At 45.4% G+C, this 102,105-nt stretch carries 89 protein-coding genes and 2 pseudogenes; 39 read left to right on the top strand and 52 right to left on the bottom strand.

Annotation, left to right across the window (positions count from 1 at the left end):
• Both IQP38_RS17830 and gltS (IQP38_RS17825) read right to left on the bottom strand, forming a co-directional pair.
• Window positions 1-610 (bottom strand): glycerol kinase (locus tag IQP38_RS17830; protein ID WP_228010103.1); only part of this gene is annotated, 610 nt, incomplete at its 3' end.
• Window positions 611-763: 153 nt separating this feature from the next.
• On the bottom strand, window positions 764-1,990 hold the full coding sequence (gene gltS, locus IQP38_RS17825; protein ID WP_193837823.1) for a sodium/glutamate symporter: 1,227 nt from the start codon (window positions 1,988-1,990) through the stop codon (window positions 764-766).
• 413 nt (window positions 1,991-2,403) lie between these two features.
• On the opposite strand from gltS (IQP38_RS17825), the gene IQP38_RS17820 reads away from it, so the two are divergent.
• The 3 genes from IQP38_RS17820 to IQP38_RS17810 are packed head-to-tail and all read left to right on the top strand — an operon-like array spanning window position 2,404 to window position 4,459.
• Complete coding sequence (locus tag IQP38_RS17820) at window positions 2,404-2,775, top strand: GntR family transcriptional regulator (RefSeq protein WP_005374444.1); 372 nt, start codon at window positions 2,404-2,406, stop codon at window positions 2,773-2,775.
• The gene (locus IQP38_RS17815; RefSeq protein WP_005383221.1) at window positions 2,772-3,629 is read left to right on the top strand and encodes an ABC transporter ATP-binding protein; all 858 of its coding nucleotides are present in this window, start codon (window positions 2,772-2,774) and stop codon (window positions 3,627-3,629) included. Before IQP38_RS17820 ends, IQP38_RS17815 begins: the two co-directional genes overlap by 4 nt.
• Window positions 3,629-4,459, top strand: coding sequence for a hypothetical protein (locus IQP38_RS17810; RefSeq protein WP_171342396.1), 831 nt, complete (start codon window positions 3,629-3,631; stop codon window positions 4,457-4,459). The genes IQP38_RS17815 and IQP38_RS17810 overlap by 1 nt, the downstream gene beginning before the upstream one ends.
• Before the next feature lie 99 nt (window positions 4,460-4,558).
• On the opposite strand, the gene gltS (IQP38_RS17805) is transcribed toward IQP38_RS17810, so the two are convergent.
• A complete protein-coding gene (gene gltS / locus IQP38_RS17805) occupies window positions 4,559-5,794 on the bottom strand; it encodes a sodium/glutamate symporter (protein WP_005374448.1) in 1,236 nt (411 codons plus the stop codon).
• 862 nt (window positions 5,795-6,656) lie between these two features.
• On the opposite strand from gltS (IQP38_RS17805), the gene IQP38_RS17800 reads away from it, so the two are divergent.
• The 4 genes from IQP38_RS17800 (at window position 6,657) to IQP38_RS17785 (ending at window position 10,315) form a co-directional block, all read left to right on the top strand.
• The gene (locus IQP38_RS17800; RefSeq protein ID WP_193837822.1) at window positions 6,657-7,451 is read left to right on the top strand and encodes a DUF4344 domain-containing metallopeptidase; all 795 of its coding nucleotides are present in this window, start codon (window positions 6,657-6,659) and stop codon (window positions 7,449-7,451) included.
• A gap of 24 nt (window positions 7,452-7,475) precedes the next feature.
• Window positions 7,476-7,862, top strand: coding sequence for a thiol-disulfide oxidoreductase DCC family protein (locus IQP38_RS17795; protein ID WP_053350112.1), 387 nt, complete (start codon window positions 7,476-7,478; stop codon window positions 7,860-7,862).
• Between the two features lie 175 nt (window positions 7,863-8,037).
• Window positions 8,038-9,699 carry a methyl-accepting chemotaxis protein gene (locus IQP38_RS17790; protein WP_021707578.1) on the top strand — a complete coding sequence of 554 codons (1,662 nt, stop codon included), beginning with the start codon at window positions 8,038-8,040 and terminating at the stop codon, window positions 9,697-9,699.
• Window positions 9,700-9,820: 121 nt separating this feature from the next.
• Window positions 9,821-10,315, top strand: coding sequence for a peptidylprolyl isomerase (locus IQP38_RS17785; RefSeq protein WP_054575272.1), 495 nt, complete (start codon window positions 9,821-9,823; stop codon window positions 10,313-10,315).
• 138 nt (window positions 10,316-10,453) lie between these two features.
• On the opposite strand, the pseudogene IQP38_RS17780 reads toward IQP38_RS17785, so the two are convergent.
• From IQP38_RS17780 to IQP38_RS17750, 7 genes and pseudogenes are all read right to left on the bottom strand, one after another.
• Window positions 10,454-11,237, bottom strand: a pseudogene (locus IQP38_RS17780) (LytR/AlgR family response regulator transcription factor).
• 15 nt (window positions 11,238-11,252) lie between these two features.
• Window positions 11,253-12,275 carry a sensor histidine kinase gene (locus tag IQP38_RS17775; protein WP_054578572.1) on the bottom strand — a complete coding sequence of 341 codons (1,023 nt, stop codon included), beginning with the start codon at window positions 12,273-12,275 and terminating at the stop codon, window positions 11,253-11,255.
• Complete coding sequence (locus tag IQP38_RS17770; protein ID WP_193837821.1) at window positions 12,276-13,604, bottom strand: hypothetical protein; 1,329 nt, start codon at window positions 13,602-13,604, stop codon at window positions 12,276-12,278.
• 45 nt (window positions 13,605-13,649) lie between these two features.
• Window positions 13,650-14,435 carry an outer membrane lipoprotein-sorting protein gene (locus IQP38_RS17765; protein ID WP_193837820.1) on the bottom strand — a complete coding sequence of 262 codons (786 nt, stop codon included), beginning with the start codon at window positions 14,433-14,435 and terminating at the stop codon, window positions 13,650-13,652.
• Complete coding sequence (locus IQP38_RS17760) at window positions 14,428-15,696, bottom strand: ABC transporter permease (protein WP_050932314.1); 1,269 nt, start codon at window positions 15,694-15,696, stop codon at window positions 14,428-14,430. Before IQP38_RS17760 ends, IQP38_RS17765 begins: the two co-directional genes overlap by 8 nt.
• Window positions 15,684-16,382, bottom strand: a complete 699-nt coding sequence (locus IQP38_RS17755; protein WP_193837819.1) for an ABC transporter ATP-binding protein — start codon at window positions 16,380-16,382, stop codon at window positions 15,684-15,686. The genes IQP38_RS17760 and IQP38_RS17755 overlap by 13 nt, the downstream gene beginning before the upstream one ends.
• A gap of 9 nt (window positions 16,383-16,391) precedes the next feature.
• Window positions 16,392-17,060: a hypothetical protein gene (locus IQP38_RS17750; protein WP_193837818.1), complete on the bottom strand. Its 669-nt coding sequence runs from the start codon at window positions 17,058-17,060 to the stop codon at window positions 16,392-16,394.
• Window positions 17,061-17,453: 393 nt separating this feature from the next.
• On the opposite strand from IQP38_RS17750, the gene rodA reads away from it, so the two are divergent.
• On the top strand, window positions 17,454-18,536 hold the full coding sequence (gene rodA, locus IQP38_RS17745; protein WP_193837817.1) for a rod shape-determining protein RodA: 1,083 nt from the start codon (window positions 17,454-17,456) through the stop codon (window positions 18,534-18,536).
• A 72-nt stretch (window positions 18,537-18,608) separates the two neighbouring features.
• Here rodA and IQP38_RS17740 read toward each other — a convergent pair whose 3' ends face one another.
• The 3 genes from IQP38_RS17740 to IQP38_RS17730 form a co-directional block, all read right to left on the bottom strand.
• A complete protein-coding gene (locus tag IQP38_RS17740) occupies window positions 18,609-19,325 on the bottom strand; it encodes a YebC/PmpR family DNA-binding transcriptional regulator (protein ID WP_005374482.1) in 717 nt (238 codons plus the stop codon).
• Window positions 19,326-19,460: 135 nt separating this feature from the next.
• Window positions 19,461-19,670: a DUF3283 family protein gene (locus tag IQP38_RS17735; protein ID WP_005374484.1), complete on the bottom strand. Its 210-nt coding sequence runs from the start codon at window positions 19,668-19,670 to the stop codon at window positions 19,461-19,463.
• Between the two features lie 100 nt (window positions 19,671-19,770).
• Window positions 19,771-21,669 carry an ATP-binding protein gene (locus IQP38_RS17730; RefSeq protein ID WP_042522309.1) on the bottom strand — a complete coding sequence of 633 codons (1,899 nt, stop codon included), beginning with the start codon at window positions 21,667-21,669 and terminating at the stop codon, window positions 19,771-19,773.
• 68 nt (window positions 21,670-21,737) lie between these two features.
• On the opposite strand from IQP38_RS17730, the gene IQP38_RS17725 reads away from it, so the two are divergent.
• The gene (locus IQP38_RS17725) at window positions 21,738-22,493 is read left to right on the top strand and encodes a substrate-binding periplasmic protein (RefSeq protein WP_193837816.1); all 756 of its coding nucleotides are present in this window, start codon (window positions 21,738-21,740) and stop codon (window positions 22,491-22,493) included.
• A 68-nt stretch (window positions 22,494-22,561) separates the two neighbouring features.
• Here the strand turns inward: IQP38_RS17725 and ribA are convergent, their stop codons facing one another.
• Both ribA and IQP38_RS17715 read right to left on the bottom strand, forming a co-directional pair.
• Window positions 22,562-23,623, bottom strand: a complete 1,062-nt coding sequence (gene ribA / locus IQP38_RS17720) for a GTP cyclohydrolase II (RefSeq protein WP_017635221.1) — start codon at window positions 23,621-23,623, stop codon at window positions 22,562-22,564.
• A gap of 238 nt (window positions 23,624-23,861) precedes the next feature.
• On the bottom strand, window positions 23,862-24,059 hold the full coding sequence (locus tag IQP38_RS17715) for a PA3496 family putative envelope integrity protein (protein WP_005374493.1): 198 nt from the start codon (window positions 24,057-24,059) through the stop codon (window positions 23,862-23,864).
• Between the two features lie 361 nt (window positions 24,060-24,420).
• On the opposite strand from IQP38_RS17715, the gene IQP38_RS17710 reads away from it, so the two are divergent.
• From IQP38_RS17710 to IQP38_RS17700, 3 genes are read left to right on the top strand one after another with little or no spacing between them, the layout of a single operon-like run.
• The gene (locus IQP38_RS17710; protein ID WP_005374497.1) at window positions 24,421-25,269 is read left to right on the top strand and encodes an ABC transporter ATP-binding protein; all 849 of its coding nucleotides are present in this window, start codon (window positions 24,421-24,423) and stop codon (window positions 25,267-25,269) included.
• Window positions 25,270-25,271: 2 nt separating this feature from the next.
• On the top strand, window positions 25,272-26,204 hold the full coding sequence (locus IQP38_RS17705) for an ATP-binding cassette domain-containing protein (protein ID WP_017821873.1): 933 nt from the start codon (window positions 25,272-25,274) through the stop codon (window positions 26,202-26,204).
• Entirely contained in the window at window positions 26,204-26,701 is a 498-nt protein-coding gene (locus tag IQP38_RS17700) for a transcriptional regulator (protein WP_193837815.1), read from the top strand. Before IQP38_RS17705 ends, IQP38_RS17700 begins: the two co-directional genes overlap by 1 nt.
• A 227-nt stretch (window positions 26,702-26,928) precedes the next feature.
• Here the strand turns inward: IQP38_RS17700 and IQP38_RS17695 are convergent, their stop codons facing one another.
• Complete coding sequence (locus IQP38_RS17695) at window positions 26,929-28,899, bottom strand: replication initiator protein RctB domain-containing protein (protein ID WP_017635223.1); 1,971 nt, start codon at window positions 28,897-28,899, stop codon at window positions 26,929-26,931.
• Window positions 28,900-30,137: 1,238 nt separating this feature from the next.
• On the opposite strand from IQP38_RS17695, the gene IQP38_RS17690 reads away from it, so the two are divergent.
• From IQP38_RS17690 to IQP38_RS17675, 4 genes are all read left to right on the top strand, one after another.
• Window positions 30,138-31,355 (top strand): AAA family ATPase, encoded by a 1,218-nt coding sequence (locus IQP38_RS17690; RefSeq protein WP_005374503.1) that lies wholly within the window; start codon window positions 30,138-30,140, stop codon window positions 31,353-31,355.
• Window positions 31,356-31,362: 7 nt separating this feature from the next.
• Window positions 31,363-32,337 (top strand): ParB/RepB/Spo0J family partition protein, encoded by a 975-nt coding sequence (locus IQP38_RS17685; RefSeq protein ID WP_005374504.1) that lies wholly within the window; start codon window positions 31,363-31,365, stop codon window positions 32,335-32,337.
• A gap of 105 nt (window positions 32,338-32,442) precedes the next feature.
• Window positions 32,443-34,470 carry a tRNA(Met) cytidine acetyltransferase TmcA gene (locus tag IQP38_RS17680; RefSeq protein ID WP_017821874.1) on the top strand — a complete coding sequence of 676 codons (2,028 nt, stop codon included), beginning with the start codon at window positions 32,443-32,445 and terminating at the stop codon, window positions 34,468-34,470.
• Between the two features lie 251 nt (window positions 34,471-34,721).
• Complete coding sequence (locus IQP38_RS17675; RefSeq protein ID WP_115386882.1) at window positions 34,722-36,401, top strand: DUF342 domain-containing protein; 1,680 nt, start codon at window positions 34,722-34,724, stop codon at window positions 36,399-36,401.
• 56 nt (window positions 36,402-36,457) lie between these two features.
• Here IQP38_RS17675 and catC read toward each other — a convergent pair whose 3' ends face one another.
• Window positions 36,458-37,117, bottom strand: a complete 660-nt coding sequence (catC, locus tag IQP38_RS17670; RefSeq protein WP_021821184.1) for a type C chloramphenicol O-acetyltransferase — start codon at window positions 37,115-37,117, stop codon at window positions 36,458-36,460.
• Window positions 37,118-37,205: 88 nt separating this feature from the next.
• Here catC and IQP38_RS17665 point away from each other — a divergent pair, with 88 nt between their 5' ends.
• Together IQP38_RS17665 and IQP38_RS17660 are read left to right on the top strand one after the other, a co-directional pair.
• Entirely contained in the window at window positions 37,206-38,117 is a 912-nt protein-coding gene (locus tag IQP38_RS17665; RefSeq protein WP_193837814.1) for a LysR family transcriptional regulator, read from the top strand.
• Window positions 38,118-38,154: 37 nt separating this feature from the next.
• Window positions 38,155-38,820 (top strand): peptidase E, encoded by a 666-nt coding sequence (locus IQP38_RS17660; RefSeq protein WP_005374509.1) that lies wholly within the window; start codon window positions 38,155-38,157, stop codon window positions 38,818-38,820.
• 89 nt (window positions 38,821-38,909) lie between these two features.
• Here IQP38_RS17660 and IQP38_RS17655 read toward each other — a convergent pair whose 3' ends face one another.
• From IQP38_RS17655 to murQ, 3 genes are all read right to left on the bottom strand, one after another.
• Complete coding sequence (locus IQP38_RS17655; protein ID WP_193837813.1) at window positions 38,910-39,965, bottom strand: porin; 1,056 nt, start codon at window positions 39,963-39,965, stop codon at window positions 38,910-38,912.
• 148 nt (window positions 39,966-40,113) lie between these two features.
• Complete coding sequence (murP, locus tag IQP38_RS17650; protein WP_005374523.1) at window positions 40,114-41,568, bottom strand: PTS N-acetylmuramic acid transporter subunit IIBC; 1,455 nt, start codon at window positions 41,566-41,568, stop codon at window positions 40,114-40,116.
• 28 nt (window positions 41,569-41,596) lie between these two features.
• A complete protein-coding gene (gene murQ, locus IQP38_RS17645) occupies window positions 41,597-42,499 on the bottom strand; it encodes an N-acetylmuramic acid 6-phosphate etherase (protein WP_005374524.1) in 903 nt (300 codons plus the stop codon).
• Between the two features lie 242 nt (window positions 42,500-42,741).
• Between murQ and IQP38_RS17640 the strand changes: the two genes are divergently transcribed.
• Window positions 42,742-43,593, top strand: coding sequence for an SIS domain-containing protein (locus IQP38_RS17640; protein WP_031778862.1), 852 nt, complete (start codon window positions 42,742-42,744; stop codon window positions 43,591-43,593).
• 19 nt (window positions 43,594-43,612) lie between these two features.
• Here IQP38_RS17640 and mpaA read toward each other — a convergent pair whose 3' ends face one another.
• Window positions 43,613-44,323, bottom strand: a complete 711-nt coding sequence (gene mpaA / locus IQP38_RS17635) for a murein tripeptide amidase MpaA (protein ID WP_031778863.1) — start codon at window positions 44,321-44,323, stop codon at window positions 43,613-43,615.
• 141 nt (window positions 44,324-44,464) lie between these two features.
• On the opposite strand from mpaA, the gene IQP38_RS17630 reads away from it, so the two are divergent.
• The gene (locus IQP38_RS17630) at window positions 44,465-46,090 is read left to right on the top strand and encodes an ABC transporter substrate-binding protein (RefSeq protein WP_005374527.1); all 1,626 of its coding nucleotides are present in this window, start codon (window positions 44,465-44,467) and stop codon (window positions 46,088-46,090) included.
• 63 nt (window positions 46,091-46,153) lie between these two features.
• Here IQP38_RS17630 and IQP38_RS17625 read toward each other — a convergent pair whose 3' ends face one another.
• Window positions 46,154-46,738, bottom strand: coding sequence for a flavodoxin family protein (locus IQP38_RS17625; protein WP_017821885.1), 585 nt, complete (start codon window positions 46,736-46,738; stop codon window positions 46,154-46,156).
• A 246-nt stretch (window positions 46,739-46,984) separates the two neighbouring features.
• On the opposite strand from IQP38_RS17625, the gene IQP38_RS17620 reads away from it, so the two are divergent.
• Window positions 46,985-47,308: a hypothetical protein gene (locus tag IQP38_RS17620; RefSeq protein ID WP_021707580.1), complete on the top strand. Its 324-nt coding sequence runs from the start codon at window positions 46,985-46,987 to the stop codon at window positions 47,306-47,308.
• Window positions 47,309-47,608: 300 nt separating this feature from the next.
• Here IQP38_RS17620 and IQP38_RS17615 read toward each other — a convergent pair whose 3' ends face one another.
• From IQP38_RS17615 to IQP38_RS17585, 7 genes are all read right to left on the bottom strand, one after another.
• Window positions 47,609-48,202, bottom strand: a complete 594-nt coding sequence (locus tag IQP38_RS17615; protein ID WP_017820061.1) for a mechanosensitive ion channel family protein — start codon at window positions 48,200-48,202, stop codon at window positions 47,609-47,611.
• A gap of 493 nt (window positions 48,203-48,695) precedes the next feature.
• Entirely contained in the window at window positions 48,696-50,810 is a 2,115-nt protein-coding gene (locus IQP38_RS17610) for a type I secretion system permease/ATPase (protein ID WP_005374556.1), read from the bottom strand.
• A 15-nt stretch (window positions 50,811-50,825) separates the two neighbouring features.
• Window positions 50,826-52,739: an EAL domain-containing protein gene (locus IQP38_RS17605; RefSeq protein WP_005383568.1), complete on the bottom strand. Its 1,914-nt coding sequence runs from the start codon at window positions 52,737-52,739 to the stop codon at window positions 50,826-50,828.
• A 5-nt stretch (window positions 52,740-52,744) separates the two neighbouring features.
• Window positions 52,745-53,428 carry a transglutaminase-like cysteine peptidase gene (locus IQP38_RS17600; RefSeq protein ID WP_005374561.1) on the bottom strand — a complete coding sequence of 228 codons (684 nt, stop codon included), beginning with the start codon at window positions 53,426-53,428 and terminating at the stop codon, window positions 52,745-52,747.
• 114 nt (window positions 53,429-53,542) lie between these two features.
• Window positions 53,543-54,934 carry an HlyD family type I secretion periplasmic adaptor subunit gene (locus tag IQP38_RS17595; protein ID WP_005374562.1) on the bottom strand — a complete coding sequence of 464 codons (1,392 nt, stop codon included), beginning with the start codon at window positions 54,932-54,934 and terminating at the stop codon, window positions 53,543-53,545.
• 173 nt (window positions 54,935-55,107) lie between these two features.
• The gene (locus IQP38_RS17590; protein ID WP_193837812.1) at window positions 55,108-56,331 is read right to left on the bottom strand and encodes a sigma-54-dependent transcriptional regulator; all 1,224 of its coding nucleotides are present in this window, start codon (window positions 56,329-56,331) and stop codon (window positions 55,108-55,110) included.
• Complete coding sequence (locus IQP38_RS17585) at window positions 56,324-58,198, bottom strand: sensor histidine kinase (RefSeq protein ID WP_017634535.1); 1,875 nt, start codon at window positions 58,196-58,198, stop codon at window positions 56,324-56,326. Before IQP38_RS17585 ends, IQP38_RS17590 begins: the two co-directional genes overlap by 8 nt.
• 115 nt (window positions 58,199-58,313) lie before the next feature.
• Between IQP38_RS17585 and pdxH the strand changes: the two genes are divergently transcribed.
• The gene (pdxH, locus tag IQP38_RS17580) at window positions 58,314-58,949 is read left to right on the top strand and encodes a pyridoxamine 5'-phosphate oxidase (RefSeq protein ID WP_005374570.1); all 636 of its coding nucleotides are present in this window, start codon (window positions 58,314-58,316) and stop codon (window positions 58,947-58,949) included.
• Window positions 58,950-59,022: 73 nt separating this feature from the next.
• Here the strand turns inward: pdxH and IQP38_RS17575 are convergent, their stop codons facing one another.
• On the bottom strand, window positions 59,023-59,742 hold the full coding sequence (locus IQP38_RS17575; RefSeq protein WP_017820063.1) for a PAS domain-containing protein: 720 nt from the start codon (window positions 59,740-59,742) through the stop codon (window positions 59,023-59,025).
• A gap of 972 nt (window positions 59,743-60,714) precedes the next feature.
• On the opposite strand from IQP38_RS17575, the gene IQP38_RS17570 reads away from it, so the two are divergent.
• The 4 genes from IQP38_RS17570 (at window position 60,715) to putP (ending at window position 67,415) form a co-directional block, all read left to right on the top strand.
• The gene (locus tag IQP38_RS17570; RefSeq protein ID WP_005374573.1) at window positions 60,715-61,527 is read left to right on the top strand and encodes an AraC family transcriptional regulator; all 813 of its coding nucleotides are present in this window, start codon (window positions 60,715-60,717) and stop codon (window positions 61,525-61,527) included.
• 407 nt (window positions 61,528-61,934) lie between these two features.
• Complete coding sequence (gene putA, locus IQP38_RS17565) at window positions 61,935-65,066, top strand: bifunctional proline dehydrogenase/L-glutamate gamma-semialdehyde dehydrogenase PutA (protein ID WP_193837811.1); 3,132 nt, start codon at window positions 61,935-61,937, stop codon at window positions 65,064-65,066.
• An 11-nt stretch (window positions 65,067-65,077) separates the two neighbouring features.
• Window positions 65,078-65,785 carry a 1-pyrroline-5-carboxylate dehydrogenase gene (locus IQP38_RS17560; RefSeq protein ID WP_005383557.1) on the top strand — a complete coding sequence of 236 codons (708 nt, stop codon included), beginning with the start codon at window positions 65,078-65,080 and terminating at the stop codon, window positions 65,783-65,785.
• Window positions 65,786-65,921: 136 nt separating this feature from the next.
• Window positions 65,922-67,415 carry a sodium/proline symporter PutP gene (gene putP, locus IQP38_RS17555; RefSeq protein ID WP_005374582.1) on the top strand — a complete coding sequence of 498 codons (1,494 nt, stop codon included), beginning with the start codon at window positions 65,922-65,924 and terminating at the stop codon, window positions 67,413-67,415.
• A 124-nt stretch (window positions 67,416-67,539) separates the two neighbouring features.
• Here putP and IQP38_RS17550 read toward each other — a convergent pair whose 3' ends face one another.
• Window positions 67,540-68,073 (bottom strand): GNAT family N-acetyltransferase, encoded by a 534-nt coding sequence (locus IQP38_RS17550; RefSeq protein WP_017820066.1) that lies wholly within the window; start codon window positions 68,071-68,073, stop codon window positions 67,540-67,542.
• Between the two features lie 148 nt (window positions 68,074-68,221).
• Here IQP38_RS17550 and IQP38_RS17545 point away from each other — a divergent pair, with 148 nt between their 5' ends.
• On the top strand, window positions 68,222-68,461 hold the full coding sequence (locus IQP38_RS17545) for an RNA recognition motif domain-containing protein (protein ID WP_005374587.1): 240 nt from the start codon (window positions 68,222-68,224) through the stop codon (window positions 68,459-68,461).
• 91 nt (window positions 68,462-68,552) lie between these two features.
• Here the strand turns inward: IQP38_RS17545 and IQP38_RS17540 are convergent, their stop codons facing one another.
• A complete protein-coding gene (locus IQP38_RS17540) occupies window positions 68,553-68,987 on the bottom strand; it encodes a hypothetical protein (RefSeq protein ID WP_193837810.1) in 435 nt (144 codons plus the stop codon).
• 5 nt (window positions 68,988-68,992) lie between these two features.
• A pseudogene (locus tag IQP38_RS17535) lies at window positions 68,993-69,268 on the bottom strand (GNAT family N-acetyltransferase); the annotation flags it as partial.
• Between the two features lie 358 nt (window positions 69,269-69,626).
• Here IQP38_RS17535 and IQP38_RS26525 point away from each other — a divergent pair.
• A complete protein-coding gene (locus tag IQP38_RS26525; protein ID WP_005374593.1) occupies window positions 69,627-69,875 on the top strand; it encodes a hypothetical protein in 249 nt (82 codons plus the stop codon).
• A gap of 292 nt (window positions 69,876-70,167) precedes the next feature.
• The gene (locus tag IQP38_RS17530; RefSeq protein ID WP_005374595.1) at window positions 70,168-70,644 is read left to right on the top strand and encodes an Lrp/AsnC family transcriptional regulator; all 477 of its coding nucleotides are present in this window, start codon (window positions 70,168-70,170) and stop codon (window positions 70,642-70,644) included.
• Window positions 70,645-70,747: 103 nt separating this feature from the next.
• Here the strand turns inward: IQP38_RS17530 and IQP38_RS17525 are convergent, their stop codons facing one another.
• A complete protein-coding gene (locus IQP38_RS17525) occupies window positions 70,748-71,455 on the bottom strand; it encodes a DUF445 domain-containing protein (protein ID WP_005383549.1) in 708 nt (235 codons plus the stop codon).
• A gap of 591 nt (window positions 71,456-72,046) precedes the next feature.
• Window positions 72,047-73,897, bottom strand: coding sequence for an ABC transporter ATP-binding protein (locus IQP38_RS17520; RefSeq protein ID WP_005374597.1), 1,851 nt, complete (start codon window positions 73,895-73,897; stop codon window positions 72,047-72,049).
• A 404-nt stretch (window positions 73,898-74,301) separates the two neighbouring features.
• Between IQP38_RS17520 and IQP38_RS17515 the strand changes: the two genes are divergently transcribed.
• On the top strand, window positions 74,302-75,303 hold the full coding sequence (locus IQP38_RS17515) for an arginine deiminase-related protein (protein ID WP_005374598.1): 1,002 nt from the start codon (window positions 74,302-74,304) through the stop codon (window positions 75,301-75,303).
• A 265-nt stretch (window positions 75,304-75,568) separates the two neighbouring features.
• Window positions 75,569-76,807: a DEAD/DEAH box helicase gene (locus tag IQP38_RS17510; protein ID WP_193837809.1), complete on the top strand. Its 1,239-nt coding sequence runs from the start codon at window positions 75,569-75,571 to the stop codon at window positions 76,805-76,807.
• A gap of 65 nt (window positions 76,808-76,872) precedes the next feature.
• Here IQP38_RS17510 and IQP38_RS17505 read toward each other — a convergent pair whose 3' ends face one another.
• Complete coding sequence (locus IQP38_RS17505; protein WP_053307998.1) at window positions 76,873-77,565, bottom strand: MOSC domain-containing protein; 693 nt, start codon at window positions 77,563-77,565, stop codon at window positions 76,873-76,875.
• A 111-nt stretch (window positions 77,566-77,676) separates the two neighbouring features.
• Here IQP38_RS17505 and IQP38_RS17500 point away from each other — a divergent pair, with 111 nt between their 5' ends.
• Both IQP38_RS17500 and IQP38_RS17495 read left to right on the top strand, forming a co-directional pair.
• Window positions 77,677-78,492 carry an AraC family transcriptional regulator gene (locus tag IQP38_RS17500; RefSeq protein ID WP_193837846.1) on the top strand — a complete coding sequence of 272 codons (816 nt, stop codon included), beginning with the start codon at window positions 77,677-77,679 and terminating at the stop codon, window positions 78,490-78,492.
• A gap of 88 nt (window positions 78,493-78,580) precedes the next feature.
• Entirely contained in the window at window positions 78,581-79,573 is a 993-nt protein-coding gene (locus tag IQP38_RS17495; RefSeq protein WP_017634525.1) for a zinc-dependent alcohol dehydrogenase family protein, read from the top strand.
• A 73-nt stretch (window positions 79,574-79,646) separates the two neighbouring features.
• Here IQP38_RS17495 and IQP38_RS17490 read toward each other — a convergent pair whose 3' ends face one another.
• The 3 genes from IQP38_RS17490 to IQP38_RS17480 all read right to left on the bottom strand — a co-directional run bounded on the left by IQP38_RS17490 (window position 79,647) and on the right by IQP38_RS17480 (window position 81,846).
• Entirely contained in the window at window positions 79,647-80,342 is a 696-nt protein-coding gene (locus IQP38_RS17490; RefSeq protein ID WP_005383527.1) for a VC0807 family protein, read from the bottom strand.
• A 166-nt stretch (window positions 80,343-80,508) separates the two neighbouring features.
• The gene (locus IQP38_RS17485; RefSeq protein WP_255209459.1) at window positions 80,509-81,039 is read right to left on the bottom strand and encodes a sigma-70 family RNA polymerase sigma factor; all 531 of its coding nucleotides are present in this window, start codon (window positions 81,037-81,039) and stop codon (window positions 80,509-80,511) included.
• Between the two features lie 120 nt (window positions 81,040-81,159).
• On the bottom strand, window positions 81,160-81,846 hold the full coding sequence (locus IQP38_RS17480; RefSeq protein WP_005383525.1) for a DJ-1/PfpI family protein: 687 nt from the start codon (window positions 81,844-81,846) through the stop codon (window positions 81,160-81,162).
• Between the two features lie 126 nt (window positions 81,847-81,972).
• Here IQP38_RS17480 and IQP38_RS17475 point away from each other — a divergent pair, with 126 nt between their 5' ends.
• Both IQP38_RS17475 and IQP38_RS17470 read left to right on the top strand, forming a co-directional pair.
• Window positions 81,973-82,929 (top strand): LysR family transcriptional regulator, encoded by a 957-nt coding sequence (locus IQP38_RS17475; protein WP_017634524.1) that lies wholly within the window; start codon window positions 81,973-81,975, stop codon window positions 82,927-82,929.
• A 127-nt stretch (window positions 82,930-83,056) separates the two neighbouring features.
• Window positions 83,057-83,596, top strand: coding sequence for a CAP domain-containing protein (locus IQP38_RS17470; protein ID WP_017634523.1), 540 nt, complete (start codon window positions 83,057-83,059; stop codon window positions 83,594-83,596).
• Between the two features lie 77 nt (window positions 83,597-83,673).
• On the opposite strand, the gene IQP38_RS17465 is transcribed toward IQP38_RS17470, so the two are convergent.
• The 4 genes from IQP38_RS17465 to IQP38_RS17450 form a co-directional block, all read right to left on the bottom strand.
• On the bottom strand, window positions 83,674-84,093 hold the full coding sequence (locus IQP38_RS17465; protein WP_193837808.1) for a VOC family protein: 420 nt from the start codon (window positions 84,091-84,093) through the stop codon (window positions 83,674-83,676).
• Between the two features lie 917 nt (window positions 84,094-85,010).
• Window positions 85,011-86,579, bottom strand: a complete 1,569-nt coding sequence (gene ahpF / locus IQP38_RS17460; protein WP_193837807.1) for an alkyl hydroperoxide reductase subunit F — start codon at window positions 86,577-86,579, stop codon at window positions 85,011-85,013.
• Between the two features lie 335 nt (window positions 86,580-86,914).
• Window positions 86,915-87,472, bottom strand: coding sequence for an alkyl hydroperoxide reductase subunit C (gene ahpC, locus IQP38_RS17455; protein WP_193837806.1), 558 nt, complete (start codon window positions 87,470-87,472; stop codon window positions 86,915-86,917).
• Between the two features lie 305 nt (window positions 87,473-87,777).
• On the bottom strand, window positions 87,778-88,236 hold the full coding sequence (locus IQP38_RS17450) for a MarR family winged helix-turn-helix transcriptional regulator (RefSeq protein ID WP_005383518.1): 459 nt from the start codon (window positions 88,234-88,236) through the stop codon (window positions 87,778-87,780).
• Window positions 88,237-88,373: 137 nt separating this feature from the next.
• Between IQP38_RS17450 and IQP38_RS17445 the strand changes: the two genes are divergently transcribed.
• Window positions 88,374-88,796, top strand: coding sequence for an organic hydroperoxide resistance protein (locus IQP38_RS17445; RefSeq protein WP_047476680.1), 423 nt, complete (start codon window positions 88,374-88,376; stop codon window positions 88,794-88,796).
• 78 nt (window positions 88,797-88,874) lie between these two features.
• Here IQP38_RS17445 and IQP38_RS17440 read toward each other — a convergent pair whose 3' ends face one another.
• Window positions 88,875-89,972 (bottom strand): YdcF family protein, encoded by a 1,098-nt coding sequence (locus tag IQP38_RS17440; RefSeq protein ID WP_193837805.1) that lies wholly within the window; start codon window positions 89,970-89,972, stop codon window positions 88,875-88,877.
• Window positions 89,973-90,270: 298 nt separating this feature from the next.
• Window positions 90,271-91,170 carry an AraC family transcriptional regulator gene (locus tag IQP38_RS17435; RefSeq protein WP_009706616.1) on the bottom strand — a complete coding sequence of 300 codons (900 nt, stop codon included), beginning with the start codon at window positions 91,168-91,170 and terminating at the stop codon, window positions 90,271-90,273.
• Window positions 91,171-91,354: 184 nt separating this feature from the next.
• On the opposite strand from IQP38_RS17435, the gene IQP38_RS17430 reads away from it, so the two are divergent.
• Together IQP38_RS17430 and IQP38_RS17425 are read left to right on the top strand one after the other, a co-directional pair.
• A complete protein-coding gene (locus IQP38_RS17430) occupies window positions 91,355-92,218 on the top strand; it encodes a helix-turn-helix domain-containing protein (protein WP_193837804.1) in 864 nt (287 codons plus the stop codon).
• A 91-nt stretch (window positions 92,219-92,309) separates the two neighbouring features.
• A complete protein-coding gene (locus IQP38_RS17425) occupies window positions 92,310-92,897 on the top strand; it encodes a GNAT family N-acetyltransferase (RefSeq protein ID WP_017634515.1) in 588 nt (195 codons plus the stop codon).
• Window positions 92,898-92,993: 96 nt separating this feature from the next.
• Here the strand turns inward: IQP38_RS17425 and IQP38_RS17420 are convergent, their stop codons facing one another.
• The 6 genes from IQP38_RS17420 to IQP38_RS17395 all read right to left on the bottom strand — a co-directional run bounded on the left by IQP38_RS17420 (window position 92,994) and on the right by IQP38_RS17395 (window position 100,510).
• On the bottom strand, window positions 92,994-93,260 hold the full coding sequence (locus IQP38_RS17420; protein WP_004746427.1) for a DUF2999 family protein: 267 nt from the start codon (window positions 93,258-93,260) through the stop codon (window positions 92,994-92,996).
• A gap of 103 nt (window positions 93,261-93,363) precedes the next feature.
• Window positions 93,364-94,473 (bottom strand): lipocalin-like domain-containing protein, encoded by a 1,110-nt coding sequence (locus tag IQP38_RS17415; protein WP_193837803.1) that lies wholly within the window; start codon window positions 94,471-94,473, stop codon window positions 93,364-93,366.
• On the bottom strand, window positions 94,473-96,983 hold the full coding sequence (locus tag IQP38_RS17410; RefSeq protein ID WP_193837802.1) for an ABC transporter permease: 2,511 nt from the start codon (window positions 96,981-96,983) through the stop codon (window positions 94,473-94,475). The genes IQP38_RS17415 and IQP38_RS17410 overlap by 1 nt, the downstream gene beginning before the upstream one ends.
• Window positions 96,970-97,680 (bottom strand): ABC transporter ATP-binding protein, encoded by a 711-nt coding sequence (locus IQP38_RS17405; protein ID WP_054576548.1) that lies wholly within the window; start codon window positions 97,678-97,680, stop codon window positions 96,970-96,972. Before IQP38_RS17405 ends, IQP38_RS17410 begins: the two co-directional genes overlap by 14 nt.
• A 487-nt stretch (window positions 97,681-98,167) precedes the next feature.
• Window positions 98,168-98,413, bottom strand: coding sequence for a DUF3297 family protein (locus tag IQP38_RS17400; RefSeq protein WP_025768686.1), 246 nt, complete (start codon window positions 98,411-98,413; stop codon window positions 98,168-98,170).
• A gap of 105 nt (window positions 98,414-98,518) precedes the next feature.
• On the bottom strand, window positions 98,519-100,510 hold the full coding sequence (locus tag IQP38_RS17395; RefSeq protein WP_064369561.1) for a U32 family peptidase: 1,992 nt from the start codon (window positions 100,508-100,510) through the stop codon (window positions 98,519-98,521).
• Between the two features lie 227 nt (window positions 100,511-100,737).
• Between IQP38_RS17395 and IQP38_RS17390 the strand changes: the two genes are divergently transcribed.
• On the top strand, window positions 100,738-101,184 hold the full coding sequence (locus tag IQP38_RS17390) for a DUF302 domain-containing protein (RefSeq protein ID WP_033906624.1): 447 nt from the start codon (window positions 100,738-100,740) through the stop codon (window positions 101,182-101,184).
• Window positions 101,185-101,279: 95 nt separating this feature from the next.
• Here IQP38_RS17390 and IQP38_RS26520 read toward each other — a convergent pair.
• A partial coding sequence (locus IQP38_RS26520; protein WP_228010101.1) for a PTS transporter subunit EIIC occupies window positions 101,280-102,105 on the bottom strand: 826 nt, incomplete at its 5' end.

Below are 102,105 nucleotides of genomic sequence, written 5' to 3'. Positions count from 1 at the left end.
CAGCCAAGTACAGCCAGTTGTCAATGAGCAACTCCCCCTTAGAGCGCACGTAATGCCCATCTAATGTTCGGTGCTTGGCTTCAAATTTTTGGCGAAAGCTTGAGTACGATTTATCCGTAGAATGTGACTCCGCGTCTTGCCCTAAAAACTCAATGACAGACTGCTTAAGACGCTTGTTACGCAGCACCACATCGTGCCATACGACAAAGGTATTTTGTGTTTCTTTATCGGTTCTTTGCTGCCCACCAGCGCGCACACCAGCTTCTGTGACACTCCATCCCTCTTCGGATTTGGTCAACCAACCCAGTTCACTCAAAAGCTGATTCATGCGCTTCGCATTCAATTTCAGCTTTTCACCCAGTTGTGTCGCGCTCAATGTTTTCCCTGAGCTGGGAGTCAGCTCAATATGTAAGTTGGTCGGCCAGACGATGAACTGGCCAAATTTAGGGTGATCCACATACTCACCGCCAAACTTTGCCCCTTCTTCGGTCAAAATCCACTTTTCATCTTGGCGAACGATGTAGCCTGCACGTTTGAGATCGGCAAACAGCAGCTTAGCTTCTACCTTGCGCATTTTCGCTAATGCCGACGTCGATATTTTTTCAGACATGTGGGTACCTCATGCTGCTGCAAAATGAACACTATGTCGTCATAGTAACGCATTGATTTCACGGCTTGAAGTCAGGCAAACAAGATTTCGTGTTACAAATGGCAAAGCCAGCGTATAGGTGCTGGCTTTGTTATTTCGGTAAAAAAGCGAATGTTATTTAATAAAAGCGATGCATCCTTGCAAAATCACTAAATTCACAATGTCGATGAAGAATGCACCGACAATTGGAACCACCATAAATGCTTGTGGTGATGGACCATATCGACTCACGATGGAGCCCATATTCATGACCGCAGTCGGTGTAGCACCTAACCCAAAACCGCAGTGTCCGCTAGCGATCACCGCCGCATCGTAGTTGCCTCCCATCATGCGGAATGTTACGTAGTAAGTGAACATCGCCAACACTGCCGACTGAATAGCAAGAATAATAAGGAATGGGATCGCAAGATCGAAAATATTCCACAATTTCAAACTCATCAAGGCCATGGCAAGAAATAGAGATAGTGCAACCGTGCCAAGAATATCAACGGTTTCTAAATCAACCTTGCGCGCCTTCGTCACTTCCATGATGTTAGTGATAACAACACCAATAAACAGCGCATACACAAAATCGGGAATCATTAGCCACTTGATGTCAAAACTGCTTACCCAACTCTCCAGATACTTCGCGCCTGTCACGCAAAGTAAAATGATGGACAAGCTTTCAACGACTCTTTTCGCTGTGACACGATCTTCCTCATGTTCGTTGTACGTCACCAGTTCAGGGAAACTCTGATGACTTTGATTGGTGCGTCCGTATTCCGATTCCAAGTTGTGTTTGTTTAGTAGTTTTTGTGCAACAGGGCTGCCAATAATCCCGCCCATCACCAAGCCAAATGTAGCAGAAGCCATTGCCACCTCTAGAACATTATGCAGACCATACATTTCTTGAAAAGTTTGCGACCACGCAGCTCCAGTTCCATGCCCGCCAGAAAGCGTAATGGATCCGGCGATCAACCCCATGAGTGGATCTAACCCCAGCGCTGTTGCTAAGGACACGCCGACCGCATTTTGGATAAGAATGTAGATCGATGCCACAACTAGGAAGATGAAAACCTTCGCACCGCCTTTAATCAGTTGGGTGTAATTTGCCGCTAAGCCAACGGTTGCAAAAAACATCAGCATAAAGACGTTTTGCAGTGGTAAATCAAAGGAAACATCCACACCGTTTAAGTGCATCGTCGTGATGACGCAAGCGACCACTAGACCACCAACAATTGGCTCTGGAATATTAAATTTTTTTAAGGTTGGTAACTTGGTATTGATGAACTGCCCTAAAAACAACACGCAAATTGCGACGAGGAACGACTCCTGTGGGCCGATAGATATTACCTGATTCATGAGACCTCTTTACTCTACTCTTTCTCATTCATTGAGCACGCGCTCAACGTGAGATAGGTGCCTAAGCCAGTCAGATTGCCTCTCGAAACTTTTGTTTTCTAGGCCTCTTTGACCATCAATTCTCATCAAGTAAGAAATAGGCAGACCTAAAATTATGCTAATTATCATTCAGTGAGAATATTCATTTAGAACAGGTGATAAGTGTATTAATGGGAAGAGAAAAACAACACTTCTCAACTTATGAGAAGCAATTAATTTCCATATAAAACAAAACCTCAAAACAACGACCACATAGGTGGATATTTAGAGCGAATGAGACAGGCGGATACACTAGGTTTTAAATTATTACTTTCTCTCTAATGCACTAGGTGTTATACATATATATAACACCATCTCAACCAAGAGATTCACTCATGACTAATTGGCATGATCGCCAACCGATATTTCGACAGTTGGCAGACCAGATCACGCAGCAAATACTGCAAGGTGTCTGGCAAGAAGGCGATGCTCTGCCCTCCGTCCGTAGCATCTCTGCAGATATGAAAATTAACCACCTCACCGTTATGAAAGGCTATCAATTGCTTGTTGATGACGGGCTAGTGGAGAAAAAACGCGGTCAAGGTATGTTTGTCGCTTCAGGAGCAAAGCTCAAATTACTCGCAGACGAGAAGGCACGTTTTCTTCAGCAACAAATTCCGCAGATAGCCGACACAATACAGCGTCTGGATATGTCACTCGACGAATTCATTCAACAACTAAAACCACACTTGAAAGGTGACCAATGAGCGCATTAGTCAGTGTAAACAACGTCTCCAAGCAATATCAGCAACAAGGAGAAGCACTGCATGAAGTGAGTTTCGACCTACATGCAGGACAAGTACTTGGCTTACTCGGCCATAATGGCGCAGGTAAATCAACGCTTATTAATGCCCTACTCGGTGCACATGAATATCAGGGCACTATTCGTATCAACGGATTTGAACCTATTATGCAACGCGACAAGATAATGCAGAGCTTATCCTACATCTCGGATGTCAACGTTCTGCCAGATTGGATGACCGTTGCTCAACTGCTTAACTATACCGAGGGCGTGCATCCAGGGTTCAATCGCGCCCAAGCAGATACGCTACTTCGTCAAACGGACATCAAACCTCGTGCGCGCATCAAATCTTTATCCAAAGGGATGAAGGTGCAATTACACCTCGCGATTGTGATCGCGACCAACACCCAAATCCTCATATTGGATGAACCGACACTCGGGTTAGATCTCGTGTATCGCGAGACGTTTTATCGTCACTTATTGGAATGGTTTCACGACGGCGAGCGCGTGTTGATCATCGCCAGTCATGAAGTATCAGAGATTGAGCACTTGCTGACAGATGTTCTGATTCTTAAGCATGGTCGCCCCGTTCTGCAAACCTCGATGGACAGTATCAGTGAAGACTATTTCATTCTTGAAGCCAACGACGAGCACCGCACACAAATTGAAGCGATGAACCCACTCTCGTCACAAAAAGGCCTCGGTTCAACGAAATGGTTACTCAAAGCCCAGTATGCCCAACAAGCAGAAACAATGGGTTCCATCCATGGGGTGAAGTTAGCGGATCTATTTTTAGCATTGCAGAAGGAGGCAGCGTAATGCGTTCAGTTGTCGCGATGTTGCAAAAAGAGTGGTTAGAAAACCCTCTTGTTTTACGTATTCCACTGTTTGTGTTGGCGTGTGGAGTTATTCTCTTTGTGAGTTTAATGAGTAACGATACTCTACAACACAATATGTTTTTCCAAATGAGCTTTGGTGGCGATGTCAGTGACATTCACAAAGAGCTTGGTGATGACGTCAATATGTTGATTTCCGGAGGAGCAGGGCTGCTGTCTATCTTGTTAGCCGTTCAGTACTTCCCAAGAACGCTACGCAAAGAACGGGCGGAAGGCAGCATTATGTTTTGGCGCAGTATGCCTGTCAGTGACATAAAAACCCATTTAGTGAAGCTAGGATTTGGCTTATTGGTGATTCCGCTTGTCTGCTCGGTGCTCGTACTCGCTGCAAATTTAATGTTGTGGTTGCTGAACATCTCTACTGATCACCAATTGGCTTTATTGTACCGCCAAGCCTCGTTAGGTTACGTGCTGCTGCATTGGGGAGAGTTTTTAATCAGAATGTTGTTCACCGGTATTCTGCTGTTACCGCTGGCATTAACTGCGATGGCTATTTCACAAAAAGTGAACTCACCACTGGTCATTTTGTTTATCGCCATTTATGCGCTGCGTTGGATGCCTATCGCACTTTTTGGTTTCTACGGGCTAGATCAGTTTTTCTCCGAAGTGCTTTACCTTCCGCTGCACGCCATTATTACACCAAACCCATTCAATGCCATTCCTCAAGCGGGTTGGTTAAACGTTGGCATTTACGCCTTCATTGGTATTCTTGGTTGGACAGCTAGCCTCAAGTTCAGCCGAACTATCCAATAATGCTTCGTTCAATAAACGACCAAACCAAGTCATAAAAAAACGGTCACAACCAGTGTTGTGACCGTTTTATTTCGCCTCTAGGAGCTCATCCACTTAACTTTAACCAAGGAATGAAATGTAGCCTTGCAAGATAATTAAGTTGACGATGTCGATAAAGAAAGCGCCCACAATTGGCACCACCATAAATGCTTGTGGCGACGGGCCAAATCGGTTAACGATCGAACCCATGTTCATTACGGCTGTTGGGGTTGCCCCCAAGCCAAAACCGCAGTGCCCCCCTGCAATAACAGCAGCATCGTAGTTGCTTCCCATCACTTTGAACGTAACATAGTACGTAAAGATTGCTAAGACGACAGACTGCACAGCTAAAATAACCAAGAATGGAATCGCTAGATCGAAGATATTCCATAACTTCAAGCTCATCAGAGCCATCGCTAAGAACAGAGATAGCGATACCGTACCTAACATATCTACCGTTTCGGCATCTAACTTACGAATCTTGGTCACTTCCAAGAAATTCGTAATGATCACACCAATGAATAGCGCATATACGAAGTCTGGAATCATCAGCCATGAGATTTCATACGTGCTTACCCATTGCTCGACATACTTGGCCCCAGTAACACAGATCAGTAGGAAGAAGAGTTTCTCCACCACTTTTTTCGCCGTTACTTTATCTTCTTCGTATTCATTGTAAGTCACCAACTCCGGGAATTTCTCGTGAGTTTTGGCATCTCGACCACCACGACCATACTCAGACTCTATGCTGTTCTTTTCGACTAGGCGCTGCGCTACAGGGCTACCAATGATACCGCCGATGATCAAACCAAAAGTCGCTGATGCCATTGCAATTTCTAAGACGTTATCCAATCCATACACGTCTTGAAAGGTTTGTGACCACGCAGCACCTGTACCATGACCACCAGACAGAGTAATCGAGCCAGCAATTAACCCCATCAAAGGATCTAAACCGAGCGCCGCCGCAAGTGAAACGCCAACGCCGTTTTGTATGATGATGTAAAACGATGCGACAGCTAAGAAGATAAAAACCTTCGCACCTCCTTTCATCAACTGAGTGTAATTTGCGGCCAAACCAACTGTCGCAAAAAACATTAACATAAACGTATTTTGTAATGGCAAGTCGAACTCTAAATCGATGCCGTTGAAATGAAGAGCAGTAATCATGCAGGCTACAATAAGACCACCTACAATCGGCTCAGGTATGTTGAATTTCTTTAAAATCGGTAGCTTAGCATTAATAAAATGCCCCAGGAAAAGCACACTAATTGCGACCAAGAAGGACTCCAGTGCACCTACAGATATTAAATGATTCATATCGCCTCTTATTATTGTTCTCTTCATTCTCCGTAATGAATGAGTGTTAGTTTAACCTTCGTTCAATAGCAAATTTTCTCGCTTTATTGTTTCGAAAATACTCAAAAAGTTGGTGTAGATGCGCCTTAGGCTAGTTTAAGGGGCGCTCCTTAAGCGATGTGTCAGTTTTTACGCTGTTAGCAAGCCCTTAAATGTGAAAGGAGCTGATACAGCTCCTTCAAATGGCCCCTCGCAATACCTGTGCGTTATCGCTTGGGGTGTCGTGTTGTGAGTAAATTCTGGGTGACACTTTCTGAACCACTTCGGGCTCCCTTACTTAAACAGAATGTGTCAATTACTATCAAACAAAGTTCCTTCCCGTTGTAACCGCTAAACGCCGAGAGCGCGTTCAAAACAATTGGGTTTGCCTGTTCCTGTCGTAGCTTTTCAACTCTGGCTCATGGTGTATAAACGAGCCGAATCCAAGGAAACTCTCAGGCTGCAACAAACGTTTTCGTTACAACGGAGCAGGATTATAACATATCGCTGATAATTTTCTTCAATTCAGTGACATTCACCAACCCCATGGTTAAACCTTGCAATGATTAACTGCCTATTATCATTTTCACAGATAAAGATCGAAGCACAGTTACTCAGTAAGCTTCTTAGAAAACGATGCATAGCCAATAACTTCACCGCCGTTCTTATCCAAGAGGTCTTGATAAACGCCCTAGAGAACCAAGCCGCCGAAATATGCGATGTTATCATGATTGCTTTTCGAGACCGATGCCCCGACTTTGGCTGATGAGTACAACCCCAACTATGCATCAGGCAAAAACATGTATAATTTTTTATACAAGTTATTCAATAACAAGAGTCCCACATGAACATTCATTCGCTTTGCCCTGCGCTATTACTCAGCGTCGTCTCATCAGCTACAGCAGCTGAAAGCATTCGTATTCAATATTCTCCCGTAGAGACAACTCATGAAAAAATCGCCCAACAATCGATTCAAAGCAGCGATGTAAACACCATCTTTGTTGAGCTATCTCAGGCCCACTTTCCATTTGATAAAGCTCTCACGCTGGTTTACGGCGGAGAAGATGGTCCAATGTATGATCCTGAGACACACACAATATACGTTCCTTACACTTTTTATTTGGAGTCGCTCAATTACTTCTCCAATAATCAGTATGAAGAACGCTTCGGAAAATCCCCAAAAACAGGGGCGCTAGATACGTTATTGCACACTTTACTTCATGAAGCTGGGCATGCTTACATCGAAGATAAAAGCATCCCTGTTCTCGGAAAAGAAGAAGATGCGGTCGATAATTTTGCCACTATTTTAATGATTGACTTCCTAGAAGATGGCGCAGATATGGCCATTAGCGCCGCCGACATGTTCGCATTCGAATCCGACGACAGACCGGACTACTACGATTTTGGCGAGTACATTGACGAACACAGCTTTGATTTGCAGCGTTACTTTTCAACGTTATGTCTGGTGTACGGTAGTGATCCTGAGCAATACAAAGCCTTACTCGATGAAGTAGAAAAAGACTACCTGCGTGATCGCAAAGAGTTCTGCCAATTCAATTACGGCAACATTCGCGACAATTGGCTGCATTACTTGCAAAACAATGAACCAAAAGAAAATTCGCCACGTAAAAGCGATTAGAAAATCTCAAATAAGAAAACCGCAATGACAAAACTCACCATATTTTATGACGGAACCTGCCCGCTTTGTGCCAAAGAGATGAAGGCGCTAAAACAACGCGATTCCAAGCAGCACATCAAAACCGTCGATATCTATAGTGATACATTCGCAGATTATCCGCAGATCGATCCTGAACAAGCCAACACCATTTTGCACGCCCTCAACGAAAAGGGGGAACTTCTGCTTGGGTTGGACGTGACTCATCGTGCGTGGCAATTAGTTGGTCGCGGTTGGCTCTACGCTCCACTGCGTTGGCGCCTCGTTAAACCTGTTGCTGACTGGCTTTACCTCAAATTCGCAAAGAATAGGTATCGCGTCTCATATTGGTTAACAGGGACTTCTCGTTGCAATAGTGGGTCGTGTTCACGTTAATTGTGATCCCGCTTAAAAATGCTACGACCTTCGTCTAGATTTACAAATTTCCAGTACTTCTGATTGATTAACTCGGTTAATCTCTAAGCATTACAACAATAAGTATTAACACTTTTATCAGGCAAGCTTATTCAGCTTGTCACTTGTAACGCTGCGCCGAGAGAAGGACGTCTCTATGAATCTGACGATCAGAAAACGACTATATATCCTTTCAATAATTCCAATTCTAACTATGGCAATAGGCATGATGTGGTTCACCTACGTACAAACCACGGCCTACAACGAGCACGAGATTGAGCAAACTCGAAGTCGAATGATGGAGATGAAAAAAGCCGAACTCAAAAGTTACGTACAAATGGCGCGTTCCGCTGTCGAGCCGCTACTCGCACAAAATGCCCCACTGGAAGAAGCATTGCCTATCTTGAAACAGTTGGAGTTCGGTCAATCCGGCTACATCTTTGGTTATGATTCAAAAGGCGTTCGCGTCGTGGTGGGTAAAAACACCAAAGGCATCGGGGAAAACTTCTATAACTTGCAGGACAAGAAAGGCAATTACCTGATTCAGGATTTGCTAAAAAATGCCAAAACTGGTGAGTTCACGACTTATTACTTCCCGAAACTCGGTCAGAGTGAAGCACTACCGAAACTGAGCTACTCAGTCTTTATTCCTGAATGGGACTTGATGTTGGGAACGGGTTTCTACACGGACGATATCGACGCCATTGTGGCAGACATGGAAAAAGCCGCACACGAAGATCTCAACACCACACTAACTGCGATAGCCCTGTTTTGTGCCTCGATTACAGCGATAGTTGCAGTCTTTGCCGTGTTTGTTAACCGCAGCATCATGAAGCCTATTGAGCAGTTTGATGCTTCAATTCACTCTTTCGCACAAGGCGATGCAGATTTAACCGCGCGCATGGAAGAATCGAGCGTGCCGGAGTTCACGCAGCTGAGCCGCAACTTCAATATCTTCGTTGAAAGCCTGCAAGGCATCATCAAGAGCGTTAGCCACGTAGGACAAGAAGTGGTTTCAGAGACCAACGAGATGTCACAGCGTGCATCGCAAGTGGATGAATTAGCTTCTGGTCAACGTGAAGAGACCGAACAAGTCGCAGCGGCAATGACCGAGATGACAGCAACGGCGCACGAGATTTCAAACAACGCTAACCAAGCAGCGCAATCAGCCAGAGACGCCGATGAAAACTCACAACAAGCAAAACACATTGTTGATTCCGCAGCAAACTCTGTCGAAGCGCTCGCTTTAGAAGTGTCAGAGGCCAGCACGGTGATTTCTCGCTTAGAAAGCGATGTACAGAACATTTCTTCTTCGCTAGAAGTGATTCAAGACATCGCCGAGCAAACCAACCTATTGGCACTGAACGCAGCCATTGAAGCAGCCCGTGCAGGCGAACAAGGTCGCGGCTTCGCAGTCGTTGCCGATGAGGTCCGTAAACTGGCGAGTCGCACTCAAGACAGCACAGGCGAAATTCACCAAATGATTGAGCAGTTGAAGTCTGGCTCGGATGCGGCAGTGAAAGCCATGGGTTCGAGCCAAGCGCGCGGTGAAGCAACGGTTGAGGAAGCACGAGCTGCCTCTGCCGCACTGCAAGAAATCCAAGCCGCAATTGCTAACATCATGGACATGAACACCCTGATCGCAACGGCAACCGAAGAGCAAAGCCAAGTTGGGCAAGAGATTTCACAACGTATTGAAGTGATCTCTCAACAAAGCAGCCAATCGGCGCACCTTGCGAATCAAAACCGCGCAGGTAGTGGCAACCTAAACCACAAAGCTAACGAGCTATACGACTTGGTCGGTCGCTTTACGGTTTAACGCTTTCCTCACCCACTCACCATTCAAACAGCGACGCCAAAACGTCGCTGTTTTTATTTCTGCTATCCTCATACGACTTAGCTATAATGCCGCCAACTTAGCACCCATAAGGGCAAACCAGATGATTATTATGACCACCAATTTCGGTGACATCGAGATTGAACTGAACCTAGAACGAGCGCCAGTTAGCTCAAAGAACTTCAAAAAATACTGTGAAGATGGCTTCTACAACGGCACCATTTTCCACCGCGTTATCGATGGCTTTATGATTCAAGGTGGCGGTCACACCGAAGACATGGCAGAAAAGCCAACGCGCGGACCAATCGCGAACGAAGCAAACCGTGGTCTAAAGAACCTTGTTGGCACTATCGCAATGGCGCGTACCGATGCACCGCACTCTGCAACGGCACAGTTCTTCATTAACTTGGAAGACAATGATTTCCTAGACCACACTGCAACTACCAACCTAGGCTGGGGCTACGCCGTGTTTGGTAAAGTGACCGCGGGTATGGATGTCGTAAATCGCATCGCGAAAGTGAAAACGACCTCTAAGCTTGGTCACGATGATGTGCCATGCGATCCAATCATTATTGAGAAAGTGACAGTCAGCGAATAAGCCCATTCATCTCTTCGGAGAAGTCGTCGCTATAACGACAAAAGCGCCTAACGTCTGATGACTTAGGCGCTTTTTGTTTTTGTTGCTGAAACAAATGAGCAGCGAGTTTACAGTGTAAAGAGTGAGCAGTTCTAGCGATTACATCCCTTTGAACAAACTTTGAGATGCACGGCTCACAGCGAGCTTAGTTTCTCCAACGTGAACAAACATTCTTCCAGCAAAGTCTTTGTTTACTTTGCTAATTTTGCACACTTGCACAACGCTTGAACGGTGTACTTGCCAGAACTGTTCTGGGTTAAGCTGCCCTATCAACTCTTTCAACGAGGTGCGAATCAAATACTCCTGCACTTTACCTTGTCCTTGTTGGGCATATACAGAAACGTATTTTTCTTCCGCTTTGAAATACAACACATCAGACGTGGCAATCAGATGAATATCTTCCCCTTGCGTCGCTTTGATCCACTGAAGATATTGCGGCGTTTGTGGCGCGGATAATTGTTGTAACTGTTCTAACAGGCTGCTCATCTGCACATTACTGCTTTCTTTCTCTCGCTTAGCAAGGCGTGCTTTCACACGTCGTCAGGAGGCGCTCATCCGAGATAGGCTTGAGCAAATAATCGGCGGCATTTTGCTCAAAAGCTTTGATGGCGTAATCATCGTACGCGGTGACAAACACAATCAAAGGTGGATTAGCGAATTGATTGAGTTTTTGCGCTAATGTCATGCCATCCAAAACTGGCATACGAATATCAAGAAACGCGATGTCAGGTTGGCTTTGCTCAATGGCTTGCAACGCTTGTTCACCATCCGCGACTTTGGCTATCACCTCTAGCTCTGGCCACACTTCAGCTAGGCTTTTATCAAGATGACGCCTCAATAGCGGTTCATCATCAGCAATAATGGCAGTAAACCCTGTATTCATTCCTTTCTTCCTTGATTACGATTCCATTGGCCAGCGCAAGCGAACACAAACTCCACCCTGAGCAGACTCACTGATAGAGACCTCTCCTTGCCCTGCGAACAAAGCTTCAACTCGCTGCTTGAGATTACTTAGACCCACGCCAGAGCCCATGTGCCCACTAACGTGATTCAAGCCAACACCTGTGTCTCTGACTTCAATCTTCAAGTTCTGCTGTTCGCGCTTAATGAGCAAGCTGACTTCACCACCTTCTCGCTTTGGCTCAATACCATGGATGATGGCGTTTTCGATTAAGGGTTGAAGCATCATCGGCGGTAGCTCGGTTCTGCCTAATCCCTCTTCCACGTCAATCTTGTAACTGAGTCGCTCACCCAAACGGGTTTGCTGAATACCTAAGTACGCCTCAAGTAACGCCGTTTCATTGTCTATGGTGGTGTGTTCTTCGCGTGAGCTTTTAAGCGTTGCACGCAGTAGCGCGGTTAACTGTTCTAGCATCAGCTTGGCTTTATCGACATCTTGCGACATGAGCGCACTGATATTTGCCAAAGTATTGAATAAGAAATGCGGTTCAATCTGGCTTTGCATCTGCTTAAGCTGGCTCAGCAACAGCGCACGATCTTGCTCTGCTTTCTCGCGTTTGATGGCTTCCAACTCTCGTTGAGCGATTGCATGTTGCTCGCGTGAGTAGAAATAGAAAAAGCACATAGCACTGAATAACAACCCCATGAGACCAACTGACAGCATACTTGAAATACCGAAGTATTCCCCAAGCCAAAGCTGGGCGTTCACCACACCAAACAATAGGCAAGCCGTCAGCGAGATAGCCACTTCCGCCAAACGAGGAATGGTAGGAAACAGGCGGTCGACAAGCCATGAGAAGAAGATAGCCGAATAGCCAAATCCAAAGCTAACCGCTACATGAATGTAAAATGGACCGCCCCAAGCAGAAAGCGTCATTGCTGCGATAAAGAGACAAAATGCCGTGGTCACTAATAAGCTACGCGGCCATCCACTTTTCACCACTGATTTTGCTGAACACATTTAGAATTTCCCTTTGATGTTAAATACAATCATATGCTTATCATTGATTTGTGCGTAAGCAGATTGGTCGTCTCCGGTTAAAAAGCGTGCGGCAACTTCCACTTCTACACTTTGATCGCCAGTATCAATCCATTGGTAGTTAAGCCACTGCGTGACAATCACACCACCATCTTGGGGCGACAACATCACATCCAACGTGGGGGTTACATCACTTAGCCAGCCCATATCCGCTTTACCGTTCCATGCAGCCCACGCTTCCACATCCCAACTCCAGTGCAGCATTACGTTATGCTGAACGATATTGGCGTGCTGAAACCCTTGGGCGTAGCTTGTCGCAAATAGAGACGTTTGGGGATTAATGGTTTCAGAGAGTAGTTCGCCACGCTCTATTGCTTGTTGCCATTCGCTTTTCGACCATGCTCGGCTGTCGTACCAATATTCGGCAATCACGTTGTGTCCGGCTTGGTTTGCCCAGTTCAATCCAACTAAAGCTTGGAATGCGCAGCCCTGCTTCTCAACCGAAACGGGTCGGTAAAGATCATCCTGCTGAAACTGATAGCCGACACTTTGCTTTTGCCACAGCATGGAACCGTGCATGGCGATGGATTCATCCCACACAGCAATGGCACTGGCGCCAAGCAAACCTCGGCGCACATCATCGTAATAACCAATAAGTTGATACTCGGTATCACCCACCAGCGCATAACGACGAATACCAACACCTTGTTGCTCTGCGGCTTGATCAAGTGCACTTTGGTCTTGTTGCCCCCAGCTTGAGTCCGTCGCAATTACGGTCCATTCGCCTGACATATCGTAGTGTGAAAGTGAAAACACACCCGCGCCCTCTTCTGCGACTAAGCCTACAGGATTTTGTCGATAAGGCTTAAACAGATCCAAAGGTCGGTAGCCATAACCCACGCCCCAATCCACGCGCAACTTACCCAAACTCACATCAAGAGTGGTATCACCGACTTGCCACTCCCCTAGCCAAGCCAGTTCACGAATCAGCAGTTGGTTATCAGCTTCACTCCACCACTCACTCTCTCCTTGTTGATTGAGGTACAAACCTTGGCTGTACAGAGCAAACAAGCCACTGAAGTTTTGATAGTTCACTTGCACATCCAACAGTGCATTAAGTGAATCACGAGAACTGCCCTGCGCCTGCATAAATGCGCTGTCACGCTGCTTGGCAGTTTCGTAACTGACAGCCCAATCCCACTCAAAACTCAGCTCATCATTGGCAAAAACTGGGGCTGCTGCGCCCACACACAACGACGCAGCAATCAACAAACTGGTGCTTTTGTTAAGGTTAGGCTGGTGCGATTTCATGTGACTTCCTTGCTCGTTTTCATGGTTCTATTTAAGGAGTTCAGGCTAAAGCTGAGTCGTATTGGCTTTCGGCAAATAGCTTGGGTTGTAGAACTTGTTGTCCAGCTGCCAAGGCACGATCTCTTGATACTCGATAACGGTCTTTTTGCTCGGCTGAATGCTATCAAGCAAGGTCATCTCACTGACGTAGTCTTCACCGTTATCGCTTGCACGTCCGTATTGCGCTTGCTTGGCGAGTTTGCCAGAGCGCAAGTAGAGATCGGCTTTGATTGGAAATGCATCTTGCTCAGACAACCATAAGTCGATCTTCTGATAACTCGCCCCTTTGGTTTTCGCGGTTAAGGCAAGGTGATAAGCCGCGACACTTTCTCCGTTCACAGCGACGGTTTCTGTCGCTTTCCATTCACCTTGATAATCTTGGCTCCACGTCAGGGTTGAGATGTCGCCGATAGACGCTTCACCAAGCAGCTTCTGCATTGGCGTAATGCGAATCGGACGGCGGCTCTTTGGCATTTGCAGCCAGTAGTTGTCGCCCATCATCAGCATCTTTTGCCCAGCTTCGACTGCTGATTTGAACACCACCAGCGATTCACGATTTGGACGCGTGTACACGTGGTAAAGGCGGGTTTTATCTAACTCTTGGTCTTGATATAAGCGCACCAGTGACACCACTTTGGAGGAATCATCTTGCAAGCGGTAGCTGTCGGCTTTTTCAATCAATTGCGCAACTTGCTGTGCATCTAGTGCTGTTTCATTCGCACTGACATTCATGCTTGCAACGCCAGTTACCATCAGCAATGCAATTGGTAATAGTGATTTGAAATTAAACATAAATCAGTGCCTCCGTAATTGGCTTGTTCACCCCTTTGCGTGCCGAGAAAAACGCCGCAACCAAACAAATCATCAATACTGCAAATCCTGCTATAGCTACCAGCTCCCAAGAGAAGTAAATCGTTAATGGGTAACCTTCTGTGCGTCCTGGCGGTGGCGGCATTTGCACATCCACAACCATCAGTAAGACGGTGACTAGCGCCGTAAACAAAGCACCGATTAAGCTGCCAATCACGGCAAGTAACCCTGCTTCGCGCAAGAACCCAGCAATAATTTCGCGAGGGTAGCTACCAAGTGCTGACAAGGTGCCAATTTCACGGGTGCGTTCCGTTACCGACATGGTCATGGTGTTAAACAGCGCGACAAATACCACCAGTGCCATTACTGCGCCCATGATGCCGAAGATACGGTCGTACAAATCTTTCACTTTGAGATAAAAGAACGCACGTTCTTGCCAAGGCGTAATTTCAATATCTTGATCACCAAAGTTCTGTTTTTGTTTACTCAGAACCGAAGCCACTTGTTGCTCGACTTGGTTAGTTAAACTGGTATCGAACAGAAAGACAGATAACGCGCTGACTTTGTCTGAACCGAGCAGCGATTGCGCGCTGTTGATGTGCACATACAACTGGCGTTTATCAAGCTCAGGTACGCCGGTTGAGTAGATGCCACGTACTTTGAAGTCATACGCGTTCAATGCACCGTCGGTTGTGGTCGCCAGCAAGGTAATCCAATCGCCAACGTGTACGCTTAAGTTGTTCGCCAAATCAACGCCAAGCATCACTTCTGGCTCTGCTGGGTCATAACGCGATGCATGAATGTTGGACAGCGTCTGCCCTTCACGTACGTCTAAAAACGGTCCTTTCATATCGAATTCGCGTTCGTTAACGCCAATACCGATAAAGATCGACGACTTGTTGCCGTTGGAAATCAAGCCACTGAACTCAACTCGAGGCTGCACACCTCGCACTTCATTCAACCCAATCAATTGCTTGGTGATGTCGTCGGCATGAGTTAAACCGTTACTCAGCGGCATCTCTTCTTCTTTGGCGAAATAACCCGGCGTGGTTAACGTCAGATGCCCCGTGTCACGTGCTGTCGATTCTTTCAAACTGTCGTAGGTGTAAAGACCAAAACCACCCGCACTGGTTAACGCAAACACCGCAATGGCGATGATCAGCATCGACAATAAACTGCGGCGGCGATTGCGTTGCAGATTCAACCAAGCAAGGCGAACCGAAACAGGAATTAGCTTGCCCATGAAACCTCCTCCACACTCGCGTGCGTTTGGGTGATTTTGCCATCCACCAACTCAATGGTTCGATCGCAGCGAGATGCCATACGAGGGTCGTGTGTAGCGACGATAAAAGTGGTGCCAAGCTCGTGTCCGAGCCCTTTCATAATGTCGATGACCTTGTTGGCAGTTTGGCTATCAAGACTTGCGGTTGGCTCATCGGCAATCACCAATGCCGGTTTGTGCACTAAGGCGCGTGCAATTGCCACACGCTGCTGCTGGCCGCCTGATAGGTTGTCTGGCATGTGATGAATAAACTCGCCTAAGCCAACGTGCTCTAACATTTGTGTGGCGAGCTCGGTTTGTTCTACTTTTGAAAAGCCATTGAGATGTAGCGGATACGCCACGTTCTCTAGTGCCGTCATCACGGGAACAAGGTTGAATTTTTGGAACACAAAGCCAAGCTTTTCACGGCGCATTTTCGCAGCCTGCATTTGTCCGGTTGGGTATGGGCTACCGGCAAATGTCACCTGACCTTGGTATTGAGTATCCAGCATGCCAAGCACGTTAAGTAGGGTGCTTTTACCTGAACCAGACGGTCCGCATAATGCCACCATTTCGCCCGCAAACACTTCACCAGACACATCTCGCAATGCATGCACCGTTTGGCTGCCAAGGGCGTAATCGCGGCTAAGTTGATTAAAAACGATCATGACGCCTCCCTAATATTTCGCTAACAGCGCTTTCGCGGTTTGCGTTTCTAGATTGCTGTCACCCAATTGCTCCATTTGCGCTAACCATGTTTTGGCTTGTTGAACATCTTCAGCGCGCAATGCAGCTTCAATGGCGTAGCGATAAATCCACGAAGTAGCCGCGAAAGGTTGCTGGCTAAAACTCGGTTCATCGAGCAGAGAAAGGTACAGCTCGTAGCCACGCTCAAAGTGATTGAACATGTCAGGTAGAGAAGTAAAGGTGGTGGCTGCCATAGCGGTGGCTAGTTGATATTCCGGCAAACCTTGTAAGCGTTGTTGATCTTGCAGTGGTACTGGCTGATTCGCCATTAGATCCAAACCTTTTTGGATTGTGGCAAGACCGCGCTCGGTGAACTTCATCTTGTTCCAAGGCATAAACGCCTCACGACCTTGCAACGTTTCAGCACTACCTAAATACACCAAGGTCACCGGCGTTGCGCCCTGCTCTTCAAGTTGTTTGGATAATTCGCCGTAAACGGTATCAACTAAACCAGAGTCACCCTGCGCCGCTTGGTTGAATTGACTGAGTGTGCGCTCGCTTGGGTTAGCCAGAGCCAGATTGCTGCTGAGTGCAAATGCGGCGATAAACGTACTTGCCAGTTTAAGAGCTTTGATTGAGCGAGATTGAGAAACCATCATGTACTGTCCTTAGTTGAACGTGATTTGATGGTTTGAGATTAAGGGAGAAGATCGCACGCTGCTTTTGCATGCGACCAATGGCAATTATGCGGAGTGAATGGTATTGAGAGAGGATGAATGACATTCACTTAAACAGAAAATACAATTCCGTTCATTCGTAACGCTACATTTTTACGGCAGTAACAATAAAAACACTGGCTTAAAATCTGAGGCTAGTGTATTTATCCATCCCACAGCTACCCATAACAGACAGTGTCGCACTCTCCTTTCTTACACACCTTTGCATGGTGTCTGTTGTTTCCAAATCGAGATTCTTAGCATCGGAATAGTTTGAACTCTTCGAGTTTTAGTTGTTTTCGCACTCAAAATAGGTGCGTTATTAGGTCGTTGAAAATGAATAAGCGTTATTTCCCAAGAGTTGATTTGCCACTACTCATGGCGATCATTCCGATCATGCTGTTAAGTTCGCTCACTCTCTGGAGTGCCAGTAGCTTTAATGAGGCGATGCTCTTCAAACATTTGGCGCGCTGCGGACTGACATTAGTTTGTATCTTGGTCATGTCCTCGATTCCAGCGTCCAGCTATCAGCGCTCAGCTCCATATCTCTACATTATTGCGGTTGCGCTACTACTTGCTGTCGCTTTATTTGGTGATAGCACCAATGGCTCTCAACGTTGGCTCGATATCGGCTTCTTCCGCTTTCAACCGTCTGAGCTAATCAAACTTTCCATTCCAATCATGATCGCCTGGATGCTGCATATTGAAGGAGGTCGACCAGACAGTCGGAAAATTGCGCTTTGCTTACTTATTACAATGATTCCTGCCGGGTTAATCGCGCTACAACCGGATTTAGACGGTGCAGTTTTTACCGTCATTTATGCATTGTTCGTTTTGTTTTTGGCTGGCATGAGCTGGAAAATAATCTGCGGGTTTATTGCGAGCATTTTAACGTTAGCACCTATTTTATGGTTCTTCGTTATGGAAACCTATCAAAAGAGCCGTGTAACACAGTTCTTGCACCCTGAGTCCGATCCACTGGGTTCGGGTTACCAAATCATCCAATCTTTGATTGCGATTGGCTCAGGCGGTATGAAAGGCAAAGGTTGGATGAATGCTACGCAAGGAACACTTGGGTTTATTCCAGAAAGTCATACGGACTTTATTTTTTCGACCTATGCGGAAGAATGGGGCTTTGTTGGCAGTTTAGTCTTACTCGCATTGTACTTGTTTATTACTGCACGCGTTATGTTGCTTGCATGTCAGTCTGACCACTTTTTTAGTCGGCTGGTAAGTGGCGCATTAGCGATGAGCTTTTTTCTGTATGCTTTTATCAATACGGGCATGGTGAGTGGCTTGTTGCCAGTAATGGGTAGCCCACTTCCCTTCTTTAGCTATGGCGGCACGGCGATGCTAACTCAAGGTATCTGTTTTGGTGTAATCATGTCGCTGTGTTATTCCAAATATCGTAACGTATAGCTCTGCTTGAGAAAAAGCGATCAAAAAAGGCTTCCCTGAAGAAGCCTTTTTACAACGATATGAGCGAATTAATTACAGCTCTGCGTTGTGGTAAACCTGCTGAACATCATCACAGTCATCTAGAAGATCTAGGAATTTCTGGAACTTCTCAGCATCTTCACCCGATACAGGCGTATGAGTTTGCGGAACGAATGTGATTTCTTCAACATCGATCGTTAGATCTGGGAATGCACCGTTAAGCGCAGTTTTTGTTTTGAAGAATTCTGTGTGAGGTGCGAATACAGTGATAACACCGTCTTCCAGCTCAACGTCAGTAACGTCTACGTCTTCCATCATTAGCGTTTCTAGGATGATTTCATCATCGTCGCCTTTGAACTGGAATACCGCTTGGTGGTCGAACATGTGAGAAACCGAGCCCTCAACACCAATTTTCGCACCGACTTTCACAAAGCATTGGCGTACATCTTGGAAAGTACGGTTGCCGTTGTCTGTTAGACAGTCAACGATAACGCTAGTACCGCCAGGGCCGAAGCCTTCGTAACGTGCAGGAGTGTAGTCTTCACCACCGCCACCGTTCGCTTTGTCGATCGCTTTATCGATAACGTGCGCAGGAACTTGGTCTTTTTTCGCTTTTGCGATCAGGTGTTTCAAAGACAAGTTCATGTCTGGATCACCACCACCGTTTTTCGCGCACATGTAAATTTCTTTACCGTATTTGGAATAAACTTTAATTTTCGCGCCTGCAGTTTTCGCCATAGAGGCTTTGCGCACTTCAAAACTTCTTCCCATCGGGATGTCTCTCTAAATTCAAATTTAATGCGAAGGATTTTAGCAAAAAGCGAAACCTTTTCAATTTCGCTTAGCAAAGGAATAGGGAGGTTACCTCATTCGTCACATTGGATTGAACCATTGCCACGGTTCGCGTTAAGCGACACCCATTACTCGTTTGTACTTTTCGACCGATTGCTGGAAAAACGCCTTTTCATCAGCATCGTTAATCTTGGACAACTGTTCTTCTATTGCTTCAGGACCAGATTTGGCCTCTCTGAGCTTCCAAACCAAAAACGACGCCTGCTTATCCAGTTCGATTTTGTTTTTTTCGTCAGGCGGCAATAGGGATAGATTAAACGACATTCACAGCCTCAAGGTACTTTAAATACTAGCCGGGCACTATATCACACAGAGTTACAATTACAGAATAGAAACGCACTTAACTTGATCGATTTCAAGTTAACTATTTAGGCACAGCGCTGATTTTCAGTGCTTTTGGTAAATGCTGTTCGAATATTTGTTGTAATCGAGTCTTGGTAACGGGTTTAGCCACGAACTCGTTCATCCCGACATCGAAGCAATGTTGCTGATCCTCTTTAATGACATTGGCACTTAGCGCAATAATTGGAACGTGTTTCCCCCACTCTCCCATTTTTCGAATTCGCTCCGTAGCAATAAACCCATCCATCACAGGCATTTGGCAGTCCATAAAAATCAAATCGAAAGGCTGCTGATCACACAGCTGCAATGCTTCTTCGCCATGGTTGGCGACACTCACTCGCACACCCAGTTTTTCTAACATGATGCGAACTACCTTCTGATTGACGATGGTATCTTCAACAACCAATACCCAAGGTTTATCATTATCTTGAGGGCTGATTTCGTTGTCTTCCGCTTTCCGGAAATCTAATACATTAAGTTGGTCGGTATAGGTCGATTGCGCATTTATTACAGCAACAGGAATCGAAAATTCAAAACAGCTTCCCAGCCCAAGCTCACTTGTTAGTTGTATTTCCCCTCCCATCAAGTTAACCAACTGTGCAGCTATCGCCAAACCAAGCCCTGTCCCACCATACTTTCTGGTGGTACTACCATCAGCTTGTTGGAAGCGTTCGAAGATTGCTTGTTGGTGCTCTTTCGCAATACCAATACCAGAATCCACAACTCGAAACCGGATATGAGCGGTCTCTCCATCAAGTCGAGATAACGCTACAAGAAGCTTCACATGGCCGCGCTCGGTAAATTTAATCGCGTTGCTCAACAAATTGTTCAGAACTTGTTTCAATCGTGTGGCATCACCTTGCACTTCCGTTGGCAAGTGAGGATCAATATCGCTGAGCAGCTGTAAGTTTTTCTGCTTGGCTTTGACACTATGTAAACTGATGACATCGTCAAGTAGCTCGCGAAGATCATAGCTCGTGTATTCTAGCTCTACTTTGCCAGCTTCAACTTTAGAGAAGTCCAAAATGTCGTCGATGATCGTCATTAGTGAGTGAGAAGAACTGTCAATGATCTCTACAAACTCTTTTTGTTGGGGATCGAGGTCGGTGTCATTGAGCAACGACGACACACCAATAATGCCATTCATCGGTGTGCGGATCTCATGACTCATAGTGGCAAGAAACTCACTTTTCTTACGATTAGCGACTTCTGCCCTATCGCGTTCAGCCTCTAACTCAGTCTGGTGCTCTTTCACTTTCTCAACACTTCGGTTGTATTTCTCTGCCAAAACACTCACTTCATCAAAGCACCATCGTTTAGGGAGAGTCACTTTACTCGGCACTGTACCGCCACGAAAATCGCTCACCGCACCAGACAGCAATTGTAACGGATTGACCAACAAGCGAAACGCCACCCAAAGAACACCAATGATGAGGACAAGAATTTTGATCGCTTCTGTCGTAAGTAGAAAAAAGAACTGCTGCCAAAGATCTTCATATATCGCGCTAAGATCCGATTGAACCGTTAATATCGCGAGATCATACGTTTTATCGCCGACCCGATACTGCATCGGCCAGCTTCTCTCGACAACATCCTCAGAAAGCGCCGAACCTAATTCAATGATAACTTCGTCTTCACTAGCAATACGTAAGTAGTCCACCGAGGGCATACGCATTGCACCTTGAGCTTGTGTCAGCAACAGCTCCCTATCCTCTACCCACAAACTCGCAGAAAAGCTCGATAAATAGCTAGACTCAACCTGCTTTAATTCAACATCTAAATGGGCTAAATCTTCGTGAAAAACTCGATATAAGCTCACTGTAGAAATGATGACCGTAAAGATTAAACTCAACGTTAATACCGCCAACATAAGTTGGTTGCCGATACTAAAACGACGTTGAGATCGCTCTTTTTCATCCATATGAAACCGCTCCGATAAACTTGCGCTACTCTAAATATAGCTACGCACAAATAATAATCGAGGATACGATGAAAAGACTTCTACTTAGATTGGCTTTTAGCTTAATTGTTGTAAGTTCTCATGTGACCGCAAGTCAAGTGAACTATTACGTCATTGCTGAACAAGCTCGACCATTTCAAATTGAACAACAGGGACAAATGCACTCCGGAATTGTGACCGATATCGTCAGCGCTATCTTCGCGGAGTCGGATTACCAAGTGAATTATCATACTTATCCATTTAAACGTATGATTTCCATATTGGAAGAAGGCGCTGAGCCAAACTGGTTAACTTATGGCAGCCCGAACTGGGGCAAGGTGCAATCGGAAAATTTATCTGAGGAGCCCATTTACACTGTAAAACATGTACTGGTGTCTAGTAGCGAGAAGCCTTTAGAATTCAAAAATATGGATACGATGCATGGTCGTTCTATTGTATTACTGCTGGGGTTTGATTATCCAAATTTAACACCGTTCTTTGAAAATGGCAGTGTCAATGAAATGCGTGTGAAAGACTACAGCGCCGCATACCGAGTGATAAGCCGAACCCCTGGAGATACAGCTTTTGTCGAGATGGAATCCCGAGTCCTTTACAACTTAAAGCGACTCAATTTGCCGTTAGAGAATTTTCAGATACAGCCTTTCAGCTCGGTTATTCCTGACTACTCAATCTACCTAGCTTTTTCACCTCAAATGCAACCAGAAACTCAAAATTACATTAATACACGACTCGTTGAATTAAAAACCTCAGGGGAAATTGATGAAATCATTCAAAAGTATCAATGAATCAAATCATTAACAAAAACGCCAACGATGATACGTTGGCGTTTTTGTTTCTGTAAAATCTGTAGCACTTACTTAGTGTGGTTAACAAACTTAGGATCAAACATGTGCCCCAATTTACTCGCCTTGGTTTGCAGGTAATGTTGATTACTTGGGTTATTCCCTTCTTGTAATGGCACTCGTTCAATGACGTTAATATCAACCGCTTTTAAGGCGGCGAGCTTGCGTGGGTTATTCGTCATTAGACGCACAGCGTCAATCCCCAAATGCTCTAGCATTCCTTTACAGAACGCGTAATCACGCATATCAGCGGCAAAACCTAAACGCTCATTTGCTTCCACGGTATCTGCGCCATCATCTTGTAAGTGATAGGCACGAATTTTATTAATCAAGCCGATTCCACGCCCTTCTTGACGTAAATAAAGCAGCACGCCACATCCCTCTTTGACGATGTTTTGTAGCGCTCTATTAAGCTGAAAACCACAGTCACAACGCGTGCTAAATAGAGCATCTCCGGTAAGACACTCCGAATGCAACCGAATAAGTGGTGCTGCACTTTTTGTTGGCTCGCCATAGACCAGAGCAAGATGCTCTTTATTTGTCGCGGCTTCAATAAAGCCGTACATCATAAATGTGCCCCACTGGGTGGGCAATTTGGCTTTATCGATAAACTTCACGAGATTGTAAGGCTCAACATGTCTCAGCTCTGCTCGAACATTCATCAGAATCTCTCCTAGATGATTTTCTCCTTTACCATCTCCCCCGTCTCCCCAAAAGGCATCTTTATGAGAATGCTCTGTTAGGCAAGCGTTACCCGTTCTCATTAATTGCTGCGCTAATGGTGGATTTTGTAGAAACTTTTCCCTAACGATGAAAGCCATAACAGCCAACTTTATATCGTCCCAATCGCTTCTGACAAAGTGTTCGTATTTACGGCTTAAAGCAAACGCTTCATCAGGGGTGCTTGCGTGCTGAATTTTACTTTGCAACTGAGCATCGAGAAACTTTTGGGCTTGGTAATAATGTTCGCTGGTGGGCCAAGTTTGGGAGGAGATATTGACTGGGGCATGGCAAAAATTTGAGAGAAAACCGTGGGGCTCATCGGGCTCATAAAAAAGGATTTGATCAACCATACTTGCGCTCCTTGCTTTGTGGTTGCGATAATCAACAAAAAGCATATCGCTACTGATATATCTAGTAACACAAGGTCAGATTGTCAAACTTCTTCGGGACGGGACGTGAGTGTGAAACTCGTGCTTTTGAGGCGCAAGACAGATAAATGGAGGTTTTGAATAAGAGAGTAATAGAGTGAAAAAATAAAAAGGGCAGTCCGTCGACTACCCTATGGGTTGCTAAACCAACCTGAGGCGATCAGTGTATCAAGCCAAGCTCCCTTGCTTCTTCAATGGTCAACCCACTTTCACGGATCTCACGTAACGCTTCAATGCGTCTTCTGGCTTCTGCTGATTTCACTGTTTTCTCTGGCTTCACAACGGTTTCCTCATCAGGTAATTCCCATTTGTGAGCGATGTTGGTCATCTCGTCATGGTCGATAGAATTAATGGACATATTTCCTCCGAACACACCATGTTTTCGATGCGTAATCTATAGCAAAACCGGAACAAGGTGGTAAGAAAAACTGTAGGGAAATGTGACCCCTCCCGCCCTTTCGTTAACTCCTTAATAGATTCATCATTTAAGTTTTGCCAAGGGACAAATTTACGATTAAATTTGAGTAATTCCCCCTACGAAAAGTGTGCTGATCTAGCTCTCAATTCTGCTCTTCTTTAGTTTTATCAACGACGCATTACACCACTTCCTGTTTCACCTAACTTTCGAGTCACTTCACTGATTCATGGTTTGATACTTTCTAAAAACCGCCACACCTGATAATGATAATAATTATCTTTTAGATTGGTTAGGTGTTTATATGGATGGTATTAACTTAAGTCATGCATACCACAATGACCCGGTCATCCAGATCCGAGATTTGTGCGTCGATTACATCACTGATAATGGTGATTTTAATGCGGTAAAGTCCGTCAGCTTTGATATCGGCAAAGGCGAAGTATTTGGTCTTGCCGGTGAATCTGGATGTGGTAAAAGCACAATTGCATTCTCAATAAATCGTCTTCATAAGCCGCCAGCGTTCATTTCTGGCGGTAAAATATGGTTTGATGGCAAAGATATCCTTAGTATCTCAGACTCTGAACTGACCGCTCTAAGGTGGAGTGAAATCGCCATGGTGTTCCAGAGCGCGATGAACTCACTCAACCCTGTCTTAACGATACAAGAGCAATTTGCAGATGTGTTACGACATCATCAAGGCCTCACTAACGCTCAAGCAAAAGATAGAGCAGAAAAGTTGTTGGACTTGGTCAATATTCCTCGAGAACGCTTAGCAGAATATCCTCATCAATTTTCAGGAGGAATGCGTCAGCGGTTGGTGATAGCCATTGCTTTGTCTCTAAATCCAAAACTGATCATTATGGATGAGCCCACAACAGCATTAGATGTAGTGGTACAGCGAGAAATTTTACAGCAAATTTATCAGCTTAGAGATGAGTTCGGTTTTTCAGTCCTCTTTATCACTCATGACCTGGCACTCATGAGCCAACTATGTGATCGAATTGCAATCATGCGTCACGGAGAAATCGTCGAAGTCAATCGAGCATACGATATACGCAATCATCCTCAACACCCTTACACGCAAAAGCTATGGGCTTCTTTCCCAAACATCCATGACGTCCACAAACAACCAGAGTTACAAGGAGCGTAACCATGAGCCAACCTATCATCCAAATGAAAAATGTGATTAAAGAATTCAAAGTGGGCGGTGGTTTAGCGAAAGAGGAAACCTTTCGTGCGCTTCAAGGAGTGACTTTTGATCTGTACGCAGGAAAAACCTTGGCTTTGGTTGGAGAATCAGGCTGCGGTAAGAGTACTTGCGCTCGCTTAATAACCAAAGTCTATCCTGCAACGGAAGGCGAGATCCTTTTCAATGGCACTGACATAAATGAGATCACGTCACGATCGGCTCTACAAGAATATCGCAGTAAAGTACAAATGGTGTTTCAAGATCCGTTTGGCTCTCTCAATCCAACTCATACCATTCGCCATCACCTAACACGTCCTTTAAAAATTCATAAACAAGTCAAAAACGAGCGCGACATCCCAGCCCGCTTGGAAGAGCTTCTAAAGCTGGTGGAACTACCTGAAGAGACATTGAATAAGTTCCCTCACGAACTCAGTGGTGGGCAACGTCAGCGAGTAAACTTAGCAAGGGCTTTAGCGGTAGGTTCGCAAATCATTCTTGCGGATGAGCCTACGTCTATGCTGGATGTTTCTATTCGCTTGGGAGTGTTGAATTTAATGCAACGAATGAAGCAAGAACTGGGAATTGGTTTTTTATACATCACTCATGATCTGGCGACTGCGCACTACATCGCGGAAGAAACCGCAGTAATGTACAAAGGGCAAATCGTTGAATGGGGCGACACTCATTCAATACTTAAGAATCCGCAGCATCCTTATACTAAGCTGTTGATTTCTGCCGTTCCTGATCCTGACTTACCTTTTGGTAACTTAGTGAAAAATGAACCAAACTATTCGATAGATGCCGATGAAATTCGTCAACGTAGCAGCATAATTGTCGACGAATTTGATCAAATAGGGCCAAATCACTATGTAAAACAATGGACCGAGGCAGCGTAATGGACTTGAGTACTTGGCAAGATCAAATCGCAACGTGGTACGAACAGCGGAAACATGATCAAGTAGAAAAATTGGAAACGATCTTATATCAGGTGCCTGATGACGTGTTTGGACCCGAATTGAGTGCTCTTCAAAGTAAAGCGATTGCTTGCTGGTTGGATGGATGTTTACGCGTGTTTCAACATGCAAGCTACCAAGACCCTCAGAAAGCATATCAAACCTTGCTTTATACGAGTGCAAAGCTTGAACAAGCAGCATGCCAAGTCTCGACTGATATTCTGATCAAAGATTGGTGTTTGAGACGACTTCAGCATCTCACCGTTGTGGCGTTAGAGTTTTGTAATCAGCAGTGTGATCAAAACAAGTGGCAGGAACAAGCCCATAGCTTAATCGAATCACATGTTGCGTTGATGCGTTCATTACATTGGAATGAACTCAAGAAGCATGATCAAGGTTTAATTAGCGGAATTTTAGGCAAAAAAAAGCGAGTTTCCTGAGGAGAAACTCGCGAAGTCTATTCAGAATGAATGTAACAATATGAGCCAATCTATTAATCATCAGAAAGGACAAAAGGTTGTCTATTCGGGATAAATAGTAGTATTAGGCTTGGCTTCTAATGTCAGTGGTTTGTAAGAGTTAAGTCTGTTTTTTATCATCGAAAGACATTGTTACATTTCAAACCGATACATCACACCTATAGCTTGATACACATCAAGCGACACTTTTAAATCGCCATTTCATCCAAGGCACGAAATACCATTTCATCCATGTGACCATCGAAGATTTGACGACAAACTTTCCGACGCACCGCTAACCCCGCAATCAAGCGCTCGATGGTAAGATGCTTAACATCGTTCTGGGTGTTAAACAGCTCGACGGTTTTACTTAATGTCTCATAAGGAATCGGCTCATCCCCTACCCTTAGCCAATCGAGCTTCTCTATGTAATCTGAGCACTCTTCTTTGATTGAGGCATACGAGTGCCCTGTCATCGCAGACAAAGCCGTTATACTGCGTTCTAGAGCCTCTGGTGAGGTATATTTAGATAGAGTAATGGTGATCTCATCAGCATTGATCTCTACCAAATGTTTTCTTTGCTTCACGCGTCGCCCTAAATTTCCTCTTGGAGACGGTGCTTTGCGTTGAATGGGCTCAAATTCGCCGTCTATGATGCCTGAGAGCTCCTCAAGCTGTTGTCGGGTTACCATCTCATTACGAAGTGGGTTTGGCAGCGTAGGCGCCATGTTACGCTTTCCTGCGTTGGTCGTTCGCGCTCGTGAATAACGTAAGACCTCTTCGACATCACATTTGATGTCGATCTGGTAGTCCATCACTTTGTCATTTTCGATCATGGTTTCGATCGTCAGGTGATAACCCCACAAATTAACGACGAATAGATCATCATTCCCTTTTCCATCAGACAAACGCTTTAGTTCTCGGATCAGATCCATGGAGAAACGTCGCCATTCAATGTTACGTGCAAGTTTCTGGTTTAACTCACTCAGTAGCATGCAATCCGTGTGACGACGAACCATGCGACTACGGAAGAAAGAGTAAAGTTGAAACACTAAAGTATGTTGTTTCAAGATCTCTGGCGGAAACAAGAAGAAATAATCGCGCGTTAACAGCTCTTCATAAAACGAAGGTTCCCAAACTAAAATATATAAGTTTGGCTTGATACGAATTTCACCATCGCTTCCCTCCACAGGTGCCTCTTCAGAGGCCGTGATGGTTCGAGCAAGAAAACGAAAACGATCACTTTTGAAGCCCTCTGGCATGTTTTCACTTAGCCAACGTCCAGTAAGTTCATGGAGCTGAAAATCAGTGAATTCAATGCGATCAATGCTATCGCGAATGGAATCACGAGCTGGGCCACTGTCTTTTTTGCCTCTGAGCGACAAAATATCAGTGATGTATAGCGGCGTTTTGTTTGGTACGTGAGCCGCATCAAGCTGATACTGATCTTTGTGATGATCATGGTACTGAACTGTTAACGTGAAGAGAGCGAACAGGGTCATGAGATCATCCACAGTCATGATATTTTTGGATGATCGCGTCTCAATAACGGCTTTTGTGCCAGAGATCGACACCATGGATTTCTGATAACTTTTTCGGGTTCTTGGTGGCGCAAGTGCTTGATCAATGATCCCAGCCCAATTTGTTGGAGATACAACAAATTGATCGGCTTCATCTTTCATCGTGGGAGGTGTGTTTAACCCGTGCTCATTCAACAAACGTTTGTTTACTTGAGTCTGAGCCAATGCTTTCGAACGTTTTTGTTTCTCGTTCTGGCGAACTTTGTCTGTAACAAGACTTGTTGCTCCCAACACAGATATAAGCTGATTGGGATTCACAAATTTATGTAGCATCGTTTTACCAGCAAGTCCCTCTTCAAAACGCACTGGAGTTTGAGTAAATAAACCAATATTTACTGCCGCGCGCAAACGTTGTTGCAGAGCTGCACGTGTGAGTTGCCCATCTGTTGCTTCCACAATCTCTGTGGTTGAAACCAAACCATCCTTGCTGCTGAAGCCTCGTAATGAGATCAGATTAAGCAACTCTAAGATGCTTTTGGTCACCCCTTTGAAATGTTGGTACTGCTCTACCCAATCCGCAGAGGATTCATGTACCTCAAAAAGATGGCCATCTTTGTGGCTTCTCGGTGCTTTAATCAGAATTTTTTCATCAGCCGTCATTTTAGATCCAGATCACACTAGCCGTAGTTGTGCTATGGTTCCGAAGAATAAAGAAAAACAGATCATAAATAAAGAAAAAAGATTGTTTTTTAAATAACTGATCTTTTTGATTAATCTGATCTTAATTGATTATATGATCTAATGATCTGGCTTGAAATTTCTCGCTAAGCTTTTGTTCTATAAGACTATTATTTCCATGTGTTTCGGAACTATGATCATAAGAAGTCTGAAAGTATGATCAACAATAACCTGAAAGCATGATCATATTTATTCGTAAGCATGATCATTAAGGTTATGAAAAGATGATCAAAAGAGTCTTGAAACGATGATCATGATGTTTTTACAGGTTATCCACAGATGCAGTATTTAATAATGATCTTCACGATGATTATATTGTGCATTGGTGATGTTATTTATACTCGGATCGATGATCAAGAGCCAATATATCTATCGTTCTGGCGTCCATATTGATGAGATATCACTCATCTGATTAAAATACATTCAAGTCGCTCATATTTAGAAGTAAATCCTAGTCTCTGCTTATTTACAGGAAGCATGATCATGAGAGCGTGATTTATCATAGCAACTTGAGCAAGTTCATTGTTCCGGCTTCTATAACGTCAATTTCTGCTCAATCCCCCATTCTGTCTGCACTCAACCGTAAATCAGAGAAGAAAACTCATGCTTCCGAGAGATTCTAAGGCTTGATCATATTTCCGATTAATGGATCTTATTTTATTTGCGTGTTTACACCGTACTCTGCTCTATTTTTCCATGATCATGCTTTCGGATTTGCTTATTAACACGGAAGCATGATCATAAGCATACCTTGATCATACTTCCATAGATGTTTCGCTGGAACTGCCCTATTTTGCTCGGAGACATGATCAAGGTGTTCAGGTCTTTATTGTTCCGATATTACTTACTATTTATCGTTTAAATTAGGTTGGTTTAACATAACCCGTAATTTAGCTTAAGATTATAATCGTTCCGGTAGAAAATTGATTTACATTGTAAATGAGTGACGCTGTAACACTTTTTATTTTTAAGTTTAGGTGTCCACTTATGAGAAGATTATTTGATTAAAAATAGTTATCTTTTTGACCATAAATCATAAAAGCGTCGATTTGGGTGTTTTTTTATGTGATGGTAATTCAAAATGTTCGTGCACCTTTTTGTTGTTTTTGGTCTTTACTGCTGTACAATTGCAATTATAAATCCTTCCAACGGAATTTGGCATGAAAAGAGAAAAAACGATTGAAAACCTTCTTGAGTTAGCGGAGCTGACTCAGCAGGTTCAAGCTGACCGTATTGAAATTGTTTTAGAAGAGCGAAGCGATAACTACTTCCCACCAATGTCGAAAGCGATGATGGAAACCCGTTCTGGTCTAACTCGCCGTAAGCTCGACGACGCGATTGGTAAAATGGAAGCCGCTGGGCATCAATTTACTAAAAACAACGCGAATCATTATTCAATTACGTTAGAAGAAGCACACATGCTCATGGATGCGGCTGAAGTGCCTAAATTTCATGAGCGTAAAAAGAATTCAGGTAACAAACCTTGGATTATTAATGTGCAGAACCAAAAGGGCGGTACAGGTAAATCAATGACCGCGGTTCATTTAGCGGCATGTTTAGCGCTAAATTTGGATAAACGATACCGTATTTGTTTAATCGACTTAGACCCACAAGGCTCGCTACGTTTATTCCTTAACCCGCAAATCAGCATGGCAGAGCATGATAATATCTATTCTGCGGTAGACATTATGTTGGGTAACGTGCCTGATGGTGTGGAAATTGACAGTGAATTTTTACGTAAAAACGTATTGCTGCCAACGCAATATCCGAACTTAAAGTCGATTTCAGCGTTTCCAGAAGACGCGATGTTTAATGCGGAAGCATGGCAAACGCTATCTGAAGACCCATCACTCGATATCGTCCGTCTGCTGAAAGAGCAACTGATTGATAAAATTGCTGATGACTTCGATATCATTATGATTGATACCGGTCCACACGTTGACCCATTAGTATGGAATGCGATGTATGCATCAAATGCCTTGCTCATTCCTTGTGCGGCTAAGCGTCTGGACTGGGCTTCAACAGTAAACTTCTTCCAGCATTTGCCTACGGTATATGAAATGTTCCCGGAGGACTGGAATGGTCTTGAGTTTGTTCGCTTGATGCCAACCATGTTTGAGGACGACAATAAGAAGCAAGTTTCTGTTTTAACTGAAATGAACTATCTTCTAGGTGACCAAGTTATGATGGCTACTATTCCTCGTAGCCGTGCGTTTGAAACCTGTGCCGATACCTACAGCACAGTATTTGATCTGACAGTAAGCGATTTTGAAGGCGGTAAGAAGACACTAGCTACCGCGCAAGACGCTGTTCATAAAAGCGCACTGGAATTAGAGCGTGTGCTGCACTCTAATTGGCCGTCATTGAATCAGGGGTAATAAGTAAATGGCTTTGAAAACGTCTGAATTAAACGCGAAATTATTTGGCAAAACGAATAAGCGTCGTGTTGTGACTCCGCAAGAGGCGCAAACTGCGGCAAAAGAGAAAGCTCAAACGATTGAACTAGCAGTTGCAGGTGAAAATATTGTTCAGTTTGAACTTGTGCGTATTCCTGCAAATAAAGTTGCGACAGAAACAACAGTATTTGTTGATAACGCTCGTGAGCAATCGTTCTTAAACGAACATGCTTTATCTGATGTTTTAGTCACACTCAAAGAGCGTGGCCAACAATATCCAGCGGTGGGTCGTAGAACTGAAGATGGCAAGATTGAAGTTTTAGATGGTAGCCGTCGTCGCATGTCTTGTATCCTCGCTGAACAAGATTTTTTGGTTTATGTTGCTGACAACATCAATACTGACCATGCTAAGTTTTTGTCTGATGTGGCAAATGCTCACAAACCGCTCTCTTTATACGAAAAAGGTAAAGAGATGCAGGCTAAGCTTGATAGTGGTGAAGCTGAGGATCAGAAAGCATTGGCAAAAATGTTCCAGTGCAGTGAAGCGTTGGTAAGTGGCGCTTTAAAAGCCGCAGCATTACCGTTAGAACTGCTTCAAGCGTATCCGAATGTTGGCGATCTCGGTCGCCCAACAATCGTGAAACTGCACAAACAGTTTTCAACGCTAACGCCAGAGCAGCAGCAAGAGCTGTTAGATAAATGTCGCTCTAGCGAAGGGTTTTTATGGCAGCGAAGCACAGCTCAAGGCGTTGCTCGTCTGACAAAAGAAGTCACGGAAAGCATCGAAAATTGGATTACTGAACTTGCACCAGCAAAACCTGGTAAGAAGACGGAAAAAGTCGACTTAGTTAAAGGTCGAGCAAGCTATAGCCGAAAAGGTAGCAGCCTGGCGTTGAACTTGAAGAAAGTTGACGACAGCTTAATGGAAGAGATTCTTGCGTTTGTACAAACCAAACTGCAATAACAAATGATGATTGAATCAACCGCCTCCGGGCGGTTTTTTTATATCTGAGAAGCGTCAAATTAAAGATGTGATACCATTACGTCAGTTCAACGTTGGATAGACAAAATGCAGACACAATCTGATTTCCTTTCATCACTTCAACATCAAGCTCACCAATCTTTCCAAAGGATTGGTGTTGTCATTCAAGGCGAGGCTTCTTGGCAAAATGCGTTGATGTCAGAGTTCCATAAAACGCAGCGCCATCAACGTTGGTTTTCTGTTGGTGATTTTGGTTTGAAAAACGTATCCAGTGTTTCGTCTAAACAAGGACACATGTTGCTAGGCAGAGAGTGTGACGTTCTATTGTTTGATGCTCGAAATGGCTTTGACGCCAATAGTTTTACCGCCGCGCTTGGCTCATTGGTTGGCGGCGGTTTTCTTATTGTCATTACTGAGCTGCGACAAAATGCGAATTTTGCTCAGCAATGGATGCACAAACAGTGGGAGAAGCTCGTTGTTATTGAGCAAGACAAACCATTGCCAACGGCTCCAGACATCAAGCAAGCAGAAAAAGAAAGCCACTACACGGAACAAGAACATGCCATTTCTCTAATTGAAAAGGTGGTGACAGGACATCGAAAGCGACCGTTAATTTTGACCGCTGATCGTGGGCGCGGAAAAACAAGTGCCCTCGGCATTGCGTGTGCGAACTTATTACAGCAGAAGCCACTTAGAATCTTAATTACGGCACCATCTATAAAAGCCGTTGAGCCTGTTTACCAACATGCTTTACGTTTACTCCCTAACGCACAGCGCATTAAGAAGGACAGATTAGAATCAGGGCAGGGAGCCATTCAATTCATTGCTCCTGACGAACTTCTATCGAGCAGACCTGAATGTGATTTGTTACTTGTCGATGAAGCGGCTGCAATTCCAGTTCCTATGCTCAAAAGCATTACCGAACATTATCATCGACTCGTTTTTTCTACGACTGTTCATGGTTATGAAGGTTGTGGCCGGGGCTTTACGATTAAATTTGTTGATTGGCTTCAGAAACAGCGTTCGGGAATGAAAACATGGCACATGACACAGCCCATCCGCTGGAGCATGAATGATGCGCTTGAATCATGGCTCTATGACGCGTTTTTGTTGGATGCGGAGTTAACGCACCATCAACTTAAACAGGTCGACTCAATTTCCCTTTCTAAAGCCGATAAGAACAATTTGATATCGCAGCCTAGTTTGCTGCGTGAGTGCTTCGCTCTTTTGGTGAATGCTCATTATCAGACCTCGCCGAATGATTTGATTCACCTTTTGCAAGACGACAACAGTCAGCTCTATTTTGCTAAGCAAGATAATGCGGTTGTGGGGGTGATATTAGCGGTCGAAGAGGGGGGCCTTGACGATGAATTGATTGAAGAAATCCAGCTTGGTAAGCGTCGTCCTAAAGGACACTTAGCCCCAATTACGATTGCAAACCACCTAGGATTCCCGAATGTCGCGAATCTATCGACGCTGCGAGTCATGAGAATTGCGGTTCATCCAGCATTGCAAGGCAAAGGCATTGGTCAAAAAATTCTGCAGCAACTTGAGCAAATGGCTGCTAAACACATTGCCTACTTATCCACGAGTTTTGGTGCGACGGAAGAGTTGCTCTATTTCTGGCGACAATCGAACTTCCGTACAATTCGCTTAGGGTCAATGCGCGATGCTGCTAGCGGTTGTTATTCAGTCTTGATGGTCAAACCTTGTGATTCCCAACAGACGGCTTGGGTCGACCAATCTCAGGCGCTATTTGAAGAAATGTTGTCTAACAATGTGGCTGACGTCTATCCAAAATTAGAAGCCCCTATTTTTCGAGCTCTATTGCCGCAACCTTTGGGAATGAGTCCACTTCATCCCGCTAAGTTATTACTAATTGAATGTTATGCTGATGGTGGTAACAGTTATGAGTCTGTGTCTGTGTGGCTTCAACAGTGGTTACTTAATTTAGGTTTGAACTCTGTTTCCGACTTGATGATTAGTAAGCTTTTTCTTAACCGTAGTTGGACTGAATGTGCTCAGCAATTTGGTTTACCTGGAAGAAGGCAAGTTGAGCAGCAGTTAAGGGACGAAGTAAGACACATTTGGAGCGATTTACACTGTAAACAATAAAGGGAAATTTACACTGTAAATGAAATTATTGGGAGCTGATTTTACACTGTAAATCCAGCTCCTTTTTGTTTCAGCGTGTATTTTGATTGAGCTTTAGGTTAAATCGAGTTTTCTCTTAATATCCTGTTTAACCGTTATTGATGGATTACTTTCTTTAGTGACGTGAGCCCTATAATAAGAAATGCGAGGTTTGTTCAGAAAACGGATTTGGTTAGACTGAAAGTGTTGATGGGAAGCAAAGTGGTAAGGGTATGTGGAAGCTGTGTCTTGAGTTATCTGAAGATAAGACCAAGGTGATAGCCCGTCTTCCGGGAGAAGTGGACCTCGGTGGTGAGCTAAATCAAAATGAATTAAACGAGCAGCTCGTCGCAATGAACGCTGAAAGGATGTTTGTTGTTGAGGGGGAAGTCGTTAGGTTCATTAACTGCGCCAAAGAACGTAAAGCCGAAGCTTACGAAGGCATCGTCATTGCGGAAAAACGCAACGCGCAAGTTGAGGTCGAATTATCGAATAATGACATGCTCGCCAGTATGAACGTTGTCGGTGCGTACGGAGGCCGAGGTTTACGTGGCCCCGAGATTGTTCAAGCCCTTGCTCAAGCGCGAGTTTCGAAAGGCATCAACAAACTGGCTTTGAAGAAAGTGTTGGTTGTCAGCACTCAGCTCAAACCCGGCGAAACTTTTTCTCAACCTGTAGCGGTTGGTAAGCAACCTATCAAAGGCAAAGACGCACTTTTTACTCCTCTCGTTAAAGACATCACCAAACGCATCCTCAAACCCAAAGACGGCCAATCTGCTAGCGACAAAATTGATTTACGTAACCTCGGTGAAACTATCGCGGTTGACGTAGGCGATGAGGTGATGCGCCGCACGCCTGCGACCAAAGGTACGCCAGGTTTTACTGTTCAAGGGCGAGTGATTCCTCCACAAGCTGGAAAAGACAGCCCAATGAAGCCAGGCAAGGGCACCGAGATAAGCAAGCACGACCCAAACCTATTGATTGCATCGGTATCCGGTACGCCTCTAATTAAAGACAAAACCATTGAAGTTGATAACGCACTCTGTCTCAATAGCGTTGGCGTGAATACAGGTCACGTGAAATTCAAAGGGAATGTGATTATCGGTGGCAACATCGAATCCGGAATGATTGTTAAAGCGACGGGCTCTATTACTGTAGGCGGCTTCATTGAATCGGCTGAAGTACAAGCGCAAGACGACATTCAAGTTGGTAAAGGGATCATTGGCCACACCGTGAGTGATGGCCAGCCAAAGAGTTGTCACGTCAAAGCCAAAGGTTCGATTCGTGCCAGCTACGCCCAATATTGTGATTTGCAAGCCGGCGAAGATATTGAGTTGGCGGTGCACAGTATGAATAACGATATTGTTTGTCGGCGCAATCTGACGGTGCTGGATGCGAACGGTAGGAACGGTACGCTCAGCGGCGGAGATGCAAAAGTCGGTGGCAAAGTGGTGTGCTTACAATTGGGCGTAGAAGGCGACACCGCCACAAAGGTAGAAGCGTTTGCGCGCTATTCTGCATTTAAGGAGCGATTAGCAGAGCTCAAAGATCAATACAAACGCGCTCAAGAAGGAACGATGGATGTGATTCGTAAAGAGCTCGAATTTAAGAAACGTCCTAAAGCCGAACGTACCGACGAAGAACAAGCTCAGATTGACGTGATGAAAACACAAAACAACGAGCAGCTTGAAGCGATAAAGCAAAAGCTAGAACAAACGGAACATGACTTTGAAGTCGCGTTAGAAGAAAATATTGTCGAAGCCAAAGAGCGTGTCTTCACACGCGTGACGGTGCAGTTTGGCGACGAACAAGTAACGACAAAGCGCACTCATGGCGGTTGTTCGTTCCGTTTCAATCAATACGAAATTAAAGTCTCGGCGAACTTGGAAGAAGAGGACGTCGCTGCGGTTTAAGCTTTCTTACTCATTGAGCCCACACGTCGCAACAAGATGTGTGGGCTTTTGTTTATCTACAAATCGACAATGTGCTCTTGATAGTAGTCCGCAAGCGCACCGACTTGGCTGCTACACATTACTTTCATTGCTTGTTTAATGTGTTCTATTGGCCAGTTCCACCATTGGATATTGAGTAGAGTCTCAATCTCTTTATCGCTAAATCGTTGACGTACGACTTGGTTGTTTCCAACCACCACCGAATAAGGTTGCACGTCTTTCGTCACTACGGCGCGTGCTCCGATGACGGCTCCATCGCCGATGTTTACTCCGGGCATGATCATCGCCTCACTGCCAATCCAAACATCGTTCCCCACCACTGTATCTCCGGCACGCTCGAAACCGTCTTGTACGCCTTCTCCAAATTCTTCAGGAGAGAAGGGGAAGGTCGAAATCCAGTCAATGCGATGACCTTGGTTTCCTGCCATCATGAAGGTGGCTCCAGAAGCGATGGAACAAAACTTGCCAATGATTAATTTGTCGATGCTATCGGGTTCTCTACTTTGCCATTCTTGAAGTGTGACGGGGTCACCCAACAAGTAGCGTACCGCTTGCTCTTCGAAGCTTTTTTGATGATAGAAGCCCGAGTAATAGCTGTAATCGCCAACGATGATATTGGGATTAGTGATGTGATCTTTAATGACTTGACCTTTTAACCACGTGTCGAAAACACTCATAACTCATCCTTTCAAATTTAGGTTGTACAGAGTTTAGAGGCTTTCTATTATTTCCAGTAGTTTGATTTTAGAGATTCAGAATTACTGTATGGAAATAAAATGGCTCAGCTACGTACCACTTTACGTCGCTTTGTGTGAGGAACGAAGTATTGCTGGTGCAGCAAAGCGACTGAATTGTTCGAATGCGCATGTAAGTCGGCAACTTAAACAGCTTGAAGACATATTGTCGGTGCAGCTTATTCAGCGAACTACGCGCCAGTTTAATTTGACCTACGATGGTTTGCGGTTTTATCAGCAGGTAAAGCAACTGCTCGAAGGCGCTGAGCAGATCAATGAGCAAGTCATGGCAAACGAGATCGTATCGGGAAAATTGAGAATAGCGGCGTCCGCTTCTTTCGGAGCTGCGTTACTCAGCCAAACATTGATCGAGTTTCGATTGCAACATCCACAAGTGAGCGTCGAAGTGATCTTCACAGAGACACCTCTCGACTTGATTGAGGCTGGGTTTGATATCGCATTCTACTTTACCGATACTCCTCCAGAGGGATACGTCGGCCATCAGCTACGCACTTTACACTGTAAACCGATCGCTCATCGCTCGTATTTAGCTGATAAACCAAATGTAAGTACGCCAGAGGAGCTTGGCGACTTGGAGCACATCCTTTATAAAAGTCGTGACTTGGTGTTAGATAAATGGACGTTTACGCATAAACAAACTCAGCAGCATTGCAGTATTGGGTTAGAAAGTACGCTGAGTTTTAATCTTGTCCAGTCCATGTTGGATGCTACTTTGGCTGGCTGTGGTGTAGCCATGTTAGATGAATTTGCACTGGCTAAACTCGAACCTGCACAAAAAGAACAACTCGTGAGTTTGCTGCCAGAATGGCAAACGGATGCGATTTTGCCGCTTTATCTGCTTTACCCAAAACGTGAGCACTTACCAAGAAGAACGCGAGCGTTCATTGATCACTTTAGGAACATATATTCTGTCGGCGAATAGCGACAACAAACTTAGCAACTATTGAGGAAGCAAAGGAATGCGAAAACACTGTATTGCGATTGGTGGTGGTGGCTGGATGATGGGAGAGAATCCGAGTCCGCTCGATCAATACATTTTGTCTTTGTCTGGTAAGGAGAATCCAAACATTTGTTTTCTACCGACAGCCACGGGAGACGCCGATGAAGTGATTGAACGTTTTTACGATGCGAAGCTTAGTGAGAACGCAACCCATTTTCCGCTGTTTAAGTTTGATGCTGGTTGGAAAGAAACGCTATTTGAACAAGACATCATTTACGTCGGTGGCGGTAATACGCGTTCGATGTTGGCCATTTGGCGCGAATGGGGAATCGATAGAATACTCAAGCAGTGCTATGAGCAAGGCATCATCATTTGTGGCATGAGCGCTGGTGCAATTTGTTGGTTTGAGTTTGCGGTGACAGACAGTGATCCCGAAGCATACCAAGTTATACGTTGTCTCGGATTAATTGACGGTTTGGCTGCGGCGCATTTTTCTCATGTAGGTGAGAAGTTCGAGGTTTTCCAAGCCTTTGCTCGTTCTCAACCGAGCATCACTTGTTATGGCATTCACGATTATGCGGCATTGCACTTTGTCGATGGAAAATTGTTAGCTACTGTCACCAGTTTTCCTGATGCAGGCGTGTTGGTCAAAACAGGTAACGAAGAAAACATATTACGAGGGTGAGCTTCTTCAAATCAGCAGTAAAGGCAATAACTACTGACCGGACACAGAAGAAGCTCATGGATTCAGCTAACTTACATTAAGTATCGTGCTTACAGCTCGTAACGCAGACCTAAGTGGTAGTAGCTTTCGTCTGCGTGCGCACCGCCAAACGAGACTTCTTGTCCATTGCTGTAGCCACGCGAACCGTTACGATCAACGTAGTTTGTGTAGATAGAAGAACGAGGCGTCAGTTTGTATTGCACTTCTAGCGTTGTATCTTTCAGCTCTAGCTCGTCACCCTCACTGTTTTCTAAAGAACGATAACCAGCACGCAGTGCCCATTTGTCATTTACACTGTAAACCGCCGTCAGTTCCATCACTTTGTCGGTACTGGTTTGCGAGTAATAGCCCTCTAGTTCATCTTCCGAGTACAACGCACCCAACATCAAATCTCCTAGGTAGTAACGTGTACCTGCGCCCCAGAATGTGTAATCGGTGTCGTTGCTTTCACGTGCATCACCTTTATTTTTCTGCATCGCCACCACTGGTGCCAAGGTACCCCAATTCTCCATGTCTAGCGTATAACGCAGTGCAGCGTTGTAACCGTAGTCAAGCTCAGAAGTGTTGTTTCCTAAAATGTACGCGACAGAAAAATCGAAATTACCTAGGCTGTTTTGGTATTGCAACGTGCCATCTTGACGGAAAACTTGCGTCGCGGTTTTGTCGACTTTATTCGCTTGGCGCGCCATAGAAACATCGGAAGAAGCGAACACATCACCAATGTCGGTAAACATAATTAATCCAGATGCCACGCGACCACCAGTAATGCGACCATAATCTTTCGCATCAATACCCGCCCACACATAACGTGCGGTCAGAGACGGTTTGTCGTTTACTTGGTTTGCGTATTCAGCGGCACCCACTTGGTATTGCGCTTGGCCGATGATCGACGCGTACTCGTTGATGGTTTGTGAACCGTTTAAACCAATACGGCCATCAAATTCGCCATTTGCATCGCCATGCTCATCATTTTTACTGGTGACATTGAAACCAAGACGAGAGTAAATATTTAAAACTGACCCATCTTCCGCTTGATACAGCTGCGCTGCCATTGCGTTTGATGCCATCAATGTAGGGAGAAGTAGAGTCAAAATGTACTTTTTCATGATTAACGACCTTTCATTTCTATTGTTTTAGGTACGACAAAGCCCCTTCCGAGTAACGGAATAAGAAAAATTGTCGTGAAGTAGAGAGAGGGTGCGCCCTTGTTTGCCAAGGGCGCGAGCTAGTCCATTCCTATAGGGGAAGAATGATTTAGCTTAAATCGACGTCTTTGCAGCCAAAGAAGTAAGTCGCGAGGAAGCCGACGATGTAAGAGATAAGCAGGCCAGCAACAAACACCATCATGCCCGGGAAGATGCCATTTTCTGATGTCATGAGAGGAATTGCCACGATACCGGACGGGCCAAACACCGTATTAAGACCAACTGGTAAGCCAAGGTAAGAAACTAAACCGATAAAGAAGCCGCCCGCAGCACCACCAATACAAGCTGTAACGAATGGTTTTACGCGTGGTAATGTCACGCCGTAAATCAATGGTTCGCCAATGCCTAGAAGACCCGGAATAATAGCGCCTTTAACTTGAGTGCGCAGTAGAGCGTCTTTTTTGGCTTTGAAATACAGCGCCATTGACGCGCCAACCTGACCGCCACCAGCCATCGCCAGGATAGGGAATAGCGAGTTAAAGCCCTGTGTTTCCATCAATGCGAAGTACACGGGAACAAAACCCTGGTGGATGCCAAATACCACAGAAATTAAGAACAAACCTGCCAAGATTGCAGCGCCTAATGGGTTATCGTTCAAGTTGAGGAACAACCAAGACATCCCTTTAAACAGCTCGCCGCCGATTGGCATGATGATCAAGAAGGTTACCGCGCCCATGATCAACAGAGTGATAACGGACGTTAAGATCATGTCCAGATCATCTGGCATGTATTGACGAACCTTACGCTCGACTTGCGCACCGATGATCGCCGCCAAAAGTACGCCGATAATGTTGCCGCGCGGATCAATCGCAAAGCCGAAAAACTCGTTCATGCCAGAGTAAATGCCGGATGTCGCCTCTGGGTTGTAACCCAGCACAAACAAAGAGGCGAGAATGGCACCATTAACACCAGAGCCGCCAAACGCTTGCTGCGCGTTGTAACCAATCAGAATACTTAAGAAAGCAAACAGACCCTTACCAAAGACTTTCATGTAGGCAATCAAATCCAACATAAACTGGCTTGGTGTCTGGTCGAGAACAAACATCTGTTCCAATAACGTCGCAAAACCTAGCAACAAACCAGCGGCAATAAAGCCAGGGATCAACGGCGTAAAGATGGTGGCAAACTTGCTTAAAAAACGCTGAACTGCACTGGTTTGTTTGCTCTTCATCTGTTTTTTCTGCTCGGCCGCGACGGCAGAAAGATCTTGTTGCGGCATATCTGGTTCTTCACTGTCACCAGAGGTTAAGCTGTCGATCAGTTGATTCATCATCTCAGCCGCTTGTTGAGCTTTTCCAGGACCGAGAATGATCTGAAACTGCTCATCGCTTTCCACCACACCCATTACGCCGGGAATTTGCTTGATAACTGATTGATCAGCCAAGCCATTGTTGGCGAGCGATAAACGCAAACGCGTCATACAGTTACCACATTTGCTTACGTTGCTACTGCCACCCACTGCGGACAGCAACTGCGATACTGTGTTTGAAGTTATTTTTGCCATAGGGTCTATCCTTCAGAACTCGGATTATTTAATTATTATTTAGTGCTGCGCGAATAAAGCCGTTGTGCGCGGCGAGGCGTGATTTGGCTTGTTCGGCATCCAAATCGGCCAAAATCATTAAGATGGCGGTTTTGCAGTGGCGACCACAGGCATTTAATGCTCGCTCTGCTTCTTCTTTTGATGCGTCGGTTGCTTCCACAACAATGTTGGTTTGGCGTAGGATGAGCTTGGCGTTAGTGGCTTCTACATCCACCATTAAGTTGCCAAATACCTTACCGCTACGAATCATTGCGCCTGTCGTGAGCATGTTTAGCACCAGTTTTTGTGCGGTGCCGGCTTTCATGCGAGAAGATCCAGTGACAACCTCTGCGCCAACTATCGGCAGAATCGCGATGTCGGCCGCTTCTGCCATGGTACATTCTGGATTACAAGCGATAGATGCGGTCGTGGCTCCGATGGATTTAGCGTACTCCAAACCACCTAGCACATAAGGTGTACGGCCACTTGCTGCAATGCCTACAACCACGTCATTCTTGGAGAGGTGAAGTGCTTTTAAGTCGTCTTGGCCCATTTTCGCGTTGTCTTCTGCGTTTTCTACCGCTTTTAAAATCGCTTGATGTCCACCAGCAATTAAGCCAATCACCATATCTGGGTGCGTGCCGTAGGTAGGAGGACACTCGCTCGCATCAAGAATGCCTAAGCGACCTGACGTACCAGCTCCCATGTAAATTAAACGGCCACCATTTGCAAAAGCTTGGGTAATTGCGTCAACTGTCTCTGCAATTTGTGGTAGCACCGCTTTTACCGCGAGCGGGACTTTTTGATCCTCTTCATTAATGACTTGCAGCATCTCGATGGTCGAAAGCGTATCGATCTCGGCACTGGCTGGGTTACGGCTTTCTGTCACCAATCTGCTTAAATCAATTTTCATGTTTTGCACTCTTCGTAATGTTCAATCTGAGGGCGATTTTATGGAATAAAATATTCAGGTTTGGTGATAAAAATCACACTTGAGGTTATTCTTTATGCAGGAGAAATTTGGAATAATGAGAGAAAATATACGTCTATTACATCCGGGATTAACTGTCTTGGTTAGAATAATCAGGGGGTTAAATCAAACGCCTATTATTTCTGTTTTGGAATAATTTATTTAAAATTTTTGAGGTTTTTGTTGTGTCAGTTATCAATAGGATAGTCGCGAGGCGTACTCAGCTTTCGCAAAGCGGTCGTTTGGTTGGCGATTGGATTGTTGAAAACGCAGAAAAGGCGGCGCTGCTCACCAGCCAAGAACTTGCGGCGCAAGTAAAAGTGAGTCAATCGAGCATTGTGAAATTTACTCAGCGTATTGGCTTTAAAGGTTACAGCGAGTTTAAGTTAGCTCTGAATGAAGAGATTGGCCGTAAGCATGCGATGGGGTCGACACCGTTGCACAGTGATATTTTGGCAGATGATCCCATCGCGGTTATTTCACAGAAACTGGTGAAAGCAAAAACAGATGCTATGTTTCAAACCACCAATACGCTGTCTTACGAAGCGTGTCACCAAGCGGTGAAATGGTTGAGTGAAGCGCGTCGAGTGCAAGTGGTCGGGATTGGGGGCTCTGCACTGACCGCGAAGGATTTAAGCTTTAAACTGCTTAAACTTGGTATTACGGCGCTTTCTGAACAAGACAGCCACGTGCAGATTGCTGTTGCCCGCACGCTCTCTCCAGAAGATGTTCAGATCGCAATCTCGTTTTCGGGTGAGCGCAAAGAAATTCTCGTCGCGGCAGAAGCGGCAAAAGAGCAGGGCGCGAAGGTGATTGCGTTATCTGCGCCTGGAAGAAGTCGCTTGCGCGGTATTGCCGATATTACGTTTGATACGATTGCCAATGAAACGGAACATCGCAGCTCATCCATTGCTTCGCGTACCGCGCAAAACGTGATCACCGATTTGCTGTTTATCATCTTGGTTCAGCAAAGAGACGACAGTGCCCGTCAGTTGATCAGCGATATCAGTACCGACATCAAACAGATCCTCACATGATCGCTTGTTTAACAGCGGACTAGAGATCCGGATCGTGCCTCAGCAAAGCAATAAAAGCAGAGAGATGTTTTTCAATGGTGAGATCGGCAGAAATCGCGGGCAATTCCAACGTGATGCAAGGTAAATCACGTTCACTACACCAAGTGCCGAATGAGCCGGGTGTTTCGTAGTCGACATCGTCAACGATTGGCAGTTGGAACTGCTCGTGGAGCCATTTGGCAAGGTCGGAATGTTTGGGATCATCCACAAACGCAAGCGGTTCATGAAACGACACCACAAACTTTGGCCTGCGCAGTTCAATCAAGTTAATTAATGCGCCAACTTCTGGCTCTAGCTGGTTTTTAGAGCCTGTTTTCACCTTTACGTCTCGAATGGGTGTGTGAGAGCTCCATCGATACACGGTGCCATGCTCAGTCCAATTTTGGGTTGGAAACGCGCGATTGAGATCCACTTGGTTTGCATTTGCGCGTGTGCCTAGCTGGTTGCCGTCCGGATTCATTGACAGAATCACATCATGTCGTAAGTTTTCTGCAGGCAAGCTTCTTAGCGCGCAGGACAAACCTGCAATCGAGGCCGTCTCGTCCCCGTGAGTGCCTGCCAAAATCAAACCTCGCGAAGCACTTTCGACTTGAGCCGGAAAATACAATAATGGCGCACCAAGCACGGATTGACCGTATGATGTTGGCCGAATTAAAAATGCCGCTCTTTCCGTTCTTGGAATTAGACTCACCGTAATCTCCTGATTGATGAAGTAGTATCAATATCTAAGCTAATTACACCTAGCTAAACTGAACCGTTTAAACTCGTCAACGGTTGAAATGTTAATTGTGGCACTTGCTTCACAAGACGCGTTAGGAGAACGAAAAACGATATGGATTTTAAAAAACATTCAACGGCGTTGCTGATTTCCTCTTTATTCACCCCTTTTCTTGCTACATCAGTTGCTGCGGAGACCTTACCTAAAGGCATTCAACTTGCCGCAGAACAGCATTTAGTACGTGCGAATGACGCAGAGGCGGCGACGCTTGACCCAGCGAAAGCCGAAGGTCTGCCAGAAATGCATGTGATTCGTGACTTATTTGAAGGGCTTGTGATTCAAGATCGTGACGGAAACATTATTCCCGGTGTGGCAGAATCATGGGAAACCAACGACAACCAAACCTTTACTTTTCACTTGCGCAAAGACGCGAAATGGTCGAATGGCGAGCCTGTGACGGCGGATGATTTTGTCTATTCACTGCGCCGAGCGGTGGACCCGAAGACCGCTTCTCCAAATGTTTGGTATCTCAAACTCACCAAGATCAAAAACATCGCCGATGTAGCAGAGGGCAAAAAGCCTTTGGACGATCTCGGTATCAAGGCAGTGGATAAATACACCCTACGTTTTGAGTTGGACAGTCAAGTGCCGTACTTTGTTGCTATGACTGGGCACACGTCCATGATGCCAGTGCATCAAGCGACAGTGGAAAACCGCGACAAGCCGTGGAGCGATCCAGACCAATTTGTTAGCAACGGTGCATTCACATTGGATAAGTGGGTCGTGAATGAACGCATTGAACTGGTTAAGAGTCCAAGTTACTGGGACAGCGCAGATACGCATCTAAACAGAGTGACTTACATTCCGTTTGAAAACCAAAACGCGTCTATCAATCGCTTTGCGGCAGGAGAGCTGGATATCACGTCAGATGTGCCGACTCATATGGCGCAGAAGCTTAAACAAGATTACAAGCAGGCTTACACGGTGGTGCCATTATTGTGTACGTATTACTACGCGTTCAATACCACTCGTCCGCCATTTGATGATGTGCGAGTGCGTCAAGCGGTGTCGTACTCCATCATGCGCGATGTGATTACGAATGGTGTCACGCAAGTGGGCAACCTTCCTGCTTATACTTTTGCGCATCAGTACACCGCAGGGTTTGATGCGACGCCGCCTGAATACAGTAAGTGGAGTCAGCAACAACGTGACGAGAAAGCGCGTCAGTTGTTAAAAGAAGCGGGTTACAGCCAAGACAAGCCGCTCGATTTTAAATTGCTGTACAACACCAGTGAGGCAAACAAATCGATCGCGGTTGCGATAGCGTCGATGCTACAAAAAAATCTCGGTGCAAACGTGGAGTTAGAAAACCAAGAGTGGAAGTCGTACTTAGTGGCGCGTAAACAAGGCAATTTCGATGTGATGCGCGCTTCCTGGTGTGGTGATTACAATGAAGCGTCTACTTTCCTGAGCTTACTTCGCTCAGGTTCCTCGGGTAACTTTGCACGTTACAGCAGTGAAGCGTACGACAACGCGATGAACAGTGCATTGACTGCAACCAATGAGAAAGCACGCCAAGGTTTCTATGATCAAGCCGAGCAATTGTTGGCGGCGGATATGCCAATCGCACCGATTTACTACTACATGCAAGCGCGTTTGGTTCGTCCTACGGTTGGCGGTTTTGCCAAGAACAACGTAGAAGGTCGTATCTACTCGAAAGACCTCTACATCAAGAAGTAGCGCTCAAAACAAGCGATAAATATGAAGCCCCGAAGATGTATCTTACGGGGCTTCTTTTTATTGTTAGCGAGTGGAGAGCTTGTTCACGAGCATAGCGACTCGTTTGCCAAGATACTCCGCTGTTGCAACATCAGAAGCATGCAACTGACCACCTTCACCACCTTGTGCAACAATACCACCTTGTACACCATAACGATTCAGGTTTTGCTCCCCAGAATTGCTGATCTTATCCAACCCGACCCACATCATGCCGTGTTGGTTAGCGAGCGTTTGTAGATATTGTAATGTGCAAGATTGGTCGCCATTCATTGCCCCACCACTGGTAAAGCCAGCCGCGATTTTGCTCGCCCATTTTTGGTAATACCAAGATTCACTGCTTGCATCTGCAAATGCTTTAAACTGCGCTGCTACACCGCCCATATAGGTCGGTGAGCCAAAGATAATCGCATCACACTCAGCAAGTTCATCCATTAGTTTAGGGTTCACAAAACGTCCCTCAATAATCTCACTGCCTTCAATTCGGTGAGAGAGGATTTCACATTCATCTTGCTGCTTAATGCCTTGTTGTTCAACGCCTGCGGCAATCGCGCGAGCAAGCTGACCAGTAACGTCGGTTTTAGAGAAATAAATAATCGCAATTTTGGACACAATGGTTCCTTTTTTCATTGTTGATTTTTAATCGTGCGACTAAGGCTAAAACCTCAATCTAAGTTGAGGTCAAGAAGAGATTTGAGATAGATAAAGTACGAATTGGCATCTAAAGAGCTTTCTTATAGGGTAAGTCGACGGCATAACTACAGTGAATGCAACGACGATGAATGTCGTGTATAAAAGCGTTAAAGGAAGATCTTAAAGATGTAGAAAACTCTCTTGGGAACAATGATAAAGGTACCGATGCTAGTGATGATTAATAGGCGGAAAAATAGATTAAAATATGTAAACTCAGACCTGATCCAAGGCGGGAAAAGTACATTTCATCGTTTCTTAAGGCGAGGGATTATTATCATTATGGTAGGAGGCCTTTCTACAGCCTCTTCCACGGTATTTGCACACTTTATAGCGGGTGTGTTTGATGTGGATATGAATGTTCATCCAGAGAGCTTAGAAGAAAAAGTGCATGCACTACTTTTTGTTTCGGTCAGTCTTGTTTTTTACCTCTTTTATGCCCTTATCTCGCTAAATATTAGTGGGTGGCTCATAATGAAGCTAAAAATATAAGCTTAACTAAAACCATGTCCTTGTATTTTAAGGAAGATGGAACTAGTGACGATTTTTTCTTTGCTTGCACCATCTCTATTTTTTGTATTTATTTAAGGTTCGTAAATAAGAAGCTTCCTTTGGTTAAAGTGGCGCTTTTGGTTTCGGCGATGTGTCATGTTTTTATCATGAAAGAATACAGTGGTGACCTTCAGCTTATACGTTTTGTCTCTTCACTGTTTTTCGCCATTAACTTTGGGTTATTTGTGACCACCAAGTGATACTAAAAAGCCGATGTAGATACATCGGCTTTTTAGTGGGTTATTTCTTTCTGCGAGTATAAATCCGAGATTTTGCTTTACTTGGCTCTGGCTTGTTTTTTGCCAGCTTTAGCACTGCTTTTTGCAAAATCTGGTTGTTTGGGTAAGTGATCAAGTTACCGTTGTCGTGCTTAATTAACACGTGAAACATGCTGATTTCTTGAATCTCACCGCAGATGTCTTCATCTTTGTCTACGACTTTAATTCGGTCACCCACTCGATATGGGAAGACAAAAAAGATCAAAAAGCTGGCAGTGATGTTGCTCAGAATTGACCACTGCGCAATAAATGCCACACCTAATACGGCAAAAATGGACGATAGGAACAAAGACACATCGCCATAGCCAATACCTGTGATAATGGCAAAAATAGAGGCGGTCAAAAATAGCAGCGCGACATTGAAACAGCGCTGAATAAAACTCAAACGAGCCTTTTTTACACCTTTCGTTGTTGCCAAATTTAGGATGGCTCTATTTACAATCCTCTTCAGGATGCGATACGCGATCAGGACAAAAATGCCCATCAGTAGTTTGTAACCGAGGGAGCCCGTAGTGAAATACTGGCTCACTTGCTCTAATTGGATCCAATCATTCATTTCTTCATCTCGACGATATCTAGAAAGCGGCTTTTATAGCTGATTTTTTGCTGTAAGTAATCACAATTTTTCTTTACACCATTTGTCTCTGTGTTGAGGTACCACAGAGTACTGTATAAGTTAATCAAAGACTTAGTGAGCATTACGAACTTTTTGGCTTCATTACTTATATTCAATCAAAGCTGACGTGATTTTGAAGAGAGCAATCTTTGAGCTGTATCCCATATCCGACATTCTATGACGCTAGTTCCTTATAAACGAGCTGAATATGACTTTTGTCCTGATAACCTAAGGTGTATTAATTGAAATAGCTTTTAGGGCGTTGAAAAATGGAAGAAGATGAAAAGGCGATTATGATTTTATTCGTGATTGTTGGCCTTGTACTCGTTTGGGTCGCGCTTGAAGAACTTAATTATCTCGGGCTCACAATAAAATAAGCCCCGTTAAACACAAGTTAAACGGGGCCCTTGTCTTTTATCAATGTGAATTCAGGCTAGCTAACCGCACGCACTTTGCCTTGTTTCAAATCGTTCAGCACTTGCGCTTTAGGGCCATCTGCGATGATGCTGCCTTTCTCCATCACAATTACGCGATCAACGATGTCGAGCATAGACGTTTTATGCGTAATCAGAATCAGCGTTTCACTAGGTTTCAACTGTGCTAATTGATGTTTAATGTGCATCTCTGAGCGATTATCCATCGCACTGGTTGGTTCATCCATGAGTAGAACAGGAGGACGACCCAAAAATGCACGAGCGATCGTGACTGCTTGACGTTGACCACCCGAAAGCATTGCACCACCTTCACCAACTTGGCGTTCTAAGCCCGCTGGGTCAGATTGCGTAAACGCAGTAACACCGGCACGATTCGCTGCGTCTAGTACGTCACGGTCATCGGTTAATGGGCGACCTAGCGTAATGTTGTCGCGGATAGAACCAAAGAACAGATTCGAATCTTGCGGCACACAACCAATATTACGGCGAATGTCGACATGATGCAGCTGTGCGATGTCGGTATCATCAATGCGAACATGACCTTCCGTCGGCTGATACAAGCCCATGATGAGACGTTCTAACGTGGTTTTACCCGAACCGATACGGCCTATGATCGCTACTTTTTCGCCTGGGTTAATGGTCAAGCTCAAATCTCGAATCGACGCCACCGGTGAATCTGGGTAGTGGAAGGTCACGCGTTCAAGTTCAATTTTGCCTTGTACTATTGGACGGTGAATGTAACGTTTACCTTCTTCTTGTTCATCCGGCATTTCCATGACTTGATTGATAATTGTCATAGAAGACTTCGCTTGGTTGTAGCGCGTAGAGAGTAAGGATAACTGAACCAAAGGACCTATCGCGCGGCCGCTAAGCATGGTTGCGGCAATCAAACCACCCATGGTTAAGTCGCCCTCTGCAATCAAGTAAACGCCTAGGATGATCATCCCTACGTTACTACTTTGCTGCACAAAACCTGCTGCGTTTTGAATGCTATCCGTAATTCGGCGGCTTTTTATATTCCAGTTCGCCATGTGCGCAACTGCCTCTTCCCAGCGGTATTGGAATTGGCTTTGCGCACTGAGCATTTTTACGGTTTCTAACCCAGCCAAGCTCTCTATCAAATTGGCATATTTTTGCGATGCTAGGCGTGAACCCTCCTCAATGGAGCGGCGCAGCGGCCCTTGTATCAGTAGCGAGTGAATAATCAAAATGACCACGCCCACCATCGGTACATACACAAGATCGCCAGCCATTAGCCATATAATCACTAAGAACAAAATGGCAAAAGGCAAATCAATGAGAGCACTGACGGTCGCTGAAGTAAAAAACTCTCGAATAGATTCGAATTCTTGTAAATGGCGAGCGAAGGCACCGACCGAAGGCGGCTTCGATTCCATTCTAATCCCCATCACTTTGCTGAACAGTTTGGATGAAATCAGAATGTCAGACTTCTTGCCCGCCACATCAATGAAGTAATTTCTCAGCGACTTGAGAATGAAGTCGAACAGGAACACGACAAAGATGCCGCTTGCTAGTACCCATAGGGTTTCAAACGCAAGATTCGGAACCACTTTGTCGTACACCAAGCGAGTGAATAGCGGAGCGGCAACCGCAAAGAGGTTGATGAGAAGTGATGCGATTAAAACATCACGGTAGATGCGTTTTGACTGCCACAAGGTTGACCAGAACCAGTGGCCTTCGTTGGTTTTGAGCACTTCGGGAGAGCGCTCATCGAAACGGAATTGCTTTTTAACTAAAAAGTACCGACCAGTGTATTGCTCAAGTAGGTCTTCTAATGGAATAGAGATCGGCACCATTCCACTTTCTAGGGTGGTGACTTCGGCCTCGCGTTTCTCCATATTGATGCTGTTGAGAACGCAAGAGTCACCGCCTTTAAGAACTAAGATTGCTGGCAGAATTAGGCTAGAGATGCTCTCCAGCTCTGCGCGGTTTTCCTTGGCAACCAATCCGGCCCTTTCCGCTGCTCTTGGTAGCAAAAATGGGGTCAGTTTACCGTCAGATAGCGGTAGTCCGTTGACTAGCGCTTCTGGCGAGTTAGCTAACCCATAGTAACGGCTAACGTAGATGAGCGAATTCAGTAAAGGGTCTTTCATCGTTGATAAACCTTTTTATTCCTTGTCGACGATGAATCCTTGGAATACCTCAACAAAATGTTCAGTGAGGAAGTCCAACTGGATTTGAGTTTCGATACGCGATGCGATAGTCGTAATACCAAGGTTGTGGGCAGTACGAGAGATCGACGTTAGCGTGAATTTCTGTTTTTCGTCGTGCAAGTTGTGTGTGAATAGGTAATCGAGCTTCACATAGTTCGGGCGGAACTCTTGGATGTATTCCAAAGATTGGAAGTTACGTCCGTAGTTATCTACGCCGAACTCAGCACCTGATTGGCGAATGGCATTACATAACAGTGCTGTGTGGTGAGGCTGATCGATAAAGCATTCCTCTGGAATTTCAAAGTGTAGCTTAGAGGCCACTTTGGCGTGTTTTTCCAGCATGCTAGTTGTCCAGCGAATAAACGATGGTTGAGACAAGCTGCTTTGCGCGATGTTAATCGCGACTGGGTCATTAAGTTCACCACTTTCTAGCATCTTAATCATTGATTCAATGACATACTGGTCAAAGATGTTGGTGGCGTCTAACTGTTCTAGTGCGAATAGGTATTGATTCGCACGATACGTTTCACCATCTTTTTCGATGCTTGAAAATACTTCGTTGTGGAATACTTTACCCCATGTGTTTTTCGCAGCTTGGAAACGGAATTTAACCCAATCACTATGAATGGCTTCTTCAACCAACGCTTTCCATTGCTGTTTACCCATCAAACTAGAAGGTGTATCACTGCCAATGAAGCCGTATGGCTTGTCTGGTTGCGCTTTGGCTTTCGATAGTGCGTTGTCCACCATCGAGAGGATTTCAGAGCGCGTTTTCTGATCTTTGCTGTGTGCAACCCCTAGTGACGCTTTAGGTTTTGCTAAGCCTGTTGGGTCAGTATTTAGGCCGTTCACACAATTGACGATGCTGTCCGATAAAATGCGTAACTCGCTCTCATCCATATGAGGGAAAAGCAAGCCGAACTCATCACTAGATAAGCGAGCAATAGTGGCACCCGGAACATCAATGGTGTTTTTCAAACGTTGAGACAGTTCTTTAACGTGGGCATCTGCGCGTTGGTAATCTTTGGTCTCGTAAATGTCCCCAATGTATTCAGCATGGAGTAGCGCGATACCCCCTTGCGTTTGCTCTGCAAGCCATTGGTCAATTTGGTTGATGTAGAATGAGCGGTTACCCAATTTAGATATAGGATCGAGGTAAGCTTGAGCACGCAGACGTTGAGCCTCTTTGGCTTGCTCTTTGAATGATAGCTCGATTTGAGCAGACATCATGTTAATGCCATCTACCACCGCGATAAGATCTTTGGTTCTTGGACGAGCAAGCGGTTCACCAAATTGGTTATTCGCGATTTCATGCATTTTATTTACGATGGCCGTTAATGGTTTTAGCGAGCGACGTAGGATGTATGAAATTGCCACTAAACCAGCTAGAAAAATAACACTGAATACAGACAGCAAGCCAATAAAACCTTGCCAGAGCTGCTCGTAAGCTGCGCCTGGGTGGCTAATGATTTCTACTTCGGCGAGCTGCATCCAACCACTGGTCACAACACGCTTATCGTGAATCGCTTTAAATAGATTCATGTCGATAAACCATTGTGGCACCGTACTTGGTTTAACTGGGTAAGTACGCACGATCTGGTAGTCAGAATCTAATGCTGTAAGACGAACAACGGAGTAGGTGCTGCCGTCAAATAGAGCATTAATCACGGACTCAACCGCGACTTTATCTTTGTCCTTTAGGTAAGGAGCCAGTGCCAAACCTACGGTGTTAATAGTGTTGTTGACCTCTGAACGTTGCTGTTGCTCCAAGCTGTCTCGAGTCGTGTTGAATTGGATTACGAATACTGATGCCAACAAGAGTATAAAGACCGTAACCATCCCCACCACAAGCTTCTTATATAGGGTCATGTTTCTCACTCGTCATAGTTAATTTTAGGTTTATTTAACTGCAACTTACGTTCGCGCGAGCGTAAGTCATTCCAAAGGCTCAACCGTGATGCTTTCCCTGCCAGCTCTCCAGTGCTAGCAGATGACTTCATCAACCACAGGTTTGTACCATTAAAACTGTATATCGGTAGCAAGTCGCTACGCTTAGAGGCTCGGACAATGTCAGGATTGATATTATCGAGAATGAGCGGCTCAGAACTTGGGGTAGGGTAGTAAGCTAATACCATGTGAAACTGATTCAGTTCGATGGCTTTTACGTATATTAACCGCATCTTTGAATCTGGTATTCCTAGCTCGAGTAAAGAGAAGTACTTAGCAATAGTGAAATCTTCACAGTCTCCTGCGTTACTCCCTAAAAATTCGAGTGGCGTAGCCCAATAATCTGTCTTTCCCCACAGTTTTATGTCGTCAACGAAATACAGCTGATTAAAAAAGTCGTTAACGCCAGCGAGCTGTTCATGAGTCTCTAATTGTTTAAATAAGTCGAGGTTCTTTCGCCATGTATTTACGCGCAATCCCGCACGTTCGCCGTACACCGCTGTGACCGTATTGACCCATCGTTGTTCTTTACTGTTCAGCGCACCAAGTTGGAACGACAAACAACTTAAGCTGATTAATAATGTAACTTTACGCTGCAAATTGGATCGCATATTCGACTCGTATCACAAGTATACTCTTCTAGAGAGTTCGTCAGTGAGAAATAAGTGCTTTTTATTTAATCACTTATCGCTCAATACTCCCTATCGCGAGTATCTTAATGTGGTTTACTCCTTCAAGGCGTTCGTTTTGGCACTTAAAATCGGTTTAAGTAGATATTCCAAAACGGTTCGCTTCCCTGTGATGATATCGACCGATGCTGTCATTCCTGGAATGATTGGTAAATCTGCATCTTGACCAAAGTTTGTTTTTTCGGTGCGTACACGAACAATGTAGAAGCTGTTGCCTTCTTCATCTTGAGTGGTATCCGCGCTGATATGTTCCAACTCACCCTCTAAACCGCCGTACTTTGTGAAGTCGTAAGCTGTAAATTTCACGATAGCATGAAGATCTGGGCGTAAAAATGCGATGTCTTTTGGCGCAATTTTCGCTTCTACCAATAGTGTGTCTTCTGTTGGTACGATCTCGACGATATCCATACCAGGTTGGATAACACCACCGACAGTATTGATGTTCAGTGTTTTGATTTTGCCTGTTACTGGCGAATTCACAACCGTTCGGTTTACTCTATCTTCCAAGCCCACCGCTGATTCAACCAAGGCAGATAACTGGTCTTGGGCGCTGTTGAGTTTCTCTTGCTGTTCAGAGCGGAATTTGAGTGCAACATCAATACGGTTGAGCATGGATTCTCGAATCGCTGATTGCAATACGGGAATCTTGAGCTCACTGGACGTCATTTCACGACGGGTATCGTTGACTTGGCGCTGTAATTTGAGCAGTTCAATACGAGGAACAACGCCCTCGTCTGCCAAAGGTTTGGTGATATCGAGTTCTTTTTTCGCGTATTGGTAGCTTTGACGTAAGTTCCTTACTCGTGCTTGGATCTCTACCAAGTCCTGCTGCTTTTGCTGCACTTGTTGGTCAATAACAGAAAGTTGGTTGCGTAAATTATCTAGATCTTCGCGATATTCTGCTTTTTGACGCTGTGTGAGTTGAGGTCGAGTCTCTTCCAAGGTTGGTGGGAAGGTCAGTTTACCGTAATCAAGTAGTACACTTTGACGCCAGTTTTCCGTTTCAAAATCACGATTAACGGCAACACTGTTAATAGAAGCGGATAGTTGCAGCACAGATGCGGTAAGGTTGGCAACTTGTTGCTCACGTTCACGAAAATCTGAGCGAAAGCGGGTGTCATCGATAAGCAGTAACTGTTGGCCTTTTTCAACCAACTGACCTTCTTTGACCAAGATTTCTTTGACTAAGCCACCTTCTAAGTTTTGGACTACTTGTATCTGTGAGGAGGGAATCACTTTGCCTTGACCAACCGTGACTTTGTCGATTTCAGCCCAAGATGCCCAACCTATTGCTGCAATGAAAAATAGCACCATAACCCAGAGCATAAAACGCGCGCTGTTGGGGGTATTGAGGAGCAATGCTGCAGTTTTGTCATCAACAAAATCCAACTCTTCATCGTTGAGTTTGTTGTAGTTATCTCGGCTCATCACAGTCCCTGCTTATATAATTACGGATTATCTTTTTGATCTTATTATTATTAACCGATCATGTCAGCATGCTCGGCTAATAAAATATGAGAAGAGGGTTATTCTCTCTTCAAATGAGCTTTCTTACACTTTCTAAATCAAACAAAAGCATAATTAGCGCCGGAGTATAGCTATTACGCCTTGAACTTGGCTTTATCCAACTGATGTTTTTTTAGTTTGTCGTACAAGGTTTTGCGTGATACCTGTAATTCTAGTTGAACCTCTTTGAGTCTGCCGCGATGTCTTTGCAATGCATCGAATAACAAGCAATATTCAAAGTATTCTGTGCGCTGAGTCATACTCTGAATTTCAAGACTTTTCTCACTGTTCCAATCTTCCATTCTAAAAGTATCTGGCTTGAGGGCACGAAGTTCAGCAAATTGGCGTAGCTGCTTAACGTTTTCTGGCCATTCGAGACTGGAGAGGTGTTTGACCTCTTCTAGGCTGATATGTGGCGGCTGTAACTGATATCGACTCGCTGTGTGGCGCACAAAGTGCTTGTATAAAGGCCCTATATCTTCCTTTCTTTCATCGAGCGTTGGTAAGTGAATTAGAGTCGCCAGGGGTTTTAGAGGTGGCTCGGCTTGGGTGGTCGCGCCAAAAACACGTTCAAGTTTTGGGTGCTTGAACAAGTATTCCCATTGTTCAAACGACACATGCTCTGCGCTATGTAAGTACAAACTGCAGTGGCGTTTTCCTTCACTTAAGCGGTGTATGGCTTTGTCGAGCGCTTCTAATGAAAGCTCATAGAGGTCTTCACCAGAAGCGGCGATTAGCTCACTATCCGGTGTTGCATGTATGTCGTGGGCAAATTGTGCAGCGAGTCGCCGACCCGTACCATCTTGACCTACAAAAATGAGCGGCTGGCTTGTGGGCGCACTGATCAAGGCGCGACGAATGCTCACCATGGCCTTACTGTGACCAATCATTTTCGGACCAACATGAGTTTGCATGTCGAGCTCTTTCTTAAGCCAGATGTTTTCTTGCAACAAGTTCAGTTTATCGCTGGCATTGTTGAGCGATTTCATGAGCTGTTCCGTTGAAAACGGTTTTTCTAGAAAGTCGTACGCGCCGCTTTTCATCGCATCTACCGCGGTTTTCACATCTCCATGTCCAGTAAGTACGATGAATTGAAAGTGATCGTTTTTGCTTCGCAAAGTTCGCATAAACTCCAAGCCATCCATCACGGGCATATGGATATCGGTGATGATAATCGCAGGTGTATTTGAGTCGATTACGCGTAAGGCTTCTACTGCGTTGGGTAAGCAGGTGACGTCTATCCCTTCAATCAGCAGGGCTTGAGACACGGCATCACGAATGTGTGGTTCGTCATCAACAAAGAAAACTGGGTTATTCATGGTCGTTTTCCACTTCTGGGGTACGTTTATTCTGATTGACTATTGGTAGCGTCACGATAAAGGTCATCCCTCCTGCTTGTTGTTCTGTGTTCTGATGTTTATAGGCACAGAGGGAACCGTGATAGCTCTCTATAATCCGCTTGGAGATTGTTAAACCTAATCCAAGACCCTCCGGCTTAGTCGTAAAAAATGGGTCGAACACTTTTGCTAGGGCTTCGTCTGACATCCCTGGTCCGTTATCGGAAACAAGAATGTCGCAACTGTCATCATGACACTGAACAGCAATGGATATTTGCGGATCGATACAGTGGTTTTCCATCGCTTGTGCGGCGTTGTGGAAGAGGTTTATCAGCACTTGTTCTAATTCAACGCTGTGAATGGCCAGCTTCACATCATAGTCGATGGCCGGAACTTTTAGTGTTACTCCTTGCTTAATAAGCTTGTTGCTCAAAATGCTGGTGGCAGTATGTACCGCGTCGTGCAGTACTGAGATTTCATTGTGTGAATCGTGCGTGGCTTTCCGAGTAAAGACTTTTAAGCGGGCAATGACTTCCGAAATGGTGTCATTAAGTGTCAGCATTTTGCCCAAATTGTCAGCGACCATTGGGTATTTTTCCATTGCCAACAAACGCTGCGAGTTTTCGGTATAGGTTCTTAGTGCGGAAAGTGGCTGATTTATCTCATGATTAATACTGGCTGATAGCTCGCCCAACAATGCCAATTTCGCGGCTTGCGTCAGTTCTTGTTGTGTTTGTTTAAGCTCTTGTTGGCTTTGCTCATATTGGCGGATGGTCTGTTGTAGTTTTTGGTTGGCTTCACTCAGAACTAGTGTCCGTTGCACTACTTTTTCTTCTAGGCTCACATTGAGATGGGCAAGGCGTGCTTTGTTAACTAGGGTTTGGAACCACGCTAACGCAATTAGAGCAATGAGCGCATATAAGATCAGGAAGACGATATCGGCCTGTAAAACGGCGGCAAGAACGCTGTTGTGGTTAATTAAGGCAACGACGCGAAACCCTTTATCCAATAAGTGTGTTGCGTATGCGAGGTAATTCGGTGATAGAAGCAATTGATTGTCATCAAACTCCGTGACACCACTGTGTGCCGTTAACTCACCAAAATATTCGGGTAAGGTATCGCCATATTGACGCGTTTCGGTAAGTTCATTTATTGCACTCGATGACAGTGGGAAAAGTGCACGATAGCGCCAGTCTGGTAAATTGCTCATAAACACGACATTGTGTTTATCTGTAATGAGTACGTCAGTCGTGGTTTGCGAAAGGCGCTGTTCTAATTGCTCCAAGTTCACTTTTACTGTGATCACGCCAACGACTTCCTCATTTACCCACAGCGGAGATGAGAAGAAGTACCCACGTTTATTCGAGCGCACGCCTAATCCAACATATTGAGCGGGCTCACCGCGTCGCGCATTTTTAAAATAGGGGCGATAGCTAAAGCTAGAGCCAACAAACGTATCTTCTTGCTGAAAGTTACTTGAGGCTATGACTAACCCGGTGCGGTCATGAACGTAAATCGTATCGGCCAAACTTTGCTTCAACCAATCTGATAACAGTAGGTTGAGCTCTTGAGAGGGCGTTCCGCGCTCTACTGCTTTGAGTAGTCTTGGGTCGTGACTTAATAGGTTTGGTATCTGTTCAAACTTTGCCAGTTCGTAGTCCACTTCTTGTGACACTTGCGCGGCTTGTCTCTCTAGCTTTTGTTGCCATTGATCATGTTGGTATTGAGTTGCGTAATGATGAGTAAGCGCAAGCCCTGAAATGCCGACGGCACACAGTAGCAGTAAAAAATGACGTAGGGCTTTGGGGTTGAGTAAGTTCACGATCGGCTCACTGGTTTTTTGTGTCATGGTATCAAATGACGCACAGTGATGCTGTGAGCGGCAACGATAACAAGCACAATGATGTCCTTGTATTTCCTCAGTATCGGGAGCACAATCGACAAAAACGAGTGAAGGAGTAAAGATGGAACTTGCTGATATTCGTCGTGAGTACACCAAAGGTGGGCTGCGTCGTAAAGATTTGAAAGCTGATCCTATTGATCAATTTAATCTGTGGCTAGAGCAAGCAGTTGAAGCGGGTTTAACGGACCCGACTGCGATGACAGTTGCAACGGTTGATGAAAATGGCATGCCGTTTCAACGCATTGTTCTATTGAAAAACGTCGACAAAGATGGTTTTGTGTTTTACACCAACCTAGGCAGTCGCAAGGCCCAGCAGCTAGAGCATAACAGCAATATTAGTTTGCACTTCCCTTGGCACCCGTTAGAGCGCCAAGTTCATATTACTGGTGTGGCTGAAAAGCTTACCGCCGTAGAGAATATGAAATACTTTACTTCTCGTCCTAAAGAGAGCCAGTTGGCCGCAATCGCGAGCAAACAAAGTAGCCGTATTTCTGCCAGAGGTGTGTTGGAAGGTAAGTTTTTAGAGCTAAAACAGAAGTTTGCTAAGGGTGAAATACCAGTACCAACCTTTTGGGGTGGCTTTCGCGTAAAACCAAAGAGCATCGAATTTTGGCAAGGTGGCGAACATCGCCTTCACGATCGTTTTCTTTTCTCCCAGCATGATGGAAGTTGGGACATTGATCGTTTAGCGCCATAGGCTTATGGTCCCTCATGAATAAACAAACACCGCCGAATTGGGGCGGTGTTTTTGTAGGTGGAAGCGATGCGAATTATCGCTCTCCATTCAACACAACCGATAATTGATGCTTAAGCAGCGTTTTGGGTACAACAGAGCCGTAGCCTGCTTCCATTGCTTTATCTATTAGTTCGTTCTTGCTGTTCGCTGCAAACTTATTACGTAAGCGTGCGACGTGACCTTCAACGGTTTTTGTTGATATGCCCATGACCTGAGAGATAAATTGAGGCTTTTTGCCATAGAGCAAGAGGAAAAGCGTTTCTTGCTCGCGGCATGTGAGCTTCTCTGGTTTTGGTTGTAAGTCAGAAAAACGAAAGATGGATTGTTGATTTGGGTTGGTACTGATTGCACGACAAACCCAATACCCGACTTCAATCACGGCGGTGTCGGTGAGTTCCCTTCCGTAGAAAATGGTGCCTACGATGTCGCCTTTGTCATCTCGCCACGGTGTTTTAGTAAATATATGTGCTCGCCAGCGGCCATCTGGATAAGGGTGGATATCCAGAATTTTTAGTGACTCGCCAGTTTCGAGAACGTGTTTATCTTGGCGTTGAAATTCTTGCGCGCATTCAGTGGTTGGGCTGGCCATATCAAAATCAGTTTTACCCAAGCACTCCTCGGGCGATGTGTGCCCTAACAGTTCTGCGTATTCCTGGTTTACGTATAGGAATACCGAATCTTTATCTTTGCATCCCCAACAACCTGGTAGCTGTTTAAGGAGGGATTGTTCTATGGTATCGACTGAAATATTCACAAAAGGACTCACTACATACTGCTTTTACCAATACAGAGACGTCCGTGTTACATGGCTCGTATTGATGTTGCCAAGTAGGCAGTTACGTTGCTAGAACACGTTCGTTGATTGGCGCTCAATCCAATTAAATTCATGGTGTTCGATGTTTTCGTCAGGTAGTCATAGACAACGACGAAATGGAACGAAGAGTTTAATTGGGAAAATGGTCTGTTTCATTACAGATATGTGCGCTCACGGATGTCCGCCTAATGTTCGGCTTACAACTCGTATCGTCCTTGATCATGCTTCCTACAACTCAGTTGTAATGTGTTTGACTTTCATATCACTTGTGAGCGAAAGAGCAGCACCTAAGCATATGAGAGGGACAGTGAGACAAAAGCTATGATATCAGCTTATGCCATTGTTTTCATTGTTGAGAAGCGAAAAAAAAGCCAGCCTGAAGACGGGCTGGCAACACAAGATATAATCTTGTCGACGTGTAGAAGAGGTTCTAAATTACCTAGCGAGGGTCTGCTAAGTAAGTTAGAGGTATCAATGAGATACCGAGAGCTTTAGATCGTATGCATCTTAAAGCTCGATAACTAATGTATTGAATCAGAGGCATATTAGTAAGGGGGGAAATCCCTCTATGTTGAGTTTAAGAGTGGGTTTCGATCCGTTTCAGAGACGACTTATCTAATATGGAGCACGGTGTTTTACAAAATAACAGATTGTTCGGTAACAAGGATCTTTACATTGATTGATTATATATACGTAAGGTGTTGCCTATCTATCCGTTTTTGTTAATAAAATTGGTTGCTCACTGACCGTAAATTAACCTCGCATGATCATCGTTCCGGAACTATGATCATGTAAATGAACTTGATCATGCTGATTTGATCTTGTCGATTGAGTTGGGTAAAAGTTGCAACCCAACAAAGAAGGTATATGATGCGAAGATGTAAGCTGACCGTGTAAAGACGACTGTTTAAAATGAGTGACTCAGATAACCAAAAAATCCTTTCATATCAAGAGATTATGCTGCCGAAGCCGGCGGAGCTGATCACACTTCCGTCTTATATGGATTGCCACGATCATTCTTATACGCAGATCGTGATTGGTTTAAAAGGGCAAGCCGAATTTGAAGTGCGCGGGCGAGGTAATCTTGTCGGCCCTGGTCAAGGTTGTGTGGTCACCGCATGCTCTGATCATGCTTTCGGTGGCGTCATCAATCAATCGGATATTTTGGTGCTGAATATGCCCAAACCGACAAATGATGATCCTGACATGCTTCAAAAAATCAATAACCTGGAGAGAGACCATGTCTACTTCCAGTTAGATAGTCAAATTCAGAAGCTGATACAGATGTTGGTTCAGGAAATGCGAAACCATCCGGATGACCTGCTGTTAAGTCGTGCGTGTAACGACACTGTGATTGCGTTAATGCAGCGCCATATCTCGGCATTTGAGACCAGTCGAAAAGAGTCGCGCTTTGATTTGGAGGCGATTGATCGTTACATTGAGCAGCACCTGAGTCATAAGATTAGTGTGGCTCAATTGGCCGGGCGAGTGTTTCTTGGGGAAAGTCAGTTCCATTGCTTGTTTAAAGAGCAGATGGGGATTACACCTCATCAATATGTTCTCGGAAAGCGAATCGACATGGCTCGCGAATTAATCGAGCAAGGTCACCTTTCTTTAGGGCAAATTGCCGAGTTTACTGGCTTCTCAAGCCAGAGTACTTTTACTCATACTTTTACTCGCTTACAGGGAATATCACCTTCCCGTTATAAAAAACAAGTTGGATAACAACGCGTTTTTTTAGGTCAAATAATCATCAATTAGAATAAAGCCATGCACTATGCATGGTTTTTTTTATGTTTTATTCACGTGACCTATCTCTCGTTTTTTTAAATTCTCTGTTCTTTGCAGTGGTTGATATGCCACTTGATCCTACATTTTCTCTTAGAACGAGCTCTTCACAAAAATCTTATTGATATTCTTGATATTTTGTTGTGAATGCAATGAAAAAATTAAAATTTACAACACAAAATATTACCTATTTGAATGTGACTATGTGGATGTTTTGTTATAAAAGCGAGTTTTTGGCAAAAATGTCGTAGTTTTTGACAAGTATTCTTATCGGCCTCAAAATACACTGCCAGCCATTGATAATCCTCGAAGCGGTTTTCGAGGAGTGAGATTGAGGAACACACATGTTTACAGCTACGAACGTGTTGACACCGGAATTTATCGGGCAGCCGCTTGATAAGTTGTGGTCACTGATCTCGCCATTATATATGGTGGACGAGTCTCAATGGCTAGAGCAACTATTGCCACTAGCGACGCCGACAGAGGATGAAAAATCGGCGATCACTACCCAAACGACCCACCTTATCGAAGCCATTCGTGCCGATAAGAAGTCAATCCAGATGATTGATGCTTTATTGCTGGAATACAGCTTAGATACTCAAGAAGGTATCTTGCTGATGTGTCTTGCAGAAGCATTAATGCGCATCCCAGATGCCGCGACAGCAGATTCTTTGATTAAAGATAAGTTGAGTGTCGCAGACTGGAAATCTCACCTGAAAAACTCTGACTCTGTGTTTGTTAACGCATCAACATGGGGCCTTATGCTAACAGGTAAAGTGGTTGGTCTTGGTGAGCAAGGCACCCAGAGCCCAGGTCAGGCTGTAAACCGTCTGGTAAATAAATTCTCTGAGCCCGTGATTCGTAAAGCCATGTATCAGGCAATGAAGATAATGGGTCACCAGTTTGTTCGTGGTCGTACGATCGAAGAAGCGCAGAAGAACGGTCGCCCAATGCGCGACAAAGGTTTCACCTACTCGTTTGATATGTTGGGTGAGGCGGCGTTAACTACAGCGGACGCGAACAAGTACTTCAAAGATTACCTAATGGCGATCGAAGCGGTGGGTCGCGAGACTTACGGTAACGACACCAGTCCAGCGCCTTCGATTTCCATCAAGCTTTCTGCATTACACCCGCGCTACGAAGTCGCAAATGAAGAGCGTGTAATGACAGAGTTGTATGACTCACTAATGCAACTACTAAAACGTGCTATTGAAGTCGACGTTGCAATCACAATCGATGCAGAAGAGGCGGATCGCCTTGAGCTTTCCCTGAAGCTATTTGAGAAAGTATACCGTAGCGATCTTGTGAAGGGTTGGGGCAAGTTTGGTTTGGTTATTCAAGCCTACTCAAAACGTGCGCTACCAGTCTTGGTGTGGCTAAATGCACTCGCAAAAGAACAAGGTGACGTTATTCCTCTGCGTTTGGTTAAAGGCGCGTACTGGGACAGCGAAATCAAGTGGTCTCAACAAGCGGGTTATGCAAATTACCCAGTATACACTCGCAAAGAAGCGACGGACGTTGCATACCTAGCTTGTGCTCGTTTCCTACTTAGCGAAGGTGTTCGCGGTAATATCTACCCACAATTTGCAAGCCACAATGCTCACACGGTGACGGCAATTGCTGTCATGGCGGAGCACAAAGAATACGAGTTCCAGCGCCTGCATGGTATGGGTGATTCACTGTATAACCATGTTATGAAAATGTACGGTCAGCCAGTACGTATTTATGCACCTGTCGGTAGCCATGCTGATCTTCTTCCGTACTTGGTTCGTCGTCTGCTTGAAAATGGTGCGAACAGCTCGTTTGTACACCGTCTAGTTGATGCGCGTTGTCCAATTTACGAGTTGACCCATCACCCTGTGGATGTGTTGACGGGTTTTGACACGCTACACAACGACAAGATCCCATTACCTGCCGACATTTTCCCTGAGCGTAAGAACTCATATGGCGTCAACATCGACATCGACAGTGAAGCGAAGCCATTTGAAGCTCAGGTCGAAAGCTTCATGGACAACCAGTGGGTTGCAGGCCCGATGATCAATGGTGAACGCTTTGCCGAAAGCATGATCAAGGAAAATGCGGCTGAGATCATCACCGCACCATACGATCGCCGAATTGAAGTCGGCAAAGTGGCATTTGCAACTCTTGATCACGTTTCCGCTGCAATTGATGCGGCGCAAACTGCTTTCTCTGATTGGAAAACCGTTCCTGTTGAGCAAAAAGCGGCTTGTTTAGAAAAGCTTGCTGACTTAATGGAAGAAAACCTGGCTGAGCTGGTGGCGATTTGTCACAAAGAAGCGGGTAAAACGATTCACGATAGCATTGATGAAGTTCGTGAAGCGGTGGATTTCTGTCGTTATTACGCGAAACAAGCGCAAAACCTACAGCCATTTGAGCTAGAAGGCTTTGATGGTGTGAAACGCATTTCTAGCCGTGAAGGTCTTGGTGTGTTTGTGTGTATCAGCCCTTGGAACTTCCCGTTGGCTATCTTCCTTGGTCAGGTGACGGCAGCACTGATTGCGGGTAACACAGTGGTTGCAAAACCTGCTGAGCAAACAAGCTTAATTGCCGCTCGCGCTATTGAACTAATGCTTGATGCTGGCTTCCCTGCAGGTGTGATTCAGTTACTTACTGGTCGCGGCGCTGAGATTGGTCATGCACTGACTTCTCATGATGCTATTGCTGGTGTGGCATTCACTGGCTCAACGGCAACGGCGCAACGCATTAACGTTACGCTTTCGGAGCGCAGCGCGAAACCGGTTCCGTTTATTGCGGAAACAGGTGGCCAAAACGCAATGATTGTGGACAGTACTGCATTGCCAGAGCAGGTGGTGCGTGATGTGATTCGTTCGGCGTTTGCATCTGCTGGTCAGCGTTGTTCTGCCCTTCGTGTTCTATTTGTACAAGAAGATGTAGCAGACCGTATGATCAACCTGATTCAGGGTGCGATGAATGAACTGCATGTTGGTTTACCTTACCTACACAAAACAGATGTTGGTCCGGTTATCGACAGCAATGCAAAACAAAAACTCCTCGCTCACCTTGAGCAAATGAGCAAAACACAGACTAAAGTCGCTCAGCTACAGCTGGATGAATCGTGCCAGCATGGTGACTTTGTCTCACCAAGTGCGTTTGAAATCTCGGGCATCGATGTGCTGAAAGAAGAACAATTTGGTCCAATATTGCACATTGTTCGCTTTAAAGCGTCTGAATTACCGAACGTGGTTGCGCAGATCAACAAAACGGGTTTTGGCTTGACGATGGGTATCCATAGCCGTAACGAAACCACGTACCGTTGGATTGAGAAGCATGCTCGAGTAGGTAACTGCTACATCAACCGAGACCAAGTTGGCGCTGTGGTTGGTGTACAGCCGTTTGGTGGTCAAGGCTTGTCGGGTACTGGCCCGAAAGCTGGTGGTCCACACTACCTATTCCGCTTTACTCAACATCTTCTTGCTCAAGCAGAAAACGCATAAGGAGTCGCATTATGGTTCATCAGATCACCTATTTTAAAGATGCATTCTCTGCGTGGGAGCAGTGGAATCTGACTGATTTTGATTACAAATGCGAGCATGTTCTGGCATTTAAATCTGCACTAGAAGGGCAGCAGTCTACCGTTGCCAAGGTGGTTTCTTACCACTTGCAACAAGCATCAGCTCTTCTTGCAGAAACTCACCAGTTAGTTGGCCCTACAGGGGAAACTAACGAACTGTATGCCGCAGGACGCGGTGTGGCTTTGGTGATTTGTGAAAACAACATCGAGCCTGCTGATAATGCGTTATACAGTGCTTTTGCGATGATCACCTGTGCCTTAATTGCAGGCAACAGTGTGGTCGTTTGCAGTGACAATGCAGAGCTAAACCAATTGGTTAAGCAAGCTGTAGCGTTGGCAAACTTCCCATCTAACTTAGTCCAGGTTGTTGCGTACGATGCGTCTGCCCCGTTGCTTGAGAGCGATGTACGTAGTGTGGGTTATGTTGGGCGTTCACAGGTTGAGCATGCGCTCAATCTTCAACTAGCTAAGCGTGACGGTGCAATCGTCGGCTTAGTTTCTGAAACGGATTTAGAGTCACCGAAATTGGCTCATGATCCTCATCTCTCGTTGCGCTTCATTACTGAGCGCACTCGAACGATAAATATTACCGCGGTGGGTGGTAACGCAACTCTACTCGAGTTGGGGAACGAAACTCACTAACCTGACTTGTAATGCCAATCTGGAGTAACTGGACTGAGAGTCGGTCCAGATTGGTTTTTTATACTCTGATGTATTGCTGAGACGGTAAAATATCAGGGCAGGCAAGGAAGGAAATAATTATAACGAGGACTATCTAATGATAGAAAATAGCTTTGCTATCACGTCCACTTTTGTGGCGTATTTACTGATTATGGTTGCTATTGGCGTTTACGCGTATAAGAGGACTTCCAATTCATCTGACTACTTCCTAGGTGGCCGTAGCCTAGGTCCGTGGCCTGCTGCATTATCTGCAGGTGCTTCAGACATGAGTGGTTGGTTGCTGCTAGGCTTGCCTGGCTATGCGTACGCTGCGGGTATCGAGGCCTTCTGGTTAGCCGGCGGTCTACTTCTTGGTACATGGGCAAACTGGCTCATCAGTGCAAAACGCCTCCGTACCTACAGTATCCAAACTGACGCGCTAACGTTGCCAGAGTTCCTGTCACGTCGCTTCAACGATAAGTCGAAACTGATTCAGACAATCTCTGCGTTTTTCATTCTTCTATTTTTCCTTTTCTACACCAGCTCAGGTTTGGTCGCAGGGGGCAAACTGTTTGAGACGGTATTCGGTCTAGATTATACCTACGCTGTTATCATCGGTACGGTGTGTGTCGTTTCTTACACACTATTCGGTGGTTTCCTAGCGGTATCTTGGACTGACTTAGTGCAAGGTCTGCTAATGGCGGCTGCGCTAATGATTGTTCCTATAGCGGTAATGGACGGTGGTTTAGGTCAGCTAAGTTCTGATCTACATGACATCAACCCAGAACTTGCAACGCTATGGAATGACGCGAAAGGCGAACCATTGTCTGCGATTGCCATTATCTCTCTAGCGGCGTGGGGCCTTGGTTACTTTGGTCAGCCACACATCCTAGCGCGTTTTAAAGCGTCTCGTTCAAACAAAGATCTAACGACTGCACGTCGTATCGCAGTGATTTGGACGGCACTATCTATGGTTGGTGCAATGCTTGTTGGTCTTGTTGGTCTGGTTTGGGTTACGGGTCATCCGGGTACTCAACTAGAGGACGGTGAGAAGATCTTCATGCTATTGGTTAACGCAGTATTCCACCCTGTCGTTGCGGGTATGTTGTTAGCAGCAATCCTAGCGGCGGTAATGAGTACCGCTGACTCACAGCTCCTTGTTTCATCTTCAGCGCTTGCAGAAGATTTCTACAAGCAAGTATTCAAGCCAGAAGCGTCTTCTGAAGAAATCGTAATGATTGGTCGTATCGGTGTTATCGTTATTTCGCTTGTTGCGCTATTCCTAGCGATGACGCCTGATAGCTCAGTACTCGGTCTTGTATCTTACGCTTGGGCTGGTTTTGGTGCGGCATTTGGTCCTGCGGTTGTACTTAGCCTTTACTGGAGCGGTATGAACCGTAACGGCGCGTTAGCAGGTATTCTTGTTGGTGGTATCACTATCGTGGTTTGGAAGCAGCTAACTGGGGGTTGGTTTGATGTGTACGAAATCGTACCGGGCATCATCTTCTCTACGCTTGCTATCATTGTGGTAAGTAAAGCAACGGGCGGTGCTGCGCAAGACGTGTTAGACCAACACCAGTCGTTCGAGAAAAAACTGGTTGAACTAGACTAGTAACTTCCCGTATATGAACACAAAGCCCGCTATTTTAGCGGGCTTTGTTTTATCTGAAACTTAATTAACGTTAATGGTGGTAGCTTGAGATCAAAGCTTAGCATTGCTCGGTTAGATTGGAGTGTTAGTCGCGACGAATTTTGGCGTAAATAACGGTGTTACTCAACTCTCCCGATGTAGTCAGACGTTCGTTTCTGAGCTCTCCTTCGAACTCATAACCACAGCGCTCGGCTACAGCCCGGCTCTTTTGGTTGGTGCTATCAGCATGAATTGCGATTCTCTTGGCGCCCAAGTCATCAAACGCATAGCGCTCAACTTCGAGCACAGCCTCGGCAACATAACCATTGCCAACGGCAGCATTATCTAACCAATAACCTATCTCAAAGGATGGTACGTCGGGATCTCGAATCATCAAGCCGACCGCACCCAGTAAGCGATCGCTTTCCTTTTCAATGATGTAGTAACGCAGCTCTTCTTCGAAGTTTTCAAAGTTTGCGATGGCTTTCTCTGTCCCTTCTATCATCGCTTCTAATGTCAGCACATGAGGTACCCACGGCAGATAGACTTCGAGAGTTTTTTGGCTGCGAACGACAGCTTGATGCGCCTCTTCGGCTCGTTCTAAACAAGCAGGGATGAGTTTGAGACGTTTCGTTTCCATGCCAACTCTCCTATGGGTGAAAAATGAACGGAAAATCATTTAAACAGATGTACTTAGAATGATCTAGTCAACGCCGTCATATTATTCACTTGGTTTGCCAGAGAGAAACTGAGAGAATCGAACCGTTATCAAACCAACTAGGTTCATTATGAAACTTTTAGTAAGAAACTTGGCTCGTCACATGACCGAGCAAGATATCCGCAAATTATTCTCAGCGTACGGCAAAGTAGAACTGTGTTCGCTAGTGCTTGATCAAGACACGGGTTTGTCGAAAGGCTTCGGTTTTGTCATCATGCCGGACGAAGCAGAAGCCATTTCTGCTCTTGAAGCACTGAATTTGACGAACGTAGAAAAAAGCAAAATTCGCGTGAAAGTCGCACAAGACTAATACAGAGAAAAGCCAGCGTTATTGCTGGCTTTTTTGTCTTTCTATTTAGAGACCAAATTGGCAACATTCTAGAATGTCTTCTCTTTTCGTTTTAGCGAAATTGATCATCAATTCTCTCTTCAAGTTGTTTCATTAAATCCTTTAACTGTAGAGAATCGAAATTGTCTGAATTCGGCACTTGGTAAGCGTCGTTGACTGTGTAGAGCATCAAACTTTTGCTAGAGAAGAACTCTTTCTGTATTTGGACTTTGACAATGTCATCAAGAGGTAGACGGAAGTAAACCGTTGAGCCCTGGCGGTACTTCAAGGTGTTGGTGCTTGCATCGATATCTAGCGTTTTAGGATTGAACGCGCGGCGCGTGAAGTACGTTGAGAGCAGTTTCAATCCTATTATTGTGAGTGCTACGAGTCCAAACTCGACGATCTTGTCTGCTAGGTAGGAAAAATAGAACAGCGACAACAATACAGTTCCTAGCAAGAAAGGGTTGTTCTTGGGCAGATTTTGTGAAGTTTCATGGATGATCATCCGACATATCCCTCTTCTATACGCGGTAAACTCACCGCACCAAGTAACTCCTCAGTGTTTCGCAAGGTAATAGCGTACGCCACGCCTTGATGCTGCTGATACATCGGATCGTGCCTATCTATCCATGCTTGCGCCATCGGTCGCTCATAAGGATGAGGGATGTTTGCTGTCATGTCGGCAATTCGCTTATCTCCAGCGAGTAAAGCCACTTGTTGGCAGTCATCGATATTGAATGGCCGGAGGACGAGTCTTTCGGTAGTGAGAATCGGTTGTATCGTCATGCATTTCTTCCTTGATGAGACGGCTATAGCTGCTAACAACTGGTTTGCGGGGTAAATCGAGATAACAAGGCGTCTCGAAAGCTCGATCTAGCCAGCTGTAAAGTTGTCATGCGCCTTACTAAATAATAAGCCCGAACAATTGCTTATGTGTAATGTGTCGTATTATTACACACATAAGCACGTTTGCTCATATTGATGGTACAAAAGTTGAGGTCTGACCAATGTCTCAGTTTTTTGATACTTTCGTTCAATTTTTTGAAGATAGGGCACAAAAAATTAAAGGAGCTTTTTAATTGTGGAATTATTTTGAACAAAATATGTCAATTGTCAGTAGGACGAAAAAGTAGGGAGAAGAGAAATGCCGGATATATATTGCGCAGCTTGTAGAAAATCAACGCAACATAAAGTGATTATGAAGCGTTGCGAGCCTCAGTCTGTTGACTCGTTAACAGGCAAAATGGTGAGTTTTACACAGCTGATGGCGAAATTTGTATCAGGTGAACATTATTACGAGATGGAGCCTCAATACTACTGCCGTTGTTGTAATCATCGTGCAATTGGAGAGGTTGTTCCACATCCTACACGGCATACATCGGCCGCACTCTAACTCTGAGTGATAGCCATGATTAATGGCTAAATAGGGCGGCGTTGCCCGAACGACATATCTATACAGGCGTGTCATGCGCTTTCAAATTTGCGACTCCGCGGGAGCCGCTAGGTTGCTTTTTCTCTTCATATCACGGTTACTAAGTGAGCGGCAATAATCATAGCTCTTTCCCTCCTTCGTTGTTTTCTGGTTATTCTCTGCTGAATTTCACATGCTGTGCATTTGATGGTTTGCAATTTTTTGAGCAACGATTAATGTGATGCTTTCTAAGTGGTTACAAGGAAGTGGGTTAATGAGTTATCAATTGGACCGGATTGATTTACATATTTTGAGAGTGCTTCATTCGAGAGGCAGAATTCCGGTTGTAGAACTAGCAAAGCTGATTAACTTAACGACTTCTCCATGTTCTGACCGTGTAAAGCGACTAGAAAAAGAAGGGTATATCAATGGTTACCATGCAGAGTTGAATGCGGAAAAGTTGGGGCTGGATGTGCAAGTATTCATCCATATTCGTTTAGACCAAACCAGTTTTTCTATTTTTGAAAAATTTGCGAAAGCGGTGGAATTGATGCCTGAAATTGAAGAGTGCTACTCGCTCTCTGGAGATTTCGATACCATGATAAAAGTTCGTGTTAAGAGCATGAAAGCGTATCAGGAGTTTATGTCGAGTAAGTTAGGCACGCTTCCGGGCGTGATTCAAACTCGTAGTGAAGTGGTCATAGAAGAACATAAAACGGGATTTGGTGTTAATCCCGAGCTCCTTGGTTAGGCGAGGCATGTGTTGAGCCTCCTTATTTAGCGTGGCTTGGTATATTACTTTTTCTCGATTAAAAAAGGAGCCGAAGCTCCTTTTTTAATAAATCGGTGAGCGATTATGCCCCGATAAAGGTGCTGATAACGCCAATTAAACCACCAAAAACACCGCCCCAAACGACTAGCCAGCCAAGGTGTTGTTTGATCATCTTTTGCACCATTTCTTTAACTAATGCCGGTGTTAATTCGCTTAAACGTTGATCGATGATACCTTCAATGTTCTGCTTTATCTCATCCATCATTGCAGGAGATTCGAATTGCTCTTTCAGTGCTTCTTTGATGTTATCGCTCTTGCTCAACTCAATGATGGATTCTTGCATCTTTTCGACGAAAGGTTGGCGCATGGGTTGTAGCGCTTCCGAGCCGCCAAACATCGCTAGCATGCCACCAAACTGAGAGCCTTCAATTACTTCCACTAGGGAATCAAATGCTGGATTTAAATCTACTTTCTCAATTACTGGTTGAAGATCGATGTTCACACCGCCCGCCATTTCTTTATTCAAGAATCGGTCAATGTTCGCTTCAGTAAAAAACTGTTCCATCATCAGGTTTTTGATAGCCAGTTTAAACTCTTCAAATCGCGCGGGGATCACGCCAGAACCGTATAATCCAGGCACTTTCTCAAACAGCATATGGATGGCAAGCCAGTTGGTGATGGCGCCTGAGAACGCAAACAGCCCTGCATACCAAAGATAGTCGTTTTGTAATTGATGACCTCCAGCCATCAAAGCGATAGCGAGGACATTCGTTAGCAAACTTTTGTTCATAGTGACCAGTTATATGTGAATATCGGAATAAATAAGTGGGCCTGATTCTATACCTAAGTCACATTGAGATGCTAGGTTTTGCCGTGATGAGTGACCGTGTTGCGAAGGGATAAAAATGGATGTACGGAAAAACAAAACCCGACAATCATTGTCGGGCTACTGCTTTTTCTTAGAAAAACTAAGATTCTATTTTTAATTTTAGATGCGGTAGATCTTACAACAAAGTTGGCATTTCCATCTTTCTGAGTAGCCAAATAGCTTGTCAGCCCAACTTGGTTTGAGTTGTACGATCTGCATTGAACCACATTTACACATAAGCTAATTACCTTATTGTTAATATAATAACTAAGCCATCTATTGAGTATAGCTGTTTCTCAAAAAGTGAAATGACAAATGAAGACGGCTCAATACTCTGTATTGTGTTCATTGCAATGGATACGCAACGAGGCGGTATATTAGCAGAAAAAGTGTGAGCTTTATCATGGAGAGTGTTTCATATATGAGAAACCACAATGGCTATATGAGCGTCTAGCCATGGATTAAAATAAAAAACGGCGCTTAAAGCGCCGTTTTTATTGAGCTTATCACTCGTTAAGAAGCGTGTTGATTGTCTAGTTCTTCAGCGATAAATCCGCCAGTTTGATGCGCCCAAAGCTGGGCGTAAATGCCGTTATTCGCAATGAGTTCTTGATGAGAACCTTGTTCAACGATGCTGCCTTTATCTAGCACGATGAGGCGATCCATTTGTGCGATGGTCGATAATCGGTGAGCGATAGCAATAACCGTTTTCCCTTGCATTAATTCATTCAAGCTTTCCTGAATCGCCGCTTCGACTTCTGAATCCAGAGCCGATGTTGCTTCATCCAATACCAGCAATGGTGCGTCTTTGAGTAGCACACGAGATATTGCGATACGCTGACGTTGGCCGCCAGACAGTTTCACACCACGTTCACCAACTTGCGCATCGTATCCGACATTACCAAATGGGTCGGTCAGAGTTTCGATAAACTCATGGGCATGCGCTTGCTTAGTGGCTTTCAGCAAATCTTCTTCTGTCGCATCTGGATTGCCATACAAAATATTGTCACGAATTGAACGGTGTAGCAGAGAAGTATCTTGGGTCACCATACCGATCTTTGAACGCAAAGAGTCTTGTGTGACTTCTGAGATGTTCTGTCCATCGATCTTAATGCTGCCGTCTTCGACATCGTGGAAACGAAGTAACAAGTTCACCAAAGTCGATTTCCCGGCGCCGGAGCGCCCAACCAAGCCTACTTTCTCTCCTGGTTTGATGTTGAGATCGAGATGGCTAATTACGCCTTTGTTCTCGCCGTAATGGAAGCTTACGTTATCAAAGTGAATGCCTCCTTCAGTGACAACCAAGTCTTTTGCGCCTGGTTTATCTTTAATATCAATAGGCTTAGAAAGCGTTTTCATTCCATCGACAACGGTTCCCATGTTTTCAAAGAGGGCGCCAACTTCCCACATAATCCACATCGACATACCGTTTACGCGCAATGCAAGACTAACAGCAATCGCAATCGCGCCAACGCTGATGGCACTATCCAACCACAGGTAAATCGATAAAGCAGCAACGGAAAAGACCAAAATATAGTTTGAGATCTCTACAGCGACGTCGAAGCCGGTCACTAGGCGCATTTGACGATAGACCGTATTTAAAAATCCTTTCATGCCTTGCTCGGCATATTGGGTTTCGCGCTGGCTATGAGAAAACAGTTTGACGGTTTGAATATTGGTATAACTGTCGACGATACGCCCTGTCATTGTCGAACGTGCATCGGCCTGCGCTGAAGCGACGTCTTTGAGCTTAGGGACAAAATAGATTTGGATAGCGATGTAAGCGAGTAGCCAGACGATCATTGGGATCATCAAACGCCAGTCTGCCGTCGCTAACATAATGATCATGCTGGTAAAGTAAACCGTAACGTAAACAAACACATCCATAGCTTTCATTACGGTTTCGCGCACAGCTAATGAGGTTTGCATGACTTTCGTTGCGACTCGACCTGCAAAATCATCTTGATAGAAGTTCAAGCTTTGATTGAGCAAATACCGGTGTGCAAGCCAGCGGATAGACATTGGGTAGTTGCCCAATAACGTTTGATGAACGAGCAACGAGTACAAGATCACCAATATAGGCATGACAACCAGCAATAAGGCTCCGTAGAAAATCAAATCCGATTTATTGTCTTGTAAGAACGTTTCTGGATTGCTGGTAGACAACCAATCAACCAGTTGTCCCATGGCGCCAAACAACATTACCTCAACAACAGCCACAATTGTGGCCATCAAAGACATGATGATCAAAGGCTTTTCATAACCACGAGTGTAATAACGCAGAAAAGCGAACATCCCTGAAGGAGGCTGATCCGGTGTAGATTTGGGGAACGGCTCTGTAAAGCCTTCAAATCGTTTAAACATAACTCATCCTAAAGTTAAAACAGTGCCATTTGGGGTGGCTAAATCCATCGATTCACGCTGCTTTGGACGAAACCGCGTGTATGAGAGTTTCTTGCCTGCTCCTCGATAAAGCAGACCGATTGACGAGAGGGGCGAAAAAATAGTCTAACCGATTGTGTCTTAAATGTAACTAGTTGGTTATGAGTGTGATTGTCTATGGTTCTGATTCTTATGATGAATTCTTATCATGTTCATCACGGTGCCATAAAATCTTAAACCTGCAAAGTGACAATAAAATTTAGGGAAAAATAAACTTAATGCAGCAAAAAACACTTTTGTGCAATTAAATTAATTGTCAAAACAGCAAAACTGAAGTTAACAATAAATTTACAATCTCCTCATTCTAGTGATAAGGAATATATTGGATGCTATTACACGAATCAGTGACCCAATTTGCTAATGGGAAAGAAGAAAGCACGCAAAGTGCTCAGCGCCAAACCGCAAACTGCGTAGTGATGGTGCCACCGAAAGAGTTTCGTTTTAATGAAGAAACCGCACAAGATAATGAGTTCCAACATAAAGTGTCACTCAGCCAAGAAGAAGTCTCACGTCGAGTAATGGCCGAGTTCGCGAGTATGGTTGCAACGCTGCGTCAAGAGGGCGTTCAAGTTGTTGAGTTTGATTATCCAACTTCAGATGTTGCGACGCCAGACGCGGTATTTCCAAACAATTGGTTTAGCACTACGCCAGATGGCACGTTGTACACCTTTCCAATGGCCTGTGAAAACCGTCAAAAAGAAGTACGTCCCGATGCGCTTGTGGCAGCACTAGCGCAAGCAGGGCGAGAAGTTCATCGACGCAGCAGTCTAACTGAATATCTTGACGAGCAAGCGTATTTAGAAAGCACGGGTGTGATGGTGTTTGACCACCTAAATAAAACGGTCTATGCCGCACTCTCACAACGTTGTGATCGTCTGGTTTTAGAAGATTACGCCGATCGTATTGGCTATGAACGAGTGATTTCTTTCCAAACTCGTTTGCCGTCTGGTGCGCCGATTTATCACACCAATGTGATGATGGCGGTTGGCGAACAGTTTTGCGTGATTTGTGACGAAGTGATCCCAGAATTTGAGCGTCGTTTTGTAATGAAGTCACTCGCCAAAGACAAGCAAGTCATCTCAATTTCGCTTGATCAGATGAACCAGTTCTGCGGTAACATTCTGCAACTGGAAACGATCAACGGCGACAAGGTGATTGCGATGTCGCAATCGGCGTACGATGCATTCTCACCAGCACAAAGAAACCAATTGGCGACGCACGGTAAATTGCTGCCATTCGACGTTTCTACCATAGAATCTATTGGTGGTGGTTCGGTTCGTTGCATGTTGGGTGAAGTGTTCTTACCGAATCGTAAAGCTGTGCTTTAATAAACTGCACATTTCTTTTCAGCCGCAGTGAAAGGCTGATGAAGCGTTCTCTTCAAGGGTTTTTAGCCGTTAGCTCTGTGGCAGTACAGACTAACGGCTTTTTTGCGCTTTTTAGTTTTCTGACGATTTGCGTAGGCGACGCTTGGTTTAAGCGCCTAAAATAGGATGGTCCACCTAGCAGATTGTGGTAAAGTCCGCGCCTGCGTTTTACCGCATCTTCATTATTTTTATTGCTTCTTCAACCCAAAGTACAAGGTTTTCGTTAATGCCATTTTCTACTCTCTCATTGAGTTCTGAGCTGATTCACGCACTGCCAAAAGACTTCAATAAGCCGACTGATATTCAAGCGTTAACGATTCCTGAACTGTTAGCAGGCAAAGATGTGTTGGCATTGGCAAATACAGGCAGCGGCAAAACCCTTGCTTATGGTTTGCCGTTGTTAGAAAAGCTCAATATAAATCCTCAGCAAAAAGCCCTGATTCTTGTGCCAACGCGTGAGCTGGCAATGCAAGTGAGTGAAGCAGTTAACCAAGTTGGTCAAGTTATTGGTATTAAAACAGTGTGCTTGTGTGGCGGCGTTGATAAAGAGCAACAACAGCAGGCGCTAGCGACAAATCCTCATATCCTTGTCGCGACGACAGGTCGTTTGGTTGACCTAGCAAACAATGGCCTGGATTTGAGCAATGTTCATTATCTAGTATTGGATGAAGCGGATCGTTTGTTGGATATGGGCTTTTGGCCTGACGTACAAAAGATTTCGATGCAAACCTTCAATCAGCGTCAAACCGCGATGTTCTCGGCAACGTTTTCAGATGAGTTGAAGGATAAAGCGAAGCTGCTTATGCAGGCACCAAAGCAAGTTGCAGCGCATCAAGAAAATAGCACCAACCAAGATATTGCTGAAACGCTGTACCTCGTCAACAAAGGCAGTAAAACCAAGGCATTGATTGAACTGATTCAAAAAAACGCGTGGGCTCAGGCATTAGTCTTTATTGGTGCGAAAGAGAACGCCGATGGCTTAGCGAAGAAGCTGAATAAAGCGGGCATCTCAACCAATGCGCTGCATGGCAATAAGAGTCAAGATGAGCGAGAAGAAGCACTGGCGCAGTTTAAATCTGGGCAAATTCAGGTGTTGATTGCCACCGATCTACTAGCGCGCGGCATTCACATTGAGCAATTACCTGTAGTGATCAACTTTGAACTGCCAATGCATGCAGAAACTTATGTTCACCGAGTAGGACGTACCGCTCGCGCAGGCGAACAAGGTGTGGCGATGTCATTGGTATGTCATGGTGAAATGGACGCACTAAACGCGATTCGTCACCTGACTCAACGTGCATTGCCAGTGCAAGATCTGGTTGGTTTTCCAGTAACGGATAAGCCATCAACTGGCGAGAGCAAACGCGCGCCACGCGATAAAAAAGCCAACCGCCGAACTAATGCTAAGAAGAGCATTAAGCAGTTCCAAGGTAAGTCGAAACGCCCAGCCCCGAGTGCGAAGTAAACCAAAAAAACACGCTCTGACGGCATAGTCGGTTCAGAGCGTGGCTTAAATTTTACTTTGGGGTGTTAACCCACAGTTGGGCCAACCAAGCGCATTTCCCAATCTTCAACTTCGCCAGTTTCTAGGCGGCGCTCGACCAACTTGCCCCAAGACTCGACTAACGGCAGCTCAGACAGCTTAGTGAGTTCTTTTCTATCTAAACAGCCAGTGAAAACCGCGCCCATGATGCGAGCCAGTGGCCATTCTGGATAAGGTCTTTCGCACAGAATAATCTCGTCACCTGCACCGATATCGCCTTCTTCCAACACTCGGAAATACCAGCCTGTTCGAAGCGTATCTTGCAGTCTTCTCGCCATGTCGTGTTGGTCAAAACGTACGTTAAGTTTCCAACAAGGCATGCGACCTTGCGACACTTCCAGTAGTGTTGAGCCGATGCGAATTTTATCTTTCAAGCAAATCGTGGATTCGGTGACGCCTTCGGAGCTGATGTTTTCGCCAAAGCCGCCGGCGGATTGGAAAATTGGTCTTTTGCCTAATTCTTGTTGCCAGATTGGGTAGTGCTCGCTTGGGTAAATATGAAGCGCTTTTTGAATGCCACCATGAAAGCGCGGATCACCTTGCTCATCACTGGTAAAACCAAGCTCTGTTGCGTGCTGGCGCTCAGGTAGCACTTGTTTGTTGATTGCGCTTTGCGCTCCATGAGCATAAGGGACGGTTTTCCCTGCTAGCACAGCTTTTACGACGCCGATTTTCTTCATATAACCTCCTTATTATTTGAATGAGAGATAAAGTGTTTACCTTCATTCGCGATGCGGAGCATGATAGCCTAGTAAACTTGTGTCGGTGTAGGGATGAAAAGACAACTAACAATGCTAACTCGCCAAATTGATTCGAAGTCAGGCGTCGTCACCTCCAATGAGATGATGGCCGCGAATCCCCATTCTCCTGTTTTAGTGAAAACCATCGACATGCCAAAAGGTTACATTGATGCGCTGCATCAACACACTTGGCATCAAATCATCTTTCCTATCAAAGGGTTATTGCAAACACAAACGGAGCATTATCAGCACTTGGTTCCGCACACCTCTGCGTTATTTGTTCCTGCGGGTGTTCAACACGAGTCGATTGCTCTAAGCAATACGATATTTGTTGGCATTTACCTCAACCCTGAGTTTGGTGCGACGTACGAGCCACAAGTGAGAACCATTGCTTTAACGTCGTTTTTAAATGAGCTTTTACAAGAGATCCGCAGACTGTGTGAAGGTGAGACAAGCCACGAAGAAGTGTTGCATTTACTGGCGGTGCTGCATGATCAAATTTTGAAACGCAACGTGCAGACATTTCAGTTATTGCTGCCACAAGACAGACGACTAAAACTGATTTTCGAGCAGTTGACCGACGAGCCCGCGTTGAGCTGTTCGCTAAAAGAGTGGGGGGAGAAAATTGGGGCGTCTGAGCGTACTTTATCACGGCTGTTCGCCAAGGAATTCAACACTTCATTTCTACTTTGGCGGCAACAAATTCGGCTAATTTACTCGCTTTCTTTGTTAGATGAATCGTTGCCAATCCAAGCCATTGCAGACCTAGTGGGTTATCAAAATGACTCATCCTACATCAAAGCATTTAAAGCCTATTTTGATATGACGCCACAACAGTTTAGAGTGAACGGCGCATCGCGCAGGTAGAAATACAGAGCTTCGACTTCACTTAATGCTTTTGAGTAGAAGTCGCGAAACTTCCTTTTTGAATTTCAATTACATGGTATGAATAACAATGGCACCAACGATAAATACTCGAGTGAATCAATTCTGTTTTGGTCAACCCAAAACGTCGCTGTCGTTGGAAAAAGAGCCCCTCAAACCGCTTGCTCAGGGCAAGGTTCGGGTGCGACTGGAAGCCACCAATATTAACCCAAGTGACTTGCTTTCCATTCATGGTGTTGGGCAATACTGCCGCGTTCACGTACCACCTCGCGTGCCGGGATTTGAAGCGGTTGGGCGTGTGGTGGAAGTCAGTGCAGTTGGTCAAACTGACCTTCAAGTTGGGCAAAAGGTGTTGGTGGCGATGAGTGGTACTTGGCAATACTACATAGATGCCTCGCCTGAGAATCTTTTTCCGCTACCTGAGAGTTTGGAGAACGGCTATGCCTGTCAGTTGTACATCAACGCGTTAACCGCGTGGGTGATCACCACTAAAGTAGCTAAGTTGAACAAAGACGATGTGGTGATCATCAATGCAGCAGGGTCAGCGATCGGTAAGATATTTGCCCAGCTCGCCCATTCACTGGGTTTTGCACTGATTGCTGTGACCTCAAAGCGAGACGAGTATCCGTACGATACTATTCCAGTGTTGGACGCGAAGAAAGACTTACAAGCGCAGCTGCAAACGCGCCAACTGCCACAACCAACGGTCGCTCTGGACGCGATAGGTGGTGAGGCTGGTACGGATCTCATTCGTACCTTGAAAGAAAACGGCCAATACATCAACTACGGAACATTGTCGTTAACGCCTTATACGCCTGAGTTTTTTGAATCGATGAAGGCCAACAACATCGACTTTAGTACATTCTTTTTGCGGTATTGGGAAGAATCGGTAGGTAAAGGCGGGAGAAAGACGGTGTTCGCTGAAATGTTAGAACACTTTATTAGCAGCGACATAAAGTTAAACGTTGCATATGATCTGTCGTTAGAGGACTTTCAAACAGCGATTGAAATGGTTGAGCGACGCTCGTCAGCAGTGTCAGGAAAAATCATTTTGACGCTGTGAATTACAGTGGGCCTGTTGAGAAAAGGGAGGATAAAATCCTCCCTTTTTTATGGGTTTATTTGTAATGATAGGGCTATTTTAGATGGAAGATTTGCTCTGTTTCGAGCGATGTCATCGCACGTACTTGACGCCAAATGTAATAAAAAATACCGAACATCATCAACATACTTGGGATGGCAATCATTGGGTAACTGTACAGCGTCATTTTTCCTAACTCTTCGTTAAAGGCAGCAGTACCAGAAGGGCTAGTCACAATCCAAGTCGCAAGGAAGTAGTTCATTGCAGATGAGAACGCAAAAGTACTTGCAAACAGGTAGTTAGAAGACATAAGGCAACGTTCGAACGCATCGGTTTTACCATTTTCTTTTAAACGTTGGTTAATCAACGCGAGGTTCAACACAGTGTCATTCAGTACTAACTTCTGCATCAGCGGGTAGCGGGTAAACGTTGAACCCAAAACCGCTAAACCGATCAGGCCAGGAATCAGGGCTTCTTTTAGTGCTAACCAGCGTGTATCAAGCTCTAACAAGCCGATGCCACCAGTTAGTAGAACACTGATAAAGCCCAGAGCAGAAATAAAGTTAAATTTCTTGTTACGGACAAGGTCCATACCGCCATAAATGATAGGAAATAGCAAAGCGACAACCAGCGCCATTGCTGTCCCTAGATGCTCATCGCCACTAAACTTCATCAAAATGAAGGAAGGGATAAATACGTTGAAAAGGATTTCAAATAAGGGATTCGGCTTTTTCGCCGTCGTGTTACTCATAATGTTTTACTGACTCTACTCTATGTCGGCTGTTATTGTACTTTGACAAGAAGTGTTCATCTAGTCGCGCTTGATGTAAAGCGTTAAAGCGTCGAGTTGTGTAACGACTTATGAAATAGACCGGAGCATAGCCAGTTAGTTTACATGATTGACTACTTTTTGTGTCTTAATGACTCTCCTTCTGTGCGATGATCTGATTACGCGCTCTGAATAATCGAGTCGCCACTGTGTTGTGGTTGAGCCTCAAGGCTTGGGCAATTTCATCATGATTCAACCCAGCCACTAAGCTCAAGAGCAACGGCTCTCGGTATTTGGGTTCGAGAATCATCATTTGTTTTTGAAGCCAATCTTGGGCCATGTCGTAGTCACTGCCAGGGTAGGTTTTTGTCTGTATTGCACACTCATCAATGTCGACAAAATCGTACTGTTTTCTATCAAAGCGCCGAGCATTCTCACGACGCAAAATAGTAATGAGCCAAGACTTCGCGGCGTTGGGGTCATTTAATTTATCAAAGAATCGCCACGCTTTCAGAAAGGTTTCTTGCGCTAAATCTTGAGCAAGGTGGTGATCTTTGCATAACCAATACGCGAGACGGTAAATCTCTTGGTATCGATCTTTCGTCAGTGCTTCGTAACGTTTATGTTTTTCCATAGCATTAAGATAAAAAGTTTGGAGAGCACGTTGTGTCTGCCAGATGAACGACAACCCTTTTTATCGCTTTTACAGTGATAAAAAGGGTTGTTCGATTAGGAAGACAAATTCGAAGAGTTAACCTTCCAAATATCGAAGGGTGACTCTGATTTCTTTCTTACACGCTTAAAATGGTTGGTTGGAAAAGCGTGAGTACTGGATGGCATCTGCGACTTCCTGAGCTTTAGACTCTGAAGTCATAAGGTGAAGTAGCTTAAGAGCAGCTTGATAGCTAACTAGGCTACCGTTCGAAGTGATAACGCCATCATCAATGACAAAATTCTGGTCGACTTGTACTTTGACTGCTGGGTAATCTCTTTGAAAGCCGTTTTCACCTCCGGCCCAAGTTGTTGCTTTTTTGCCGTTTAAAAGGCCAGCTTCGGCTAACAAATACGCGCCAGAGCAATTACTTGCCATCCAATCTGCCGCCTTTGAGGTAGTTTTAATAAAGTGAATGAGATCTTTATTTTCGATTAGTGCATCCATGTCATAGCTGGATGTTAAAACCAATACGTCGAGTTCCGGCAGATCACCAATCCAAGCATCCACACCAATTTTTAATCCTTCTTCAGTGGTGATGGTTTTCTGATCTGAGACGGAAATGGTGAGCACGTCATAATCACTAAACCAAGTGAGACGACTTGCGACGCCAAAAACCTCTAAAGGCGCAGTAACATCAGAGGTCAGTACGCCATCGTAAACCAGAATACCAATTCGTTTATCTGCGGCATGTGCTGTTTGAAGCATCCCAAAGAATAGGACTAGTGTCGCTATCAATAGTTGTAGTGCATTCTTCAATCCGTTTTTACCCATGGTTTTTTCCTCGCTAACAGAGCATCAAGTTATTGAGGTTCATTATATTTAGGCTAATTAGTGATTGAAGAGCCACTTGGTCTTTACTAAAGTGAATAAAATTCATGAATAGAGTTCATTGGTTATATGGATAAGATACGGTCCCTACGATTTTTTATTGCCACTTTAGATGGCGGTAGTTTTGCTGCGGCTGCCAAAGTGTATGGCACTGACCCTTCGACCGTGAGTAAAGCCATACATCGTCTTGAAAGCGATTTGGGTATACAGCTTTTTCAACGTTCTACGCGACAGAGCCGCCTGACAGAAGCTGGTCGTAGGTACGCAAATACTGCTAGGTTTGTACTGGAGGAGCTGGCGGCATGTGAGGATTCATTAAAAAGTCACAATGATGCGCTTTCAGGGCAGCTTAAGATTAATGTGCCAGTCTCGTACGGTCGCCTCTATATTCGTCCTTTATTAAAAGAGTTTTGTCGCCGCTACCCTAACATCACTATCGATATTCATTACGATGACGCCTACGTTGATATTATTGAGCAAGGTATTGATGTGTCGATTCGCTCTGGTGTCGTTCACGATAGTCAACTGATTGTGCGTCAGCTGAGCCCTATCGATTTTATCATTTGTGCCAGTCAGGATTACTTAGCGCGCCATGGTGTTCCGAGTGGCCCGGATGTATTCAATGACCATTCTTGGGTTCGTTTTCGTTTTAAACAAACGGGGAAACTGTTGCCGATTCGGATGCCAGAACCAGACGGTGCGAGTGAATATGACCCCGAAAGAAACTACATTGTAAATGACGGTGAATCTATGGCAGAGCTTTGCGCAGAAGGCTTAGGATTGACTCAGATCCCTCATTTTATCGCGAGGGACTGGCTTAAAGCGGGGCGTTTAGTGCCGATATTTCCGAGCATGCGCCAAGCAGGAAATGGCGTGTATCTTCTCTATGCCAACCGGGAATATGTGCCTGCACGAGTTAGGGTGTTCATCGATTTTATCACTCAATCAATACAGGATATGGATGAAACGCCATTCCATACTTGGGCTGAAACGTTGCCGATTTATCGACCGAACCAAGGTGATTGAAAACTTCATGTGAGTCTTTGGTTAAAAACCCCTAAGCTATATGGTGCTTTTATTGGTTTTTGTTAGTTTATTGGGCGTTATTATCGAAAAGCGCAGTTTGCTCTTCGTCACTCATAAAGGAAAGACAATGCCAACTAAGATCTTAGTGCCTGCTTTGGCCCTACTTCTCAGCGCATGTGGCGGCGATGGGGAGTCGTCAGCCCCAGCAGAAAGCGGCTCACAAAACACAGGTTCCACATCGTCACAAGGCACATTTGCCGAGCAGATGCTTGCAGCGGTCAACAGCGCCCGCTCTACTACACAACAGTGTGGCGCAACCACCATGCCACCTGTTGGGGCCCTGACTTGGAGCTACGATTTGGAAAGCGCCGCTTATCGACATTCAAGCGATATGGCGAACAGCGATTTCATGAGCCACACAGGCTCTGATGGCAGCAAAATGTCAGATCGAGTTAACGCAACGGGTTATGCTTGGAGCGCCATTGGTGAGAATGTCGCCGTAGGGCAAAGCAGCATTAACGCCGTCATTAATGCTTGGTTATCGAGTGAAGGTCACTGCCTTAATATCATGAGTGCGGATTTTGATCAGATGGGCGCGTCGCTTGTCGAAAATCACTCTGCACGCTACGGATATTACTGGACTCAGGTTTTTGCCAAACAGCGCTAATGCGATAAAGAAGCCTGATAGATAAAATAAAACGCCAGCAGTCACTATCTGCTGGCGTTTTATTATTTACATCTCTTTTAGCTTGTCAGGTTACGAAGTTTTGGGTCATCCGCCAGGTATTCAACAAATTCAATCTCAAAACCGGCAGGGTCAACAAAATACACATTTTTGCGGTATGGTTCATCAGCACCAGGTTGGGCAATCGGATAACCTGCATCGGTTAGTCTTTTGATGATTGCATCGACGTTGTTGGTCACATAAGCAAAATGCGCTAGCCCAACTTGGTGCCCGCTCAACTCGCGGTTTTCTCCTTCGCCATGGTCACTCATGGCTATGTATTGATACTCGTCGCCAAAATGTAGCCAGTTTCTTGGCTTGCCATTCCATTCGCCTTTACCTTCATCACGCACGTACCAATGTGGAAATGCAGTTTGGTAAAACTTCAGCATTTCAGGGATATCTTTCACGACTAAGTTAATATGTTCTAGTTGGATCATGATGTGCTCCTTTTTGTCATTTTCTAGCCAACGATGAATATGCTAAAACCTCAAGTAAAGTTGAGGTAAAGGGCTTTTTTAAAATTTTTTAGGGTTGATATCTTTGGATCTGGATACATTGAGAGATTCGGTGGGTTTGGTGCTTTGAATCTGAGAGCTGGGTTAGGGGCTTGCAACCTTGTTTCACCTTTTGTTTGTTCGTGTTCTTGCTAATCATTTTCGATCGAGTTTTTGGTGAGTAGATTCCCAGTCTCACCTAGGTTCGCGGGAATGACGGAAAGAGAGCTAAACGAGCAGCGTCATTCTGAAGGAGCCTAAGCGAGTATTCAGAATCTACTTTCAGTGTGTTGTTATGTTGCGTTGTGAATTGAATTATCCGCGAGCACAGAACCAGTTCCTCCCTTTTGAGCTCTGCGTGTTGAGAGCTTCGGAGTTTGATACAAGGGGAGGTTAGGTGGGGTTGCTGGTTGAATGTTGGGTAAAGTGCTTGCAACCTTGTTTCAACTTTTGTTTGTTCGTGCTACTCATTTTCGATCGAGTTTACGGTGAGTAGATTCCGAGTCTCACCTAGGTTCGCGGGAATGACGGAAAGAGAGCTAAACGAACAGCGTCATTCTGCAAGAGCCTAAGCGAGTATTCAGTATCTATTCGCAGCGCGTTGTGATGCTGGTGGAGTGAACTGAATTATCCGTGATTGTAGAGCCATTCCCTCCAGTTTGAACTCGGAGCGCTGAGGGATTTGTTTACACCTCTCCCCAAACAAAAAAAGCCAGCAGTTAATACCTGCTGGCAAAGTCTTTGGGCTTCTAGGTTTTTTTGATTTTATTTCTTGTTACTCATCGCTGTCACGGTGCCCCGATTGGTTTTCCGGGGAAGAAAACACAGCACCGTGCGCTTTGTGCTCAAGAAATTGGAGATTAACCTTGCTTACGGATTAGGTAGTCAAATGCGCCTAAGCTTGCTTTTGCACCTTCACCCATCGCAATGATGATCTGTTTGTAAGGAACGGTTGTTGCGTCACCGGCTGCGAACACACCTTCTAGGCTCGTATCGCCACGACTACCGACCTCGATTTCGCCGCGCTCAGATAGCGCTACTTCTGAATCTTTTAGCCATTCTGTGTTTGGTACTAGACCGATTTGAACAAAGATACCTGACAGTTCAATCTCTTTGATCTCATCTGTGTTGCGATCTTTGTACTTCAAGCTTGTTACGCGAGTACCGTCACCCACTACTTCTGTTGTTTGCGCCATCGTGATGATGTCTACGTTTGGTAGTGAGTTCGCTTTGTCGATAAGCACTTGGTCTGCACGAAGTACGTCTGCAAATTCAAGAACCGTTACATGTTCTACAATACCAGCAAGGTCGATAGCAGCTTCGATGCCTGAGTTACCACCACCGATAACTGCGGTTTTCTTGCCTTTGAACAGTGGGCCGTCACAGTGTGGGCAGTACGCGACACCTTTGTTGCGGTACTCTTGCTCACCCGGAACGTTCATTTCACGCCAGCGTGCACCAGGGCTTAAGATGACACTCTTACTCTTCAGCGTTGCGCCGCTTTCAAGTTGGATGTGAATCAAACCATCTTCTGTATGTGCTGCGCCCATTAGCTTCTCAGCTTGTTGCTCAGTCACGACGTCTACGTCGTATTCTTTTAGGTGTTCTGCTAGGTCAGTTGCTAGTTTTGGACCTTCAGTACGTTTTACCGAAATGAAGTTCTCGATTGCCATGGTGTCCATAACCTGACCACCAAAACGCTTAGCAACAACGCCAGTACGAATACCTTTACGAGCAGCGTATAGTGCAGCTGCGCTACCACCAGGACCACCGCCGACAACAAGCACGTCGTATGGGTCTTTTTCGCTCAGTGCTTTCGCCGCTTTCTCGCTCGCGCCGTCATCCACTTTGTTTAGGATTTCAGTCAGAGACATACGGCCTTGACCGAATAGCTCACCGTTCACGAATACACTTGGTACTGCCATGATGTCGCGTTGTTTCACTTCATCTTGGAACAAACCACCGTCGATCATGGTTGCTTTTACTTTCGGGTTGATCGCCGCCATCATGTTGAACGCTTGAACCACGTCCGGACAGTTTTGACACGACAATGAAATGAAGATTTCTACGTCTAGATCTTTGTCTAGTGCTGCGATTTGCTCAATCACTTCTGGTTCTAGTTTGATTGGGTGACCGCCAGAATGAAGCAGTGCCAATACTAGAGAGGTAAATTCGTGACCCATTGGCAAGCCTGCAAAGCGTAGTGCTGTGCCTTTTGCTGGGCTAGTTACCGCCATCACTGGTTTACGTGCGCTTGCGTTGTCGTCACGTTCAACGGTGATTAGGTCGCTCATCTCTGCGATTTGGTTCGCTAGAGACAAAATGTCATTCGATGCTTTGCTTTTATCTAGACTAACCACTAAACGAACTTCTTCTTTTACATTAGCCAGATATTGTTTGAGTTGTTGTTGGATCGCTTGGTCTAACATAGTTGTTACTACCTTAATTAAATAGTTACCAATCAAAACAAGTATTTGTTCATTCTTGCTAGCTAAAATCGTTGATAACTGCGTTATAGATTTTGTAGTTAGAGTAACTAGCTATCGAAAATCTATGCCTGGTTCTAAACGATTTTTTCTACGCAATTACTGCACACCTACTTATTCAGATAGGTAATAAAAAGTGGTTACTGTAGATAAAACCTGAGGGGGAGAGAGCAAATCAGGCAGAAGGTCGTCAAGGTATCTAACCTGAAGTGCTCTCTAATTCAGTTCTAATCAGAAAAAGGAAATCGGGAACTGATTAGAACTTAAATTTCAGTGGCTTAGATTTTGCCAACTAGGTCTAGTGATGGAGCTAGTGTCTCTTCACCTTCTTTCCATTTAGCTGGGCAAACTTCGCCTGGGTGCGCTGCTACGTATTGAGCTGCTTTCACTTTGCGTAGTAGGTCTTCTGCGTCACGACCGATACCTTCAGCAGTGATTTCCATTGCTTGGATAGTACCTTCTGGGTCGATTAGGAACGTAGCGCGGTCTGCAAGACCTTGACCTTCACGCATCACACCGAAGTTGTTTGTGATGTTGCCTGTTTGGTCGCCAAGCATGTGGTACTGAATCTTACCGATTGTGTCTGAGCTGTCGTGCCATGCTTTGTGAGTGAAGTGTGTGTCAGTTGATACTGAGTAAACTTCTACGCCACGTTTTTGTAGCTCTTCGTAGTGGTCTGCTAGGTCGCCCAGTTCTGTTGGACATACAAACGTAAAGTCTGCTGGGTAGAAGAAGAATACTGCCCATTTACCTAGAACGTCTTGTTCTGTTACTTCAACGAATTCACCGTTTTTGTACGCTGTAGCTGCAAATGGTTTGATTTGAGTATTAATCATAATTTACTTTCCTTTGAATGTTTTAAGCTGAGCTGTTGTTGCTTTCGGAAAGTATATTCTCATTGGAGTGTGTTTAAGGAAAATCGCTTGTAACTATCCTATTGATAGCCATTTCCTATTTCACTTGATAGGGAAATCCGATGTAAGTGAGTTTGCTTTGATAGGTTTTATTGAAGATGAAGGCAGATTAGCAATAGAGAATACCGATGATTACTTTGAGTAGATCTTCTAGCTAAGATCGAAAGAGCCTGCATCTCGGCAGGCTCTTTCTAATAGGAAGTGGGGAAGCGAATGCTTCTATTTTGTTAGCTCAGATTGTCGAGCACTTTGCCACATAGCTTCTTCAGCATGATCATTTCATCCAGCTCTAAGGTGATTTTGCACATCATGGCGTTTGGCACAGACTTAGCTTGTTCTTTAAGGTCACGACCTTGTTCTGTTAGGTTGAGTACGCGAACGCGTTCATCGGTTTCACTGCGCCCACGCTCTACATAGCCTTTTGCTTCTAAGCGTTTAAGTAGCGGCGTGAGTGTGCCTGAATCCAAATGCAGTTGCGACCCCAATTCTTTCACACTGGCACCGTCTTTCTCCCACAGCACCATCATCACTAAGTACTGCGAATAAGTCAGATCAAGCTCGTCCAGCAACGGGCGGTAAGCTCGGATCACTGCATTTGCTGCGCTGTAGAGCGGGAAGCAAACTTGGTTTTCGAGTAAGAGTTTATCGTCGTCGGTCATGGTGTTGTCGGTGTAACACTGGCTCATTGGCGTTGCCTACCTGCTCACAGAGAAAGAGAGTCATAAAATAAATTGTGCACAATATAGTTGCAAACGATCTTTACTTCGATATAAGATTGCAAGCAATTAAATTGTGCGCAACTTAAATTAAGAAGGACACTCGCATGACTACTCTATACAAAACTCAAGCTACCGCTTTGGCTGGTCGTAATGGTCAAGTAAAAACTGATGACGGTCTTCTCGATCTAGAGCTGTCATACCCGAAGGAAATGGGCGGCACAGGCGCAGCAACTAACCCAGAACAGCTTTTTGCAGCGGGCTATTCAGCGTGTTTTTCTAACGCGATTTTGCACGTAGCACGTGAAGGTAAAGTGAACCTGAAGAGTGCACCCGTAACAGCGGAAGTGGGCATCGGCCCGAACGATAAAGGCGGCTTTGCACTAACAGTGAGCCTAGCGGTAGAGCTAGACATGCCACAAGAACAAGCGCTAGAGCTAACGCGCATTGCACACCAAGTTTGCCCATATTCAAACGCAGTTCGTGGCAACATTGATGTGGCAGTAACGGTAAACGGCGAAGCAATTTAAGCGGTTTCAACCACTGCACAAAGACAAGAAAGCCTGCAAGCACGCAGGCTTTTTTTGATTGGTATGAGTCGAGAATACTTAACGCGACTCTAGCGGGTAAGAGCGGTAGCTCCACATGCCGTAAGTACGCAGAGCATCGCGGTAGATACCAAGCAGCTCACTATCGCTGGCTTTGGCTAAGTCTTTCAGTGGCTTGTCTGGATAGCTCACTGTGTCGAAAGTGATGCCTTGCGGACCAGTTTGCCAGCTTGCGATTTCAAACAAGGTTTGACCGCGGCGCACGTGGCTCGCTGAGCTTATGATGGTCGCGTGTTTAATGTTATGACGCGCCAATGCGTAGCTGCTGAATAGGGCGTTACCTACCGTGCTGGTGGCGTAGTTTTCTTCAATGATGCGATCTTTGCTGATGCCTTTTTCAATCAGCCAATCCGCCATTAACTTGCCTTCGGTTTTGTGGTTCTTCGGTACACCACCCGTCAATACGATCAATGCGTCTGGATTTGCTTTCGCCATTGCTAACGTAGTTTCCAAACGCTCAACCAAGATTTGATGCATTGAACCATCTGGGTTCAGCGCGTATCCCAACGTGACGATTGCGCCTTTGTCATCCAATTTGCCTTTGTCGGCTTTCTCTTTTAGCGGCGTGGCAAGTACGCGGTCAACGGTGTCGAAGATGCGTTGGATGTCTGCCGCTTTACCTGCATTGAGCTTAGTGAGCGTCGCCATGTGTTTCGCTGATTCCGTTTGGTTGCCCTCAAAGCGTTGCCATACCGCTAAGTAAGCGTGCAAATCCACATCGTCTGGTGCAACAGAAAGGGCTTGTTCAAACAGTTCAATCGCGCGGTCTGCATTCTTGTTGTAGATCTGCGCGTTGGCCGCAGAAATCAGTAGGTCAGTACGGTACGGCTCAAGTTTGTAGGCTTCTAGTAAGCGGTCGGTGACAATCTCCATGTTGCTCGGCATTTTGGCGGTAAAACCTGCGTGCGAGATACGCGCAGGGGATCTGAATGCTTGTACCGCGTCATTCAGCAGTTGGTCGACAACCTGACGTTTAGTGACGATCTGTGAGTAGTCGGCGGAAGATTGGACGGCGGCATCGTTAGCCGCGATAGAGTATGGGGCAGCAGTCAGCGCAATCACGCTACCAAGAGCAATGGCAAGTAAGTTCTTCTTCATGGAATGTCCTAGAGGTGCTGTAGTACCTAGTTTTTATTGTGCCTAGCGTTGTAGGTCGAACGGGGTCGATGGAGTTTTTTCAGTCTAGGTTCGCTTCATGAATAATCTGTGAAATGAATCCCAACTCAGCCGAGCGAATGAATGCGCGTGGCCAAAACGCGAAGTAGGATCACGAAAATACTGAGGTATTCGTTCGTGTTCTAAGTAATTGGATTAAAAGATAAACAGCGTTTGGAAGAACGAATTTAAGCAACCAGAGTAAGAAATGAAAAAGCCTGCAACGATGCAGGCTTATGGTTTATTTGATGGCAGTGCAGAAGCTAACGTCTGCATGGTGCGTTTGTGGGTCGAAGCTGTGGTAAAGCTCAAAGCAAGGACGATCGTCGTTCTCAATACCGGATTCAATCACTTTGCTCATGACATCATCCCATGCTTTTGAGTATTGGCTCGGGTCAGTAATGTGCTGGCGCATCACCGCATACTGACCGCCGGGGAAGTCTTGCAGCTCAATACCTTTCGGAACTTCCGTGTCTTCTGGCACCATTAGACAGATGTCAGTACGGCACTTCTCGTCTGGCGTGATTTCAGGATTATCATGGTAGATGAAGATGCAGGTATTGCCTGCCAAACCTTTCATTCCTGCCCATTGATACAGGCGACCTGATGGCTCTTCATAGCCTTGGCCGTAAGGGCCGTTTACACGAATGTAAGCCAGTTTTGCTTTTTCAAAGTTTTGCGTTTCCATTGTCATGCTCCATTTGGTGAGTTCAGAGCCAGTATATGAATCGCTTGGTGTTACTTCGTTTCCATTCTTGCGCAACGTGTGTCCAATCTTGCTGTTTCGTGCTAATTCAGAAAACTGCTGGTAGTTTTCGCAGTCACGAAAGGCCGTCGGTGTAACGCCATAATGTTGTTTGAAGGCTTTGGCTAAGCTCTGTGAGCTAGAAAATCCGTACTCTAGGGCAATGTTTAATACCGGTTGCTTGGATTTGAATAAGTCATCGGCGGCGGCTTCTAGACGTAAACGTCGAATGAAATCAGCCAATGTCTCGCCTTGCACGGCTTTGAAGGTACGATGAAAGTGATAAGGGGAAAGGTTCGCCAGCGCAGCCACTTCTGGCAGGTTGAGTGGTTCATTAAAGTGTTGTTCTAAATAACGAATCACAGGAACCAGTCGTTGGTGGTAGTCGACGCGCATCGGGGTATTTCCTTGTTCTGTTCAGCTTGTATTCTCTGCTCAAAGCCTACCGCAATCCAACAAGCTTGCAAGGGAGCAGGGTGAGAAATGCGTGGCGAGATGAGCGTCAATCAGTCACACTCAACGAGCAGATGTTTAAGCAAAAACGTTGCGCTTATTATCTTTACTAACCGCTAGGACAATCATGATAGCTTGGAAACAGTCTCTGCCAGAGTACGAATGGCTCATTCATCAAATTTGGTACTTGGAAGTGCCAGAGGGTGAAGTCATTGACCCCAAGCCGCACCTTATTCCAAACCCGCGTGCTCATTTACTCTTTACGCCATCAGAGCAAGGCTACAGCTACGACACGGGAGACACAACGCTTGCTGGCAAAGGCTGCCACTTATTAACGGCTAACGAACATTTACTGTTGTTGGAAGATACGGCTCCCATCAAGCGTATCGGTATCACCTTTCGCCCAGAGGGTTTGTATGCCATTGAGTCACTTTTTAATGATGCATCCCAAGTTAGTGCAATTAACCAATGCGAATGGTTTGAGTGGCTTAACGTGGCGTTTGACGAGCGCTTTCAACTGGGTCTATGGCAGCTAGAGTTGCAAGATTCACCGCAATGGTTGCTGAACTACATCAAACAACATCTAGATGCGTTAGATACCGACCCTTGCCGTACCAAACCGTTTTTGGCATCACAAAAAGCGGTATCCGTGATGGACGCTCAAGCACTACGCTCACCTGAGTTAGCGATGGATATTGATGAGATAGCCAAACAGTGCGCCTGTTCTCGAAGAACGCTTGAGCGCAGTTTCAAGCAAGTGGTGGGGTTGAGCGTTAAGCAGTATCAACAAATGGCACGTCTGGAGCAGATGATTTTGACTCTCTACAAGCAACAAGAAGCGATTGATTGGGCGAGCTTCTCACAGCAATTTGGTTTCAGTGACCAATCACATTTGATTCGTACCCTCAAACAGCAGCTAAGAAAAACGCCGAGCAAATACTTGAAAAAGCGCGACTTAACCATCGATATCTATGGCGACTTTGAGTCGTAATTCATTGCTAATCAGCCCGAAAGTTGTCGCAAAAATCCAATTTTTCTCTTATCCGCTGAGCTACTATTTTCAGCAGATAACGAGGTAACACATGTCATATCAAAAACTAAAACAAGGCGAAGCCATCCCATTTAACGAATCGTTGACTATCCAACTGATTCAAGGCTCTGATCTACAAGATATTATCGAGATGTTGAACGATGATAAGGTCAATCAGTATCTGTTCTTCGCACCTGCTGACAACAGCCTATATGAGGGTTTCTTTGGCCCTATTATTGAAAATACGGCACAAGCGATTAAAGACAGTGTTTGGCCAGATAGCCCAACGTTCGTGATTCGTGACCAACAAGGCCAGTACATGGGTATGTGTGCAGTGACCGCAGTGATGTTCTTAACTGGCAACTACGAAGTAGGTTATCAATTACCAACTTGTGCATGGGGTAAAGGCGTTGCGACTCGCGCTTGCCAAATGATGACCGACATTGGCTTTACTGAGCTAAACGCCCATAAAGTCAGTGCCGATTGCTACGCTTCTAATGCTGGTTCTTACAAGACGTTAGAGAAAAATGGTTTTACTCAAGAAGGCCGTCAGAAAGACTACTACAAACTAGAGCAAGGCTTTGACGACAAGCTTTACTACGGTATGACCGCAGAACAATTCGCGTCTTTAAATCGCTGATTATTAGCCGACAAAAAAGTAGCGAACAAAAAAGGCCGTTAACCCACATGCTCGGGTTAACGGCCTTTTCTATATTCAGCGCTAAATGGCTAAGACTTAGTTGCCTTGGTTTTGGCTTTGAAGCTTCTCTTTTGCTTCTTCAACCTTTGAGAAATCCAATCCCAACTCGTCTACGGCTTCTTTAATTAGCGCAGGGTTTTGCATCACTTGCGCCATCAGCATTTGTAGCTTGTCTTGTGGCAAACCTAGTTGGCTGATTGTTGCCATTGCCGCTAGAGGGTTTTGCGTCAGAGTCTGAAAAATCTCGTTGATTTGTTCGTCGCTGATATTGTTCTCTTTCAGCAAGGCGATAATTGGGTTCATCATATTTCCTTTCAATCATTCATTGGATGACACTGAGGTGCAGTGTATCACTCGGTTACCGGTGTTTGTACTAGCTGAATAATTGGGGCTCCCGCTCAACATTTCAATACCCCGTTAGCTCCATGTAACCAGTCCCAGAATGAGAGCCCTCAATACGTACTGGGCCTTCCCAATAAGGTACCGAAAGCGGCATTTTCGCGTTCGGGTTGAGAGCAGAAACGGTAAGATCAATTTGCTGATTTGGAATCGACACTTGCCACTGGGTTGGATACTTTCGCCCTTGGATTTCTGTTTGCTTGGTTGCTATTAAGCGAATGTCTTTTTGAGAAATGGCGATGCCAGAGCCATCTTGCTGCATCAGCTTTGCGCTGGCGTAACTAGCTTGTCCGGTTTTGGAATCCCGCAACTGGAACACCACCAAGCTAGTTTTGTCACTCAACCTCAGAGCAAACCAGTCCCAGCCTTGTTGTGAGTCGAGTAAGAATTGCGAGCTCCACTCTCGATCTATCCAGCCTTTGCCGGATACTTGATGGGTTTTGCCATCGATCGTGACTTCACCGGAGACATCAATAAACGGTTGGCTGTAGTAATACGAAGCCACCTGACCATCGCCACTTTTGGTACTGTAACCTTGCTCGCCTTGCTTTTGATAAGGCGCAGTGCTGGTAAGCGTCAGCGAATAGCCAAACTGTTTGGAGTTTGCATTCAATGTGGCAGGGAAGAGGTCGTTGGTTGAAGAGGTCCACTGCCAATCATCGAGGTAAACCCGAAATGGAGACGTATCAACACCTGCTAGAGAGGATTGAGCGCGTGACCATTTTTCATCGGCGTAGTGTTTGTCCGTTGTCGTGACCGCGCTGTGCGCCATGTAGATTTGTTGAGCTTGCCACTCGGTTTTCTTCACGTCATCTTCGTCCGTTGGCGGCGCAGCAGCAAAGCGAAATTGTGTCCATTGAACGCCAAGTGGGTTGCCGTCTTCATCAATTAAGTTAGCGGTTAAGTACCACCATTCATGACGAAAGTTTGGGTGCGCTTGATGATCGGTAGGAAAGGTGAGTTCCACCCCTTTTTCTACGGGAGTGAATAGGTTGCTCTCGCTTTGCGTATCTCCGCTTCCCAGCAACGTGCCCATATTTTTTTGTTGGGCATCTTCACAACCGAACAGGAATAAACTGCTTATGAGTAGAGTAAGCTTGCTTGCCAATCGAACCATCACAACACCTCGCTTTGCAAACTGGATACGACAGGCTTGCTGACCAATCGCCACAGCGGAATCAAGGTTGCAATCACCGCCACCAAGATGGTGATCGCCGCAATACTGAGCGCATCACTCCAATTCCACAGATAATTTAAGCTCCAACCAAAAGCGCGTAAGGTGACGATGTCTGTCAGCACATAACCCACCATTGCTCCGAGGGGCAGGGCGATAACCAGAGTAAAACTGACCAAAGCGACGATCTGTCCGACCACCATGGTCATTAATTTACGACGACTAACACCAAGTGCGTACAGCCTTGTAATGGCGGCTTTGCGTGCGTCGAGCAACATGAAGCAAGCACTGAACAAACCAATCACCGCGACCATCAACGTTACGCCGTTGAGCGCGCGCGTAATAGCGAAGGTCTGCGAGAATATATCCAAAGCGATGGATTTGATTTGCGCCTGATCGTAGAGCTGACTTGGATGCAGATTCAATTGCTCGCACAGTTGCTCATAGACGATTTGTGGGTCCCCCGAGACTTTAATGCCAAGGCTTGTTGGCAAGTCGGTAAATCCGCTCTCTTGCCATAACTTTGGTGCTAATAAGACTTCACCGTTGGGTGAGCCGTAATCATGGAATATCGCACCCACAAGCAGGTTCTTATTTGGAACGGCATCAAGCGTGAGCGCGCTACCCAGTGATAAACCCAGTTTGACCGCGGTTGGTTCACTGATAGCGACTAACTCACCTTGGTAAAAGCGTGACCAGAAGTTCTCCAAATGCGATTTGAACACCATGGTTTGCTCTAAGGTGTCTTTGTCTTTGGTGCCAAGCAAAATCGGTAAACCTTGCAGGTTATCATCGACGTAGTATTGCTTGTAGACGGTCTCAACCTTGTCGAACTGCCCTAATGCGCGCTCTACATCAGCGATTTCTCCTTGGGCAGGGCTGACGTAAATGTCGGCGTGTAGCCTTTGTTCTAACCACTGTTTTAGGGTGGATTCAAAGCTGCCCACTAGCGTGTTCATCCCCATATTGGCAGTAACGGCGAGTAGCAGTGCCATCATGGCGAGAGAAAGCGGAGAAATCAGCTCACGCAACTCAGCAAACAGATACTGCATCAAACCGGAAGTGGTGCGCTTTTCACACCAATTGGCTAACACGCTGAGTGTTTTGGGTAGATACAAAGGAATCGACACCACAAGCACGCCGAGCCACGCCATGGTAAATCGGTGATGCTCACTCAGCCATAATCCTGCAAGTGCGAGAGCCGTCAACGCAGCACCTATCACGAACAATTGGTTTTCGTTAGAGGCTTCCGGCGCTTGATAAAATCCGCCATGAGAGGAAAGCGGCTGGCGCACTCGCTGTTTAAAGTGCTGCCAACATGCCAATAGGGTTGCGGTTAACGTGAGTAGCAGGGCTTGCGCCCACCATTGCCACTGCCAAGTGCCGGGCAGCAGTGTCGCGCCATAAAGTTGTTCTAGAGTCAGTGCCACGGTCGGATGTAACCAGTGGCTAAGCTGCATGCCCAATACAAAACCGAGGGAAGCGCCGATGGTAACGAGAATAGTGAGTTCAACTAACAGCGCAGAGAACACAATGCTCGGCGCAACACCCGCTTGTTGAATTTGCACTAACAGCCGATTGCGTTTAAGCAAGCTGTACTTTACGCCGTTGTAAGCGATGAACAGCCCGACTAAAAACGCGAGTAAGCTCATTGCGGTGAGATTGAGGTGAAAGCTGTCGGTCAGTGAGCCAAGGTCAGTGCTTTGATTATTGGCAATCCATTGCCCTTGATCGCCAATGAGGCTTTGCCATTTTGCTTGCGTGTTTTTATTCCCTTTATCACCTGACTGGAAAACCGCAATGTAACTGAGCTGTCCTTGTTTATTGAGCAGTTGCTGCGCAAAACCAATGTCCATCAACATTCGGCTACCTAACTGCCATTCGTCTGGTAGCACCACCACTTGGGTTGGAATGTCATCCAGAGTTAGGGTTTCTACTTCCCCTAAGTTTTGATGTTGAGATTGGCTCATCATCACGATCGGCTTACCGGCCAAAAGCTCAGGTAAAGGTAAAGCACTGTCGAACAAAGACACGTTTTGTTGGTTTTCTGACGAATAGCGCGAACGTGAGGAAATTGCGGCAATCAACTCACTACCTTGCACTGACCAGCGACGCCCTTGTTCGTCTCTCACTCGCCCTTCGATTACAGGTAGTGCTGCACTGAGCCCGTTTTGTCTAAGGGTGAAATAAAGAGACTCGGGCAGATAGTTTTGCCCTGCTGGTGGAATAATTAAGTTCTGAGCTTGTGCGCTAAGCTGCTCGGTAGATTCCGCATAACTTCGTTTGGCATTGAGGTTGATGGCTTGCACCGCAACGAATAAGGTCACAGCCAACACGATACCGATCAGAATCGCGGCGGCTTGCAGTGGCGCCTGCCGATAGTGCGCTGCAAACAGATTCAGGGCGAGTCGAGTATGAGTGAATCTGGTGTTTGATGGCTTAGTTTGCTTCATGGTGAAGCTCATGTTTGTTTACTTGATGGCTGTTCTGTAGCTGACTGTTATCCAATCGCAGCCGTGCTTTCATAAATTCAGCGCATTCATGGCTGTGGGTCACCAAGAGCACGGCGGTATTGCCTTGGGTGGTGATTTCACTGAGCAGTTTCATCACTTCTAACCCTGCTTTTTGGTCAAGGTTACCTGTGGGTTCATCGGCGAGTAGAAGCTTAGGTTTGTGTGCCAATGCACGTGCGATAGCGACTCGTTGCTGTTGACCGCCGGAAAGGGCAGAAACATGTCTGTCGAGAAGTTGGCTGATGCCTAGAGTCTCGACCAAATAATCGCACCAGTCGTTCCATTTCTTTTGATTCAAATGCAGAGGGAAGGCGATGTTTTGCTGCACGTTGAGCGGCGTTAATAGATTGAATTGCTGGAAGATAACACCGAGTTTTTGGTGTCGAAATCGGCTCCATTGTGGGTCTTTCCAAGCCGCCGTGTTATCGCCATCTAACCACAACTCACCATCGGAAAGCGGCTCAAAGCCAGCGATGACATTGAGCAAAGTACTTTTGCCGCTGCCACTTGCGCCCGTCAGCGCAACACTCGCTCCTGTGTTCAACGTGAAGTCGACGCCTTCCAACACGCGATGTGTCTCTTTGCCATCAACAAAGCTTTTGCTGGCGTGTTTGAGTGTGACAAGTGGGCTTTCCATTTCCTCTCCCTGTATTCAAAAGGTGTCGTTTCTTTTGGCAATCACTATTGCAGTTATGTCTCTAGAAACTTTAGACAACAATCAGATAAAAACAGCGATTTACATCGAGTTTAGGGTCTGTTGACCTTTCGAGCTGATTTTTGCAGCGAATTGTTGGGTGTTTGTGCAAGGCAGAAGCTTTGATGTGTAGTTAGCCTACATGAAAAAGCTGATAACGCAGGAGAAATGACCAACAAACGCTGCCCAAAGGGTTCGGCTAAAATCGTTCTATGCTTTGTTAAGGAGTATTTACTTAGAATGCTAGGCTACACACTCCTTGCCTCGCCTAAAACGATTTTATCTCGAACAAAACTTAATCTCGAAAGATAAACAGACCCTACTTTGTACTGAAAATAAGAGGGAAGAGATTAAATGAGGAAGGGATATGACAGGCATTAAAAAAGCCCGAGTCAAACTCGAGCTTTCAAAGATATTCAGCGTGGTCAGCTTACACGTAGTACGCTTCAACTTCGCCTTTAAGTTTGATTAGCATTGGGTTACCGAAACGGTCTTTTGCTTTAGGAGAAGCAATTTTCACCCAACCTTCGCTCACGCAGTATTCTTCTACGTCTGTGCGCTCTTGGCCGTTGATACGAATACCGATTTGGTGCTCGAAGCATTCTTTGATGAAGAATGGGCTACGTGGGTTACCCGCTAGGCGATCTGGTAGAGCTGGTTTAGCTGTGTCTGTCATTTTGTGTGACCTAAATTCCGTAAAAAGTGCGCTATTGTAGTCAGTGCACTGTATGTGTTCAAGATATGTTGAGAGTGGATGCGTTGTTTAACTTTCAAGTACCGCCTATAACCCCTTTAAATACTGCGCGTTGGCTGTTGGTTGAATCATGGCATTCAGCGTTTGGACGGCTTGTTCACTGTGATCTTCAAGTAGAGCTAAGAACGCGTCAATCAACTCAGGTTTGCTTGCTGAGACTTTTGTTTCGGTCTGGATATCACACAGATCGATCAACACATCGGTAAACAATTGCGGCAGATCGTGCAGCACTTGCAGGTTTAAGATGTTGTGCTCGCTGTAGATTGAATTGTGGCTGCCTTTTTGTTTTTGCACCAAGTAAGGATTGTCTTTTAAGTTGATGATAGACGTGCGTTTATCACAGCGTTTCAAACAACTTTTGTTGACCTTCACCTTACGGCATCCTTCGGTTTGTTGAAACAAACATTGGCGGCTCGTGAGTAGAGTGTTCGGGTGATAAATGCTGTAGAAGCTGCGCATGTTTTTCGGACGCTTTATGTGACGCACCTGCTTCATATTCAGCTCGTTAGAAACAAACGCGCCACTTGCCGCGAACTCGTCTTGAAGGCATTTAAACGCGTATGAGTTCACCGTGTTCAGTTGTGGGCCTGCCACCCAGCCTAAGCCGAGCTCTTTTGCGATCATGCCGACACCTGAGTTGTTGGTGATCAACAACTCAGGTTGGATGGTTTCCAAAAATACGCGCGCGGCGTGGTAGTCTTCGCCAATCAAAATGGCTGGGAACCAAGGTTTGAGCATTGGGTTGGCTTGGAACAATTCAATCATCGCGCTCAGTTCACCAGACAATCCCATTGGCAATTGATAGTAAACATCAACGTCGTGGTATTCGCACAGCATGGCTTCTTGTGCTGACGAGATCAGAACCGATAATTTTGGCGCACCTTGGCGAGGTTCTGGTTGAGGTAACGTTGGCAGAGTTGGCACATCAATCGACCCTTTCAAGCTGCTGCCGGATACTTGTGTTGAAGTGACATCGAACGACTTAGTTTGCTCTGCCACTTTCTCAATGATCGCGGTTTTGTCATCGTAGAGTTTCTTTTTCACCGCTTGTACATCATCAGCAGACTGGCATTGGTAAACCTTCGAAAAATGCTTTACAGCATGGTCGCGCGGGTTGTCGATGTACATCGCCTTGCCGAAATCACCTTGCAAAAATGCGTTGGAGAAATCACGGTTGAACACTGTGTATAACTCTGTGGTGTCTTCAGAGAGTTCCAAACCCTCGCACAAGCGATCAATCTGTTTACGCCAGTTATCGACCACGGTGTACACGTAGTGGGATTTCTTAATGCGGCCTTCCACTTTCAACGAATACACACCCGCATCAGCAAGCGCTTCCAAGTCCCCAAAGGCGGAGTTGTCTTTCATATTGAGTGGGTAGTTGTTGCCTGTTTTGGTCGTTTCGTACTGTTCGCGACAAGGTTGGCTACAGCGTCCACGGTTACCTGATGCGCCATTGCGAGCGGAACTGATGTAGCAAATTCCGGAGAATCCGATGCAGTATGAGCCGTGGACAAACACTTCCATCATTACGTTGTGCTCGCGACCAAATTGCGCCAGATGTTTTATCTCACTGATGTTAAGTTCGCGAGATAAGTTTACTCGGCTTGCGGTGAGCTGGTTGAGAAAGAGGATTTGGCCTTCGTTATGCGTGTTCAGTTGCGTTGAAGCGTGCACATCCAAATCGGGAAAGTGATGTTTGAGAATGTAGGCCAGACCGAGATCTTGTACGATCACGCCATCGATTTTGGTGGTGTTCAGTTGGCTGAGCAAGCGAACAATCGCTGGAATTTCACTTTCTAAAATCAGCACATTCAACGTTAGGAAAATCTTACAGCTGTGCTGATGGGCCAACGTTAACACGCCATTTAAGTTATCTAAAGTGAGGTTGGTCGCTCGGTTACGAGCATTGAAGCGGTCGAGCCCACAGTAAATTGCATCGGCGCCAGCGGCAATGGCGGCTTTGATGGAATCTAAATCACCACCGGGTGCTAATAACTCAAATTGATCGCGTGTCACTACTTTTCTCTTTCTTACTAAAATAGGCTGCAAATGTTACGTATTTCACGCTTTTGATGCTCAGCTAGTTAACGCTTTATTAATCTGAATCAATTAATCCGTGTTACACGGTCGACTCTTGAGTGGGTAGAGTGCAATTCGCGATAGCGGAATTTGACTTCTATAGTTTTCCTACACTTGGTTTTTCTATATCTAGTTTTCGACTCAGAGAGAGGAAGGGACGACAAATGAAAAAAGTAATCATTGGGTTGGTCGTGGCGTTGACGTCATTGAGTGCATTGGCTGGGGAGGGTGTGGTAACCGTTGCGAGCACGCATTCAGCAAAAAATACGGCGGATAAATTTGTCGCTATCGCGCAAGAAAAAGGGTTGAACGTCTTTGCGCGCATTAACCATCAAGAGAATGCCACGAAAGTCGATATGACGTTGCGACCAACCGAAGTTATCGTGTTTGGAAACCCTAAAGTAGGCACGCCACTGATGATCTGTGCGCAGGAAGTGGCGCTCGATTTACCCCAAAAAGTGTTGGTGTATGAAGATGATGAAGGCAAAACGTGGTTAGCTTATAACGATCCTATTTATTTAAAGCAGCGCCATCATATTGAAGGCTGTGACGAGGCATTGAACAAAATCAGCGGCGTGCTGGGCAATTTAACCAACGCGGCGGCGAAGTAGGGCTGGTTATTGGCTTCGCTTTTTTTACTCCGAAAACGAAAAAGCCAACCTCACAAGGAGGTTGGCAAATCTTACCTAGATTGGGGGAGGTAAGATCAGGAGGTGGCGAGTACGCTGTGCACTTTTGACTTAATTGAGTCAGACTGCGTGCCGAAAATCGCTTGTAAACTGTCGCCAATCACTAACACATCTCGCGCGCCAAGTGCTTTTAGCTTAGCAACATCAACGTTAGCGATGTCTTTCACCGAGACACGCAGACGAGTGATACACGCATCGACTGACTTAATATTGGCTTTGCCGCCCAATGCAGCTACTACATCCACCGCAATTTCATCAGGCTCTCCGGTAATCTTCACTTCTGCAATGTCGGTTTCACGACCCGGCGTTTTCAGATCCAACTTCACAATTAGGAAGCGGAACAAGCCGTAGTAGAGCGTCGCCCAGATTGGACCGATGATGATGAACATCCACGCGTTGCTCGACATTGGGTAGTAAAGGAAGAACTGGATCGCGCCGTGCGCAAAGTCAGTACTGTGTTTGATTTCCAAAAATGCGGTGATCGCAAACGCAATACCAGTTAGGAAAATATGGATCACGTACAGCACTGGCGCGACGAATAGGAAGGTAAATTCGATTGGCTCTGTGATACCAGTTAACCAAGAGGTCAACGCCGCAGACATCATCAAACCGCCGACGATTTTCTTACGCTCAGGAGACGCGCAGTGGTAAATCGCCAATGCCGCTGCTGGTAGCGCCCACATGGAGTACATAAAGCCACCAGACAGATAACCTGCGGTTTTATCGCCCGCGAAGAAGCGAGTGAGCTCACCGGTAAACTCTTTGCCGGTTTCTGGGTCTACATAGCTGCCGACTTCAAAGAAGAACGGCGCATTCCAGATGTGGTGCAAACCAACCGGGAGT

It is taken from the genome of Vibrio sp. OPT41, from assembly GCF_015163595.1.
GTDB classification, from domain to species: Bacteria; Pseudomonadota; Gammaproteobacteria; order Enterobacterales; family Vibrionaceae; genus Vibrio; species Vibrio alginolyticus.
This window is presented reverse-complemented; position numbering and strand designations above follow the sequence as displayed.

Bases quoted from the DNA above. Each gene is read 5' to 3' on its own strand.
- IQP38_RS17605 (WP_005383568.1), bottom strand. From the start codon at position 52,739: ATGACCCTATATAAGAAGCTTGTGGTGGGGATGGTTACGGTCTTTATA.
- IQP38_RS17520 (WP_005374597.1), bottom strand. From the start codon at position 73,897: ATGTTTAAACGATTTGAAGGCTTTACAGAGCCGTTCCCCAAATCTACA.
- IQP38_RS17615 (WP_017820061.1), bottom strand. From the start codon at position 48,202: ATGAATGATTGGATCCAATTAGAGCAAGTGAGCCAGTATTTCACTACG.
- IQP38_RS17465 (WP_193837808.1), bottom strand. From the start codon at position 84,093: ATGATCCAACTAGAACATATTAACTTAGTCGTGAAAGATATCCCTGAA.
- IQP38_RS17700 (WP_193837815.1), top strand. From the start codon at position 26,204: ATGGACTTGAGTACTTGGCAAGATCAAATCGCAACGTGGTACGAACAG.
- IQP38_RS17570 (WP_005374573.1), top strand. From the start codon at position 60,715: ATGAGTGACTCAGATAACCAAAAAATCCTTTCATATCAAGAGATTATG.
- gltS (WP_005374448.1), bottom strand. From the start codon at position 5,794: ATGAATCATTTAATATCTGTAGGTGCACTGGAGTCCTTCTTGGTCGCA.
- IQP38_RS17550 (WP_017820066.1), bottom strand. From the start codon at position 68,073: ATGGAAACGAAACGTCTCAAACTCATCCCTGCTTGTTTAGAACGAGCC.
- IQP38_RS17665 (WP_193837814.1), top strand. From the start codon at position 37,206: ATGGAAATAAAATGGCTCAGCTACGTACCACTTTACGTCGCTTTGTGT.
- IQP38_RS17490 (WP_005383527.1), bottom strand. From the start codon at position 80,342: ATGAGTAACACGACGGCGAAAAAGCCGAATCCCTTATTTGAAATCCTT.
- IQP38_RS17430 (WP_193837804.1), top strand. From the start codon at position 91,355: ATGATAGCTTGGAAACAGTCTCTGCCAGAGTACGAATGGCTCATTCAT.
- IQP38_RS17585 (WP_017634535.1), bottom strand. From the start codon at position 58,198: ATGACACAAAAAACCAGTGAGCCGATCGTGAACTTACTCAACCCCAAA.
- IQP38_RS17400 (WP_025768686.1), bottom strand. From the start codon at position 98,413: ATGACAGACACAGCTAAACCAGCTCTACCAGATCGCCTAGCGGGTAAC.
- IQP38_RS17730 (WP_042522309.1), bottom strand. From the start codon at position 21,669: ATGGATGAAAAAGAGCGATCTCAACGTCGTTTTAGTATCGGCAACCAA.
- IQP38_RS17690 (WP_005374503.1), top strand. From the start codon at position 30,138: ATGAAAAGAGAAAAAACGATTGAAAACCTTCTTGAGTTAGCGGAGCTG.
- IQP38_RS17770 (WP_193837821.1), bottom strand. From the start codon at position 13,604: ATGAAATCGCACCAGCCTAACCTTAACAAAAGCACCAGTTTGTTGATT.
- IQP38_RS17445 (WP_047476680.1), top strand. From the start codon at position 88,374: ATGACTACTCTATACAAAACTCAAGCTACCGCTTTGGCTGGTCGTAAT.
- IQP38_RS17420 (WP_004746427.1), bottom strand. From the start codon at position 93,260: ATGAACCCAATTATCGCCTTGCTGAAAGAGAACAATATCAGCGACGAA.
- IQP38_RS17475 (WP_017634524.1), top strand. From the start codon at position 81,973: ATGGATAAGATACGGTCCCTACGATTTTTTATTGCCACTTTAGATGGC.
- IQP38_RS17540 (WP_193837810.1), bottom strand. From the start codon at position 68,987: ATGATCATCCATGAAACTTCACAAAATCTGCCCAAGAACAACCCTTTC.
- IQP38_RS17505 (WP_053307998.1), bottom strand. From the start codon at position 77,565: ATGAAGAAAATCGGCGTCGTAAAAGCTGTGCTAGCAGGGAAAACCGTC.
- murQ (WP_005374524.1), bottom strand. From the start codon at position 42,499: ATGAAAATTGATTTAAGCAGATTGGTGACAGAAAGCCGTAACCCAGCC.
- IQP38_RS17440 (WP_193837805.1), bottom strand. From the start codon at position 89,972: ATGAAGAAGAACTTACTTGCCATTGCTCTTGGTAGCGTGATTGCGCTG.
- IQP38_RS17655 (WP_193837813.1), bottom strand. From the start codon at position 39,965: ATGAAAAAGTACATTTTGACTCTACTTCTCCCTACATTGATGGCATCA.
- IQP38_RS17415 (WP_193837803.1), bottom strand. From the start codon at position 94,473: ATGGTTCGATTGGCAAGCAAGCTTACTCTACTCATAAGCAGTTTATTC.
- ahpF (WP_193837807.1), bottom strand. From the start codon at position 86,579: ATGTTAGACCAAGCGATCCAACAACAACTCAAACAATATCTGGCTAAT.
- IQP38_RS17450 (WP_005383518.1), bottom strand. From the start codon at position 88,236: ATGAGCCAGTGTTACACCGACAACACCATGACCGACGACGATAAACTC.
- putP (WP_005374582.1), top strand. From the start codon at position 65,922: ATGATAGAAAATAGCTTTGCTATCACGTCCACTTTTGTGGCGTATTTA.
- IQP38_RS17405 (WP_054576548.1), bottom strand. From the start codon at position 97,680: ATGGAAAGCCCACTTGTCACACTCAAACACGCCAGCAAAAGCTTTGTT.
- IQP38_RS17470 (WP_017634523.1), top strand. From the start codon at position 83,057: ATGCCAACTAAGATCTTAGTGCCTGCTTTGGCCCTACTTCTCAGCGCA.
- IQP38_RS17750 (WP_193837818.1), bottom strand. From the start codon at position 17,060: ATGATGGTTTCTCAATCTCGCTCAATCAAAGCTCTTAAACTGGCAAGT.
- IQP38_RS17685 (WP_005374504.1), top strand. From the start codon at position 31,363: ATGGCTTTGAAAACGTCTGAATTAAACGCGAAATTATTTGGCAAAACG.
- IQP38_RS17660 (WP_005374509.1), top strand. From the start codon at position 38,155: ATGCGAAAACACTGTATTGCGATTGGTGGTGGTGGCTGGATGATGGGA.
- IQP38_RS17740 (WP_005374482.1), bottom strand. From the start codon at position 19,325: ATGGGAAGAAGTTTTGAAGTGCGCAAAGCCTCTATGGCGAAAACTGCA.
- IQP38_RS17560 (WP_005383557.1), top strand. From the start codon at position 65,078: ATGGTTCATCAGATCACCTATTTTAAAGATGCATTCTCTGCGTGGGAG.
- IQP38_RS17530 (WP_005374595.1), top strand. From the start codon at position 70,168: ATGAGTTATCAATTGGACCGGATTGATTTACATATTTTGAGAGTGCTT.
- IQP38_RS17705 (WP_017821873.1), top strand. From the start codon at position 25,272: ATGAGCCAACCTATCATCCAAATGAAAAATGTGATTAAAGAATTCAAA.
- IQP38_RS17820 (WP_005374444.1), top strand. From the start codon at position 2,404: ATGACTAATTGGCATGATCGCCAACCGATATTTCGACAGTTGGCAGAC.
- catC (WP_021821184.1), bottom strand. From the start codon at position 37,117: ATGAGTGTTTTCGACACGTGGTTAAAAGGTCAAGTCATTAAAGATCAC.
- IQP38_RS17790 (WP_021707578.1), top strand. From the start codon at position 8,038: ATGAATCTGACGATCAGAAAACGACTATATATCCTTTCAATAATTCCA.
- IQP38_RS17480 (WP_005383525.1), bottom strand. From the start codon at position 81,846: ATGGGTAAAAACGGATTGAAGAATGCACTACAACTATTGATAGCGACA.
- IQP38_RS17765 (WP_193837820.1), bottom strand. From the start codon at position 14,435: ATGTTTAATTTCAAATCACTATTACCAATTGCATTGCTGATGGTAACT.
- IQP38_RS17590 (WP_193837812.1), bottom strand. From the start codon at position 56,331: ATGAATAACCCAGTTTTCTTTGTTGATGACGAACCACACATTCGTGAT.
- IQP38_RS17800 (WP_193837822.1), top strand. From the start codon at position 6,657: ATGAACATTCATTCGCTTTGCCCTGCGCTATTACTCAGCGTCGTCTCA.
- IQP38_RS17760 (WP_050932314.1), bottom strand. From the start codon at position 15,696: ATGGGCAAGCTAATTCCTGTTTCGGTTCGCCTTGCTTGGTTGAATCTG.
- IQP38_RS17775 (WP_054578572.1), bottom strand. From the start codon at position 12,275: ATGTGTTCAGCAAAATCAGTGGTGAAAAGTGGATGGCCGCGTAGCTTA.
- IQP38_RS17390 (WP_033906624.1), top strand. From the start codon at position 100,738: ATGAAAAAAGTAATCATTGGGTTGGTCGTGGCGTTGACGTCATTGAGT.
- IQP38_RS17595 (WP_005374562.1), bottom strand. From the start codon at position 54,934: ATGAGCCGAGATAACTACAACAAACTCAACGATGAAGAGTTGGATTTT.
- IQP38_RS17510 (WP_193837809.1), top strand. From the start codon at position 75,569: ATGCCATTTTCTACTCTCTCATTGAGTTCTGAGCTGATTCACGCACTG.
- IQP38_RS17755 (WP_193837819.1), bottom strand. From the start codon at position 16,382: ATGATCGTTTTTAATCAACTTAGCCGCGATTACGCCCTTGGCAGCCAA.
- IQP38_RS17500 (WP_193837846.1), top strand. From the start codon at position 77,677: ATGCTAACTCGCCAAATTGATTCGAAGTCAGGCGTCGTCACCTCCAAT.
- IQP38_RS17545 (WP_005374587.1), top strand. From the start codon at position 68,222: ATGAAACTTTTAGTAAGAAACTTGGCTCGTCACATGACCGAGCAAGAT.
- IQP38_RS17675 (WP_115386882.1), top strand. From the start codon at position 34,722: ATGTGGAAGCTGTGTCTTGAGTTATCTGAAGATAAGACCAAGGTGATA.
- IQP38_RS17410 (WP_193837802.1), bottom strand. From the start codon at position 96,983: ATGAAGCAAACTAAGCCATCAAACACCAGATTCACTCATACTCGACTC.
- IQP38_RS17810 (WP_171342396.1), top strand. From the start codon at position 3,629: ATGCGTTCAGTTGTCGCGATGTTGCAAAAAGAGTGGTTAGAAAACCCT.
- pdxH (WP_005374570.1), top strand. From the start codon at position 58,314: ATGGAACTTGCTGATATTCGTCGTGAGTACACCAAAGGTGGGCTGCGT.
- IQP38_RS17495 (WP_017634525.1), top strand. From the start codon at position 78,581: ATGGCACCAACGATAAATACTCGAGTGAATCAATTCTGTTTTGGTCAA.
- IQP38_RS17515 (WP_005374598.1), top strand. From the start codon at position 74,302: ATGCTATTACACGAATCAGTGACCCAATTTGCTAATGGGAAAGAAGAA.
- IQP38_RS17680 (WP_017821874.1), top strand. From the start codon at position 32,443: ATGCAGACACAATCTGATTTCCTTTCATCACTTCAACATCAAGCTCAC.
- putA (WP_193837811.1), top strand. From the start codon at position 61,935: ATGTTTACAGCTACGAACGTGTTGACACCGGAATTTATCGGGCAGCCG.
- IQP38_RS17630 (WP_005374527.1), top strand. From the start codon at position 44,465: ATGGATTTTAAAAAACATTCAACGGCGTTGCTGATTTCCTCTTTATTC.
- IQP38_RS17425 (WP_017634515.1), top strand. From the start codon at position 92,310: ATGTCATATCAAAAACTAAAACAAGGCGAAGCCATCCCATTTAACGAA.
- IQP38_RS17710 (WP_005374497.1), top strand. From the start codon at position 24,421: ATGGATGGTATTAACTTAAGTCATGCATACCACAATGACCCGGTCATC.
- IQP38_RS17715 (WP_005374493.1), bottom strand. From the start codon at position 24,059: ATGTCCATTAATTCTATCGACCATGACGAGATGACCAACATCGCTCAC.
- gltS (WP_193837823.1), bottom strand. From the start codon at position 1,990: ATGAATCAGGTAATATCTATCGGCCCACAGGAGTCGTTCCTCGTCGCA.
- IQP38_RS17785 (WP_054575272.1), top strand. From the start codon at position 9,821: ATGATTATTATGACCACCAATTTCGGTGACATCGAGATTGAACTGAAC.
- IQP38_RS17525 (WP_005383549.1), bottom strand. From the start codon at position 71,455: ATGAACAAAAGTTTGCTAACGAATGTCCTCGCTATCGCTTTGATGGCT.
- IQP38_RS17735 (WP_005374484.1), bottom strand. From the start codon at position 19,670: ATGTCGTTTAATCTATCCCTATTGCCGCCTGACGAAAAAAACAAAATC.
- IQP38_RS17610 (WP_005374556.1), bottom strand. From the start codon at position 50,810: ATGAAAGACCCTTTACTGAATTCGCTCATCTACGTTAGCCGTTACTAT.
- IQP38_RS17795 (WP_053350112.1), top strand. From the start codon at position 7,476: ATGACAAAACTCACCATATTTTATGACGGAACCTGCCCGCTTTGTGCC.
- IQP38_RS17695 (WP_017635223.1), bottom strand. From the start codon at position 28,899: ATGACGGCTGATGAAAAAATTCTGATTAAAGCACCGAGAAGCCACAAA.
- IQP38_RS26525 (WP_005374593.1), top strand. From the start codon at position 69,627: ATGCCGGATATATATTGCGCAGCTTGTAGAAAATCAACGCAACATAAA.
- rodA (WP_193837817.1), top strand. From the start codon at position 17,454: ATGAATAAGCGTTATTTCCCAAGAGTTGATTTGCCACTACTCATGGCG.
- IQP38_RS17435 (WP_009706616.1), bottom strand. From the start codon at position 91,170: ATGCGCGTCGACTACCACCAACGACTGGTTCCTGTGATTCGTTATTTA.
- IQP38_RS17815 (WP_005383221.1), top strand. From the start codon at position 2,772: ATGAGCGCATTAGTCAGTGTAAACAACGTCTCCAAGCAATATCAGCAA.
- IQP38_RS17725 (WP_193837816.1), top strand. From the start codon at position 21,738: ATGAAAAGACTTCTACTTAGATTGGCTTTTAGCTTAATTGTTGTAAGT.
- IQP38_RS17620 (WP_021707580.1), top strand. From the start codon at position 46,985: ATGCTAGTGATGATTAATAGGCGGAAAAATAGATTAAAATATGTAAAC.
- ribA (WP_017635221.1), bottom strand. From the start codon at position 23,623: ATGGTTGATCAAATCCTTTTTTATGAGCCCGATGAGCCCCACGGTTTT.
- IQP38_RS17600 (WP_005374561.1), bottom strand. From the start codon at position 53,428: ATGCGATCCAATTTGCAGCGTAAAGTTACATTATTAATCAGCTTAAGT.
- murP (WP_005374523.1), bottom strand. From the start codon at position 41,568: ATGGCAAAAATAACTTCAAACACAGTATCGCAGTTGCTGTCCGCAGTG.
- ahpC (WP_193837806.1), bottom strand. From the start codon at position 87,472: ATGATTAATACTCAAATCAAACCATTTGCAGCTACAGCGTACAAAAAC.